The following is a 115,343-nucleotide window of genomic DNA, read 5'->3' as shown; positions in this document are numbered from 1 at the left end:
CTATGCTTCTAGCATTGAAATGCTGGTTGAGCGCTACTTGGATAAAGGCGTGACTAAAATAGTGGGGACAGAAGCCCGCGGTTTTTTGTTCGGCGCACCCGTAGCTTTAGCGTTGGGAGTGGGTTTTGTTCCGGTACGTAAACCGGGTAAATTACCTCGTGAAACCATCAGTGAAAGCTATGAGCTAGAGTACGGCACTGACAAACTCGAGATCCACACAGACAGCATTCAGCCGGGTGACAAGGTTTTGGTCATCGATGATTTGCTGGCGACGGGTGGAACAATCGAAGCGACAGTCAAACTGATTCGTCGGCTGGGTGGTGAAGTCACTGACGCAGCGTTTATCATTGATTTACCTGAATTGGGTGGCGAAGCTCGCCTCACCCCGCAAGGAATTACTTGCTACAGTTTGGTGTCCTTCAGCGGACATTGATTGTATTCAAAATATCGGCCTCGCTGTCAGTGGCGAGGCTGTGTTAGCATGACCCTCTAGATTATCCAACTTCTCCGGTATTAATGAGCTATCAGGCCCTTGCCCGTAAGTGGCGCCCCCAAACGTTTGCAGACGTCGTTGGTCAGGAGCATGTTCTGACGGCGCTAGCCAATAGCCTTTCTTTAGGGCGAATTCATCATGCCTATCTATTTTCCGGCACTCGCGGCGTTGGTAAGACTTCAATCGCTCGATTGTTAGCCAAAGGGCTTAACTGCGAAACGGGTATTACCGCGACGCCGTGCGGTACTTGTGCTAACTGTCTTGAGATCGAACAGGGTCGTTTTGTCGATCTGATCGAGATAGATGCAGCCTCACGTACGAAAGTAGAAGATACCCGAGAGTTACTGGATAATGTGCAATATGCGCCGGCACGTGGCCGCTTCAAGGTCTACTTGATCGATGAAGTACACATGTTGTCGCGCCACAGTTTCAATGCACTGCTAAAAACCCTTGAAGAACCGCCAGCCCATGTGAAGTTCCTGCTGGCGACCACTGATCCGCAAAAGTTGCCAGTGACGATTCTTTCTCGCTGCTTGCAATTCCATCTCAAAGTGATCGACGTCGAAGTTATTCGCACATTGCTAGAGAAAATATTGCAGGTTGAGCAAATCAGTAGTGATGCCCGCGCATTGCAATTACTGGCGCGGGCTGCTGATGGCAGTATGCGTGATGCTCTTAGCTTAACGGATCAAGCGGTCGCAATGGGCGATGGGAGTATTACTACAGCCACGGTCAGCCAGATGTTGGGTACGCTGGATGACGAACAGCCACTGACCATTATCGAAGCATTGGTCAGTGCGGATGGCGCGCGGGTCATGGCGCAGGTAGAACAAGCAGCATCACGCGGCGTCGACTGGGAAAACCTATTGGTCGAAACGTTAAGTCTACTACACCGTATTGCCATGGTGCAGTTGCTACCATCGATGCTGGATAATCACTACGCGACCATTGAGCCACGTTTACGTGAACTGGCTCGGACATTACCGCCTGCTGATATACAACTTTATTATCAAACACTTTTGGTGGGCCGCAAAGAGCTGGCTTACGCGCCGGACCGCCGTATGGGCGTTGAAATGACGTTATTACGCGCATTGGCTTTTCATCCTAAGGCGACAATTGTTGAGCCTCAAGCGATGCCAGCAGTAGCGCCGACGGCGGCCGTGAGTCATCATGCACCCGCAACTCAACATGAGCACCATGCGCAAAGCTCGGCAGTCAATTCACAAACCGCGCCAGTCGATGCGCAGCATGATGTCCCGCCACTCGGCGCCACCGCGCAAGTCAGTACTCAGCTACCCGACTCTACTGCGCAACTTCTTCAAGCGCGCACGCAGCTACTGCGGCAGTCGGGGACGACGACCACAAAAAAGAATGAACCGGCGGCGCTAGGAAAAGCGCGGCCGGCAAACTCAGCACTTGAGCGTTTAGCTTCGGTGACTGAGCGCAGCCAGCAGCGTTTGGCCGCCAAATCAACGGAAGAGAAAAAACCAGTAAAAGAAGAGGCTTATCGCTGGGTTGCGCAAAATCAGCCTGATGCTGTTGCGGAGCCAGTTGCTACGCCAAAAGCGCTGCGCACGGCACTGGAACATGAAAAAACGCCAGAGCTTTCGGCTAAATTAGCTGAAGAAGCCATGATGCGTGACCTATGGACAGCGGAAATCGATAAGCTGCAAATTCCTAAATTGGTGCAACAACTCGCGCTGAATGCATTTAAAGAAGAAATAGAAGCAGGTAATATTTGTCTTCACCTACGCTCAGCTCAGCGCCATTTAAATTCGCCATCGGCACAAAAGGCGCTGGCAGAGGCTTTGAGTGAATTAAGAGGCCTCGCTGTGACACTCAGCGTGGTTGAAGATGATAATCCAGCGGAGCGCACCCCGTTGGAGTGGCGTCAGACGATTTATGAAGAAAAACTGTCGCAAGCGCGTCAGTCAATTATCGGGGATAATAATATTCAGACACTGCGCCGTTTCTTCGACGCAGAACTGGATGAAGAGAGTATCCGGCCGGTTTAACTGCTGCGATAAGTGCATGGTGCACTGACGCGGCCCATTGCTATGAGAGATGACTATGTTTGGTAAAGGCGGTATTGGCAATTTAATGAAACAAGCCCAGCAGATGCAGGAAAAAATGCAGCAGATGCAGGAAGAAGTCGCCAAATTAGAAGTTACCGGTGAATCTGGCGCGGGCTTGGTAAAAGTCACAATTAATGGGGCGCATAATTGCCGCCGGGTTGAAATCGATCCGAGCCTGTTAGTTGAAGATGATAAAGAAATGCTGGAAGACTTGATCGCTGCGGCTTTGAACGATGCTGCCCGCCGTATCGATGAAACGCAAAAAGAGAAAATGGCTTCTGTGTCCAGTGGGATGCAATTGCCACCAGGCTTTAAGATGCCATTCTGATGCAAACCAGCCCACTCCTAGAGTCATTAATGGAGGCGTTGCGCTGTTTACCGGGCGTTGGCCCAAAATCAGCGCAACGTATGGCATTCCAATTGCTACAGCGTGACCGTAGTGGTGGAATGCGCTTGGCGCAGTCTTTGACCCGAGCAATGTCTGAAATCGGCCACTGCGCTGACTGCCGCACATTTACCGAGCAAAAACGCTGTACCATCTGCGCTAATCCACGCCGTCAGCAAAATGGCCAAATTTGTGTGGTCGAAAGCCCTGCAGATATCCATGCTATTGAGCAAACAGGTCAGTTCGGTGGGCGTTATTTTGTGCTAATGGGACACTTATCCCCCATGGATGGTATTGGCCCAGGTGATATTGGTTTGGATTTGCTCGAGACTCGGCTTGAATCTGAAACCATTACTGAAGTTATTTTGGCTACTAACCCAACTGTTGAGGGTGATGCCACGGCCAACTATATTGGCCAGATGTGCGGTCAGTATGGGGTATTAGCGAGCCGTATCGCACATGGCGTCCCAGTCGGAGGCGAGCTAGAAATGGTGGATGGCACAACCTTGTCCCATTCGTTAGCTGGGCGTAATCCGATTAAGTATTAACGCCATATCATGGTGTGGGCGATTGTTTTGTTATTGATTATCAAATAAATAATTTTATTCGTGATCATTAACTTATCGCCCAAAATCCGCTGTTTTTTTCTGTATTGAGACTTGAAACTTCCCCGCATTGGCCCCACTTAATCCTCATTGTGCAATTTTGTACCTATCGGTAATTTGGATTGAGGTAATTAATGAGTATGAAAGGTCAAGAAACCCGTGGATTCCAATCTGAAGTAAAACAACTTCTCCATTTGATGATTCACTCGCTTTATTCCAATAAAGAAATCTTCTTGCGCGAGCTTATCTCAAATGCTTCTGATGCGGCCGATAAATTGCGTTTCCGTGCACTGTCTAATCCTGAGTTATTCGAAGGAGATGGCGAGCTGCGTGTGCGTTTATCTTTTGACAAAGAAAAACGTACTTTAACCCTGAGTGATAACGGCATCGGTATGAGCCGTGAAGAAGTCATTGATAATCTGGGTACTATTGCGAAATCTGGGACTAAGGCATTCCTTGAGTCTATTGGTTCCGATCAGGCTAAAGACAGCCAATTAATTGGTCAGTTTGGTGTCGGTTTCTATTCCGCATTTATCGTGGCCGATAAAGTAACTGTACGTACTCGCGCAGCCGGTGCTCCAGCGGATGCTGGCGTGTTTTGGGAATCGGAAGGTGAGGGTGATTACACCATTGCTGATATCACCAAAGACGATCGCGGTACTGAGATCACTTTGCACTTGCGTGAAGGCGAAGATGAATATCTGGATGATTGGCGTCTGAGATCGGTTATCAGTAAGTACTCAGATCACATTGCGCTGCCGGTTGAAGTGCAGAGTAAGAATGAAGAAGACGGCACTGTTACTTGGGAAAAGATCAACAAAGCTCAGGCATTGTGGACTTGTAATAAAGCCGATATTACTGACGACGAATACAAAGCATTTTACAAACATATCGCCCATGATTTTACCGACCCATTGATCTGGAGTCACAACCGTGTCGAAGGTAAGCAGGAGTACACTAGCTTACTGTATATCCCTGCACAGGCTCCTTGGGATATGTGGAATCGTGACCACAAGCATGGCTTAAAACTGTATGTTCAACGTGTGTTTATTATGGATGATGCAGAGCAGTTTATGCCGAACTATCTGCGTTTTGTCCGCGGCTTAATTGACTCCAATGATCTGCCTTTGAACGTTTCGCGCGAAATCTTGCAAGACAGCCGCGTGACTCAAAATCTTCGCAGTGCGCTTACTAAACGTGTGCTGCAAATGCTAGAAAAATTGGCCAAAGACGATGCTGATAAATATCAGCAGTTCTGGCAGCAGTTCGGTATGGCGCTTAAAGAGGGGCCAGCTGAAGACGGAAGTAATAAAGAAACTATCGCCAAGTTACTCCGCTTTGCCTCAACGCATACTGATAGCTCTGCGCAGACAGTGTCATTGGAAGACTATGTTAGCCGTATGGCCGAAGGGCAGGAGAAGATTTATTACATCACTGCTGATAGCTATGCAGCGGCGAAAAATAGCCCACATCTGGAGTTGTTCCGTAAAAAAGGCATTGAAGTCTTGCTGTTATCCGATCGTATCGATGAGTGGATGATGAGCTACCTGACTGAGTTCGATGGTAAAGTTTTCCAATCAGTCAGTAAAGCAGATGACTCATTAAACAAACTGGCAGATGAAGAACGCCCTGAACAGCAAGAAGCTGATAAGGCGCTGGAGCCATTTGTCGAGCGGGTTAAAACCCTGCTGGGTGAGAGAGTTAAAGATGTACGTTTGACACATCGCTTGACCGATACACCTGCGATCGTGACAACAGATGCCGATGAAATGAGCACGCAAATGGCGAAGTTGTTTGCAGCTGCAGGCCAGCAGGCACCTGAAGTGAAGTATATCTTTGAATTAAACCCTGAACATGGCTTGGTTAAACGCGCAGCAGATGTGGCAGATGATGCCCAATTTGCTGAATGGGTCGAGTTGTTGCTAGACCAAGCTCTATTAGCTGAGCGGGGAACACTTGATGACCCTAACCAATTTATTCGCCGAATGAATCAGTTATTAACGGCATAATTGAGTGACAGAATGCCTCTGGTAGATAACCTGCCAGAGGTTTTTTTATGTTTTTTTATGTTTTTTTATGTTTTTTTAAGGCTATTACCTTTCTATTATTCCATCGTACTCAAGATACAATCCGATTAAGCAACCTCGCACGCCTTGAGCCAACCCCCCTGAAAATGGTATGGTTGTTCGTTTTCCGCATTTTCGACTTATTTAAGTAAAAACACATAGAAAAACTACATAGCAAGGGGATTTACGCAATGCGTATCATTCTGCTGGGCGCTCCGGGCGCTGGTAAGGGGACTCAGGCTCAATTCATCATGGAGAAATACGGTATTCCGCAAATCTCTACTGGTGACATGTTGCGCGCCGCTGTAAAAGCAGGTTCTGAGTTAGGTCTGAAAGCGAAAGAAATTATGGATGCTGGCAAGCTGGTGACAGATGAGCTGGTTATCGCATTAGTTAAAGAGCGTATCACACAGGATGATTGCCGTGACGGTTTCCTGTTAGACGGATTCCCTCGCACCATTCCTCAAGCTGATGCCATGAAAGAAGCTGGCATCAAGGTTGATTACGTACTGGAATTTGACGTTCCGGACGAGCTGATTGTTGAGCGCATTGTTGGCCGTCGGGTACATGCTGCCTCAGGCCGTGTCTACCACGTAAAATTCAACCCACCACAAGTTGAAGATAAAGATGATGTGACCGGTGATGAGCTGACTATTCGTAAAGACGATCAAGAAGCCACTGTTCGCAAACGCCTGATTGAGTACCATCAACAAACTGCGCCATTGGTGTCTTACTATCGTCAAGAAGCTGATGCGGGCAATACGCAATACTTTAAGCTGGACGGAACCCGTAAAGTAGCAGAAGTCAGTGCAGAACTGGCGACTATCCTCGGTTAGTTCTGAATGGTAAGATAGCGGAGGCGGCCTAAGGTCGCCTTTCGTATTTTACGGATATCGTTGAAAGTGACATTCTTAGCTCAAATAAATTAGCTCAAATAATACGCGTGAAAGCCAAACAAGGATTTGTGCATGTTGCAAAGTAAGCTCGGTGTACTGATGGTTAATCTGGGGACACCAGATGCTCCGACGTCGAAAGCGGTCAAACGCTATCTGGCTGAGTTCCTTAGTGACCGCAGGGTTGTTGATACTTCCCCTTTACTGTGGTGGCCTCTTTTACGCGGTGTTATCTTACCGATTCGCTCGCCTCGTGTTGCCAAACTCTACCAGTCTGTTTGGATGGAGGAGGGGTCACCTTTATTGGTCTATAGCCAGCGACAGCAAAAAGCACTATCAGCACGTATGCCAGATATTCCTGTCGAGTTAGGGATGAGTTACGGTTCGCCAAATTTAGCTGATGCTATTGATAAACTACTCGCGCAAGGTGTGACAAAACTTGTGGTATTGCCGCTTTATCCACAATATTCTTGCTCGACAAGTGCGGCTGTATGGGACGCAGTTGCTCGTATTTTAAAAGGGTATCGTCGCTTACCTTCTATTTCGTTTATTCGTGACTACGCAGACCACCCCGCTTATATATCAGCCCTAAAACAAAGCGTCGAACATGCTTTTGAGCAACATGGTACCCCCGACAGACTCATCCTGTCTTTTCATGGTATTCCTAAACGCTACGTGCATTTAGGGGACGACTACTCGCAACGTTGTGAAGACACCAGCAGTGCGTTAAGAGAGGCGTTGGGTTTGTCATTGCCAACAGAGCAAATTATGATGACTTATCAATCCCGATTCGGTCGCGAGCCTTGGCTTACCCCTTATACTGATGAAACATTAAAAAGTCTGCCTGCTCAGGGAGTAGAACATATTCAGATAATTTGCCCCGGTTTTTCTGCTGACTGCTTGGAAACATTAGAAGAGATTAAAGAGCAAAATCGGGAGATCTTTATGCATGCGGGTGGTAAAAAGTTTGAATATATCCCAGCGCTAAATGACGATTCGGTGCACATTGATCTTTTAGAACAGTTAGTTAGGAATTCTTTTTAATATCGCTGCTGCAACAGTTCAATGATATTTCTTATATTGACTTGAATAATCCTATTTATAAAAAATATCTAACAAACTTAAAAAAGTTAATCAAGCTATTTTTAGCTTAAATGCAGAGTATACGAATCGTGTTTATGTTTTGTTATAATAATAATTAGTAACACACCATGAAACATTCAAACATGTTATGCTTCACATTTTCCTTGTAATCATGCGTAGCATGTAAGAAAATTAAGTGAAAAATAGCGATATGCAAATGATCTTACTTAGCTAAGAGTTTATTAGTTCATCTAACCCTATTGGTGTGTTTGTAGCTTGGTAGACTACATTAATATAGAGTACACGCAGTAACATAAGTCAGTATGTTCTATCAGCCCTTTGGTTGCTGCGAGCCAAGGGCGGTAGCGTTGCAATGACATAAAGATTCATTCAACGTATTGATATTTAAGAGTTTGACCTCCTTTTTGGCGACTTTGGCTTTATCCATATTAATCTTCGTCATTCTATGATGATATTTTAATATTATTACCTCTCCATTAAATCTAATTTATCTAGGCTCAATTATGTCTTTTAATATAAATTACAACCATCAGGCGTTGTTTTGATGCGGAAAGGTCTGCAAGTATCTTAGACTCTGTTTTAAGCAAAAGTAGCTATATTGAATATAGCTGAAAAGATGGTCGCTGTTGTTCTTGCAAAGAAAATTTAGTCTCGTGGGGAGTGGAGCAAAGTATTAATACAACACTCACTGATGAGGATATTGCTAAGGGAGTAGTTCTCACTTGTTACTCAAAGCCAAAAAATTGGTGTTAAATATGATCCTGAGTTAAGTGATATAACGAAAAAAACACCCATGTAATCTCGATAATATTGAATTTGATGGCAGTATAATTGCACGCCTAATATTGCACTCACCACCGACATCTAAGATTGAGCACTTGCTGAAAAATTTGTTAATTTAGTCATTAATGGTCAACAACGTAGTTATTCTATTGCGAATGCCCCAGATAATATAATTGGGTTATATAAGGAAAGTGCCAAACGGTCTTTTCAGTAGAATCATTTTCAATAAACTCAAGCCACTACAATTTTTACGTTCGAAAGTCCACAAGCTACATTAACAGTTACTTCTCCTCCTGATCGTTTTGGTGCATTGGACATCAAAGATAAGCAGGTCCGTTGCTTTAGAGAAAAACCAAGAGGTGACGGTGCATTGATTAATGGAGGTTACTTTGTTTTATCTCTTAAAGTTATCGATCTCATTGCCCGTGATAAGTCCACTTGAGAGCAAGAGCCATTAATGACATTAGCTCAAAAGGGCGAATTAATGGCTTTTTGAGCACACTGGCTTTTGGTAGCCTAACCATTAGTCCGTTTGTCTTATTCACACCTATAGAAACATATTCGACAAATGTTATGGATACTGCTTATCTGTTGGAAGCTATCCGGCATGCTGGCAATGTTAAAGTAATTGTGAACAGTACCAGTGATAAGAACTATGGCAATAAAGAATAAGTTTGGGAGTATTGAGAAAACTAAGCAGTGGGGGGATATGGTTAGGACATTCCAAGAAATATTTTTTGATGGCCGTGATGAATCGACATACTGGAATGGTTATAGTCCATCATATTGCGAATATTACAAATATTGCTAAAGATTACAACATAGCAGCATTCTCAGATGCCGAATATTTCAAAATATATAGACGTTCTTATAGTTAATCCAAGACCAATGCTTATCGATTTTTTAATGGACAATGCAAGAGAGTGTTGTCTCATACTTGTATTTGGTAATTCAATTGATAAGCAATTTCCATATAAGTAAGTGCAAATGTATAGGCTATTATGGCCCTTTACACTACTTAATATGACCTATTATTAATTATATGGTATGACTGGTTTTTGTTAAAAAATATGAATAAAAGTCAATTGCTAATAGCGAAACTATCAAAATTAACTTCAATCGATTATCATGTTGGTGTTACCTTATTACTCAGGTTATGGACTATCGCAGCAGGTGGTCTATTAATAATATTAATTCCACTGTTTTTAACAGCATCAGAACAAGGTTATTTCTTTACATTTGCAAGTCTGATTGCAATGCAGGTTTTTTTTGAACTCGGTTTTAATTACGTTATTGTTCAGTTTATTGGCCATGAAATGGCTAATATACATGTTAATAGCGATGGGCATCTTGAAGGGGATCAACGTAGTATCAGCCGAGTATATTCCGTAATAACACTATTGAAAAAGTGGTATACAGTTGTTGCGTTAGTTTTCTTTGTAATTGTTTTTTTTGCTGGATTCTATTTTTTCCAGCACAATGGAGATTTGAACATACACGATTGGTTACCTAGTTGGACTTTATTAGTCCTTTTCTCTTCACTAAATCTTTTTATAAGTCCATTTTTAGCTGTCTTAGAAGGAATGGGATTTGTTGGCCAAGTTGCGAAGATAAGATTGATACAATCAATCGTAGGTTACACAGTTCTTTCTATACTATTTATATGTAAAGCTGGGCTTATTTCTATACCTGTAGTTTCTGGTACAGCTGCGCTATTTTCATTTTTTTGGGTAGTGAGTCGGTATGGAAAAATACTCTTTAAGCCAGAGATTAATAACATCATACTTAATGAAAAAATATCCTGGTATAAAGATATATTCCCATTCCAATGGCGAATTGCTCTGAGTTGGTTAAGTGGATACTTCATCTTTCAATTATTTAATCCAATGCTTTTTGCACATCAAGGCGCAATTGAAGCTGGAAGAATAGGCTTAACGTTGGCAACATTCAGTGCGATGCTATCCTTATCAATGAGTTGGGTTACGGCAAAAAGTCCAACAATGGCTAGGTTAGTTGCTGAGAAAAGAAAAAAAGAACTAAATTCTTTATTTTTATCGTTAATGAAAAATTCAGGAATGCTAAATTTATTAGTTTCTGCATCATTCTTAATTTTCGTATTCATATTGAATTCCTTTCATGTTAACTTAGTTAAAAGAATTGCTAGCTTTGATGTCTTAATTCTACTTTTCGTCATATCTATAGCAAATCATGCAATATTCTCGATGGCAGCTTATATGCGGTGTCACAAGGAAGAGCCAATGATCTGGAATTCATTATTTACAGGTCTTATTGCATTGCCATTTATATATTATTTTTCAAAAATTAGCTCATTTGCAACGATAGTAAGCTATGGTTTTATAATGATCTTCATTTCATTGCCATGGTGCTATATATTATTCCGTAAATATTACTATCGCGGAATGACTGAAAGATAACTTGTCATTTACCATAACAATGGTAATTATATTATTAGTACAGCTAATCGAATGATACCCAATACAACTAAATTATAAGATCTAGATTGAAAATCTCATTACTATATTACTGATGACTTCAAGAGAATAATTGATTGTTATTCAAACTAGGACTTATTCTCAGTAATGATTGTATTGACTTTTATATGTAATTAATTTTTTCTGACTGTCATTGATGGGTAATATAAAATGAGTTCTGAATATGATATTAATTTGACCGTTATTATACCGACCTATAATAGGACGGATAAATTAATGAGACGAGTTAACGAGTTGTTACCGCAAATGAGTAATGCTGATAAAATATTAATATCAGATAATGCGACTGAAAATTTCGATGCCGAACTAATCAATTATTTTAAAAAAGAACCAAGAATATCATTATATCGGAATAAAGTTAATATTGGTGCAAATGCTAATATAGTGAAGTGTTTTGAATTGGTAAATAGTGATTGGGTGTGGTTGTTGAGTGATGATGATTATGTAAAGTCTGACGCAATAAAAATAATTAAAAACAACCTTGTTGAAAAAAAAGTAGACTTTATAAATTTTTCATCTGAGCTGTTAAGGACGAAAAGAGTTGATTCCGTATGTGATTCTTTTGAGTCATATTTGAATGCCATTGGTAATAATTTTAGTAATCACTTACTTATATCTAATAATGTATTTAATATGAGGGTTTTTAGGCCCTTATTAAAATTTGCATATTGGGGATGTTTCGTTAATGCCCCCCATTTGGCACCTGTCTATTGTGCTCTCGAAAATAATGCTAAAATATTATTATCTTCTGAAATTATTGTGGAGTGGCAAAAACCTGTTCGTGAGGATTGTTGGCAACAATCTTCTTCTTTTAATTTACTTTTTTTGCCAGATGTATTATCAAATGCTGATTTAAGAAAAAAAGCAATTCATTCAATTATGTCAAGTCTATCTATTCCCGAATTTTTGATAGCTCAGTTGGCGTTTCATAAAATAAGTGACCCATCATGTTCAGATAAGGTTACATCTTATGCTGGACGGATTATGAATGTTTATATACGGTATGGGAGTATGCAACAAAGGATAAGGGCGGTACTTTTAAAGTTAATGTTGAAGTTTCCCCGTATCTATCTGTTCATGGTCAATATAGCATGTAGTAAACTATATGGAAAACCTATCTCTGATTTTCTTCAAAAAAGAAATTTTGAGTTTTATTTGTAACTATAGTAAACTTTTTATTCTAAGTTGGGATGCTTAATAAAGCTATATCATATTTTTTGGCTGTATATTAATTATATATACTTACATTGAGACTATAATGGCATATAAAAAGGAGTTTGTTTTTATAATTATAGTGAAGGTTTTTTTTTCACTGTTCGCTTTTTTTATATATAATCATTTTTCACATTTAGCTGATTCTGAAAGATACTTAAATGCAACGGTGAACTTAAGTAACTTCTTAGATAGAACTCAATTTGTAGATAATATTTTCTCTATATTAATATTTTTCATTTCAAGCAAATTTCTGACAAATATATTTATTTCTATAGTTTTTGGAATTTCATTTTATTGCGTTTTTAAAGATTTATTAGAATTTATAGATAGAAAACTATTGTACATATGCTTTCTTCTTCCTAGCTTTCAGATTTGGACTAGTGTGGCAGGCAAGGAAATTCTAGCTATAGCCGGTTTACTTTTTCTTATTAAGTGGATTGTTAATATACAATTTGGAAGACGAAATAGTGCGAGCTATTTGCTATTGGGGGTTGTTTTTGGTCTCATACTCAGACCGCACTATGGTATAGCTTATTGTTATCTGGCGATAAGTGTGATTATTTTAAGTAAAGTAAAACTTCCATTCTTTTCAAAATGGGTTTATATATTTTCGTTGCTGATAGCGTCTGTAATTCTTGCACTGATATTATCAGTAACTGTAGATATGTGGAGTGATCAGTTTTTGATAATAATAGATATTATCAAAAATTATTTCCTATCATCTGAAACATCATATGCTAATCGACACTATATACAGTGGGGTACAATTACTGACTACTTTAATAATATAGTGTGGGGATCATGGGTTTCTATTGTCGGACCTACATTGAATGAATCAATGAATAGAATTATTTACATACCATTTTTTATTGAGGGTGTTTTTAGTTTCATTCTAATGCTATTTTTCTTGTTTCGATATTATTCGATAACAGAAAAAGAACGATTCTATCGTAAGTTTTTTTATCTTTCATTCATTCCGGCCTTGATAATTATCTTAATGATTCACTATCCATTTGGGGTTTTCAACCCTGGTGCAGCTATTCGATATAAACAAAACATTACACCTTTGATATATTTTTATCCATTATTGGTGCTTGCATGTATCAATGAATCTATTGCGAAAAAAAAATGATTTAGCAGTAGTATTCATTATCTCTATATCTACAGTCTTCAGATGATGATTATCCATTTTCTTAGTTAAATTAAATAAGATGCGAGTATTTTATGAAAGTAGCAATAGTTGGTGGATCTGGATTTATTGGCACAAATCTAGCTGAATTATTTAAGATCAAAAATATTGACTTTACTATATTAGATAAAGTCAAAAGTGACAAATATCCTGAAAATTGGATGCATTGTGATGTAACAGAATATGAGTCCTTGGTTAATGGCTTAGACCAGCATGATATAATTATAAATCTAGCTGCAGAGCATAAAGACAACGTGCACCCTATTAATCTCTATTATGAGGTAAATGTCGAAGGCGCTAAAAATGTTTGTAAGGCAGCCGATACTCTTAATATTAAGAATATCGTATTCACATCTTCAGTTGCCGTATACGGCTTTGTTGAAAAAGATACTGATGAAAGTGGTGAGTTTGCACCTTTTAATCATTATGGAAAATCAAAGTTAGAAGCAGAAAAGATTTACGATGCTTGGTTTAACTCTTCTGAAGGGAAGAAACTAGTGACTATTCGCCCTACTGTTGTTTTCGGTATCGGTAATAGAGGTAATGTTTTTAATTTATTTAAGCAAATTGCATCAGGTAGATTTTTGATGGTCGGTAGTGGTGATAACGAAAAATCTATGGCTTATGTTGAGAACATAGTCGCTTTTCTGGAGCTTACGCTAACATTTTCAGCTGGATATCACCTAATTAACTATGTAGATAAGCCTGACTTTACTATGAATGAGCTATCTACTGTTATTTATAAGTGCCTTGGGAAAAAAAGTAAAATCATTAGAGTCCCTTATAGTGTTGGAATATGTGCAGGATATGCTTTTGATTTGTTAGCAAAAATTAGCGGTAAAGAATTTCCTGTTAGTAGTATTAGGATTAAGAAATTTTGTGCAAAAACACAATTTAGTTCTAAAAATATTAGCAAATATAATTTCTCTGCACCTTATTCATTAGATGATGCAGTTGTTAAGACTATTTCAAAAGAATTTATGAATGGAGAGTGAATTATATGATTTTTAGCTTGAAGTTATATAAAATCATATCTTATCGTTGAGGAATAAAGATGCAGAATATTGCATTTGTAATAACAAAATCAGAGGTTGGTGGGGCTCAAAGTTGGCTTTTAGAACAGGTGAAATTGTTCCGAGATAGTTACAAAATCACACTAATAACCTCAGAGCCAGGTTGGCTTACAGAGTCTATTTCTTGTGATGAAATTATATTTATTCCCCAGTTAAGGAAAACAATAAGTATTAAAGCGATATATCTTATATATAAGGCTATAAAAGATAATAATATTGATGTCGTAGTCGCAAGTTCTGCTAATGCAGGGTTATATAGTCGTCTTGCTCGTATTTTTACAAAATTCAGGTGTGTTTATGTCTCTCATGGCTGGTCTTGCTTATATAATGGCAGGATATTGAAGCCTGTTTTTTGTGCTATTGAACGCTTATTATCATATCTAACTGATGTCATATGGTGTATCTCTAAAAGTGATGAGACAAAAGCCATCAACGAAATAGGCATAAAACGACATAAAATTATAACGTCGCTTAACTCAATTACACCTTTACCTGCTCGCCCTAGCCAGCCATGTAAAAATAAAATACTATTTTTGGGAAGATTAACACACCCTAAAAGACCTGAATTGATTTGTAATGTAGTTGCAGATAATCATCAGTACTCATTAGACGTGGTGGGGGATGGAGAGTACTTTAGCTCTTTAGTCTCCAAGTATAAAAAGCATAGTAATATAAAATTTTTAGGTGAAATAAAAAATTTCAAACGTTTTCATGATTATGACGTATTTGTTCTAACTTCAGATAGTGAAGGTTTGCCTATGTCGGCATTAGAAGCTGCAACTGCTGGGTTACCTCTCATTCTAAGTGATGTCGGTGGTTGTAAAGAAATCATTGATGGAAATGGTGTTTTAATTACTAATACGGAACAATCTCTGTCCTCTGCATTAAGTTATATTTTCTCTAGTTACGATGATTTTTATCATTTGGCTCATCTAGATAAAAGTAAGTTTGATATTAGTAATAAAAAGGATGAGTACAGTAAAATAATTATTGGTCACTAGCAATTTGTTAAAGCTATTTATCGATTTTATAATAACTGAGATGTGAATATACTATTTGAGGATTAAGAATGACTATTTTAGTTACTGGTGGTGCAGGATATATTGGCTCACATACAGTAATTACATTGTTAGAACAAGACGTAGATGTTATTGTTCTTGATAATTTAGTTAACTCATCAGTTGAGTCATTATCACGCGTGTCTAAAATTTGTGGACGAAAACCTATATTTTATCAAGGTGATGTTCTTGACCGTTCTTGTCTCAAGCATATTTTCTCAAAGCATAATATTGATTCAGTGATCCATTTTGCTGGTTTGAAATCTGTGGGTGAGTCTGTTGAAAAACCGATTGAATATTATCAAAATAATGTGACTGGTTCTCTTGTATTGCTTGAGGAAATGCTTGCCGCAAACGTAAATAAATTGATATTTAGCTCATCTGCAACTGTATATGGAGACCCTGAATTTGTTCCTCTAACAGAAAATGCGCGTATTGGCGGAACTACAAATCCTTATGGTTCATCTAAGGTTATGGTAGAAGAGATATTGAAAGATTTCTCATTAGCTAATCCGGATTTTTCCATAACGGCGTTACGATATTTTAATCCGGTAGGTGCTCATTCATCAGGTTTAATCGGCGAAGATCCTAATGGAAAACCTAGTAATTTATTGCCTATTGTCACGCAAGTTGCCATCGGTATATTATCTAAGCTAGTCATTTATGGTAATGACTATCCTACTATCGATGGCACGGGTGTCCGCGATTATATTCATGTCATGGACCTTGCTGAAGGGCATTTATGTGCACTTAACAAACTCAATGCTGGGTTCAATGCTTATAATCTTGGAACTGGTATTGGTTATTCTGTCCTGCAGGTAATTACAGAGTTTGAGCGCATAACTAGAAAAAAAATTCCTTTTGAAATAGCTGAGCGTCGGCCTGGTGACATTGCTGAATGCTGGGCAAGTTCTGCACTGGCGCATACCGAATTGGGTTGGAAAGCAAAACTGAATTTAACTGACATGCTTCAAGATGCTTGGCGCTGGCAAAGAATGAACCCAAATGGGTATGATTAATATTATTTTTCATAGTTGATATATTATTATTCCAATAGAAATGGATGAAATTAATGACTGGTAGATCTTCAGATAGTAAAGAATCGTCTTCTTTTGAGCATTGTTACTTATCTTCTAATAAAGATGAAATAGATCTTATAGAACTAGTTTCTATCATCTCTAAGTCATATAAGTTAATCTTTTTCATTACTTTTATTTTTGTTTTTATAGGCGCAGGGATTACATTTCTCATCCCTAAAAACTGGGTTAGCTCAGCAATGATTTATCCCTCTTCTGATATCCAATTTAGACAACTTCAAGCTGCAAATAATTCATTATTACAGTTGAATGTGGTTGATAACATTAGCAAAGACGATGTTTTTGACCAGCTAATAAGAAATTTGTCCGATCATGCTTTACTTCGGAGCTATTTGAGCACTAACAATGCTAATGCAGATGGGGATTTATCAATCACAAAAATAGTTACAGACAAAACAGATAAAATAGATAAAAAAATTACGACTCTCAATGGTAAGGGAGATGGTTTTATACTTAGCTATAATTCCACTAATAGTTCAAATGTAAAAAATAGTTTAACTGGCTATATTAATTATATTAATAATCAGGTAAATGAAAATATTAATCGTCATATCAACTTAATCGTAGAAACAGCCAAAAAAACAGCTGCTGAAGAGTATCAATTATCCTTCCAGATGGCACTTAATGAGCAGAAGGTTAGGATTCAGCGGTTAGAGTATGCAGTTTCTATAGCTAAAGCTGCAGGTTTAAAGAAGCCAACGCACGATGTATTTGAGACTTCAAATAATAGTAATGCTTATCCTATCTCATTGGGTTACGATGCGCTGAGTCGTCAATTAGAGATTGAAAAATCTATTACTGATCCTACTGCAGTTAATTTAGAATTGTTAAACCAAAAACTTTATCTTGATAGGATTATGGCACTTAAACCTATCTCTGTTGAAATCCAGAGTTTCAATTATTCACAGTCCCCTTCAGATCCGGTAGTTAAAAATGCCAATAAAAATCTCCTCGTAATAATTCTATTTGGTTTCGTTGGTTTTGTCGGAACCATTGGTTTTGTAATAATTCAACACTACGTACGAGAACGTAGAAATATGCGTTCAAGCATGCCTAAAGATTAACTTTTAAGTTTATGACAGTGGACTATTTAGTCCACTGTGTTGTTATATTGTTTCATTATGTATAACTATTTCCATTGCTCCATGTCACCTCGATTATAATTAATTATAAGTGAGATTATGCCTCTGTTCCTCTTCTTTATATGTGCTAAAATTCCTTATCTTGTCATTTCTACATTCCCATATTCATCATTATGAAATTTCCTGGTAAACGTAAATCCAAGCACTATTTTCCTGTCAACGCACGTGATCCCTTACTGCAACCGGCGCAGACTGAAAATGAAGTGAGCACATCTTACATCGTTGGCATTGACCAAACGTTAGTAGATATTGAAGCGAAGGTCGATGAAGGCTTTATCACCCGTTATGGTCTTAGCCAGGGGCATTCGTTAGTGATTGAGGATGATGTTGCTGAGCGTCTTTATCAAGAACTGATACGTAATGAGCTGATTACGCATGAATTTGCGGGAGGAACGATCGGGAATACGTTGCATAATTACTCTGTGCTTGCTGATGACCGTTCCATTCTATTGGGTACCATGTGCAGTAATATCAAGATTGGTAGCTATGCCTACCGCTATCTGTGTAATACCTCCAGCCGGACGGATTTGAATTATTTACAGGCAGTTGATGGCGCGATTGGCCGATGCTTTACGTTAATTACGGATAATGGTGAACGTACATTTGCTATTAGCCCCGGCCAAATGAATCAACTTCGTCCTGAAAGTATTCCGGAAGAGGTCATCGCGGGAGCATCTGCTTTGGTTTTGACGGCTTATTTAGTGCGTTGTAAGCCCGGTGAGCCGATGCCCGATGCCACTATGCAAGCAATCAGTTACGCGAAGAAATATGATGTTCCTGTCGTGATGACACTTGGTACTAAATATGTCATTGCAGATAATCCGCAGTGGTGGAGAGATTTCTTAAATGAGCATGTTTCCATCCTAGCCATGAATGAAGATGAGGCTTGTGAGCTGACTGGGCTTAATGATCCATTGATGGCTTCCGACATGGCGTTGGACTGGGTAGATTTGGTGCTTTGTACCGCGGGCCCTAATGGTCTTTATATGGCGGGTTATACCGAAGAGGCAAATAAGCGCCAGACTCAACATCCATTACTACCAGGTGAGATTGCAGAATTTAATCTGTACGAATTCAGTCGTGCGATGCGCAAAGCGCATTGCGATAATCCGCTGCGTATTTTCTCTCATATTGCTCCTTATATGGGGGGGCCAGAGAAAATAATGAACACTAATGGCGCGGGTGACGGTGCATTATCTGCGGTATTGCATGATATCGCTGCCAATGGCTATCATCGTAATAACGTGCCTAATTCCAGTAAACATGTCCGTCGCTACCTGAGTTATTCATCTTTGGCTCAAGTGTGTAAGTATGCAAATCGCGTCAGCTATCAGGTACTAAATCAGCATTCACCTCGCTTAACCCGTGGCTTACCTGAACGTGAAGACAGTTTGGAAGAATCGTACTGGGAGCGATAATCTTTAGCGATAAGTATTTAAGTAGAAAGCAGGGCCGGCATAGATTGCTGGCCCTGCTTGCTTATATCACCCGAAATAGTGTCTCTGGATATAAAAGAAATGCGGTTTAGATTGGGCAGACAGGGCGCTTATCTTCTTCCGTGAGTGTCTCTATTTTAAGCAAGTTCAACATACTATTGGCAATTTCACGTTCGCCCATAATGACTTGGTTTGCACCGCGATCTGAGATATAAACCACTTCATCGTCATAATGAGCGCGAGCAATTATCTCCAGATCGGGTCGCTTAATTCTGGCCGATGCAACAATTTCACCTGCTTCATAACCATTTGGGATAGTCAGCAATAACCAGCGTGCACAGTCTAATCGCGCCAACGACATAATATCGCTGCTCGCAGCATTGCCTAAGACGGCATTGATGCCTTGCTCACGCAGCGCTTCCACTCTTGGGCGAGAGTTCTCAATAACGACTAACGGGATGCCTTCAGCATGCAGTTTCGCTCCTAATAAGCTCCCTACGCGACCATAACCCACTAATAACGCGTGGTTGCACAGATCAACAGGGATCTGCTTTTCTTCCTCAACGGCTTCTTCCAGAATAAGATCCTCCATCGTTTCGCTCTTGGCTAAATATCTATCCAATAGTGTGAACAATAGTGGGTTGAGCATAATGGAGAGAATCGCGCCTGCTAGCACAAGATTACGGCCGTGTTCAGACATCAAGCCGAGTGAAATCCCCAGACCTGCCAGAATAAAAGCAAACTCGCCGATTTGTGCCAAGCTAACGGAAATGGTGAGTGCAGTACGTTTAGAGTGCCCAAACATCCGCACTAAGGCGAAAGCTATCGCTGACTTACCGAAGATGATGATAGCCAACGACGCCAATACAGCGAGTGGTTCACGGATCAAAATCATCGGATCGAACAACATACCGACTGACACGAAGAACAAGACGGCAAATGCATCACGTAGCGGTAAGGTGTCTTGTGCTGCGCGGTGGCTAAGCTCTGATTCATTCAGTACCATGCCAGCGAAGAAGGCACCTAGGGCAAAGGAGACATCAAATAGCCCGACGGCGCCGTAGGCGATACCTAGCGCTAAAACTAACACCGCCAGTGTAAACAGTTCCCGTGAGCCGGTACTGGCGGTTTTAGCCAGTATCCATGGTACAAGCCGGCGGCCGACAACAATCATCAACGTAATAAACGCGATGACTTTACCAATGGTGATGGCGAGCTCGGTGAATAAGTTGCCCAAACTAGTGGTTTCATTGCCCATGACACCCGCGAAAGCAGGTAATAGCACGAGTGTCAGTACCATTGCCAAATCTTCAACAATCAACCAGCCAATCGCAATCTGCCCTCGCTGGCTATCAATCAATTGCCGCTCCTCAAGCGCACGCAGCAATACCACGGTACTGGCTGTTGATAGACAAAGACCAAAAACAAATCCTGCCATCAAATCCCAGCCTAATACATGAGATAGTCCCATACCTAACAGGGTCGCAACGGCAATTTGAGCCACAGCGCCGGGGATGGCGATTGATTTTACTGCGAGGAGATCTTTAAGCGAAAAGTGAAGTCCGACACCAAACATCAACAAAATAACACCAATTTCAGCCAGTTCGGGTGCTAATGATGTATCTGCAACAAAACCTGGCGTGAATGGCCCGGCAAGCACCCCTGCGGCAAGGTATCCAACTAAAGGAGAGATACGCAGGCGGTGAGCCAGTGTGCCCAAGAGGAAGGCGAGAACAAGGCCTCCGACGATCGTGGTGATTAAGGGTGTTGAATGGTGCATCCAGACTCCTTCTAGTTATACCCGCCATCTTACTTATTGCAGACGTGTTGGCTGTATTCAATAACTCGAATCACTTTGCAGAGAAAGCGCTTCGGGACTTTTCGCTTGTTGACTTCCTGCATTGGGAAATATCTTGATGTAGACAGAGAAGTACGCATTTCATAGCAATAACATTAGTTTATTGCATTTATGCGATCAATGCGCGATAAAAATTCATTTTTTATCGATAAAAGTCTGCTTTGGCATGGAATTTGTTTGAAGCGGTTGTTTGTGAGGGATTTGCTCTTTTTGTCACGATTACACAGGGAAACCCCCCGACTGAAACACATGTCTCAGTCGGGATTATAAGATTTTTACTATTACTTATCTTCTATATTGGGCAATAAGGCAGTGAATATCCCCAGTAATGGTAAGAATGCACATATTTGATAGACCAGTTCAATACTGGTTAAATCAGCAACATACCCTAGTACAGCCGCACCTAAACCGCCCATACCGAAAGCAAAACCGAAGAATAGGCCGGATACCATGCCGACTTTCCCCGGAATAAGCTCCTGCGCATAGACCAGTATCGCAGAGAAGGCCGATGCGAGGATGACACCGATGATCACGGTTAAAATCCCCATCCAATACAAAGAAGCATGGGGCAAAATGAGGGTAAAGGGTGCAACACCTAAGATAGACCCCAAAATAACGTATTTCCGTCCTATGCGATCCCCTAGAGGGCCGCCAATAATGGTCCCAGCCGCAACTGCAAATAAGAATACAAATAAGTGTATTTGCGCGTTTTGTACCGAAACACCAAACTTATGCATCAAATAAAAGGTGTAATAGCTACTGATGCTAGTCAAATAGAAGTATTTAGAGAATATCAGCACCATCAAGACAATTAACGTCTTAATAACTGTCTTTTTAGGCAGCATTTTTGCCGATGAGACGTTTACGGTCTTCCCATGTGTGATTCGTTGCTGCTGTTGATACCATTTACTGACCTGCAACAATACGACAATCGCGAGCAATGCCGCGAGTGAAAACCAGCCGACATTACCTTTGCCATAAGGTGCAATAAGGATTGCGGCAAGCAAAGGGCCCAGTGCGCTACCGAAGTTGCCCCCGACTTGAAAAACAGATTGAGCCATGCCATGACGGCCACCGGACGCCATGCGAGCGACTCGCGATGATTCTGGGTGGAATACCGATGAACCGGTTCCTACCAACGCAGCAGCCAGTAACACCACGGGGAATGTTGTCGCGACAGCCAATAGCAAAATTCCCGACAGCGTAAACCCCATGCCAATTGGCAGGGAGTAGGGTTGCGGATGTTTGTCGGTATATAAGCCAATCAGCGGTTGGAGCATCGACGCTGTGAGCTGGTAGGTCAGAGTGATCAACCCAATCTGGGCAAAACTCAGTGAAAATTCGGCTTGCAATAGGGGATAAATCGCCAGAATCAACGATTGGATCATATCGTTGAGCAAGTGAGATACGCTGATCGCCCCCAAAATAGAGAAGGAGGTACGTTTTACTGATGTATTCACGAGTGGAGGAGGTGCGGTATCAGAACGATCGGTCATAGTGAGTATTCGCCTAATAATTTTCACTGTTAATAGTATGTTGGTAATGAATACATACTATGCAGATCTAAGGATTTTTACTACATCAGACACAATTTGATATATATTCCAGAGTTCTGAAATGTATCTATGCGCTACGGCACATCAATATGAGACTGATCACGGTATTACCTTGATTTTTCATGCTATTGCTATGCAATACACCAATTTTACTCATTGAGTTGGCACTTATTGAGCAGGTATTAACGACAATCTGGAGAGTTGCGATGCGTTTTTCATTATCTTCCACAGCCGGTGCTTTGGCTGTGTCGCTGGTGTTTGCACCTGGATGGGCTGCAGCCTGGGAAAAAGATAAAACTTACGAGATCACCATACTGCATACCAATGACCATCATGGGCACTTCTGGCAAAACGATCATGGTGAGTATGGTTTGGCGGCACAAAAAACACTGGTCGATAGTGTTCGTCAACAAGTGGCAGCGCAGGGGGGAAGCCTGCTATTACTCTCTGGTGGTGATATTAATACCGGCGTACCAGAATCCGATTTACAAGATGCAGAACCTGATTTCCGCGGTATGAATTTAGTCGGCTATGATGCAATGGCTATCGGCAACCATGAATTTGATAATCCGCTGAGTGTGTTACGTCAGCAAGAAAAGTGGGCCACCTTCCCGTTACTCTCTGCCAATATCTATCAGAAAAGCACTCAACAGCGCTTGTTTAAGCCATATGCTCTGTTCGATAAGCAAGGCGTCAAAATTGCAGTGATTGGCTTGACCACGGATGATACCGCCAAGATCGGTAATCCCGAGTATTTCACTGACATTGAATTTCGTGTCCCCGCAGTTGAAGCAAAGCAAGTTGTTGAGCAACTGAGAAAGGCTGAGAAGCCTGACATTATTATTGCGGCAACTCATATGGGGCATTATGACGATGGAAAGCATGGTTCTAACGCGCCGGGTGATGTCGAGATGGCTCGCAGCTTACCGGCTGGCTATTTGGATATGATTGTGGGTGGTCACTCACAAGACCCTGTGTGCATGGCTAGCGAGAACCACAAGCAGGCTGACTATGTTCCCGGTACGCCTTGTGCACCAGATCGTCAGAATGGGACTTGGATTGTACAGGCCCATGAGTGGGGTAAATATGTCGGTCGCGCTGATTTTACTTTCCGCAATGGCGAATTGAAATTGGTCAGCTATCAGTTAATCCCAATCAACTTAAAGAAGAAAGTTGAAAAGGCTGATGGCACGAGCGAACGTGTTTTGTATACACAAGAGATTGCCCAAGACCCATCAATGCTCAAATTGCTGACCCCATTTGAGGAGCAGGGCAAGGCGCAGTTGGATGTTAAAGTGGGCAGTGTGAAAGGCAAACTTGAAGGTGATCGCAGTAAAGTTCGCTTCGAGCAGACCAATCTGGCGCGAGTACTTTTAGCTGCGCAAATGGAACGAGCAGGCGCTGACTTCGCCGTAATGAGTGGTGGTGGTGTTCGTGACTCTATCGAATCAGGGGACATTACCTATAAAGATGTGCTCAAGGTGCAGCCATTTGGGAACACATTGGTCTATGCCGATATGAAAGGCAGTGAGGTTGAAAAATACTTAGCGGTTGTGGCCAATAAAAAAGTAGATTCAGGGGCTTATGCGCAATTTGCTAATGTGAGTTTGGTTGCTGATGGTCACGGTGTCAGTGGGGTGAAAATACAGGGAAAACCATTAGAGCCGAATAAAACCTATCGTTTGGCAACATTGAATTTCAATGCGTTAGGCGGTGATGGCTATCCGAAAATTGATACGCTACCAGGCTATGTCAACACTGGTTTTATCGATGCTGAAGTGCTCAAGCAATACATTGAAAAGCACTCACCGCTAGATGCCAGCCAATATCAACCGAAAGGCGAGATTGTGTATAAGTAAGTCTCATCTAGAAGCCTCCATCAATGGGTGGGGGCTTCTGACAATGAAGTTCTGCCATGTCGTGTCATCGGTGCAATTTGGCGCGGCGAGGCTATCAATAAATCAATCCCGTTTGGCGATATCAGCAAAAACACCTTGTAATAAGCGACATAAATCCACAGCCGTTAATTCAATGTCTAATCCCCGTTTGCCACCCGAAACAAAAATAGTGTCATATTCTTGAGCTTGAGTATCAATCACCGTAGGTAAGCGTTTTTTCTGCCCTAATGGACTGATACCGCCGACTAAATAACCGGTGGTTCGTTGTGCTAATTGCGGGTCAGCCATATCCGCCTTTTTCGCTCCTAGTGCTCGCGCCACTTTCTTGAGGTCAAGCTGAGTTGCCACTGGGGTAACAGCGACAGCCAAGTTTTTGGCGTCACCATTTAACGCGACCAGCAATGTCTTATAGACCTGCTCCGCATTTAAGCCCAATTTCTTAACGGCTTCATCACCAAAATTGGTTTCAGCTGCGTCGTGATGATAGGGGTGCAGCGTGAAAGGAACTTTTTGTTTTTCCAGCAAAACAACAGCAGGTGTCATAGTAAAGGTCCGATTAAAAATGAAGATTAATTCAGCTAAATTATGCTACACGCAACGATGGGATGCGTATCAAATTAACCGAAGGAAATCAGCGTGATGGTCGTGAGGTCAGCAAGTTATCGCGAATGTCAGTTGCTAATCTAATCATCAGGTTGCTACCCTATACTTGCTGCTCATCATATCCGCAAGGTATGTGAGCGCTTAATAACTAAAATAACGAAAATTCCTCTTTGACTGGCCGATAGCGATATCGGCCATTTTTTTCGGTCACTTTTGATTAGTGATGGTCGGTTTTAATAATTCAGGCAGGTTCCCCTCGCCATATAAATGTAATGCGCCGACGGCAACCACATAGCGCCCAGACGGTAACTGTTCAAGCAGCTGTTGCCAGCGTTTGTTTCGTTGAATCATCAACACATCATAGAGATGCTGGCTAAAAGTCGGGGCCAGCGTGGTTAAGTCTGTAGCCGGATGATGCTCCAACCACCAGCCCATCATGGTTTGTAATAAACGGGCATTAGTGTGCCAATGGGTCAGGGTATCAAGCAGTAAAGACATGCCGTTGTCAGGTAATGCCTCGAGTAAATCGAGTTGCATTTGTGTCCCTTCTAATTCAATGACTTTTTTCTCTTGCGCTGCTGCCGCTTTCAATAATTGATAATCGATACCATATTCTCCCCGCAATCCCAATCGTTGTGCCTGACGAGCTTGAAGCATCAAGGCAACTTGCCATGCGGGCAGAAAGGCCATGGTAAGCGGGTCATTACCCATCTCTTCGCAACGCTGTAATAATTGCAGATAGTGCTCCTCGGGTAATCGGTCAACCAATGGCTCAACAAGAGTATCCTGACCAAAAGAGGGGGCGGCTTCGGTGATATCAGCTTCAACAATGAGTGCATCAGCCTGATTTAATTTATTGAGCAAATCGTGGGGAAGGGGAAACATGCCATCTGTTCCCATATGGATGCTGCCGACCATATGAAAGTGGCGCTCGCCGGGTAACGTGATATCCAGCGCAGGATAGCGGTAAGTTGCCGGTGCAGCCATTCCTAGAAATGCCGCAATACGGCGTAATAACTGGCCCATATCATTCCTTTTTTCGCATTTCCTCCTATGCTATACCCTTCTGACTTGAAATGAATAACGTTAAATGGCGCACAAAACTGTATTGTGCGCCATCAGGTTATCGAAAAAGATTACTGTTTGGGCTTGTAACGTAATAAACGGTTAGCATTGCTGACAACAGTGATAGACGATAATGCCATCGCCGCGCCGGCGACTACAGGGCTGAGTAATGTACCGGTGAACGGGAATAAAATACCCGCAGCAATCGGAATACCCAGTGCGTTGTAGAAAAATGCACCCAGTAGGTTTTGTTTCATATTCCGCAATGTTGCTTTGGAAAGCTCAACGGCATCTGCCACTCCGTGCAGGCTATGACGCATCAGGGTGATAGCCGCAGTTTCAATGGCAATATCACTCCCTCCTCCCATGGCAATCCCAACATCTGCTTGTGCCAGTGCTGGCGCATCATTGATGCCATCGCCAATCATCGCCACTTTATGTCCAGCAGCTTGCAGCTGTTTGATAGCCTCGGCTTTTCCATCGGGTAATACGCCAGCAATGACCTGATCAATACCCGCTTCTTTCGCGATTGCATTGGCCGTTATCGGGTTATCACCGGTTAGCATCACCAGACTGTAACCTAGCGAATGCAGCCTTTGTAGCGCACTGACACTGTCACTGCGCAGTGGATCGCGAATCGACAGCAAAGCCGCTGGCTGACCACTAGCGGTTAGAATCACTGGTGTCGCGCCACTTTCAGCTTGTTGCTGCATCAGCGATTGCAACTCGTGGGTATCAATCTGTTGCTCTTCCAGCAGACGATTATTCCCCAGTAGCAGCGGAATACCATCAACCTCGCCACTGACACCCAAGCCACGCAAAGTGCGGAATTGGCTGATGCTTGGTAGTGTCATCCCATCGGCGCGCTGCAAAATAGCGCGAGCCAATGGGTGATTAGAGCCCGTTTCCAGCGCCGCAGCCCATGTCAGCGCTTGCTGTTCGCTCACGCCATTGAAGGTATGAATAGCGACGACTTGCGGATGCCCTTCGGTCAGGGTGCCCGTTTTGTCGAATACCAAAGTATCAAGGTTGCTTGCTTGCTGCAACGCATCAGCGTCTCGGACCAAAACGCCAAATTCGGCTGCTCGACCCACACCCGAAATAATCGACATCGGTGTTGCGAGACCCAGTGCGCAAGGGCAGGCGATAATCAGCACCGTGGTCGCGACAACCAATGTGTAGACCAGTTGCGGTTGTGGACCAAAGAAATACCAGATCAACCCCGCGAACACGGCAATAGCAACCACGGTGGGAACAAAGACTGCCGAGATCCTATCCGCCAATTTACCGATCTCAGGCTTGCTGCTTTGTGCTTGGCGAACCAGTTTGATAATGCGCGCCAAGGTGGTTTGACTGCCGATGGCATTGGCACGAAATACCACTGATCCGTCTTGTACTTGCGTGCCGGCATGAACCACATCACCGGCTGATTTTTGTTGCGGGATAGGTTCACCGGTCAGCATGGCTTCATCCATCCACACTTCCCCTTGCACAATCTCGCCATCAACCGGCACACGGTCACCCGTGGTCAAACGTAAAGTCATTCCCAATTGGACATCGGCCAGTGGGATCACTTTTTCACCTTCATCCGTTACTAATCTTGCTGTCGGCGGCGCAAGGTCTAACAGCCGCTCGAGTGCATTGGATGAGCGTTGTCTGGCCCGTTGCTCCATCGCATGACCGAGGTTAATCAACCCGATAATCATGGCGCTGGCTTCGTAATAAAGATGACGAGCTTCCATCGGGAAAACATCCGGCCAGATATTCACCGTGATGGAATAAACCCACGCCGCACCAGTCCCTAACGCCACTAAGGTATCCATGGTGGCGCTGCCGTTTTTCAGGCTAACCCAAGCATTCCGATAAAAGTGGCCGCCGGCAAATATCATCACCAGCAGAGTAATGATCCCCACAATCAACCAGGGTGTTTGGGTTTCTGGTGTCAGTGTCATACTGCCACCAAAAAGTCCCCAGCCCATCAATGGGATACCTAATAGCAGACCCAGTGCGGCTTGCCACTGGAAGCGCTTCATGCTGTCGTGCGACATTTGTTGCTGGCGCTCGCGTCGCTCTGTTTCGTCCTCGATGATCTCCGCACCATAACCGGCATTTTTAACCGCGGCGATTAAGGCATCATTGCTGGGATGACCGGTGACTAAAGCACTACGTTCAGCCAGATTGACCCGAGCCACCTCGACACCATCAACGCCTTCTAACGCATGTTGCACTTTGGATACGCAGCTGGCACAGCTCATCCCTGTCAGTAATAATTGGACACTATCGCTATCTGTTGCCGGAATGGTCGAAGAGGCCGCTGCCTGATATTCCGGCTGAGATTGGGCTGAGTGAGTCAGCGGCTCAGTTTTTGGGGATTGTTCCCCTTGCAGGGTTGCGTGGTAACCTGCCTGTTCCACCGCCTCAATGAGCGTTTGTGCGTCAACTTTACCGTATATTTTAGCGCTATCGAGCGTCACGTCAGCGGCAATCACACCGGGAACCGCCTCCAGTGCTTTACGAGTACTCTCGGTACAATGTCCGCAACTCAACCCTGAAAGTTGTAGCTCGACATCCGGAGCCTGAGCTTCTTGCGCTTCATAACCGGCTTGCTGAACAGTTTCGATCAGCGTTTTAGTCTCCGCTTCACCAGTCACTTTAGCGTAGTGAACGTTCACTTCAGCATGATGAACATCTTCACGACTTTCTAATGCCGTTTTGACGCGTTTAGCACAATTCATACAGGAAAGCCCGTTTAAGGCCAGCACTGTGGTTTGCAACATAATCAACTCCTTATCGAGTAGTCACTTATCCGTACATTCGTCGGGATAAGTTTAGTCGGGATTCTCGGTCACATTTCGCTCGGGTCGTCAGTAAGGCGACCGACACGACAGCTCTCGTTGTACAGATTTTATTCCGCTTGACTCATCGTGTTATTTTCACTAATTATGGAGGTTAAACCTTCCAGCAAGGGGAAGGTCAAGGGGGAAATATGAACATTAGCGATGTCGCAAAAAAAACGGGCTTAACCAGCAAAGCCATCCGTTTTTATGAAGAAAAAAAACTGGTGACACCGCCTATTCGCACCGATAACGGTTACCGCAGCTACAGCGCCAAACATATTGAAGAGTTAACGCTATTGCGTCAGGCACGGCAGGTTGGCTTCACTTTGGATGAATGTCGTGAGCTGTTGGCATTATTTCATAATCCGGCCAGACACAGTGCAGATGTTAAAGCCGCGACGTTACTCAAAGTAGCGGAAATCGAGCAGCATATTAATGATCTTAATCAGATGCGATTGCGGTTACTTGCGTTGGCGGAAAGCTGCCCAGGGGATGAAGGGGCCGATTGCCCGATTATCAATAATCTGGCGGGATGTTGTCATACTATCGATCATAACCACACTATCGATCATCGCCACACGACCGATCATTGCGACACTGCCGATCATTGTCACGCGACCGATAAATAGAAAGCAGGGACACCAAAAAGAGTAAAGGCGTATTCAGATAAATACGCCTTTATATTGGCCGGTCTACTCTTGATATGTCTTTATCGCTATCAACGTAATAGCAATAAATCAGTGACGAACTTCGCGGACATGCAAAGTATTGCCTTCCACTAATATCACTTCAACTTCAGTGCCGGCACTTAATTCATTGGCGCAATAAATACGCCAGCTACTGTCACCGACTCTCATTCTGCCATAACCATCAACAGTGGGTTCCGTCAATGTTGCTCGTGTTCCCAATAATTGATGATTACGCTGGTTGAGCATCGCGGGCTGCGGCTTGATACGTTTACTGAGCCAATACCACCACAGGAAGGCAGCGACCACGGTCAGGACGGAAAACAGCACACCTTGCATTTCCCAGCTAAAAGGAAATAGCCAGACCAAGATGCCGACCACCACGGCGGCAACACCGCTCCACAGCATATAGCCACTGGCGCCGAGCATCTCAGCGGCTAGAAGTAGTCCGCCGAGTGATAGCCAGAACCAGTTAGGATTTGCTGCAATTTCCTCCAGCATGGTTATTTACCTCGGCTGTTTTTACTCTCACCAATCAATTCTGCAATACCACCGATAGCGCCCATCAGGTTGCTCGCTTCCAGCGGCATCATAATAACTTTGCTGTTATTGGCAGAGCCAATATGTTGCAATGCATCGGTATATTTCTGTGCCACGAAGTAGTTAATGGCTTGAATATCACCGGCCGCGATGGCTTCAGAAACCATTTTGGTGGCTTGTGCTTCAGCTTCTGCCGCACGCTCACGCGCTTCTGCCTGTAAGAAGGCAGATTGACGCTCACCTTCAGCTTTCAGAATTTGTGACTGCTTTTCACCTTCAGCACGCAAAATAGCGGCCTGACGAACCCCTTCCGCTTCCAGAATATCAGCACGCTTAGTACGTTCAGCTTTCATCTGCGCGTTCATCGCGGAAATCAATTCAGTTGGTGGGCGCACATCGCGGATTTCAATACGGGTGATTTTGATGCCCCACGGGTTAGTGGCTTCATCGACGATATGCAGCAGGCGGCTGTTGATATTGTCACGCTGAGACAACATTTCATCCAACTCCATCGAGCCAAGCACCGTACGGAAGTTGGTCATGGTCAGATTGACGATAGCCAGTTCCAAGTTGCTCACTTCATACGCGGCTTTTACGGGGTCAATGACTTGGATAAAGCAAACCGCATCGATAGCCACATTGGCGTTATCGCGAGAAATGATCTCTTGAGATGGGATGTCCAGCACCTGCTCCATCATATTGATTTTGCGACCAATACGATCCATAAATGGCACAACGATATTCAAGCCTGGCATCAGCGTTTTGGTATAACGGCCAAAACGTTCAACAGTCCACTGAAAACCTTGTGGAACGATTTTGATTGAGGAAAATACCACAATCAGGGCGACGACGATTAGAACAGGGATAACTGTAAACATATTTAACTTCCTGTCAGCAATGATTTTTGTTTCTTAATATTACGTGACGGGTCGCTAAATGCCTACTTAAAGGGAGGTAAAAGCGTGTAAATGAGAGAAAACTCGGCTGAATTAGAATAAAACAGCGCGGGATGGCCCCGCGCAGGAATAAATAAAGAAATGGCCAATCAGAATATGGCGATAAACAGTGGCGTTAATTAACGTTTAGGGATTAACGTCCGCGATCAATACAGCAATGAATAAAGTTGGCGGCGATATTTGGCGGCCAGTGCATCACCGGTGCCTAATGCGGCCAAAATATCCATTAAAGTCTTACGTGCTGTACCATTAGCCGCAGCCAAATCTTTTTTCAGATGGCCGAGTAATAATTCCAGTGCTTCTTCGTTCCGCCCGACCTGATGAAGCTGCAAGGATAACTGGACAGCTAGTTCAACGTTATCTGGCTGCTCTGCTAGCTGTTGCTGTAATTGCTGAATCTCAGGCGTGTCAGCGGCTTGTTTCAGCAACTCAATCTGAGCAACCAACCCTTGATAGCGTGTATCTCGGTCTTGCAAGGGAATAGTGGCTAAAACGGCTTCCGCTTCTTCACTGCGGTTTAATTGAATCTGCGCATCAGCCAATTGCAGGCCAATTTCACTGTTTTGCCCGCTTAACGTCCAGGCCTCTTTTAGCAGTGGCAGCGCATCTTGTACTTTACCTTCGCTCATCAATTGCGCCGCTTCTGCGGCTTTCAACTCTTCAGGTTTTGGTAGCACCTTCTGCAGCAGTTCGCGGATAACCTCTTCCGGTTGCGGCCCTTGGAAACCATCGACCGGCTGGCCATCTTTAAAGAGATAAACTGCTGGAATAGAGCGCAGGCCAAACTGAGAGGCCACCATCTGTTGTGCGTCACAATCGACACGAGCCAGAATAAATTGACCCGCATATTCCGCGGCCAGTTTATCCAGTACTGGGGTTAATTGCAGGCAATGTTGGCTGCGCTCAGACCAAAAGTAGAACAGCACTGGTACAGTCATGGACTGTTCTAAGGTTTGATGTAGGTTCGCTTCAGTAATATCAATCGTAATGGGTGCTAGCATAATTATTTCTCTCATCCGTTTTAGCAATAGATGGGGGCAGATTATCGTGCTTCAACCCCAGCTATTTGAGATAGCGCTTAAGCGTTGCCACGCAAGACTTTATCTAACATTCGTCCCGGTAATAGGCGGCGCAGAATGGTCAATGCATGGGCGACCAAGGTGACTGGATAACGCAGTTGCGGACGCGGGCTTTCCAGCGCATGGCGTAATTTAGGCAGTATGGCTTCCGGTGGTAGCGTAAATCGCTTCGCAATACCCGGATTATTGACGGGCTTATTGGCCTCAGCCTGATTCACATTTTGCGTGAAATGGGTGCTGATAGGGCCAGGTTCGATCAGGCTGACATGAATTCCACTGTCATGTAGTTCCATGCGTAGTGCGTCCGACCATGCTTCGAGTGCATATTTGCTGGCGGCGTATGCGCCGCGACCTGCGGTTGACACTAACCCCATAACGGAGCTGGTTTGAATAATACGCCCTTCTCCGTGGGGCAACATCGCCGGTAACAGTAATTGTGTTAGCTGGTGGGTACCAAACAAATTAGTGGAGAATTGCTGTTCTAACTGCTGGCGAGAAATGGTCTGCAATGGGCCATACAGGCCAAAACCACCATTGTTAAACAGGCCATATAAACGCCCGTTCGTCAGCGTGATAACCTGCGCGGCAGCCCGCTCAACACTGGTACTGTCATCCAAATCTAGCTCAATACCTTCCAGCCCTAACTGTGCCATCTTGGCGACGTCATCGGGTTTACGGCAGGCAGCCAGTACGCGATAACCTCTATTTTTCAAATCTTGCGCTGCGACCAGACCTATGCCACTGGAACAACCGGTAATTAATACAGCTTTTTGCATAACTTTACCTAGTGAGTGAATCTATTTGTTTGAACAAGTGGTATTACTTCTTGTTGCACATTACTGCGTCGCGATTAGCGGCTCGAGTTGTTTAGCTGCCCAATCGGCGATAAACGGCTGAGCTTCTGCGTTAGGATGTAAGCCATCATCCTGCATCCACTCGGGCTTCACGGCAACTTGTTCCATAAAGAAGGGCACAAGTGGGATGCCGAATTGCTGCGCCAATTGTGGATACATTGCAGTAAAAGCATCAGTATAACGGCGGCCATAGTTTGGCGGAATACGGATTTGCATCAATAAAGGCTCGGCTTTTGCCTCCTTGACCAGATGGATTATTTGCGTCAGATCTCGTTGAATATCCTGCGTTGGGAAACCACGCAGTCCGTCATTTGCACCCAGTTCAATCAGCACCCAGCGTGGCTGGTGCTGTTTAAGTAGTGCAGGTAGACGAGCCAGACCTTGCGCGGCGGTATCGCCACTAATACTGGCGTTCACCACTTTGGGTAGTGAAGGGGTAGCCTGCCATGTTTTATCTAGCCGTGAAGGCCATGCTTCGGCAATCGGCAAGCGGTAACCGGCGCTCAAACTGTCGCCTAGAATCAAAAGTGTGTCGGTTGCGGCGGCACGCATACTGAATAATCCCAATAGTAATAGGAAGGGAAGATGCCAGCGGAAAACGTTCTTGAAGTTCATCATCTTAATAAACACGTCGGTCAGGGTGAGCAACAGCTCTCCATCCTTACCGGAGTTGAGCTCGTTGTCAAACCCGCTCAAACAATTGCGTTAATTGGTGAGTCAGGTTCAGGTAAATCCACACTACTGGGGATTTTGGCGGGCTTGGATGATGGTAGTAGCGGTGAAGTGAGCTTACTGGGCCAATCATTGACCGCGATGGACGAAGAAGGGCGCGCTCAGTTACGGGCTAAAAACATTGGTTTTGTCTTTCAGTCCTTCATGCTCGTTCCCACGCTTAATACGTTGGAGAATGTCCAACTACCGGCATTGCTGCGCGGCGAAAGTGAGCGTGAAAGTAAAGCGCATGCCATTGAATTATTGAAATTGGTCGGGCTGGATAAGCGCCTTCATCATCTTCCGGCACAACTTTCGGGTGGCGAGCAGCAGCGAGTGGCCTTGGCACGAGCCTTCAGTGGGCGGCCTAAAGTGCTCTTTGCAGATGAACCTACGGGCAACCTCGATCGTCATACTGGTGATCGCATCGCCGATTTATTATTTTCTCTTAATCGTGATTACGACACCACGCTGATTCTGGTGACTCATGATGTGCAACTGGCGGGCCGTTGCCAGCGCCGGTTGCGCTTGCAGGACGGTAAATTGTGGGAGGAAGCATGATTTGGCGCTGGTTTTGGCGCGAGTGGCGCTCACCCTCACTATTGATTGTCTGGTTGGCATTAACATTGGCGGTCGCCTGTGTGCTGGCGCTAGGTACCATCAGTGACCGAATGGAAAAGGGGCTGAGTCAGCAAAGTCGCGATTTTCTGGCTGGCGACAGAGTGTTGAGTGCCGCGCATCCTGTCCCTGAGAGTTGGCTGCTCGAAGCAAAGCAGCAAGGGTTAACGGTTAGCCGCCAACTTTCGTTTATGACGATGACATTTGCGGGTGATCGTCCGCAATTAGCGGATGTCAAAGCCACCGATCTGGCCTATCCACTGTATGGCAAACTTGAAACATTACCTGCCGGTGCGGTACTGGAGCCGGGCACGGTGCTGGTCGCCCCCAGATTACTGTCATTGCTCGGGGTAAAGGTCGGCGATGTATTAGAGGTAGGGGATACCTCGCTAAAAATTGTGGGTGAAGTGCTTCAAGAGCCAGATTCAGGTTTTAATCCATTCCAAACCTCGCCAAGCATTTTAATTAATCTGGCCGATGTAGAAAAAACGGGTGCTATTCAGCCCGGTAGTCGCCTGACTTACCGTTATATGTTTGCGGGGTCGCCGGAGTCTGTCGCCAAGTTCAGTGATTGGCTTGAACCGCAACTGAAACCAGAACAGCGCTGGTACGGGTTGCAAGAGTCGGGCGGCGCGCTGGGGAAATCGCTACAGCGGGCACAGCAATTCTTGCTGCTATCGGCTCTCTTGACGCTATTGCTCTCGATTGCCGCTGTCGCCGTGGCGATGGGGCATTATTGTCGTAGCCGCTATGATTTGGTGGCCGTACTGAAAACATTGGGGGCTGGTCGCAGCGCATTGCGGCGGCTGATTATTGGGCAGTGGCTCTCGGTGCTGGTGTTGGCCGGTCTATGCGGCAGCGTGATTGGCTTGCTGTTTGAGAAGATACTCGTGCGGTTGCTGTCACCGGTATTACCCGCAGCATTACCTTCTGCCGGTTTATGGCCATGGGTATGGGCAATGGGATCATTAATATTGATTTCGCTGCTGGTGGGGATTCGCCCTTATCGGCAATTGCTGGCGACGCAGCCATTACGGGTTCTGCGCCGTGATGTCTCTGCCAATGTTTGGCCGCTATGCTACTTTATTCCTGCGATGGTGGTGATTGTCGTTGGGCTGCTGGCATTGCTGATGGGCGGCAATTCTCTGCTGTGGGCTATTCTCGGTGGCATGGTGGTATTGGCGCTACTGTTAGGCGTGATTGGTTGGGGCGGTCTGCTACTGTTACGTCGCCTGACGGTGACCCGTTTGTCATTGCGGCTGGCCATCAACCGTTTACTGCGCCAGCCTTGGATGACACTCACTCAACTGGCCGCGTTCTCTTTATCCTTCATGCTATTGGCACTGTTATTGGTCCTGCGTGGTGATCTGCTGGATCGTTGGCAACAACAACTGCCGCCTGATAGCCCGAATTACTTTTTGCTGAATATGACACCGCAGCAAGTGCCGCAAGTCACCGAGTTTCTGGCACAGCATCAGATCACGCCTTCAACGTTTTACCCCATTGTGCGAGTGCGGTTATCTGAAATTAACCAGCAGTTAGCAACGGAGCGGGTGCGCGAAGATGAACCCGGCGGCGAGGCGGTTAATCGTGAACTGAATCTGACTTGGCAGCAGGACTTACCCGCACACAATATTTTAACTGCTGGTCAGTGGCCACCGAAGGCCGACGAAGTGTCGATGGAGAAGGGGATTGCCGATCGGTTGGGCATTAAAATTGGCGATAAGCTGACATTCAGTGGCGATACGCAGTCGTTCGAAGCCACTGTCAGCAGTATTCGTCAGGTGGACTGGGAAAGTTTGCGTCCTAACTTCTACTTTATTTTCCCGCCGGGTGCGCTGGATAAGCAGCCTCAGACTTGGCTGACCAGTTTCCGCTATCAAGGGGATGGTGAAGCCCTCACACAACTGAATCGTCAGTTCCCAACACTGAGCCTGTTGGATATCGGGGCGATGCTGAAACAGGTCGGGCAAGTATTACAACAGGTCAGTCGTGCATTGGAAGTGATGGTAGTGCTGGTCATTATTTGCGGCACATTGCTATTACTGGCTCAGGTGCAAGTCGGTATGCGTCAGCGCCGTCAAGAACTGGTGGTCTATCGCACATTAGGTGCAAGTAAACGCTTACTACGTGGGACACTGTGGTGGGAGTTTGCTTTGTTGGGGCTGGTGGCTGGGTTAGCTGCGGCGATTGGCGCGGAAGCTGCACTCTGGGCATTACAACGGTTAGTCTTTGATTTCCCGTGGCAGCCTAATTGGGTCATGTGGTGGCTATTGCCACTAGCGGGGGCGCTGTTGTTGTCACTTTGTGGCGGTTGGCTAGGCGCACGGTTGTTGCAGGGACGGGCTTTATTCCGTCATTTTGACGGGTAATACCCGACTGACAAAAATGAAAACTGGCTAAGTTGGCGTTGCAGCGTGATTTGGTGTTTAGCTGCAACGCCAATTGTTTTATTGGGTATCGATTTAAACGGATGACAGTTTGACTTGCGCCCAATGCAACGCGTTCTGGTATTCCTCTGGCAGCATCGGTGCTAACTCCGCCAGTGCGGAAATCAATTCTGGGCCATCAGGATCATTTAAATTCAAATGACCGACTTTACGGCCTTCGCGCACTTCTTTTTCGTACCAGTGCAAATGCACCAAGGGCAATGACAGCCACTGGCTATTGACGGCTGTACCAATCAGATTGACCATCGCTGATGGGGTATTGACCACCGGTATTGGCAGTGGCAAATCTAAGATAGCGCGTAGATGCAGCTCGAATTGGCTAATGGAGGCACCATTTTGTGTCCAATGCCCACTGTTATGTACCCGAGGTGCCAGTTCATTGATCAGTAAATTGTCGCCGACGATAAAGCATTCCATCGCCATGACACCGACATAATTTAACTCATCCATAATGGCTGAGAGCATCGCCTCCGCTTGCTCTTGTAAACGGTTATCGGGTTGAGGCAATGCCACGCTCATGCGCAAGATGCCATCTTCATGCAGATTATGAGTGAGTGGATAAAAAACTGACTTGCCTTGATGACTACGAGCGCCGATCAATGAAACTTCACCGGAGAAGTTAATGCCTTGCTCGACAATGCATTCACCGTAGGCATCAGCGGGCAATGTGCTTTGTTCACCTGCGCGTAAACGCCACTGACCCCGACCGTCATAGCCACCGACACGGCGTTTAACAATCGCGAGTTCACCCAGTGTGGCAAAAACCTGTGGCCAATCGCTATCACTGGCCAAGAGTTGCCAAGGGGCGGTGGCGAGATTTAGGCTATCGAGCAGTTGCTTTTGCGTTAGGCGATCAGCCAAACGAGGAAAAATGTCGCGGTTAACAAACGCTGTATGAGTAGCAAGTTCGCGAGTTAAGGCGGTTTCCGGCCAACGCTCAATTTCAGCGGTAATCACGCTATGCTGATAAGGCACGGCTTCTGGCTCTGCATCTAAACCAACGGGATAAACAGCGATACCCAGTGGTTCACCGGCTTGACGCAACATACGCCCCAACTGACCGTTTCCTAATACACAAACTGGTTTCATGCTTCATCCCTCGGATCGGGATTTTCCAGCACTTCATCAGTTTGACTTTGACGCCAGTGAGCCAAACGACCTGCCAACTCAGTATCATGCAGTGCCAATATTTGCGCGGCGAGTAATGCTGCATTCGCCGCACCGGCTTTACCGATAGCTAATGTCCCCACAGGAATACCGCGCGGCATCTGCACGATTGAATAGAGGCTATCGACGCCACTTAGTGCTGCACTTTGCACCGGAACACCTAAAACGGGCACCAGCGTTTTTGCCGCGATCATCCCAGGTAAGTGAGCTGCACCGCCCGCACCGGCAATAATGACATGTAAGCCATTGCTTTGCGCTTGTTCGGCAAAACTGAATAGTTTGTCAGGGGTTCTGTGTGCAGAAACCACTTCGACATGAAATGGCATATTGAGCGTAGTGAGCACGTCGGCGGCGAATTGCATAGTGGCCCAGTCACTTTTGGACCCCATTACGATAGCGATTTTAACCCCGGCTGCATAAGCCGAATCGAGGTTGGCTCCCATGTGGGTAAGGCTCCTGTGATTGTGCAAGCGTCGGCCAGAACGATTTCAGATATCGTGGCTGGCGATGAGGGCGTAGAGCATACCATGAGCTAAAGATGAGGAAAACGGTTGCGTCATGGCTTTTAGTGGGATTTTACGGTTTTTTGGTCGTGGGCCTAGCGTCTCTGGCGTGATTGAAATTTGCCGTGAGTCCGCTAGAACGGGAATTTAATTAACTCAACACTTTCTGCGGTGACTTTGACCATCGAGCCTTCTTCATGCCATGCCCCTAAGACGACGCGCTGCGCTACTGTTGAGGGTAATTCTACGTTATGCACAGCCGGACGATGCGTATGCCCATGAATCATCCAGCTCACATGATGACGCTGAAATGTCTCAATAACCGCTTGTGGATTCACATCCATGATGAGCTGTGATTTCCCGCTATTATTTGCTTGGCTCTGATTGCGCATGTAAGCGGCAATACGTAGACGAAAGCGCAAAGGTAGCCATAGGAAGAGCTTTTGAATTATTGGGTTGTGTACTCGGCGACGAAAATGCTGATAGTCGGCATCGTCGGTACATAAAGTATCACCGTGCAAAATGACTATTTTACGGCCATACAGCTCGATGACTTCTTCTTCCGCGAGTAACGTCATCCCACTTTCCGTGGCAAAATCTTTACCGAGCAGAAAGTCGCGGTTGCCGTGGATAAAGTAGCAGGGGACACCCTGTTGCTGGAGTGATTTTAATGCAGCGGCGATTTGCCGGTACAAAGGTTCGGGGTCATCATCGCCAATCCAAGACTCAAAAAGATCACCCAAGATATATAACGCATCGGCATGAATCGCATCACGCTGTATAAAATGCAGGAAACCGGCAGTAATTGCCGGTTCCTGAACGCTAAGATGCAAATCTGCAATAAAAAGCGTGCTCATTACGTCGCTATTACTCGCTGACAGTCACGCTTTTAATGATGACATCTTCTTTTGGTACATCTTGATGCATACCGCTGCGGCCAGTTGCAACGTTTTTGATTTTATCAACCACGTCCAAACCTTCGGTCACTTCAGCGAATACGCAGTAGCCCCAGCCATCTGGGCGCTCTGAACGGAAGTTCAGGAAGTCGTTATCTGCCACGTTAATAAAGAACTGAGCAGTAGCAGAATGTGGATCGTTGGTACGTGCCATTGCCAGCGTGCCACGGGTGTTTTTCAGACCGTTGTTGGCTTCATTCTTAATCTGTGCATCAGTCTCTTTCTGGTTCATGCCCGGCTCAAAACCCCCGCCTTGGATCATGAAACCATCGATAACACGGTGGAAAATAGTGTTATCGTAGAAACCTTTACGGCAGTAGTTCAGGAAGTTCTCAACGGTGACCGGCGCTTTATCTGCGAAGGTTTTAACGACGATATCGCCGTGATTAGTATGAAACGTGACCATAATAATATTCCTGCTAGTGTAATAAGTGTATTCACAATGAGTCGTAACCCTTAGACCGCACTTATATCATATCTCTAAGATTGAGTCAGCACTCGAAACGCTGCCCTTAGGGGCGAAAAAGAGCTGTATCACAGGCTGATTTACCGCATAATCTGATGATATCCTGTTATACCCTCAATCATTTAAGCAGTAATAGGGTTTCTTGCTGTTAAATTGCAACGTTAATCACGTTGGGTATGAACACTGCATAATGCAAAAAACAAAACCACGGAATGTCCCGATGCTAAAGATTTTTAATACACTGAGTCGCCAAAAAGAGGAATTCAAGCCTATCCATGCCGGTAAAATTGGTATGTATGTATGCGGGATCACCATTTATGACCTGTGTCACATTGGGCATGGGCGTACTTTTGTCGCTTTCGACGTTGTTTCTCGTTATTTACGCTATTTAGGGTACTCGCTGACCTATGTCCGCAATGTGACCGACGTCGATGATAAAATCATCAAACGCGCCATAGAGAATAACGAAACCTGCGAGCAACTAACCACGCGTATGTTGGTTGAAATGCATAAAGATTTCGATGCGTTAAATCTCGAACGCCCCGATTTAGAACCGCGTGCAACACACCATATTCCAGAAATTATTGCGATGGTTGAGCAACTCATTGCACGCGATCATGCCTATGTGGCGTCCAATGGTGATGTGATGTTTGCCGTAGACAGTGACCCAGATTACGGTCTGTTGTCTCGCCAAGATCTGGATCAGCTTCAGGCCGGTGCCCGTGTTGAAGTGGCTGATGTGAAACGTAATCCCATGGATTTCGTGCTATGGAAAATGTCTAAACCCGGCGAACCAAGCTGGGAATCACCTTGGGGGCTGGGCCGCCCAGGTTGGCACATTGAATGTTCAGCCATGAACAGCAAACAACTTGGTACCCATTTCGATATTCACGGTGGTGGCTCAGATTTGATGTTCCCACACCATGAAAATGAGATTGCGCAATCTACCTGTGCTCATGATGGCCCTTATGTTAATTACTGGATGCATTCCGGCATGGTGATGATCGACAAAGAAAAAATGTCGAAATCACTCAATAACTTTTTCACTATCCGTGATGTCTTGGCCTATTACGATGCCGAAACAGTGCGCTATTTCTTGATGTCTGGTCATTACCGCAGCCAACTTAACTATAGCGAAGAGAATCTCAAACAGGCTCGCGCTTCATTAGAGCGCTTATATACTGCGCTTCGTGGTACAGATACAAATGCAGTTCCTGCGGGAGGCGCTGAATTTGAAGCTCGTTTCCGAGCGGCAATGGATGATGATTTTAATACACCAGAGGCATACTCTGTCCTGTTTGATATCGCCCGTGAGGTGAATCGCTTAAAAACGGAAGATATCACTGCTGCAAATAGCATGGCCGCCGAATTGCGCAAACTAGCTCGCGTATTGGGTTTGTTGGAACAAGACCCTGAGGTATTTTTGCAAAGTGGCGCGCAGACTGACGGCGATGAAGTTGCAAAAATTGAAGCGCTGATTAAGCAACGCAATGACGCCCGTAGTAGCAAAGACTGGGCACTGGCCGATTCTGCTCGAGATCAGTTAAACGAATTGGGTATTGTGTTGGAAGATGGCCCACAAGGCACAACGTGGCGTCGTAAATAATACAGCGATTTGCAACTTGGCTAGAACTAGCCTGGTGAGTGAGAGTTGAAAAGTATTGCGGTTCTGGTGTTGCCAGCAACCGCAATTTTTTTGTCGGCCAATTTCTCAGCTAACTATTTTGGATCTGATTATTATTATGTCTCTTTCGGATCGCGCCTTTAAATAAATGATATTGATGTTAGGGGGCATGGGACCTAACGATAATTGATGAGTTAATTTATCTCTCCAATAATAAAACATATCTTGCGATATAAGGTATTTAAGTAAAAAATCCTCTTTTTCTTATCTTATTAAAATAATCTAGTTTTGTCATTCATCAGGGTTTTTACCTATTTTATTGCTTTATCTGAGGTTAAGAAAATAAATGACCAAAATACGATAGGAAAGGATAATTTATACACGTTATTGTGGGCGGGTGAGATGGGTAAGTCTGGCTGCCTTGTAAAACTAATAACATTATTTTGACGATTTTGTGTTGCGATACTCACATGATTGAGCGAAAATCCCGCAAATTTGATGGTAAAGTAATAAAACAGAGTAATATCCGGTTGTTTAGTAAATTATTTTTCATATGTTCTGATTTCGAATTTTTAAACTTTATAATTGAATTTAAATTCACATGTAGTCATGAATCCTTAAGTTTATTAGTGAAGTGGGTGTATAACTTCATGTTATTTATGACTATTAATTGTCAGGTGTATTTTGCTGAGGAATTATTATTCATCTTAAATGATTTTTAGGGTGAAGAAATTTGTTGTGAATGATCTTCGATATAACCATTTTCCGATGGTGATTTTTTTACTTTGATAACAATAACTAATCGATGCATTACTTATATGGTTACATTTATTCTTATTTGGTTACCATGTCATCTTAATTAATTATCAGCCGTTCCTCTTAATTCTAGTGTGTTGATTTATAGTTTATAATCATCTAACATTAATCGCTTCCAAAATTAATCATGTGAGCCCCTCTCAGCACATAGCTTATATCATCCATCATAGAGTATTAATAATGAGTCATAAGATTGTTTTTAATAATAAGGTGGTGTATGACCATACTATGGCAACACTCTATAATATAAGTAATGAAAACGAGAAGGTTTTATTAACGACGCCAGCCAATCACTGCCTGCATATTATTACAAATAACCGACCTGAGATTACCTCACAGCGAGTACTGTTTGCTGATGTATGGGAGAACCATGGTGCCCCCATAAATAGCAATACTTTCTATCAGAACATTTCCATCATTAGACGAGCATTTAAGCAACTGGGCTTGGTTGATGATGTGATAGTGACTGTACCTCGGCGTGGCGTGCGTATCGCCAGCAGTATTGATATCTCAGTCCTTTCTCCAGTAGTCGAAGGATTAACTGATTCAATGGAGGTGATAAATGAAGATGGCACTGAATTAGATGGAAAAAGACATGCAGCTCCAGCGCAAGATATTATCTTAGGAGATTTACAAAGAGAAGTTCCTCTTGCTAGTTCGCTACAAGACAAAGGGCCTATTGGGGTTTTAGGTAGCCAAAATTATCCTGTATCAAGTGTCGCTAAATTCTTCTCCAGCGCAAAAAAAATCAACTTCAATTTCATGATCCTTTTATCTTTCTTTGCAACAGTCGCTTTATCAGCACAAATATTTGATTCTTATTTCTACTCTAAAAGTCGTTTTTATGATTATCAATCTGCATTTTATTTAGATAAATGTGATGTTTTTAGTCAAGTGACTAATGATGCCGAACTTCGGGGGGGAGTTGAAGATATGGTAAAGGTAAATGCTATCTCCTGTCATGAACCCAAAAGAATTTACTATTCGACTTTTCCAGGGTTGCCGAGAGTATCTTTAATCGTGTGTGATGGCGATATTATTAGGCCTGGTACTTATTGTAGTTCTTATTACCAGAGCATATTGAGTTGATCATGAAAAAGTTTATTATTGTTATCTTTGCTATTGTCATCGCTTTAGCCCTATCTTTCAGTTACTCATTTTATAAGAATGCCTCTCCACTTGATGATCGCATTAGCTGCTACGCCCAAATAAGATACAACTATGCTGGGTCTGAGCAGCACAGCCAATTAAGCTCTGGTATTTATATCTACTTATCTCAGGGGAAAGGGGTTGTCGATTTTTCTGGCGAGATAGCGATAGGCGACAAAAAATATAGAATAAAACGTAATGCAGAGGTGAGCTACAATCCTAAGGATGCTTCAGTTTACTTGTTAAAAACAGTGAAGCTAAACATTAATCCAGTCGACAATATACCAATTGAAATTGCTCGCAAACACCTGTACTCCTATCTGACTCGTGAAGATGGATGGATTAATTTTGGTGTTTATCCTAATGCCAACAATGGTTACGTTTTCTCAACGACCGCTATTCCTCAGTTTTTATGCAAAAAGCTCTAGCACAGTAAAGAATCAAGCGAATAAAAGGAAAAATGCAGAGGGCGAAGTGTCCTCTCTTTTTAATATCTAATCCCTCATCATTTCAGTCAACATGTAATAATATTTTCCGACAGTGTTATCACTGTTACCTTTGTAAACACTATTGATTTATAAGGCCAATTGCCATTTAAGAAATAAAATAATTTTATTTAAGAGTAAATGCATATTATTAATAAGTAAAAGTTTGACTTTTTAAAGTTATTTTATTTCATTTTACCATGGTCTTGAAATAGCATTTATGCATCGAGATTGATTGGCTATTTTTTTTGTAAAGCATCTCGTGATTTATTATTAGTGGCAACCGGTGGGACATGGAAATTGATTCTCCACCGGTAATAAATTCAAGCTGATGGAATTTGGTGATTATAATGAAACTAACTAAACTTGCTATAGCATTGGGTATGAGTATTGCCGTAATGGCGACTGCAGCAAACGCTGCACCAAAAGATGAGGGGCAAGGGACCGTGACATTTAACGGTTCTATCATTGATTCACCTTGCTCAATTACACCAGATACGATTGACCAAACCGTTAATTTAGGTCAGATCTCTAATGTCATTTTAAAAGATGGCGGAAAGTCTAAGCCTAAAAATTTCCAAATAAAATTGGAAAATTGCGATACGGCAACATTGAAAACTGTCTCAACAAAATTTACTAGTTCTCATTCAACAGGCAATGGTGACTTATTAGGTATTACAGGAACTGCCCGCGGTGCAAGCATTGCCATTACTGATGGTGCTGGTGATGTTATTAAGTTGGGTGAGTCAGGAAAAGCGCAAACAATCCAAGATGGCAATAACGTGTTGGCATTCTCTGCCTATTTACAGGGTGATGGCGCTTCCTCCACTATTATTCCTGGTGAATTCCAATCGATTGCTAACTTCTCCTTGGCTTATCAGTAATCCAGGTTAATTGCAACGGGGATGCATGCGGATAAGTCCGCATGCATTTAATCGTGCACGGTAATTTATATCGTGCTGAGATTGCAAATAATGGAGATAGCCTGTAATGCTGGCCAATATTTATCATGACTTGCTTTATCGGCCAATAGCACTTCAGGTAATAGTAGCATTGGTATTATTGTGCATTGTCAGATGGGCTATTGCTGCCGATGAAATTCAATTTAATACTGATGTGCTTGATGTGAAAGACCGCTCTAATATTGACTTAAGTCAGTTTTCACAGCGCGATTACATTATGCCTGGCAGCTATCAGATGTCAGTACATGCGAATCAACAGGTTATACCTGAGCAGACGATTGAATTTTTTTCACCTGATAATGACCCAAAGCTCAGTTTGCCTTGTATATCAATAGATTTAGTTGAGTTGTTGGGTTTCAAAGTCGACATGGCGAGCCAATTCCGTTGGCAACATAAACAGCAGTGCTTAGATTTCTCACAATTAAGCGGTATGGAAGCACGTGGTGATCTCAGTTCATCTACTTTATACCTCAGTATTCCGCAAGCATATTTGGAATACCACACAGATAATTGGGATCCACCATCAGCTTGGGATAATGGTGTCTCAGGATTATTATTTGACTACAGTGTGAGCAGTCAGGTCACTCAACAAAATGATAAAACAAAAACTTATACCACTAATGGCAATGGTGTCGCTGGGGCTAATTTAGGGCGTTGGCGGTTACGTGCTGACTGGCAATCTCAGTTGGAACAACCAACGAATTCAACTGCTGGGAATCGGCAGAGATTTGAATGGAGCCGCTATTATCTGTACAGAGCTTTACCTTCATTATCGGCCCAATTAACTATAGGTGAAGATTTTTTAAATTCAGACTTATTCGACAGTTTTCGTTTTAGCGGTGCCAGTTTGCATTCAGATGACAACATGCTGCCACCCAATTTACGTGGTTATGCGCCGGAAGTGAGTGGAGTAGCCAGAACCAATGCCAGAGTGGTAATTAGCCAACAAGACAGAGTTCTTTATGACACTCAGGTAGCGGCAGGGCCATTTCATATTAGGGATATTAGTGACTCAGTTTCCGGCAAATTAGATGTTCGGGTTGAAGAACGGGATGGGAGTGTACAAACTTTTCAAATCAATACGGCCACTATCCCCTATTTGTCCCGCCCAGGTGCAGTACGTTATAAAATGGCGCTGGGGAGGCCATCGGACTGGCATCACCATACTAATGGTCCAACATTCGCGACTTCTGAGTTTTCTTGGGGCGTGAGCAATGGTTGGTCTTTGTACGGTGGTGGGATTATGGGAGGAGAGTATGGAGCACTGTCATTGGGTATCGGGCGTGACCTAATGCTTTTCGGTGCACTCTCGTTCGATATGACGGAATCGAGGGCAAAAATACAAAAGGAAGAAACACTAACGGGTTCTTCATACCGATTAAGTTATTCCAAAAATTTCGAGGAATATGATAGCCAAGTGACATTTGCCGGTTATCGATTTTCTGAGCGCGACTTTATGACGATGGGTGAGTTTCTTTCGCTTCGAGAGAAAAATAATAATACTCACTTCGGAAATAATAAAGAAATGTATACCATTAGAATCAATAAGCAATTTCGTCTATTAGCCATAAGTACTTATCTTGACTATAGCCACCAGACTTATTGGGATCAGCCGACCAATGATCGCTACAGCTTATCTGTATCGCGATATTTTAACTGGGGCTCAATTAGTAATTTGAATGTTTCGTTATCGGCGTATCAGAACAAGATCAATAACATTAATGAAAATGGTATGTATTTATCTTTGTCTATGCCATTTGGCGAAAATGGAACCATCAGTGTTAATAATAACACTAGCAAAGGTACGGACTCCCAAGCGATAAATTATTACCACCAAGCAAATGAGCATAATAATTACCAAATAAGTGCGGGTCATACACGAAAGGGGAGCTTGGTGAGTGGCTATTTCAGTCACTTAGGTAACAGCGCTGAAGTGAATACGAATGCCAGCTATCAGGAAAACCAATTCTCATCCGTTGGTATATCTATGCAAGGCGGAGTGACCTTCACAGCTAAAGGGGCTGCAGTGCATCGGGTGAGTACGCTTGGTGGAACACGATTGATGACGGATACCAATGGTGTTTCTGGGGTGCCAATACGCGGCTATGGCACAACGATGAACAGTAATCTATTTGGTAAGGCGGTAATAATGGACATTAACAACTATTACCGTAATAGCGTCAGCATAGACTTAGATAATTTAGCCGACAATATTGAGGCGACTCAATCTGTGGCACAGGCAACATTAACTGAGGGGGCTATTGGTTATCGGCGTTTTAAGGTTATTGCGGGTGAAAAAACGATGGCAGTTATCCGCTTAGTTGACGGGTCATCACCGCCTTTTGGCTCGACAGTCATGAATGAGAATCAGCAAGAAACAGGCATTATTAGTGATGATGGCAGTGTGTATTTATCCGGCGTTATTGCGGGCGAAAAGATGGCAGTAACATGGGGAGGTAAAATGCAATGTACGATTACATTGCCAAAATCATTGCCTGGAATTGCTCAATCTAGCCTGCTACTGCCCTGTATTTCAGTCGTTGTAGCCAATATTGAGTCATAAGTTCATTGAGAAAATTAATTCAGACAACACAGGCAAGAGATAATGAAATTACGTAACACCCCTATTTTTATACTATTATTGGCTAGTATTATTAGCCAACAGGCTGTGGCTGCGATCGCATTGGATCGCACCCGAGTCATTGTTAATGGAAATGAAAAGTCAGTTAGTTTGAGTATTAGTAATCATAATAAGCAATTACCTTATCTCGCCCAAGGTTGGATTGAGGATGAATTAGGGAATAAAATCACTACGCCATTAACCATATTGCCTCCTATTCAGCGCGTTGAACCTGGTGCTGAAAGTCAGATAAAAGTTGTCGCCATGCCAGGCGTTGAGCAGTTATCGCAAGAGGTAGAGACGCTTTTTTATTTCAACATACGGGAAATACCACCACGCAGTGACAAACCTAATACGTTACAAATTGCCCTGCAAACCAGAGTGAAGTTGTTTTATCGCCCCAAAAATATTATGCCAACGAAAGCAGATATGGCTACACCGTGGCAAGAAAAGATCACACTTACTCGTCAAGGTGATAGTTATTTAGTGGCTAACCCCACTCCTTATTTTATTACTTTGGTGGATGCGGCTAGTCACGTAAAGGGAAAAGGCGCGAATGATTTTACGCCAATAATGATTGCACCGAAATCAACTACTTCACTGGGAATCTCTGCGGCAGCTTTGGGTAAATCTCCAGTACTGACGTATATAAACGATTACGGTGGACGACCAAAGTTGATATTTAATTGTAACAGTGAAAATTGTGAAGGTAGCCCAGTTAAATCGTGATTATCTCGATAAAAAAACATCAGTTTAGATACTATTTCATTCTTTTTTTAGGATTACTATTTTTTTGTTGCGATGAAGTCAATGCAGAAATTATTCAGGTGAATATCAGTGGTGTTATTACAGAACCACCATCTTGCGTAATCAATGGTGGCAACACTATCGACGTAGATTTTGGTAGTAAAGTCATGACTAATTTGGTTAATGGGAGTAATTATCTGCAAAAAGTAACCTACTCTGTTACGTGTAAAAACTCGACCTCTAACAGTATGAGAATGAAAATTAGTGGCGACACTGCGGGTTTTTCCAATACTGCGCTTAAAACGAGTAATGATAATTTGGGTATTGAGTTCCTGCTCAATGGGAAAGTTCATAGTGGTTGGTTTGATTATACATATCCCTCTATTCCTAAACTTGAGGCTGTACCGATTAAGCGTGGCGGCTCAGTTTTGGAAACGGGTTTTTTTGACGGCACTGCGACGTTAATTGTTGAATTTAGATAAATAGGAATCATGCTATGTACCGTATTTTTACCTATTGCTTATTATTTGGATTAGTATCTACTACAGAAACTTACGCCTATAATATGTATTTTCACGGTACATTAATTAACCCACCGCCCTGTGTTATTAGTGGCGCTAAACAAATTGATGTGGATTTCAGTAACTCAGTAGAAACGACGAAAGTTGATGGCATTAATTATAAGAAACCCATTGATTATACTCTCGCCTGTGATGTGAATCCTGAGTTTGCATTAAAAATGCAATTGAAAGGGGATGTCAGCAGTTTTGATCAAACATTATTATTGACTTCAGTTGAAGATCTGGGGATTCAAATAATAAGGAATGGGCAGAAAATAGATGTTAATGAATGGATGTATTTTCAATATAAAAACATTCCGCTACTCGAAGCCGTTCCAGTCAAAAATAAAGATGCCATATTAACTGGTGGGAAATTTGACGCAACAGCCACTTTATTGGTCGAGTATATTTAGGATGAGATGGAGTATGCATTGTTTTTTACATAATTTCTGGCTGATTTTCGCTGCTTTATTTTCAATTAATGATGCTATTGCGACTGATGTTAATTTGCATGGTACATTAATTGAGTCACTTCCTTGTACCATAAAGCCCGGAAGTGAGAATCGTGAGGTGAGCTTAGGGCCAATATCAGATAAGTATCTTTATAAAAATCAGCGCACAATTGGGCGTTCATTTAAGCTTTTTTTAGAGGGCTGTGATACTAAAAAAACACAAAGTATGACGATGGTATTCAGTGGTCAAGAGAATCCAAATTTACCAGGACTATTGGCATTAGCACCAAATAGCCAAGCTAAGGGAATTGGGATTGGTCTCGAAACCATGCTCGGTAAAAAGCTACCCCTAGATATTCGAAGTGATGATATAGCTTTAAATGATGGCGAAAATATTATTCCCTTACGCGCATATGTTGCTGCTGAAGAAGAGGCAATTAGCCAAAGAACGATTACTCTAGGTTATTTTAGCGCCATTGCCACTTTCAAGTTTACTTACAATTAATGGGCCGAGAGTGTGGCGAATTTATTTACCTCAAATTTAGCTATTGATTAATGGAATACTCTATGATGAAAAATATGACTCATCTTGTTATTACTTTATATCTGTTGCTGGCCACCACTGCCGATGGAGCAATTACGGTTGATGCAAATACAAGGCGTGTTAGTGGTTCATTCAGTGCATATGATAGCCCCTACGAACTAACGCGTACCGGAGTAAGAATAGGGGCGAATAACTTTGCATTCGATATTGTTGCGGGCTATCAAGGTTCGAGCCGGTGTATCCCACCCACTAACGCAACGGCACTTCCGGCAGGTTGTATTGCGGTGCGTAATGGCAACCAAACTCAGAATACGGTGACCTATGCTCAGGTAGCGAATTTTGCCAACCAGTATATCAATGCTGGCTTAGTCATCCCCGCCGGAATCAACTTGAATGCAGTCAACACGCTGATTGTCTGTCATGGTGCTGTACCGAGAGCATCGACCGTAGTAAGAAAATGCTTGTCTGCGACGTTGCCCGCTGCGGTTGTTGAACCCCCATGCACCATCAGTACTGCTCCGATTACAATTAACCATGGTACGATTAATACTAATGTCGTCAGTGGACATGTTGCCTCGAACTACTTATCTATTCAATGTAAAACGGGTCAATACATTCAATTAACGCCAGCGGCGACAAATGGTGTGACTTTACGTTCAGATGGTAGTTTGAAGACCAAAATAACGGTTAATGATTCAACCCAAGCCAATGGTGGAGCATTAATTTATATCTACGGTGGCGGGTATGAGTTAGTGAAGATTTCATCAACACTTAGTACGCCTTATGGTTACGTCACTGCCGGCGCTTTTAGCGGAAGCACGGTATTAACCGTTAATGTTATCTAGCGCTTAGTTTTAGAATTTAACGTTAGAGATAAAAGTTAAAACTTATCCCACCATAATCATTTGGCAAAAAAAATGGAGCAAGCTAATGCTATCTTGAGTAATTGATACATGATTATTCGAGATGGATATATTTTGTACAGATATGATAAAAGTAAAAATCATAACAATCAGTGTTATTACGATTTATATGCTAGTTGCAATGCATATCTATATTTCTAATATGGGCGGCTCAGGGTTACGTCTTCCCAGTAACATTATCGGTTGGATCACGGTTTTTATTGTGATTTTTGGTTCATGGTGTTTTTTGGATCGCAATAGTCAGCTACGATTTAATCATGCATGCTTGTTTTTTTTAGCAGGATTATTATTGTTATTTATACCTGTTTTTTTTCCGCAAAACGTGCCCAGTAAAAGTGGTGTTATTAGGGTGTTAGCCTTACTGGGTAGTATCATTTTTTATTTTACTTTGCTGCAATGCCATTTTAAAACTAAAGAGAAATTATTTTTACTATGGGTGTTGCTTGGCGCAGTTCTGATTGAAACGATAATAACACTCGCACAGATTTTTTTGTTTGAAGATAATAACTGGATGGAATTCAACGTTAATTTTAGTCGCCCTTATGGTATTTTTCAGCAAGTTAACGTTATGGCAAGTTTTGCGGCAACGGGTTTAGTAGTAAGTCTTTATTTATTTTTAACTAAGGGGGGCGAGCGAGTAAAATCTCAAACAGCATATCGTTCGTTCAATATCAGTGATGTTATTTTACTATTATCATTTCTATTACTCCCAATGACAATTGTTCTACTGCAATCTAGAATCGGTTATCTAGGGGCGTCATTGAGTTGCGCTGCAATGTTATTTATTCACTATCGACGACAACGACTTTGGTGCTGGCTGTCATTGATATTTATTTGTGTGGGAGTACTGAATGGTATTATCTTGTTATTGGAAAGCCACATTACGACAATCTCTCATTCAGGTTCTAATACTGAGCGATGGCTAATACTGACCAATACGTGGGAAATGATTCAAGATAAGCTCTGGCTAGGGTGGGGCTATGGTTCTTTTGAATATAGTTTTCACCACTTTCTGGCAGATCAGACACCCTCCATTTCAATGCCTCGGATCACTCATCCTCATAATGAGTTCTTATTTTGGTGGGTTGAAGGCGGTTTTATTGCGCTGCTAGGAATGTTGGCTTTATTCGCTGGTTATCTACAATTACTATTCTTTGCCTGGCGTAGGAAGTGTTTATCCTTATTCATATTAAGCTTACCAATTGTACTGCATACGATGACGGAGTATCCATTATATCAATCAGTTGCACATATTATTACGCTGCTTTTACTCTTATCTTTTATTGATAGCGGAACAGAAGCTAACTCCACCAGAACTTCAGTCATTGCTAATGGCTTTAGTTGTGTAGTGAGATTTTCATCTTTATGTGCACTCTACTTTCTGATCACTGGGTTTAAGGCCACGCTGGTATTGACCGATCTAGAACGTGGCGGATTTATTTCTTTTTCATCGGCCAGAGAACTGTATAACCCATATATCAATTTTTCGCGCTACCAGTTCGATGAACAAGTTCACAATTTGATGATTTTTAATACAGAAAAAGATATCAGTTTACTGACTGGATATTTGATATGGGCTGAGAATTACTCAAAATTTCACGTTGACGAAAATGTTTATCTCAACATGATAAAAATCACACAATTTTTAAATATGCATGAAAAAACCAGTAACCTAATTCACGAAGCGAGTGTGTTATTCAACCACAGCATTGAGTTTACGCAGCGTTTAAACCAATTAAAAACATCATAGTATGATTTATTTTTCGTATGGCAATATTCACCTGTGTAAAACATAGCCAAAATGCTTTCGTTGCATTCCCTGCTATTTTGTCACTCACATTTTACTTAAAGAATATTGCGGCTCTGGCTTCAACCAGCAACCGCAATTTTATCAGTACCCTTTGCATTAGCGCGTTGAATTTCGCGACTGACGAGCAGGTTAGGCTTTAACCTGCACTTTCATGCCTTGGTACTCAACAATTTGATCAGCAATGATTTTACAACGTTTGCGCGTTTCGACATTACCGTTAACTTTTACATGACCCTCTGCAATGACGGCTTTTGCTGAAGCACCGCTATCACTCCAGCCTTGCAACTTTAATAAGTCGCATAGCTCAACATGCGGGTGTTTTTCTAAATGAAAAATTTCCATTACTGTCCTTTCAATCAATTTTCAGTGATGTCGTGATATTCCTCGCAGGCTTGCAAGGTATTTTGTATCAGTGTTGCAACGGTCATTGGCCCAACGCCACCCGGAACGGGTGTAATCCAACCGGCACGTTCAACAGCAACATCAAATTCTACATCGCCGACTACTTTACCACTTTCCAAACGGTTAATACCGACATCAATCACGATAGCACCGGGTTTAATCCACTCACCGGGGATGAAACCGGGTTTACCTACGGCAACCACCAATAAGTCAGCGTTTTCGATATGTTGACGCAGATTTTTGGTAAAACGATGAGTAACTGTCGTGGTGCAGCCTGCCAACAGCAGCTCAAGGCTCATCGGCCGACCGACGATATTGGAGGCACCCACGACAACAGCGTTCAGGCCGTAGGTTGGGATATCATATCGCTCTAGCAGAGTAACGATGCCGCGTGGGGTACAAGGGCGTAGTTTCGGCGCGCGTTGGCACAAACGGCCAACGTTATACGGATGGAAGCCATCGACGTCTTTATCTGGATGGATACGCTCCAGTACTTTGACATTATCAATGCCAGCAGGCAGCGGCAGTTGCACCAATATTCCATCGATATCATTATCGTCATTCAATGAATCAATCAGTGCCAATAATTCAGCTTCAGTGGTGGACATCGGGAGGTCATAAGAGCGGGAGATAAAGCCTACCTCTTCGCATGCCTTACGTTTACTGGCTACATAAATTTGTGACGCAGGGTTTTCACCCACTAACACAACGGCAAGGCCCGGTGCACGCTTACCCGCAGCCAGGCGTTTTTGTACTAACGCAGCAACTTCGTTTCTTACCTGCTGCGCAATCGTTTTACCATCAATAATTTTTGCTGACATCAGTGGAAGGGTCCATCAATTAAAAAAGCGGGAATCTGCCTATTTTGTCAGAAGCGAGCCGCGCTGTCAGGCGTATAATAACGATTAATTAACGATTAAATAGACAGTTGTTAAACCTCAAGGTGAAAACCCATTGACTCGAAAGCGACTGCCCGTATAATCCACCCCGCAACTGACTACCAAGCAGCGTCTAGCCTGCGGTAATTATCAAATGCGCCCTTAGCTCAGTTGGATAGAGCAACGGCCTTCTAAGCCGTAGGTCACAGGTTCGAGCCCTGTAGGGCGTACCATTAATAATCAACGACTTACACAACTTTAAGCAATTCCAAATTGTCTGCGTGGGACGAATTTGGGACATGCCCATCAAAAATACTATCAATTTGCTTGGCGTGAGCGCTTAAATGGCGTGGTGCGAGATGTGCATATCTCTGAACCATTTCAATAGATTCCCAACCCCCCATTTCTTGTAAAACTGTCAGCGGAACACCTGCCTGAACTAACCAGCTAGCCCATGTGTGCCGAAGGTCATGAAAGCGAAAGTTTTCAATGCCCGATCTCTTTAATGCAAGCCTCCCATCGCCGTAGGATTTTCAGGTCTAATCCCATCAAAAGTAAAGAGCCGAGTTTAACGCTGTGATGAGGACGGGTTAACTATTTCAGGTGTTATGGCTGGATTAAATAGTAAACACCCAGTGGTCCATAACTTGTTGTTTGATTATTACGTATTTGGGAAAACTTTCATGCCGTTATCGAAAGAACATCACTGCTCAGATGGGCATATTGGCAAAAAGCTACAGAACGCAGAGGGGGTTATTGACGACCATCTGATGATGCTAGAAGTAAAGCTCGAAATGGATAAACAAGTCAGACTCGTTGCTTGACGATAACCCACTTGGCGCAAGGATGTGTTAGATATGAAAAATAATCTTTACGTGCGTAAAAAGCTGAATATCATGATAAGAGTAGTCAGTTCGTCACATAGCTTACACAATCAAGAAGGCTCAGTTAATCGCTGGGTCTTTTTGCTTTTCTGCATTCGCATGGGCACATGTATACTGCAAAATTACAATTTCAAATTCGGTCGAGCTTAGGGAATGAGAAGATCTAAACCTTTCTTTGTATTTAGCGTATCTCCGCTAATATTGAGCATGTGTCTATTATTTATCACTGGGTGTGTGGACAAACGGCAGGTGAATCTTAAGACTCCCCAGCCTATTAGTGAATTAAGCACCCCTTCAGAGGTGGGTAGCTATTACAAGCAAATTACAGAGGCTATTAGCCGAGAGCTTCATGATGCCGATTTGTACAAAGGCCGAACTTGCTCTCTACGGATCCGTATCTTGCGGGATGGTACTTTAGCCGATGTAAGGGCGTCCGATGGAGATCCTGAGCTATGTCAGGCCGCTATCATTGCGATTAAAAAAGCTAAAATCCCGAAACCGCCAAGTGAAGAAATCTATCAAGTATTCAAGGATGCACCTGTCTTATTCATTATCTAGCATTCCTAGGCAGGGTTTGTATCAATTTTAAGTCTCACTTTGGTGGGGTATATCTTTACAAGGATGTAACAAGAAAGTATGCATTCATTATTCTCTTTCGACCCGAAAGACCCTTTTTCATGGCTAATTTATTTCATTTTTGGAGCGTCGGTCTATTGGCCTATAACCATCGCGGTTGTGCTGGGGTTTATCGCAGGGGCAATACTTCAGAAAAAATGGGTAATATGGTTATTCGGCATTCCATCTTTTGCGCTGGTTATCGCAATTTTTAGCCTCCCTTTGGTTGGATTCATAAAATCTCTGGTTTGATTCTGGTTTTTTTATTTCTACGTTCGCCAGAGCACCACTGAAAGGTATGCGGTCAACACATTGGCAGGTGTTGATGCCGGAACCATAACCGGCTTCAAATTATAGTTAACCACATGAAATCGTTAACGTACGTGTTCAGGCTCGCTTCGGTGGGCTTTTTTGTCTTGAGATAAAAAGCACCCTTTGAACTGAGTTGAGAAAATTCCTACGCAAGTCAACCCCTGATCCGATGGTCAATAATCCCCCAAAGAATGACAATGATTTATGAAGGTAAAATAAAAAAACATTGACCTTGGTCATTTTTTTGTGTGTTTTACCAAAAAAACCACAATTACTTAATGTAAGTGGTTGAAACTCGCTTGGAATATAAAATGAAAAAGCAATTGACTGTGTTGGCCTTTCTGATTTTATGCGCAACAGCTGCGCACGCAGCACCCCCAACAGCTGAATTAAAAGTTAAAGGGAAAATAGGTGTTCCGACATGTAATATTAATGCACCAGACAGCGGTGTTTATAATTTTGGTAATATAAGTTCAACTCAGATTAAATCAGGCACAACAACGACTGAATTACCTAAAATGAGTAAAAGTTGGACAATAATCTGTGATGCCCCGACTTACCTGAACGTAACCCCTGTTGATAATCGGGCAGCTACAGCGAGTTCGACTGAAACTAAGGCAAGATTTGGTCTGGGTTCTATCAACGGCAACGGAAAAATTGGATTCTACTGGGTGGTGCTGTCTAATGCCAAGGTTGATAATCAGCCATCCAATCTGTACTACACGAGTACCAATGCTTTTACTTCTGTTGCCACCTCAGCAAATCTTTGGTCTGGTTCTGTTACAGGCTGGGCATCTGCTGCAAACACCCAAACGGCAGGTAAAGTATTTAGTGCTGATTTTGAGGTCCAACCGGTATTGGCTGGTGTAACTGATATGAAAGGCACTATCACTGAAGATACTAAAATTGACGGCTCTTTGACGATGAATTTTGCCTTTGGTATCTAGCAGCGCAATCTGGCTGCGTAATAATCGACAAGCGGTGTCGTTGAGAGCGACGCCAGCCGGGGCTATGGGGTTGACTGTTCAATTAACACCGAATGTTCTACCTGCGGGCGCTACCGATAAAACTGGCGTATGGACAACCTCTGACGCAACCAAGGCAACGGTTAGCTCAACTGGTTTGGTCACACGCATTGCAGTCGGCACGGCGACAATCACATTCACCACGAATGATGGCGCTAAAACCGGAACGAGTAATATCACTATCACGGCGTAATTATCACAAAGAGCATTTTATTGGTGCTCTTGATGATTTTGCTTTCAGTAGATTCCTGGCACTTTATTTACATTGTTATATTTGCATTGAATATTCTTGAGATTAGTTTGGCTAAGGAGGAGCTAGCCTTGTATTTCACATTCTTGAAACAAGGTATCAACATGAAATTATTTCTAAGCATCCTACTTATATCAAGTCCGGCGTTTTCTGTATCTTCTTCGACAAATGAAAATATACCAGTGCCAGCGATAGCTCTAGTATCAGAAGCAGCGTGTATTCGCAGCTATTCGGTGAAAGAGCATACTGCATGTATAAAACTAGTGGAATCATCAATAGTTAAAGCTTACTGGGCTGGGAAAATGCGTCAATTTTGCAGGTCGCCATTCAATAAAAGTGCTGGGAAAGACAGGCAATGCAGGGAGGTTAAGATGCTTTCCCGCGCATTAGATGAGATGAGTAGTAGGTATCTTGAAGAGTAAATAATAGTACCGACACAAGCAAAGCCCTACATGGGTTTTGCTTTCGGACGCATCCGTGCACTGATGATGTTTATTTTGAAAGTTGATCGTTTTAAACGATCAATATCGCGTTATTGATCTGTACAAACAATTATAACCTTATTGTCAATATTGTTATCGTTAATTATTCAGAAAGAATGAGCGATATAATTATGAAAAATAAAATGAAGATTGGACTTCTGGTGTTGTGCTTTTCATCTCCTTATCAGGTCACAGCTAATGCGAATGATTCAATTTCAAGTAATGATGTGCCGCAGTTAATTGAGCGAAATATTGAAATATATCCTTCTCGTGCCTGGGCGCACGATAAAGAAGGGTATGTGAAGATTACTTATGATATTAACGCTGCCGGAAAGGTTGAGAACGCAAAGGTTGTTGAGGCCGAACCTAAGAATCTCTTTGAGAAATCAGCCTTAGACTCTATCTATAAATGGAAGTATGAGTCTAATAAGCCAACCCGTGGCATGGAAGTCACCATAAACTACAAGAAGCCGAAATAAGGTAGCAGATGCAAATTAGACCCGCTGAGTGCGGGTTTTAGCATTCAACCTGAAACCAATCATCAGCCCTATATTAACCAACCAAGTCATCTGTTTTTCCCCCAGAAAATACTCTTTCGAGTTCTGTTGGCGTTAATAATGTTTGCCATGCGCTATTAATCCATCAATCACAATATCTGTAGGTATAACTCGGGTGTGAAACCAACGATTGCAAATCGCGAGTCTTAGTTGGTGAGATAGCTTTAGGCTAGTAGTCAGGGTAAATATGAATCCCATCAACACAAAGTCCACCGATGTTTATAACCCCATGGCCGAGCAGTTCGAAAAGGTATGCTGCGACAAAAGAAAGGCTCATTATGCTTACCGCGACTAAAATTGTGGGAATGACATACTCTTTCATTACTCCTCCTTGAGTGAAATTAATAACGGGCAGTCTCACAAACGAAATGATGTCATTGCACTATTGCATGAATCACCTTGACGTATAGTAAGCATATATAGGGCATAAAATTGGCTAAATCATTAGGCTCATAGGCTCCATCGCGGCTTTAATTATCACGTCTCCTCGAACTTATCTACCTATAAACGGAATTTTTCACTCTGTTTCTAATGTTAATTTCTTTTAAGCGTCGTAGATCGAATATTGTGCAACACAAACACTGGGGATATACCAAGGAGAGGCTGATGAGTCACAGGCCTGATGAAATACTCAGCCTGAAACTCATCACCTAATTTGCCTTTGGTAAGATATTCTTTCTTATGTCGCTAATGATCAGGGAAGAATACGTTTTCCATTTTCATCTAGCAGATAAGTCAGTAGCGCAGTGCCGTCATTATCGACGCGGAACTCACCGTAACGCGCACCAGCGAAGCGTTCGGCATTCCCTTCCTGAAAGAAATAGCTCGGCGTACCAATATTTATTGAACCGGATGAGAGATGATATTTCATCACTATTTCCTGCGGCTGAAGAGGTTGCCCTTGATCAAATACTGCATTCGTCACATGCCGTTGCTCATCTAAATTCAAGACCAATCTTCCGCTAGGCTGTATACAGGCATTTGTATCCTCGAGGCAAGCCTCGCGCTGCTGATACATTGTCTGCTGTAATGGTTGAGTCAGCGCATAATTCAGCACCATATAATCCCCTTGCATCAGGGAGCGTGGGTCTACCGGAGCCAGTTCTAGGATCACTATCGCGCCGTGCTTTAATAGCTGCTCTTTCATGTAAATAGAAGCATTGGTCACGATGAGTGCCAACACCACCACACCACCAGCCAACCATTTTAGAATAGGCTTAGTTTGCATAATGGGCTCCAGAGTTCGCGGGTAGTAACTTTTTCGCCGCCAGCGCGAGTCCCAAAAGAACCACTCCAGTTACGACCAGTAACAGCGATTTGTGTAAGAGCGTGATGCTCAGGAAGTAATACCAATAGATCAGGTACAGCATTAAGAAGACCGCTGAAATGACTAACTCTTCTTTGCTGCCTTGATACCGTGCTGCCAGCAGTAGCACCAAGCCGAAGCCGATACCCGGTGCGAATAAAGCAATAACACCACAAAGTATCGCAGCAGGAAGGTAAACCACCGTATTAGGCGTTCGGAAGGCAAAAGCCTGCACTGCCGCGCACAGTAGCAGACCGGCGGCGATGCCACGCCCCAAAATGAGCGGGAGGTAAGCGGTTGCCGAGAAATCCCAAAACAGTTCATCAAAGCTATTGGAATGAATACTGGCGAGACACAACAGTGCCAACCCCGCCGGGATCCCATGTCGCAGACTGGCTATCACTTCACGTCGAATTGCATTATGCGGTGCATCCTGCTGGGTAATCACCCCGATCCAACTTGCCAGAATAGCCGCGACCAGCAGCGGTATGGCAATCGTCGTAATCGATGATGTGAAATGAGCACTAACAAGATAGCCCGAGGACAGCACCAGAATGAACACGAAAGCAGTTACTGCCATAAAACGATAAGGCCGGCTCGGCATAACCATCGCCATTACCGCTAGCACTGGCAAGCACCACAGCGAATCAATAAAGATATTGCTGTCCCAGTTAGGGTTAGTCAGCAGATAAACGCTAAAACACAAACCGCAGGTGGCAGCAATCGCCCACGCCAAGCCAATGTGTTGCTTACCAATCCCCCGTGCCCGCAGCAATCTGGCGGCCAGTGCCGCAATGATAAGTGAAGGAACCAATAACGTGACACCCGAGAGAGAATCTAGCAACCCCATGATATATAGCAGTAAAACCAATAACATGAGGATGATAAAGGCGGCCACCCAGCCGCCCAATGCCAGAACTGCCCGCAAGTACCAAGGCAAATGGAGAGAGTGATCTATCTGAGTGATTTCAGTCACTTGTTCATCATTCAATAATTGTTGCTGACGAAGTTCTTGTAACAACGCAGCCATTGCATCTGGTGCAATATCCTTAGTGTGTCGCTGATATAACTGCCGCCGCCAATGCAGCAAAATAGCCCCGCCGCCCGTCAGCCACAATGCGATCACGCATCCCGTCAAAAATAAGGTGTCAACATCCCATGAATGGTCAAATATCCGTATGATGAAGGCACTTCCCACGAACATTGCGCTTATGACACCCAACGTCAGCATGCATAAATCTGGGCGGCGATAGCGGTAATAGCCATATCCAACGAGAAGTGTTATCACCCAGAAAATCAGCGCAATTTTCCCAGCATAAAATCCGCCCCAAGCGAAGAAAGAAGCCGCCGCGGGTGGTGTGATCGTTGCTAATAAATACGCGGCTATGACGCGGGGTAGCCAACGACTGACTAGCCAACTCTGAGGGTCACGCTTCTGGGCATATTCAGCCAGTGCTTCGCGGAAAATCAGGCAACATGCCTGCACTGCAAAATAAAGGTAGAGCGTGATATCACTAAGCCAATAGAAAGATCCCGACGAGAAATTATCCAAAAAGAAGGGGATACGACTGGCGTAATAAAGCTGGAATGCCAGATTGGCAATGACCCACGTACAGAACCACAAACCATTGCGACGACCAATGATCGCCAGAGGCAGCAGTACTAACGTCCATGCGCGGAAAAGCTCCCAGCTATCGGCACCGGTTTGATATATCTGGCCGTATAGCGCAAATAACCCACCAAAGCTCAACCCTAATGCCAGTAGTGCTGATTGAGAGACGGTGTCATACCATCGCCACCAGACCACCACGGTTAAAGCAATAATCAGCAATTCAACCAGACCAAACTTCGCCATTTTTGGCATGGCTGCCCAATTCCATGCAATGAAAAACACCATTCCAGCGACGAGTGCTAAAAATCCCAATGAAGTCAAAAACAGAGTCAGGAATCTGCGCCACCCTGATAATTCGGGCCGGACACCGCAATAGTAGAGTATTTTCTGGTAAACCGTGGGGGTTAACCGGCTGCTTTCCGTTGATGGGGAATTGAGTAACACGGGGAGGGAACGACATAGGCTTTCTGCCGCCTCCGATGGCATGACGCAATTCTTATGCGACGACAGGTCCATACTGATTTCCTTTCAGAGGGGTATTGTCTATGGCTTACACGCCATATTATTTGCTGATATTTGCATATCACGGCCAGCTAGTCGGACATTTCTTTATTTTCCGAATAAGCGACCAGTTCTTTCAGAATAGTAATTGAGATCCTCTGACAATGATAGTTGGCTTTAGGCTTCGCTGAATAAATCGGGTTTAGGTATAACGTCCACTTGTTACTCACTTTTATCGGTTGTGCAATCTAAGAAGCCAATCCAGCTCATGAGGACTAACTGTTCGGCTAACCATGCCCAAACACCAGATAAAACGTCGGTGCTGAGTGCAAGGCAAATCAGCAACCGACGTTCACTTTTCGTCACGACACTATCGCCAGTGCCCCAAGCCCGATGAACAGACCGGCAATCGTTGCACTCATCAGATTGGAGAGCGTCGCTGCAAGCAAAGCGCGTAATCCTAAACGTGCAATATCCGATGCGCGTTCTGGTGCCACGGCGCTAAAGGCACCCACTACGACCGCGATTGAGCCAAAGTTAGCAAAACCACAGAGCGCAAAAGAGATAACGGCGATTGTTTTTGGATCCAAGGCACCCGAAGCATCCTTGAGATAAGGCGAGAAATTCACATAAGCCACAAACTCGTTGATCGCGAGTTTTTGTCCAATCAACCCACCGGCCAGTGCGGAGTTATCCCAGCTAACGCCCATGATGTATGCCAAAGGTGAGAAAATATAACCCAGTAAACTTTCAAGGCTGACGTTTGGCCAACCAAACAATCCGCCGAGGCCACCAATGATGCCATTGATCAACGCGATTAAGGCAACAAACGCCATGACCACCGTTGCCACGCCCACGGCAATTTTCAGCCCTAACATTGCACCGTTGGCCGCGGCTTCAATGATGCTAGCCGGACGTTTATCGCTAAATGACATTTGGCTAAACTCAACTTGCGACTCCTGTGTGGCAGGGCTTAGCATACGTGCAAATAATATCCCACCGGGGATCGCCATCAACGAGGCGGCCAGTAAGTATTCAATGGGGACGCCTAAACCCGCATAGCCAACCAGCATTGAACCTGCGATTGATGCCATTCCGCTGCAAATGACCGTGAACAGCTCATTCTGGTTCATTTTATTAATAAAGGGTTTGAGTACGGCTGGAAGCTCATTTTGTCCGAGAAATATCGTGGTGACGGCGGCAAAAGCTTCCACTTTGCTCACGCGCATCATTTTTTGGAAGACATAACCGAGAATATCGATGAGCCAGCCCATGACGCCAATGTAATAAAGAATGGATATCAGCGAGGTAATAAAAATAATCGCGGGTAATACGTGAAAGGCAAAAACAAATCCAGCGCCGTCAAATAACAGATCCATTTTGGGGCCAACCAAACCACCAAAAATAAATGAGCTACCCGCATCGCTGTACGAAATAACTTTGTTAACGCCACCGGCAATAGAATTAATCAGCCATTTGCCTGCAGGGACATACAGCATGATGGCACCCAGAATAATCTGCAAAAGAAGCGCCGCACCCACTGTTCTTATACTTATTTTTTTTCGGTTGTTAGAAAATACAAAGGCAATTAAAAGAAGGATACCAATACCGAGTAAGCTGCGTAATAAGTCCATAAATCCGTTCCTTCAATAAATACGTCCATACCTGAAAGGCGATGAGAGCATACAGATGCCCGCCCACCTTTCAGGTAGTCGCTATTATTTAATGTTTAATATCAGGATAAAACTTAAGGAATAACGCTGTTTTTAGGCTGCTGTTTCTTGATAACAACATGCAATTTGAGCTGCCAGTTTTGCATTATTGAATACCAATTGAATATTTGAGTGCAGACTATCGCCACCGGTCAGTTCAGCCACTCTCGCCAGCAGGAACGGCGTGCTATCTTTTCCATGAACGCCTTGTTCTATCGATTCTTGCACCGCCTGCTCAATAGCGTCATTGATTTTGGCTTCAGGCATCGCGAACTGCTCAGGGATAGGGTTGGCAATCACCATGCCACCCGCCAAACCTGACTGCCACTTGGTCGCCATCGCTTTGGCAATTTGCTCTGGCTCATCGAGTTGGATGCTGACGGAGAACGGGCTAGTCCGGCAGAAAAAGGCGGGTAAAACCTGAGTCTGATAACCAATCAAGGGTACACCATGCGTTTCAAGATATTCTGTGGTTAATCCTAAATCCAGAATCGATTTGGCTCCCGCGCAAACCACCGCCACGTTGGTTTTAGCCAACTCTTGCAGATCGGCTGAAATATCAAACGTCAGTTCTGCACCGCGGTGAACGCCACCAATACCGCCAGTGGCAAAGACATGAATGCCCGCCATTTCGGCGATAATCATCGTTGAAGCGACGGTCGTCGCGCCGTTTTTCCCAGCAGCGACGATAAAGGGCAGATCGCGGCGGCTCACTTTCGCCACGTTGTGGCCCTCCTTGCCGAGCAATTCAATCTCCTCACGGGATAAGCCTGCTTTCATTCGGCCGTTAATAATCGCAATCGTGGCAGGTACTGCACCGTTTTCACGAATTTGCTGCTCAACGGCCAACGCTGTTTCTGCGTTTTGTGGATAAGGCATGCCATGAGAGATAATGGTCGATTCTAAAGCCACAACGGGACGATTATTCGCTAATGCTTCGGCCACTTCCGGTGAAATATCCAGAAATTCATTGGTCATAACGTTATTTTTCATGATTGTAATTCCAACAGTTTTTGAACACTGCCATTCGACAGATTAGGGTTATTAGTGAATTCGGAAGAAAGGGTTAATGCAGAGCATCCTTGGGCAAAACGAATGCTATCGGCAAGTGTCATATCTTCCAGCCAACAACTGGCAAGTCCTGCCATCATGGCGTCGCCAGCGCCAGTGACATTCACGACATTGACCGGCGGAGGGCTGGACCAACCGTTTTGCCCATCAATTTCACTGTAATAGACACCGACTGACCCCATACTCAGTGCAATTCGCTGTACACCTTGCTCATGAAACCATTGAGCGACTCTAGGCGCATCTTGCGGGGTATTAATGGTCATTCCGCTAAGGGTCTCGGCCTCTAGACGATTCGGTTTTAGCGTGTGTATATGTGAAAGCCAATTACGGATTTTGGGTGCTTTAAAGGCCGATACCGTATCAACAAAAATTGGAATACTGCCTGCGTGGCTAAATAGCCATGCCAAAGCATCATCCGTGAGATTACAGTCAACGACTAATACGCCTGCATGATGAATGAGATCTTTTGATGTTGCTAATAATGCCGGTGTCAGTTTTTCTAATATTCGCATGTCATTAATTGCCACCAGCATTTCGCCATTATGATCTAATAAAGAGACATAGGTTGATGTGCTTTCGCCATGCAGTTTATGGAAACTATCAATATGAACACCGGCTAACTTTGCCTGCTCTAATAAGGTATTACCGTAAAAGTCATCGCCTACGACAGAAATTAAATGGCACTCACGCCCTAATAAGGCAATGTTCTGCGCTATATTTCGGCCGACTCCGCCGGGAGTGCACTTTATTTTACCTGGGTTGGAATCTTCATAAACCAATTTAGATGCAGAGTATCCGCAAACATCCATATTAGTTGAGCCGACGATAACAACATAGCTATGCTCAGATAAAATATATCCTTTACCTTTTATATATCCCTTCTTCATTAAATTCATAATATGTCCTGCTACACCGGAGCGGCTAATACCCAAAATATCGGCAATATCCTGCTGGGGGATCAAAGGATCACGTCTCAGAAGCTGCAGTATCTGCTTTTCTCGATTAGTCATATTGGACACTTGTTTGTTTTTAAACATACGTTTGTTTTAAGCCGCTACTGAAAAACAGTAAAGCGAGATTTAGACTTTTAATAAGGAATTGGGAAGGCGATCGTAATTAGTATGAATGTGTTTTCATTCGTTTTTATGTGAGCCACATCAAGAGATTAATTTGGCTATTTACCCCTAAATCCCGCTAAAACAAATGATTAAATATCATGCAGCATTTTATTCTTTAAATATCACTTTAAAAACATAGTGATAGGTAATTTATTGAAATGTTCTAACTTTTGTTTGTTCAGTCAGTAATTATCGATTTTGAGTGATTCATCCGCTTACACCTTACCTGTTATAACGCGATCTGCCTCGCGTTTGGCCTAGTCGATTTTATCCATAAATCAGTCATGATGGGGCGAGTAAGCCATTCAGACCAGCGTGTTTGCCCTGGTACTATCCAGTCGTAGTCAGTCATTCCTTGCATTTAATATTATTTTCATTGTGCTTATAATGAATTTATCTTGGGCACTGAACGGAATTCATATATTTACTAGCATGGGCTAAATAATTCATGCTATTAGCTATCATATGTAACTTAAGCAGGTAATCAATGATTTAAAGAAATGCGTAGAGGTTTTTTAGACGTATAGATGGGATTAAGCGTGATTTATACTAATCCGAAATTTATAAGGTAGTCTAGACTGATTCATTCAGTCACTGTAAAGAGTTCGTTCTTAACATGATTTCACCTAAAAAAAGCCCTTACCACTGTCAATGTTGGTAAGGGATGCCAATTTGGCCAACACCAGGGAAATCATAATAGGCCTATTTTACTTAAGGGAACGTTCCCGTCAATGTATATATTAATTCAATTAATTGAATTATAGAGGTTCTGAACTAATTATAAACCTAGCGTTTATCGAGGTATGAAAACCTATCATGAGGAGGTTAGAGTGAAAAGTGCATTAATTAAAATACTGTTGTTTAGCGCTTTGTCAGTATCGACGGTAGCAACAGCGGAAAACTGTAACCCTTTCACTCAATGGTGGCCATATTGTATTGACCCAGCAACGGGGCCAGATATTAGTAGCGATGAATATATAAACTGTATCGCTAACGGCGGGTGCATGGATTAATCAACAAGGATGACGATTAGGCAGCAATCTGGTCATTGCTCATTTTGTTAAGGCCTGTTTCAAGGCGTTTTCAGCTCGCATCGCAGCCTCGGTCTCTCCGTGTTCACGTAATAATTGTACAAGCTGATGCAATTGCCCCGCAGTTAGCCCAACGCGTAGGCTGGCTCGCATATGTGATAGCAATTGTGCTTCTACGCCGGGTGTGGCCGCTAGCGCGCCTACTGTGGCCAACTCGCGGCTTTGCCAATCCAGATTGTCACGGGCAAAAATATCCCCGAACAAATGTGTTTGTAGAAACTGGTTAATGACTGGCGCAAATTCGAAGACGGGGCCTTGTACCGGAGCGCCCGATATTTTGGTCTGGTTGGCTGTTCCTACGCGACGAAGCTCTTCTCCGACGGGAATAGGGCTAACAGGCTCTTTGCCTATGGGGTCATTGATACCACGTTGCTTGCGTGCCTCAACAACCTTCATCAGTTCATTTAATGCATTAAGGCTGCGAGGGAAGCCGGTATAGGCATAAAGTTGAACAAGAATTTCTTTGGTTTCATTTATGGTCAATCCAGCATCCAACCCTTGATTAAGCGCCACATTGAGTTTTCCCATGTTACTGCTTGCCATAAATGATGCAATGAGAGGAATGGCTTGCTGACATGCAGATAACGTCTCGGATAACACTTGTTGTGGGTTCATTTCTAACGCTCCTTGTGTCGTGGGTGTGGCATTTGACGCTAGGCTACAACTGAAGATCAGTAAAGCCGCCGTCAGTGATTTGATATACGTTGCGTTATTCATTTGTCTATTTCTCCGTCCATTTAACGTTTCTAATATCAAGGTTCTCACTCTCCACGAACCCAATCACGACCCAATCTAATATGGATAGAGAAGGGGGTTGCGCCATGAGAATATTTGTTTCCTTGATGGCGTGAAATGCTATCTCTGAGCTGTGTGGCCCAGAGATGTTGCGTCGTCATGATTCTAACGGTTGTGGCATGTCATCAGCCTGACGGTTTCCTGACAATGCTGTCAGCTACGCTTAATGAGAAATAGCATTCACAGGGTATAGGAGAAAAGTGTTGTTAAGGATAGCTGTGGGGGAAAGGTTTTCGGACCGCTGCTGTACATGTTTAGGTGCGGTTCATTTTCTAGGTACGGTTCTTGGGGAAGGGCGCACCTAGAGTGATTGCCGAGGCAAATAGGGGCTGGCGACGCGAATAGTGTCATGATGGCTATCACCATGAATAATATGCAGCGCACTTAGACGCCCTATTTCATAGTGCGGCAACTGCACTGTCGAAAGTGGTGGCAGAAACAATTCCCCTGTACCGACCATATTATCGTAACCCAACACGCCAACATCATCGGGAATATGCAGTCCACGAGACAATAAAACCTGATAAACGACAAAGGCGACACGATCATTGCCGCAGACGACAGCGTCAAATTGCGGTTGCGCGCCGTTGAAATGGTGCAATACGATTTCTGCTGCATCGATATGATGGCTTTCACCGGCGGGTAGATAATGGTGTAGCAACCTGTCTGGATCGATCCCCATTTCTCGACAGGCACGTTCGAGGCCTGCCCGACGACGTGCAGTCGCGACAATACCTTCAGGCAGATGAATACACAGCAGTTTTCTATAACCGGCCAGCAGCAAGGCTTTGACGCCCTGATATTGCCCTTCCTCATCATCGGGGATATAGGAGGGGAGAGCATCAGATAGGCTCTCACAGTTCGCGAGTACGCAAGGTACGCTGAGTAGCTTCTTCGGGACTGGAACCTGTCGTAGCCCCATTGTTGTATAGATGATGCCATCTGGGCGATGGGCCAATAGCAGGTCTACCATTTTATCCGGCTCGTCGTTAGTAAACATATTGACGACAAAGCTGTTCCAGCCGTGTGCTCGCGCGGTTTCTTCAATCGAGAGGGTAATATCGACCGAAAAAGGTGTGGTCATCGTATCTAACGCCAGTACGCCAATGGTACTGATCGTTGATTTCGCGCCTCTGATTTTTTTCGCCGACATGTCAGAGACATAACCCAGTTTTTCCACGGCGGACATCACGGTTGCGTATGTTTCTGGCTTAAGCTGCTGAGGGTAATTCAGCGCCCTTGATACCGTCATCAAGGAGACATTTGCCAGTTTTGCGACATCTTTTAGCGACGCCATCTATCCTTCCTCTCGTCATTTCGGGCAACTTGCTGCCACGAAGATACCAGTAAAATCACTCCATCGCCGTCACTCAATTGCCGTTTATCAAAACATATCAATGAAAATGAGAGCTTCTTAACACTCTCTCAATGTTAACGTTAACTTTTGTGATTAACATCGAAAGATATCGCTTTTTTTGAGGCTAACGACAAATGTTAACGTTATCTTTTGCGCATTAGGACGCTAACGACCGAATTAGGAAGACGATGATGACGTTACGAATTCAGGCAAATAATGCCGTTAAAACATTGAAAGAATCGATAAACCCACGCTGGTATCCCCGTTTTCACCTCGCCCCGCAGGCGGGCTGGATGAATGATCCCAATGGCTTAATTTGGTTTGATGGGTATTATCACGCTTTTTACCAACATCATCCCTATGCACCAGTCTGGGGGCCAATGCATTGGGGACATGCGCGAAGCCGTGACATGGTGCACTGGGAGCATCTCCCTATCGCTCTTGCCCCAGAAGGCCCAGAAGATAAGGATGGGTGTTTTTCAGGTTCGGCGGTATCCGATGGCGACAAGTTAGCGCTTATCTATACCGGGCATAAATTCCATGGCACGCCCTGCGATGAAAATCTCTATCAGGTGCAATGTCTGGCAACCAGCCATGATGGAGTAAATTTCGAACGCAAGGGAATTGTCATCGATACACCTGAAGGCGTGCACCATTTCCGCGATCCGAAAGTTTGGCAAGAAAAAGAGGGCTGGTACATGGTCGTTGGCGCACGTGTCGCCGATATTGGCGAAGTGCAGCTCTATCAGTCTGACGATCTTCACCACTGGCACTATGTCAACACGCTGGGCCAGTCCGATGAAAAGATGGGGTACATGTGGGAATGTCCGGATTTCTTCCCGCTTGCCGATAAGCATATTTTGATGTTCTCACCTCAGGGAATGGCCGCTGAGGGATATAACTACAGAAATCTATTCCAGAGTGGGTATTTGGTCGGTAAATGGCAAGAGGATGATGCTTACCAGATTGAGCAAAGGTTCCGTGAAATGGATCATGGCCACGATTTTTACGCCCCGCAATCTTTTGTTGCGCCTGACGGCCGTCGAATCGTGATGGGCTGGCTGGCTATGTGGGAATCTCCGATGCCAGAAAAAGCGGACGGTTGGGCTGGCATGCTCTCTTTGCCACGAGAACTTACGCTGGATAAAAAAGGCCAGTTGCGCATGAATCCGGTAAAGGAACTGGAATTATTGCGCGGTGATTGCCGACGGTGGCAGGTGAGTGAATTAACCCATCAGACCATTGTGGTTGAGCAGGGTGGGCAGCCGATTGAAATTCAGTTGGATCTGAATATTCCCCTCAGCACGGCTGAGCAGTTTGGCCTCAATATTGGTCAGGGGGCTCGAATCTATGTTGATAGTCAGTCGCGGCGTTTAGTCGTAGAGCGTCATTATCCTCAACATGAATTAAGTGGCTATCGCAGCGTACCGCTTCCTGATGAAGAGCGACTGACTCTGCGTATTTACATCGATAGTTCCTCCATCGAAGTATTCGTCAATCACGGGGAATACACCCTCAGTAGCCGGATATATCCAGAAAAAGACGATCGTGACCTCTCGTTATTTAGTCATAACGGTCGGGCCGTTGTACATGAAGCCCACGCCTGGTATCTCAACGCTTAATAATGAGAAAAAGAAAATGACTATCTGGACACTTGGTGATGCTGTGGTGGATTTATTGCCGCTAGAAAATATGCAATTCGAAGCTTGCGCAGGTGGCGCGCCTGTCAATGTCGCGGTGGGTGCTGCCATTCTTGGTCAGCAAAGTGGATTTATTGGCAGAGTGGGAAATGATCCCTTCGGCCATTTTTTACACCAAACCATGACACTTGCTGGGGTCAATACTCAGCATGTTGAGTTCGATGAAATTTATCATACCAGCACGGTGCTGGTATCGCTGGACCAGAATGGAGAGCGTCAGTTTGACTTTCTGGTTAACCCTTCGGCAGATCAGTATTTAAGCCTTAAGGCGCTGGCTGATTTTCAGGCGGATATACTCCATTTTTGCTCTTTAGCCTTAGTCTCCCCCACTTGCCGCGAAACGCTCAACTGCGCCTTGGAACGGATCCACATCGCCGGTGGTTTGGTGAGTTTTGACCTCAACGTGCGTGAGCAGATGTGGAGCAATCGCGATGAAATGCGATCAGAAATAGAGAGGGCGGCGTGGAAAGCCGACATCTTGAAAATGTCTGATGATGAGTGGTACTGGTTGACGGAAACGACGGATTTTAACCTCGCCAGACAACGGCTTGAAGCCTATCCCGCAAGATTAAAAGTGATCACCCGTGCAGAGCACGGTGCCATGGTTTTCTGGCAAAACCAGATATTTTGCTTCGGCGGTTACCCCGTCAACAGCCTTGATACCACTGGCGCTGGTGATGCGTTTATGGCCGGATTACTCGCAGGTCTTGCCGAGCATGGCTGGCCTCGCGTCTTATCGGCACTGACTGCGTTGGTTGAACAAGCAAGTGGCTGTGGTGCATTGGCCACTACGCAAAAAGGCGCACTCAAGGCGCTGCCAGAGAAAGATCGCTTGATAGCATTTATCGCCAATCAAAAGCCTTTGAGCTTGGAAATAAAACTGTAACTTTCAGAATGTCTGGATTGGGAAATATAAATGAAAATTAATATGCCGTTCAGTAACGATAAGTACCGCTATTCCTCTGGTTATTTGCTCTTTTTCTTTGCTGCTTGGTCGTTGTGGTGGTCATTTTATGCCATGTGGTTAAAAAATAAATTAGGTCTGTCTGGGGCTGAGCTTGGCATGCTCTATTCAGTTAACCAGATATTCAGCATGTTATTTATGATTATCTATGGTTTCTTACAAGACAAACTTGGCACACGTAAGCCGTTAATATGGCTGGTGGGTATCGTGATAACGCTGAGTGGGCCATTCTTAATCTATGTTTATGAACCTCTGCTGGTATCAAACTTTACGCAGGGGATGATATTCGGCGCGATATTTTTTGGCCTTGGTTATCTTGCTGGCTGTGGACTTGTTGATAGCTTTGTTGAAAAGATCAGTCGTCGTTTCAATTTTGAATTTGGTGTGGCGCGTTTTTGGGGATGCTTGGGTTATGCTGCGGGAACCTTTGTCGGCGGTATTTTCTTTAGTATTAACCCCCATATTAACTTCTGGTGCGTGTCTGTTATGGGCATCCTATTCTTGATCGTTAATCTATTTTTCGATACGGAATCTGGTCCCGAGCAAGTGATTGAGAAGAATCATGAAGTAACACTGACTCGACAGGATTTTCTCACCATTTTTAAAGATAGTCAGTTCTGGTTCTTTGTAGTATTTGTGGTGGGGACATGGTCATTTTACAGTATTTATGATCAGCAAATGTTCCCGGTGTTTTATACCGGACTATTTGAAAACCCTGAAATAGCGCCGCGCGTATACGGTTATTTGAACTCAGCACAGGTCTTTCTCGAAGCCGTCGGAATGGCAGCCATTCCTTTCCTGATTAATCGTATCGGGCCGAAGTCAGCGTTATTGCTCGGTGGCTTGATTATGACTTGTCGGATCCTAGGTTCTGCGGTGTTCAATGATATTTATATTATTTCCGTCATTAAGATGCTGCATGCACTGGAAGTACCGCTGTTCGTTATTTCGGTATTTAAATTTAGTGTTGCAAACTTTGACAAGCGGCTGTCATCAACGATGTACTTAATCGGTTTCAATATTGCCAGCTCTATTGGAATTATCGTGTTGTCGTTCCCTATTGGTCGTCTGTTTGACAGAGTAGGGTATAACAATACTTTCTTTATTATGGCCGGCGTCGTCGTGCTGACGATTCTCTTCGGGTATTGCACATTAAGTAAAAAGAAACACGAAGTGAATACGCTGGCCTACGAAAATTAATTAATTGATCGAGATAAGGTAAACTTCATCCTCATGCTTATCGCACAAGGATGAAGTTTAAGAGAAGGGCTAGAGTATCAATATCGAATCCATGCCCTTGCGGCTTTATTGGGTTTTAGATAACGCTTATTGAATACCGTCAACGAAAGGAGATACCGCTATTTTTGCGGCTTCAGCTAATATTTCTCTTCTGTTTTGGGCATCTTTTACTGGCTGAGTAAAGTAGGTCACCAAAATTAATGGCGCATGATTATCAGGCCAGATCACCGCGATATCATTGGTTGTACCATATTCCCCTGCGCCTGTTTTATCGCCAACCTGCCAAGTTGCGGGTAAACCCGCTCTGATGCTAGCCGCGCCGGTCGTATTGCCTTTTAGCCATCCGACCAACTGCGCCCGCTGAGATTTAGCCAAAGCATCACCTAGCGTCAGGTTTTGCAGGCTTTCTGCCATTGCTTGTGGCGTCGAGGTGTCACGTTCATCCCCAGGAATCGCTGTATTCAGTTCAGGTTCTGGACGGTCTAGACGAAAAGATTTGTCCCCAATTGAACGAGCAAACTCGGTTAATTTAGCCGGACCGCCGAGCTGGGTTAAAATGAGATTCATTGCTGCATTATCACTGTATTGCAATGTTGCGGCACTTAACTCTGCCCATGTCATACCTTCCTGCAACTTTTTCTCAGTGATCGGGCTCCAAGTCACCAGATCAGATTTTTTGAAGTGAATCCGCTCGTCCATGAGTCCTTTCTGCGTTTCACTTTTTTTGAGCAACGCGGAAGCGGCCATGACTTTACTGGTGCTACACATCGGGAAACGCTCATCTGCGCGATAGTGGATTTGTGAGTTATCTGCCGTATTTATCAATGTGACACCTAAACGCCCACCTGATTCTTTTTCGAGTGCCATCAGCTTTTGCTGAATTTTTGCATGTTCAACTGGGGTGTTCGCTTGGGCTATTGATGTGGCGAGAAAAAGTGGCAACGCAGCGACAGACATGAAGAGAGTACGCTTCAATCCTGATTTCATTATTAACATTCCTTATGGGATGGACATGCACTAAAAGTAACGCAACGGATAGCATTATTACACAGACATCCTAAATTGATTCTTTACGTCAATTGATTATTTACGCTGGATTATTCAGCCACCCTATTATTTACTTCGCTTATACACATCTTGACATTTTTTACTCTATTCTCAGGAAGTTTACTCCACTCACTGGGCGAAGCTTATGAATAACTTAATGCAACAATTACAATCAATGCTTGGGCAGGGAACCAAAAAGAACGGTGAAGGTAACTCTAGCTTGAGTAATATGTTAGTACCCGGTGCTCTAGGGGGGCTGGCGGGTTTACTGGTTGGCAGCAAATCATCCCGTAAGTTGCTGAGTAAATATGGTAGCAGTGCATTACTGGCTGGCGGCGGCGCAGTATTAGGTACTGTGTTATGGAATAAATATAAAGATAAGATCCGTCAGAATCATCAAGATGAACCACAATATGGCCAACAAACTGCACCGGTCGACCAGCGTGTACAACGATTGGTGATGGCATTAGTCTTTGCGGCAAAAAGCGATGGTCATATTGATGCGAAAGAGCGTGCTGTTATTGAGCAGAATATGCGAGAAGCTGGGATCGATGAACAGGGGGCGCAGCTCGTGCAGCAAGCTATTGATCAACCTCTGGACCCACAATTACTGGCTCGTGATATCAAAAATGAAGAAGAGGCGCTGGAACTCTACTTTCTCAGCTGTGCCGTGATTGATATAGACCATTTTATGGAGCGCAGCTATCTTTCCGCGTTGGGGGATGCACTGAAGATCCCACAAGATGTGCGCGATGGAATAGAACAAGATATTCAACTGCAAAAACAGAATGTGGCTGATTGATATATCAGTCGGCAACCTTCGATTTTAAACAAAAGCGGTTGAGTTAATTTTCAGGTATCACAGCATCAATCCATCACAGCATCGAACAATAAAGCCCACTCGTCACACTGACGGTTGGGCTTTTTTAATATTATTGCTGATTGGATACACATTGCCATCAAAGCTCGTTAAGCAGTGCCTTTTTGGCCGCATCAAGAAATTCATCTGATATTTTATCGCCAGCGGTTGCGCGTGCTAGAGCCAGCGCGCCGGACAACATTGCAAACTGCGCCAAAGCGTGTTGCCTGCGTTGCTCATCGTTTTCGATATTGGATAAAGACGCTAATCTGTCTAGCATGGTTTTTACGCCACCGAGATACACTTCGCAGACAGGATTTTCATTATTTTCACGTGCCACATCTGCCGCTAGTGCTGTAATGGCGCAGCCATTCTCCATATTGTCACGGTGCTCAGGAGAGAGATATGACTCCACAAAAGCACGTAATTGAGATTGTTCAGGCAAATGACTGATTTCCTGCCAACGAGCGCGGGAATCATCAAGCGCTTTACGGCTGGCAGCCGCGGCCAATTCATCTTTGGAGGCAAAGTGCCCGTAGAATCCGCCGTGTGTTAAACCGACTGCTGCCATTAAGTCGTTCACGCTAACGCCATTTAAGCCCCGAGCTCGGAACAATTTTGAAGATGTCTGCACTATCGCTTCGTGATTGAGCGCCATCTGTTGCTTTGATACTCGAGCCATCATTTTCTCCTTTATTGAGCAGGCAACATCAAAGTATAGAATGTTAACATTTAAATAGATGTTGCCTATCATCAATAGAGAAATCAAGCCAAGTAATGGCAATTTTATGTGTCAGGTCAATCTGGTGGCATCAGTACAGACCGAGCAAACGCCACCACATCAGCCCGACGACCAAGGTAATGATCACGTTTACGGTGACGACACAAAAATTGATTTTGTAAAAGCGAGGGCGCTCGAAATATCCCTGCGCAAAATAGATAGGGCCTGGGCCACCACCATATTCAGTATTGCCCCACATCAGGTTACTGAAAATCCCAAAGCAGATGGCCACCATCATTGGGGGAGCTCCGGCAGCAATAGCCGTGGCGGCAAAGGGGGCATACAGTGCAGCGACATGTCCCGAGGCGGTAGCAAATAAATAGTGAACGTAAATATAGAGCAGGGCGAGGATAACGAAAGTCTGCATGGCACCAAATCCATGAACAGAGCTTCCCAGTTTGACAGTCATCCAAGGAATGAAACCAAGGCCTGACAGGCCGGTCGCCAAGCTGATAATGACGCTGAACCAAATGACGGTGTCCCATGCCGCGTAGTCTTGCAGCAGTGCTTTCCAGTCTACCGCGCGTGAGGCAAATAAGTAGGCGGCTAATCCCAATCCAACGCTGGTGGCAGACAAACCGGTGAGCAAGCTGGTTCCCCAGCCGATGAGCGCGAGCAGAAAGCCCACGGCGACTTTTTTCTCCGTGAGTGTCATGGGGCCAAGTTCTTCGAGCGCATGGCGGCCCATCTCTTTGGCTTCAGGCGTCTTTTTTAGCTCTGGATTGATGATTCGATAGACCAACAGCGGCATCAAACAAAAACAGACCATTGCCGGTACGACGGCGGCAACAAACCAGCCGCCCCAAGTGATCTCTACACCCAATGAGGTTTTCGCCAAGCTACCGACGAGCGGGTTGGCGGCCATCCCAGTGAGGAAGATTGCACCGGTAATCGGGGTAAATTGGAAGCAGACCATGGTGAGGAAATCACCGATTTTTTTCCCTGATTTTCCCGGTTCTGATCCAAGCACGGCATTTATTGAGCGGGCAATGGGGAAGATAATGCCACCCGATCGCGCCGTCACTGATGGCATGGCGGGCGCCATAATCAAGTCAGACACGCCGAGTGAATAGGCAATCCCTAAACTGCTGCCACCAAAAAGAGAGAGCATTTTATAGGCGATACGTTTGCCTAACCCTGACGTGACAAACCCCAGAGAAAGAATGTAAGCACAGAAGATTAACCATACTGTTCCGCTGGCGAAGCCAGATAACGCCTTGGCTTCAGTGAGTGTGCCAGTAAAAATGGCAACACAAAGTGCAATCAACATGACTGCACCTGACGGCAGCGGTTGGGTGAGTATGGCTGCGATGGTTGCCGCAAAAATGGCGAACATGTGCCATGCCTGCGGTGTCAGTCCTTCCGGTACAGGAGAAAACCAGATAATGGCACCCAGCAAGAGTGGGATCACTGTCGCCATTATCTTTTTCCCCTTGAATGAATCTGATGACATGGTCATCTCCTCAATCGAGTGGGTCTTTGGATTCAGACCGTTAGTTTTTAGCCGCAGAACTCTTTAACACCTGATCCACCATCTCTGGTGCCATACCCAGGTAGTTAACGGGGTCGGTCAACTGGTCGATTAGTGCGGGCTCAAGACGTGTTGCGACGGCGGGCATGGCGTTTAATACGTCGGCAAGTCTGCCACCTTCTTCATTTACGATACGGCAGGCGTCGTAGACAATATCGTGAGCATCCTGTCGGCCAATGTAAGGTGCGAGCCCCATCATGACCGCTTCGGCGACAATCAACCCTTTGGTCATATCGAGGTTTTTGGCCATGGCTTGCTCATCCACAATCAAACCTTTGAGCATAAATTTGGCCTGATATAACGCACCGCCAGTAAGAATGAAGCTTTCCGGAATGGCTATCCATTCGGCGTGCCATGGTCCTGTGGCCCTTTCCAAATCTTGCACCATCGCATCCAGCATTAGCCCCGCTTGTTGGCGCACACCCTTAGCGCAAGCCAGCATCAATTCACTGGAAATCGGGTTGCGTTTCTGCGGCATGGTACTGCTGGCACCACGTCCTTTGACAAACGGCTCGTACAGTTCACCAAATTCATTGGCGGCCAGTAACATAACGTCGTAAGCGATTTTACCCAGCGAACCGGTGATCAACCCCAGCAGGTTAACGGCTTCAGCAAAACCATCCCGTGCGACGTGCCATGTCGATACCGGCACGCCAAGCGATAACTCTTCCATCATCGCTTGCTGTACAGCCAATCCTTTATCGCCCAGTGACGCCAAAGTACCTGCCGCACCCGCAAATTGGCCCACCAGAATACGTGGACGTGCCTGCGCTAAGCGCTCAGCATGGCGGTCGAACATGTCCAGCCAGATAGCCGCTTTATAACCAAAAGTGATCGGTAGAGCTTGTTGTAGATGAGTTCTACCCGCCATGGGGGTATTGCGATAACGCCGAGCGAGATCGGCCAGAATTTGGCGCAATGTCGTGATATCTTGGTCAATCACGTCGAAAGCATCACGAATTTGCATAACAACCGCAGTATCCATAATGTCCTGTGTGGTGGCTCCCCAATGAACGTAACCACCTGATTCACCTGCTTGTTTCGATATTTGATGAACTAGCGGTAATATCGGATAGCCTACAATCTCGGTTTCATGGCGAAGCAAATCGAAATCCAGTGCATCTGCGTTACATTTTTCGGCGATTTCTTGCGCCGCTTGTACGGGGATAACGCCACAGCGGGCTTGGGCTTTTGCCAGTGCAATTTCGACGGTGACATAGTTGCGGATCAACTGATGATCGTCAAAAATGGCACGCATTTCGGGTGTCCCGAACGAATCTCTAAATAGAATAGAATCAAGAACATTGGAAGCCATAAAAACCTCTTTAGCCGTGAAAATGGTGGTAGACTGCGCCATGGAGAAGCCCCGAGATCATTCACGATTATCGTTCTGAGGCTGCCATGTCACTTAAATCAACATGTACAGACATGTTATAAATGTCCGTACATTTAATCCTGTCCGGACAATCTATAATGTACGGACATTTAAAATAAAGTTTTTTACGATGATTTTGTGATGTGGTTCATCATTATTTTTTGAAGATTGCTGCCTATGAAAGAATCTTTGTATCAACGAATTGCACGTGAACTGGTGCAGAGCATTGCTTCAGGTAAGTATCCCGCAGGGTCTTTGTTGCCTTCGGAAATGGAGCTGTGTGAGCATTATCAGGTCAGCCGTCATACGGTTCGCGAAGCCTTGCGCGATATGACAGAAAGGGGATTAATCTCCCGACATAAAGGGATCGGCACGCTGGTGTCGGAACAGGCGAAGGGCAGCATGAATCACCCATTAGCCTATCTGGAAGATTTGCTGGTACTGGCCAAAAATAATGTGCGGGTAGTGAAGAAGGTTGATGAGATTGTCGCTGACCATGAGTTGTCATTGGTTATCGGCTGCGAACCGGGTTCTCGCTGGTTACACATCGCCAGTATTCGCGAAGACAGCCAGAAAAAAGATGCGCCTATTTGTTGGACTGATAGCTATGCCAGTATTGATTTTGCCAAAGTGAAACAGTTAGTGCGTAGTGACCCCCATGCACTCATCAGCGATTTGATTGAAGAGCACTATGGTATTCACAGCGATGAAGTTAGGCAGACCATATCCGCAGTTGGCGTGCCGGCAAAAGTCGCCAAAGCATTGTGCGTTGAGGCGGGCTCACCGGCATTGAGAATTGTCCGTCGCTACCTCGATCATCACGGTGAAACCTTCGAAACCACGGTCTCCATCCATCCAGCGGATCGTTACACGTGTTCTATCGTACTCAAACGTCAACCGCTGCATAAATAGCCCGTTTGCTTATTGGCGGCCAAGGTAATATCGGTTGGATAGGGTCTGCTAAGTGTGTGGTACGGAAACCGCACACGGTTCCCTCTTCATGATACGTTGCTATCCGCGTTATTTTTTCTACCGTGCGCACTGTCTTGACCCATGACAAGGCGGCCAAGGTGTCAGCCACTTTATAATCAGGCCCGTTTTTTCTCACTGGTATAAAGCATGGCTTATCAACTGAATCTTAACTGGCCCGAATTTTTAGAAAAATACTGGCAAAAACAACCTGTTGTAATAAAAAATGCCTTTCCGAACTTTGTCGATCCTATCACGCCGGACGAATTGGCGGGTTTGGCAATGGAGCCGGAGGTCGACAGCCGCCTAGTCAGCCATACCGACGGTCAATGGCAAGCGAGTAACGGGCCGTTTGAGCATTTTGATAATCTTGGTGAGACAGGTTGGTCGCTGTTAGCCCAAGCCGTTAACCATTGGCATGCCCCTTCAGCTGAACTTGTACGACCCTTTCGAGTATTGCCGGACTGGCGCTTAGATGACTTGATGATCTCTTTTTCCGTTCCAGGCGGCGGGGTTGGGCCACATATTGATCAGTATGATGTGTTTATCATTCAGGGGATGGGCAGCCGCCGTTGGCGTGTTGGCGATAAACTGCCATTGAGACAGTTTTGCCCACACCCGGCACTGCTACACGTTGAACCTTTCACGCCTATCATTGATGAAGATCTTGCACCGGGTGATATTTTATACATTCCGCCGGGCTTCCCCCACGACGGTTTCACCCATGAAACGGCATTCAACTACTCAGTGGGTTTCCGTGGACCAAATGGCCGAGATCTCATCAGTAGTTTTGCGGACTATGCGCTGGAAAATGATCTTGGCGGCGAACATTACAGCGATCCAGACCTTACTTGTCGGGAACATCCAGGAAAAGTCGAAGATTATGAACTTGATCGTCTGCGCAGGATGATGAACGACATGATCAATCAGCCAGAGGATTTCAAACAGTGGTTTGGTCGTTTCGCCACAACACCGCGTCACGAATTAGATATCGCACCCGCACAACCTCCTTTTGAGCCAAGTGAAGTTGTTGGGGCTTTGATGGATGGAGAGGTCTTAACCCGATTGAGTGGATTGCGCGTTTTGCAAGTCGGGGACAATTTCTTCATTAACAGTGAACAACTGGAAACGGTCGATTTTAATGGCGCAGATGCGTTATGCCGATTCACCTGTATCAGTAAAAATGAGTTAGGCGAGGCACTACAGAATCCTGCTTTCGTCGCTGAGTTAACCGAGCTGGTTAATCAAGGGTATTGGTTCTTCGACGAATAATTTGCTCAACTTAATAGACATGAAACTCAGTCGATAAGACGTAAATAAAATTTAGCTGGATATAAAAAAGCCCGCCAATTATTAGGCGGGCTTAAGCATTTAAAGCGAATAATAAAAGTCCCATTAATTTACCTTGAGACTTTCTGCTATTCATTTTTAGCAACTGATATACCGAGAAAGTTGCTTAATAGAAATCAGTTTTTAGCAGTTTGATCAGCAGTGTTCGTTGTTTGGCCTTGGCTGATAGAGTATGTACCTTGGTAACTTTCACTGTCACCAATGTTTGCCATTGATACAGTTGGAGCCAAGATTGCTGCGATCAGAGTCAGTGCTGCGATAGTTGTTTTCATAATATTTTCTCTTCTGTTTGTTTAGATGAAAGCGGGTTGCTTTCGATAAAGTGAATGTTACGCCGATCACATTTTTTAGATATCAAAGAGAATTGTTCATCTTGGTCAAAAAAACTGTACATCCTGATTAGGCCATTACATTGATACGTGGCAGAATATCAAAAAGATAATGACAGCAATTTCACCTGAGATGACTAAAACATAAATATGGATCGTTCCCGCTTACTCAAATTCTTATTGCCTTATCTGTGGCCCAAAAATAACCCCAGACTCCGTTATTACCTGATTGCTGCCGTTATATTTATGGTGGTATCTAAGGTCAGTACAACACTGGTGCCACTTGCTTATAAGGCAATGATTGACACATTAAGCGCTGAAAGCGCCAAAATGCTGGCTATCCCGATTGGTCTTATCATTGCCTATGGGGTGGCGAGAATTAGCGCTTCATTATTTGAAGAGCTGCGCAACGTCATGTTTATCCATATCAGCCAAAATGCGACTCGGTTGCTTGGATTGCGTGTGTTTAAGCAATTACATGAGCTCAGTTTGCGCTTTCATCTTGATCGGCAAACCGGCGGGTTATCTTTGTCAATCGAGCGCGGAACACAAGCCGTTGCGACGGTACTTTCCCGTTTGCTGTTTTCAATCTTCCCCATTTTATTTGAGATAACGCTGGTTTCGCTGATCATGTGGCACTTGCTTGATGGTTGGTTTGCGCTCGCCATTCTTGTCACTGTCGTATGCTATATCCTCTTTACGGTCATGGCGGTGAGCTGGCGAACGCGTTTTCGGCGTGAACTCAATCAGGCCAACGCAGACGCTAATACGAAATCCATCGACAGTTTGCTTAATTATGAAACCGTAAAATATTTTGGTAATGAAGAGTTCGAAGCTCAACGGTTCAACACATCACGGCAACTGTATGAGCAAGCTGCGATAAAAAATCAATTCAGTTTTACTGCATTGAGCCTAGGGCAGACGGCCATTATCTCAATAGGATTAGTGGTGATGATGGCGATGGCGGCGAAAGGTATCACGCAAGGGAAAATGACCATCGGTGATTTTGTCTTGGTCAATGCCTATCTCTTACAGCTATATCAGCCACTTAACTTCTTTGGTTTTATCTATTCTGAAATCAGGCAGGCACTGATTGATATGGAGAATATGCTTAATCTACTGATGGTTGAGCAAGAAATTACGGATAAGCCCGATGCGTCGACGCTACAGCTTACCAAGGGTGAAGTCCGCTTTGAGTCAGTCAGTTTTGGTTATGATCCACGTAGACCGATATTGAATCAGGTGAGTTTTACCATTCCCTCCGGCAAAACGGTGGCCGTTGTCGGTGCTTCAGGCGCGGGTAAATCAACGCTCTCCCGTTTGCTGTTTCGTTTCTACGATGTCACCGAGGGGGCTGTCTATATTGACGATCAAGATATCCGTAATCTGACTCAAGACAGCTTGCGTCAGGCGATTGGCATCGTGCCACAAGATACCGTGCTCTTTAACGATACGCTGCGCTATAACATTGCTTATGGTCGAACCTCGGCGAGTTTTGAAGAGATAGAGCGGGCAGCAAAACTTGCGCATATTCACAATTTTATCATCAGCTTACCAGACGGCTATGATACAAAAGTGGGCGAGCGTGGACTTAAGTTATCAGGTGGCGAGAAACAGCGAGTGGCCATTGCCCGTACTATTCTCAAAAATCCGGCTATCTTAGTGTTCGATGAAGCAACCAGTGCTTTGGATACGCATACTGAACGTGAAATTCAGGCGCATTTGCGCGAAGTTAGCCGCGATCACACAACATTGGTGATTGCACATCGCTTATCAACCATCATTGATGCAGATGAAATTATCGTGCTGGAAGCGGGGTCGATCGTCGAGAGAGGGCGGCATGATGAGCTATTGCTTAAAAACGGCCGATACGCCGCCATGTGGCAAAACCAATATCATGAAGAGGAACAACTCATGGTGTGATGAGCTGTTCTACGCGCTAATCGAAAGAGTGCATAAGGGTGACAGTGCACTCTTTTCTTTGATATTGATTGATTTGTGGTACTAAACGTCTGAAATGTTCTGTCGCGCAATGCGCATCTAACGCTGCTTGGTCTGGCCATTCTTCAATGAAAACAAAATGGCCAGGATCTTTATGATCAATATACAAATCATAGGAAATACAAAGCGGTTCAAGTTTTGTCGCGTCAACTAGCGCTTTATAAAGCGGCATGACCACATCGATGTATTCGGTTTTGATAAAATCCTGAGCAATAACTTTTAGCATGAGTGGGGTCGCTTTAAGCTCCAGTAAAATAGGTGTAGGCGAATACAGCCAGTGCAATCGCTATCATAATCAATGTTGTCTTTCTTAGTTTCATGCTGTTCTCGTCATCATCTGTTCGCATTAGTTGCAGCCAAGAAGATAGCGGAAAATGATTGGGAAATCATCGACTCGCTAAGAATAGTGCGGATCAATCGATAAAGTTAATCGGCGGGATAGATGTCTCAAAGGCGGCTATGAGTTGAGATAGTGCCTAGTGTTGATCTCTATCACGGTTTTAATATAATTATTTGTGTTAATTTTAATACTGTGCTGTGTAACGTGGAGGTGTAAAATGTCAGCACTTGAGAAGATTGTTGCAACCTACTGCAATACCAGTCTGGACTTTGTGGCATCCACGATTGCTTTTATGGAAAATCAAAAAAAGAAGATCAGGATTGATCAAGTTGAAGCGAAACTTTCGTCAGATGAACTCAAGTTCTTCCGAGAAAGGTTGGCTTACTACCGAGACATATATCGGCCCTCGTAGTACATCAACAACCGTTGTACTTCAACGAAAGATAAGCCGCCTGTGTGCGGCTTATCTTATAGTAAAGATAGATTTCCTTTCTTAGCTTGCTTATTTTTTGCCCAATCAACATTTAAGTCAACTAAAGTTAATACAGGCAATGTACTGACTTTGGAGGCTGCTATGTACCACAAAATAAGTGGCAGCGAATACCGACGTATCTTTGTTGTGGGCGATATCCATGGTTGCTACAAAAAACTGATGTCTACCTTAGACAGTGTTCAGTTTGAACGTGATGTTGATTTACTCGTCTCTGTTGGTGACCTAGCGGATCGTGGCCCCCAGAATATCGAATGCTATGAGCTTCTTAATGCCGATTGGTTTCGTGCTGTGCGGGGCAATCATGAGCAAATGGCGATTGATGTGTTGGCTGGAGGAGCGATAGATACTTGGCTCGCAAATGGTGGTAGATGGTTCTTCTTATTGGATAACACGAAGAGGTTACTGGTTGAACCACTGATTAAGCGGGCGGAACGATTACCGTTGGTGATTGAGATTACAACAGAACAAGGGAAGTATATTATCGCCCATGCTGATTATCCTTCAGATGAGTACCAGTATGATAAACCCATTAGTGAGCAGATGGCTTTATGGAATCGTAAGCGCCTTAATGCTGCCATGAAGGGAGAAAGTGAAGTGATTTTAGGAGCAGATAAATTTATTTTTGGTCATACCCCTTTGGTAAAACCGTTGCTGTTTAAAAATCAACTCTATATCGATACCGGTGCGGTATTCGGTAATAAGCTGACCATTATTCAGATTCAATAGCTCAGATTTTTTCCATACGCGATATATTCAACTATTTGCAGATGATTCTTAGCTTCCACTGAGTGTGGAAGCTATTGGGATATCTCAATCAAAATGAGATAAAGCGCGAGGTGAACTTATTGAGTAATAGTATCCGTGATAGCAGTACTGAGGCGGCGAATACGGATAACAGTAACGTAAACCTGAGCGTGACATCTGATAAGTTATATGCGCTAGATATAAAATAGAAAATCCCATCATGTAATATGTAGACCCCAATCATCGAAGGACTGATATAAGCTAAGGTTTTTCTTATCCATTCGTTTTTAGTGTCAAAATTATCAAATATAACAAATAAGCATAAACTTAGGATTAAAACGTGAAAGTTATCGAGGAAGTATCCCGCATTAACTGTTTTATACACATAAATCGACATAAAGCTTTCATAGTAATACATTGAAACAGCAGTCGGGATAAGTAACACTTTGGCGATCAGTCGTATTCTCGGAAGTTTTGTAATTTTCTGGCATATCCGCGAGCAAAGGAATCTTCCGGTCATGTAATAGAAAATCCAAGTCCATAGCCTAAAGTATTGTGGAAAATCAATAAAATAAGGCCTTTCTGAGAAAGCACTGATCAAATCGATAGAGACAGAAAAGACGACTAAGCACGACAGTGTAATAATTGTTGTCCTGTTACTTTTCAATACCTTAGATATTATCGGATTAATGAGATAAATGATGGCAATGCTGAATAAAAGCCAACTTTGCAGGAAATAGCCGCGTTTGAAGCCATCCTCATTAATAAAGTAGAAAAGAACGTTCCAGAAGATAATGATGCTTATAATGGACTTTAACTTTCTGAGGATATCTTGTTGATCTATTTCATCATTAGAATCGATATAACCAATGATCATGAAGAACAGTGGGGTGGCAATGATCGACAGGAAGTATAAAACACTCATCACTTCACCACCTAAGAAGCATTGCTCAGTACAGGTTTTACTGGCGGAATAGAAAGTGACGGCAGAAAAGCAACTTAACGTTTTTAGGGCATGTAAACCGACGTTTCTCATAGAGTAGTTTGACTTACAGTAAATTGAAATGAGAAGTACAGCTTCATAGGACACTTCACTTTCATTAGATACATCCTATTTAGGCTACTACAGGCTACTAATTTAACTGTATTTTTGCATAGAATCTTATAGCTGTCACGTGTGGTGATCTTCTTAGAAAGTAAGGCATTAAGAAATATTTACTTAAGAAAAAGACATTTCCTACAACTTCCGGTACCCACATCCTATATATCTTGAAATCACCCTATGGTCTACTAATTCGACCGAGATATTTTCTAGATTATCTTTATAATTTGTAATGAGATTTTCCTCATTACAGACAGGCTTAAGTTAATGATTTTGGAGTGCTTAGGCACTAATGGACGTGACCAATATGATAAGCTGTATGATAGTTGATAATGATAAATATCAAACTCTGGGTATGATAGCGTTAGTAAAAAAAACACTCGCATCATTAGGATTTAAGAAGGAAATTAAATTCTACCGGAAACCATTCTATTCTGCAGATATAATTTTTATCGGCGTTGATGAATTCAGTTTTTTCGATGCCTTAAAAAGTTTGGATAGATCCCCGTCTGAAGCTGATGTTTTTTTGATTTGCGATGCTAGATTAAATAGTTTCCTGCAAGGAATCCCTAGATTTAATAATGTGACGATGATCTTCAGGGAAGACTCGCTTGAGTCCGTCACTAATAAAGTGACAAATGTCTTTAAGCGTAAATTTCGTGGGCTGAAAGAGAATCTAATCGAACGCAAAAGCGCTCATGTTTTGAGTTTGGCTTCAGCAGAGCGTCAGTATCTGACACCAAATGAAAATATTGTATTGAAGTTGTTTAATGAAGGTTTTTCTGGTGGTGATATCGCTCGAATTCTGAAAAAAAGTGAAAAAACGGTGAGTGGACAAAAACGCTCAGCGATGAAGAAATTAGGCGCACGTACAGACGTCGAGTTAATTAAAATGTTTATGTTCAAATAATTAAAATAAAAAAATGAACCGATTCTTTTGTTTTTTTCATCGTCAGCACCAGTGATTATTGAGGGATGTTCCTACAATCGCGGGCAGGGATGCCAGCATCAAACCACTAGATAGCCCCAATCTAAAGTGGGGCTGTCTATTATTGTCAATCCCGTGAAGCTTGATGACAAAATCCTGTCTTAAATACTCTTCAATTTAGCAATAGTGCTATCAATATCGACTTCATGCTCAGAAAATGTATAAGTCACATTTTGGAATGTGGTTATCGACAACATTTTCAATGGCACCGTTTTTTCTGAAATATCATCTTCCTGCGGACGAATTTTATTCATCAGTAAATTGACTGAGAGGATAGTATTAGCTTTATCGACTTCAGCCTGTGCGGGCACTTCTTTTGTAAAGGTATTGAATGACTTAATGCTTGTAAGTTTGATTCTCTCATTGGCGATGAATATGTATTTGCTCTCTATTGCCACTTTCACCGCAAACGCTGACAACCCTTTAGTGTTGGTTGTCGGTTCAAAGGTGACTTCAGCCCCCTTTTTTATCATCTCGGGATTAGCAACTTTAATAACGTGAAAATAACGGTTATCTCCATTTTCATCGGTGATAAAACCAAAACCTTTATCTTCAAAAAAAGTTGTTATTCTGCCGTTCATCATGCATCTCATATTAGCGAACCCAATGGCTAAGTATAATACAAGGGAATCACTTTCAGATACAGTCTGGTGGTTTTGGTCTCGGATTTTAGGGCTAGTGAAGGTTAGCGTGAAAAAGAAAAAATGCGGTTTTCTGTGCTAAAAATGAGGCAGATAGGAGGGCCTTTTCTCTTTTTATCTCTTTTTTGTGATCTCTGCTGTGGACAAAAAACGGTTCTATTGCTGTACTGTATCTGACACACATTTTGTGTCCAACATTCACGTAAAGGTAAGTTTGATGTCTAAGATTAAAGGTAGCGTTAAGTGGTTCAATGAATCTAAAGGTTTTGGCTTCATTACCCCAGAAGATGGCAGCAAGGACGTTTTCGTTCATTTCTCAGCCATCGCTAGCAACGGTTTCAAAACTCTTGCTGAAGGCCAGCGTGTAGAATTTGAAATCACGAACGGTGCCAAAGGGCCATCTGCTGCTAATGTTATCGCTATCTAAGTAGCCCATATTTATTAAAACCCGCCTCAATAGGCGGGTTTTTTATTGGTTCGATAGATAGAATGAAAGTGATGATTTACGTTAAAAGAGATAACTTTTTAAAAAAAACAGGGTGACAGATAGGCAAAAAATCACTGTCAGCCACTCAATCAGCGTCTTAGGTATTCCAAACATAGCGATATCCGTTACCTCAGCCACCACCATTGGTTCACTGTTCTCTGGCAAAAGATTATCCTGTTTGTAGATTAAGAAAACATTAAGACGGCCTATTACGTGGTATTACTGTCCCGCAAAGTGATTGACCAGCAGAAAAGCCAGCAGCGTCATGGCCAGCGAACCGGCGAGGTTAAGCAAAATAGTGCCCGCTGCCCAACCTAATTTACCGTCTTGTATTAAGTAAACGACTTCAACAGAAAAGGTTGAAAACGTCGTCAAACCACCACAAAACCCCGTGGTAATGAGTAATTTCCAAACGGGATCAATGTGTGCAAGGCGGGTGAACAGCGCTAATGTCAGGCCAATAATAAAGGCACCAACCAAGTTTACGATGAGAGTCCCTACGGGGATATTAGGCGAAAAGCTGTTGAGCTTCATACTGACTAACCAGCGAACCACGCTGCCAGCACCACCACCAATAAATACTGCAAGTAATGTATTAAACATAAATACCTTTCTTTATGAATACCTGCTGTGCGGGCATCTTTAACTATAGGAGGCTTATCAGAAAGGCTCGGGCGATACGCTACGGCCTTAATGAAAAGGTTACGTAGACATCATCAGCCTTGAAGGCAGTTATGGAGGAATGTCATCTCCTGCAATTGGCAATCGGACACGACTTAGAAGCCAATGCTTGAAAGCAAATCATACACCGAGTAAATCTTAATTTGTAGTTGCTCGTCAGCTCGCCAATTCAATCCGGTTACGTCCATTATCTTTAGCGAGATAGAGTGCGGAGTCAGCTGCTTTTAACCATTGTTGATAATTAATCATGTCCTGCTTATATTCGGCGATACCAGCACTGACTCTAAGTTGTAGTGGCGGGGCTTGTTCAAATACTAAGTCAGCCAGCCTTTCCTGTATTCGCGTTAACACCTCTCGGGTCTGTTCAGCTGTCGTATTCGGCAAAATAGCGCCAAACTCATCACCGCCATAGCGGCCAACGATATCAATGGCCCGCAGTCCCAGCAGTAATTCTTCGGCGAGAACGGTTATTGCATCATCACCAACGGCATGGCCAAAAGTATCATTGATGGATTTGAAGTTATCGATATCTAGCAAAATCAGTGTGGCACCATGCTGATAGCGTCGACAGCTATCAAATTGATTATGTAACTGATGTTCCCAATGCCGCCGGTTATAAAGGCCAGTCAGCCCATCCCTGACACTAATTCGCAATAGCTCTTCTTTATTTTCGGCCAGGCGTTTTGCCGTATGGTAAGTGACTAATCCGAGCAGAGAAGGGTAGATGATTATCATCGGCAGACAGGCATACACTTGCAGTGGCGAGGTTTCAGGACTAAAAGGTAAATTAAATATCCATGCGGTCAGTAAACTACAGGCAATTTGTAATGCCAGACCTTTGCAAAAGACATTTTTGCCACCTGAAGCAATATTATTCATGCTCATCATGGATAGAATAACGACAGAGGGCAGTGCATTGAATGACATTATCGCCACCCAGACACCGCCTAAAGCTGAATCTATCTTCATGTTGAGAATTTCTTGCTCAAAAGGTTCTTCAGAACGCGAAGCCAGCAGAAATGCGATATGTGGCCAACCCAATCCGTTGAGCGCGAGCATTATCCATAGCCACAATGGTGAATTTTGGGTGTAGAGCACAGCACTGACACAAAGCATGCCAATACCCAAGCCAAATACTCGAGGTAAATATGTCCTTTTAGCAAAACTTAGCCCCGAACGGCGGGTATTAATTCTACTTGAATAAGGCAATTGGCGGTTCCCTCGTTTTTTTTGCTTTGGGGGGATGTTAACGGCAATGTCTCATCCGGAATAAGTCAAAAAATAATGAAAGCGACTCTTGAGTAAATCATAGTTCACTAACGAAATCTGTTACATATTACTGTTGTCTTAATCGGAAATTTATTCGTAAATAGTTCATGATTTAATGAACAGAACTCACCAAGAAGGTCAGTATGGAAGGTATCAGTATTACCAAATTGTTGGTCGTTGGCGTATTGATTGTGTTGCTGTTTGGCACGAGCAAATTACGCACGTTAGGTGCAGATTTGGGTGCTGCATTAAAAGGCTTCAAAAAAGCCATGGCGAATGATGATGCGCCAGCAGCAAATACCACTGCTGAGTCCAAAGCTGCGACTGAAACGAAAACGACACCGCCTATCGAGCATAAAGACTGATCATTGCAGTTGTATTTGAGGGGATACCCAATTATACGGCAGCATTATCTGGCACTCGTTAAGACTATTATCAGCAACGATATTGTCGCTGATAACAAAAAACGGATCTCCATTGGAAATCCGTTTTTTTGCTGTCTGCTGCATAAGATGTAATAAGTTATTTCAGCTAATTTAGATCTGAATGGATAAGCTGGGTCTAAATGAACAGTTAGACCCGCTTAGCTTATTTTACTTCTAATCCTTTCGCTTGCAGATCGGCATGGTAAGAAGAGCGAACAAACGGGCCACAGGCCGCATGGGTAAAGCCCATTGCCATGGCTTCTGCTTTCATTTCGTCAAATTCTTCGGGGCTGACATAGCGCTGTACCGGTAAATGGTGGCGGCTAGGCTGTAAGTATTGACCGAGCGTTAGCATGGTGACGCCATGACGGCGTAAATCTCGCATCACATCAACGATTTCAGCATTGGTTTCGCCCAAACCGACCATCAAGCCTGACTTGGTCGGGATTTCAGGGTGAGCTTCTTTAAAGCGTTCCAGTAATTTAAGCGACCATTCGTAGTTAGCGCCGGGGCGAACTTGGCGATAGACCCGTGGAACGTTTTCTAGATTGTGGTTAAACACATCGGGTGGTGTGGCAGTCAAAATATCTAATGCGCGATCCATACGACCACGGAAATCAGGCACCAGCGTTTCAATTTTAATGGTTGGATTTTTAGCACGTATGGCAGAAATACAATCGGCAAAATGCTGGGCACCACCATCACGCAGGTCATCACGGTCAACTGAGGTGATAACAACATAGCGTAGACCCATATCTTGGATGGTCTGCGCCAGTTTTTCTGGCTCGTTGGCATCCGGTGTGACTGGGCGGCCATGTGCCACGTCGCAGAATGGGCAACGACGAGTACAAATTGCCCCGAGGATCATAAACGTCGCTGTACCGTGGTTGAAACACTCAGACAAGTTAGGGCAGGAAGCTTCTTCGCAAACCGAATGCAGACCGTTTTTACGCATTGCGGCTTTGATGCCTTGAATGCGGCTGGAATCGGCAGGGAGCTTGATTTTCATCCATGCGGGTTTACGCAGTAGCTCCTCACGTTCGGTAACCACGGTTTTAATCGGGATTAACGCCATTTTATCTGCGTCACGGTATTTTACGCCGCGTTCCATCTGAATCGGTTTACTCATAATCGTGCAGGTTCCAGTTCTGAATCTCTCAATTTGAGATTTTTTCATTAAGTTCAACGTGATGCGGCGTACGTTAAAAAATATTTGAAAATTGTTTAAAAATTATATCATCTTTGCCCTATCACAATCAGCCCCAATCTTTCCTTCTTTCTCGGCACTATCGTGGCGTTGAGTTCTATTCTGTGCTGGAGGGTAAATAATCGGTTAATAGCCAAGGTTGCAATTCGGCTTCTGGGTAACCGAGCTGCTGGATGAACTCACGTACTAATATTGGTTGGATATCTGTCACGGATGTGCCAGTTTTCAATGCACTGACTTGAGTCATTTGCATGCCAGCATAGCCACACGGATTAATGCGCTGGAAAGGTTCCAGATCCATGGCGATGTTTAGCGCCAAGCCATGAAACGAACATCCTCGACGGATACGTAGCCCCAATGAGCATATTTTTTGCTGGCCGACATAGACCCCAGGTGCATCTGGGCGTGCTTGTGATTCAATGCCAACTTTTGCCAGCGTCTGGATCACCGTATTCTCAATGGCAGTCACTAATTGCCGCACGCCCATTTTGGCGCGTTTAAGGTCAATCATGATATACATGACTTGTTGACCGGGGCCATGGTAGGTGACTTGGCCGCCTCTATCGCTTTGGATAACTGGAATATCTCCAGGCATCAGAACATGTTCAGCTTTTCCAGCTTGGCCTTGAGTAAAGACACGTTGATGCTCAACCAGCCAAATTTCATCTGCGGTTGCATCGGTACGATACTCAGTAAAATTATGCATAGCTTGAGATACGGGGTCGTAAGGTTGTAACCCTAGCTGGCGTAAAATGATCTTGTGTTGTTGCAAGCGAGGCATCATCTGGTTACAGAAATGGTGGCGCAAGTATACCAGCCCAATAGCGTGGGGCTACTAATTTGACATTTAAAACGCTAATTTGGCCTTGAAAAAAACGGACTTGAGATGGATGAAAAGAGATTCAATGACTAATTATCAGATTTAATGACGTCATTACCATGACTTACGCGTAAAAAAAGACCCGAAATGTTAATTACCAGTTCGGGCCATTATGGGAGTCAATTAGCAATATTGCTTAGCGTTAAAAGGGCCAATTACAAGACCATTCGGACTAGTTCAAGATTGCCTAACTCTTCATATAGTGTTTCTACCTGATCAATGTGTGTGGCATTGATGGTAATGGAAACGGAGTGATAGTTGCCTTTGCTGCTCGGTTTTACCTGTGGAGAATAATCACCCGGCGCATGGCGCTGTACCACTTCAACCACTTGGCTAACCAGTTGAGGTTCAGCAATGCCCATTACCTTGTAGGTAAAAGAACATGGGAACTCAAGCAGTTCGTTCAGTTTAGTCTTCATGTGCGCTCCTGGGTTGTGTTGTCGAATGATAAAATATCTCCGACTACAAAATTATAACTCCCGCCGGAGCGGGAGTTTTACATTATTTATAATGTGGGGATAATTTTCTGGTTTTCAAGTCACAGGTACTTTTCAGTACGGGCGATTAACCAAACCAGCGATGGAACATCAGTTTGATGTAATCCACCATGCGGCTGAAGATACCGCCTTCTTTAACTTCGTTCATCACCACTAGAGGGCGTTGGTCGATAGTTTTGCCATCTAACTGGAAGTTAATCATCCCAACAACCTGATTTTTCGCTAACGGTGCGTGAATCTCTGGTGTATTCAACACATAGCTAGCTTTCAGATCTTTCATGCGGCCACGTGGAATGGTTAGGAAAACGTCTTTATCAACACCTAACTGCACGCGATCGCTGTCACCGAACCACACTGGCTCAGAGGCAAACTCTTTACCGACTTTCAATGGCGCGACAGTTTCAAAGAAACGGAAGCCCCAAGTCAGCAGTTTTTTACTTTCGGTTTCACGGCCTTTATAGGTGCGACCACCTAATACCGCTGAAATCAAACGCATTTGACCATCAGTAGCCGAAGCTACCAGATTATAGCCAGCAGAAGAGGTATGACCGGTCTTAATACCATCAACGTTTAAACTGGTATCCCACAGCAAGCCGTTACGGTTCATCTGGCGGATATTGTTGAAAGTGAATTCTTTCTCTTTGTAGATGGCATACTCATCAGGCACATCACGAATCAGCGCTTGACCAATAAGCGCCATATCTCGAGCAGAACTGAATTGTCCCTCTGCATCTAAGCCATGAACGGTTTTGAAATGTGTGTTTTGCAAACCCAATGCGTTCACGTAGTTATTCATCAGGTTAACGAATGAGTCTTGGCTACCCGCCACGTAATCAGCCATTGCAACACAAGCATCATTACCTGATTGCAGATTGATACCTCGGGTCAGTTTAGAGACTGGAACACGATCACCGGGCTTCAAGAACATCAACGAGGAGCCTTGGAATTCAGGATTACCGGTCGCCCAAGCGTCTTTACCCACGGTCACCATATCTTCCGGCCCGATCTTACCCGCTTTAATTGCCTGACCGATAACATAGCTGGTCATCATTTTGGTCAAGCTAGCAGGATTGCGGCGTGCATCAGCATTCATTTCTGCCAATACTTTGCCGGAGTTGTAATCGATCAGAATATAAGCTTCTGCATCGATCTGTGGCACGCCAGGGATCATGGTTTTCAGATTGACGTCATCAGCGTTTGCAGCTGAAGCTGCACTCATAACGATGATACTGCCGAGCGCCAGGCTCTTGATAGAACGAGAATTAGTTACATATTTCATGATCAGGACAACAACATCCGTGAGTGAGTTAAGAACATGCCACACTATTTAGGTATATGCCTGTGTGGCGTTTATATATTTACCGGTGAAATTATTCACTCGGTTACCATCATGTGCTCACCGTAACATCCTGCTTACGCAGCGAGTTACGGTTTTCTGAATTGGAGTGACCTTAAATTGCTACAAGGTATGTACCGTTTAAGGTGCAGCGACGACAAATGACTGCTGCTGCGCTTCATTCGACAAGCGCTGTTGTAACTCTGTGGCCTGTTGACGGCTACTAAATGGCCCAAGTTGAACACGGTGAACGCTACCATTGGTGGTGACTTTGCCCGGTACACCGAAGCGTTGGCTTAGGCTTTGTTGCCAAGTTTGTGCCCGCTGAGCATCGCTCAACGCACCAACCTGAACGACATAGCTGCCCGACGCTGCTGCACTCGTTGATGGTACAGAAGATGTCACGGGGCCAGGATTAGTAACCACTGGCGGGCTGACTGCTGCGGGCTCTGAACCTTCCAGCACACCAGCGGGGACTGGAGTAGATGCGCGCAAGAAGCCGCTGCTTTGCGGCGCGACAGGTTGCGTGGCGTCAGCACCTGACAAATGGCTGTTATCGATCGGGCGTACAGGGGCGCTCACTGCCGGTGCATCCTGCTGTATTGGTGTCCCCATCCCGCTGGAACCTAAATCCGGCCGGCTGGGTAATGCATAGCTTTGCTTCGCGATAGTGGTGCCGACCATACCGGGGCCAGACAGCGAGCCATCAGGTGCCACATTGATAAAATCAATCTTCACCTTGGTGTTATTCGAGATATTCAGGCGGTCAGCAGCGGCTTTAGACAGATCAATGACACGGCCTGGCGTATAGGGGCCGCGGTCATTCACTCTCACGACTATTTGGCGACCATTACTAATGTTAGTCACCCGAACATAGCTGGGAATGGGTAGCGTTGGGTGCGCGGCAGTTAAGGCATTAGGATCGAAAATCTCACCGGTCGCCGTTGTGTTGCCATTCGCTTCTTCGCCATACCATGCCGCCAGACCAGTTTGGGTAAAATTCTGCGGGTCCTTAACGATGCTGTAGGATTGGCCATTCACTTTATAATCCTGATTAAAATTAGGATTAAAAGGTTCGTAGCGCGGTTCAGCCCCGCCTATCTCTTCAACCGGACCATTGTATGTCTGCTGAACTTGTTGCTGGGGTGCCGGAGGCTGACTGGTACATGCCGATAACAGCACACCTGCGATGCCAATCCAAAGCCATTCCTTACGCATTGCTCACCTCTATAAATTCTTGGATAACATTTTTCGATGAGTATGTATCGACATCACGATACCAAACCCGGCCATCAGAACTATCAGCGCCGAGCCTCCGTAGCTGACCAAAGGCAAAGGTACGCCAACCACAGGTAAAATGCCACTGACCATACCTATGTTAACAAACACATAGACAAAGAGGATCAACATCAGGGCCCCAACCATGACTCGACCAAAAGTGGTTTGTGCATGAGCGGCAATCACCAACCCGCGCATAATCAAGCACAGATAGAGGGCTAAAAGTATCAAAACGCCAATTAAGCCCAATTCTTCTGCCAGTACAGCAAAGATGAAGTCAGTATGGCGTTCCGGTAAGAATTCGAGCTGCGATTGTGTGCCATGTAGCCAGCCTTTGCCCGATAACCCACCTGAACCAATCGCAATTTTAGACTGAATAATATGATAACCCGCACCAAGTGGATCGCTTTCTGGGTCTAGCAACATCATTACGCGATCACGCTGGTAACCGTGCATCAGGAAGAACCACAAAATAGGAATAAACGCCGCGAGCAAGACAGCCGCAATAGCGATTAAGCGCCAACTCATCCCCGACAGGAACAGGACAAACAGCCCAGACGCAGCGACTAGAATGGATGTGCCAAGATCCGGCTGAGCAGCCACCAGTAACGTCGGCAGAAAGATTAAAATTAGCGCGATACCGGTATTTTTCAATGAGGGGGGGCAGACGTCGCGGTTCATAAACCGCGCTACCATCAATGGCACTGCAATTTTAGCAATTTCAGATGGTTGGAAACGGATAAAGCCCAAATCTAACCAGCGTTGTGCGCCTTTACTGATTTGACCAAAAGCGTCAACTAAGATCAGTAAGATGACGCAAACAAAATAGAGGTAAGGTGCCCAGCTTTCATAGACGCGTGGTGGTATCTGTGCCATCACCAACATGACTACCAGACCCATGGCAATTTGGCCGACTTTGCGTTCCATCATGCCCATATCTTGCCCGCTTGCGCTCCACATCACGAAAGCGCTGTAAGATAGCAGCGCCAGTACGATGATCAGAAACGGCAGATCAATGTGCATTTTGTACCACAAAGAGCCTTTTTGTTGATTATCAGTCATGAGTTACCTTAATCCACTTCAGCTAATCTGCTTCAACACCCGGAGGAAGCGGGGCTGCATCCGGTAATTCAGTATTGTTATCCCCTAGCAAGATGTGGTCGAGGATTTGGCGAGTAATGGTCCCTACTGCTGGCCCTGCACCGCCATTTTCCAAGATCATCGCAACAGATACTGTCGGGTTTTCGTAAGGGGCGAAGGCCACCATTAATTTATGGTCACGTAAGTGCTCTGCGACTTTGTGCGCATTGTAGGTTTCATAACTGTAAACCTGTGCCGTGCCTGATTTTGCTGCCGCTTTGTAAGGCGTGCCTTCAAAATACTTACGGCCAGTACCATTTGCGCGGTTGGCAACACCAAACATACCGTCTTTGGCGATCTCCCAATAGCCGGAATGGATATCACCAATCTGCGTGGTGTCCTCTTGTGTATAAGGGACCAATTGGCCGTCAATACGGGTACTTTGCAGCAAATGAGGTGTTTTCACGGCCCCATCATTAATGAGCGTCATTAAGGCTTTTGCCATCTGGATTGGGGTCGCTGTCCAATATCCTTGACCGATTCCCACTGGAATGGTATCCCCTTGATACCAAGGCTTTTTATGACGTTTTTGTTTCCATTCACGTGTCGGCATCAAACCGGCACGCTCTTCGGATAAATCAATGCCAGTGTATTCGCCGTAACCGAACTTGGTCATCCACGCAGATAAACGGTCAATCCCCATATCATAAGCGACTTGATAGAAGAAGGTATCCGCTGATTCCTCTAATGCTTTCGTGACATTCAACCGACCATGACCCCACTTTTTCCAGTCACGGAAACGTTTTTCCGAACCCGGTAGCTGCCACCAACCAGGGTCAAACAGACTTGTGTTTTTATTGATAACCCCTGCACTTAGCGCAGAAACAGCAATATAAGGTTTTACCGTTGAAGCCGGAGGATAAACACCTTGAGTCGCACGGTTAATCAGTGGGCGGTTAGGGTCGTTCAGCAACCCTTGGTAATCTTTGTTGCTAATACCATCGACGAATAGATTCGGGTCATAGCTGGGATTGGAGACTAAGGCCAAAATGCCGCCAGTACGCGGATCAGTCACCACAACAGCAGCGCGGCTTCCGGTAAGTAATTTTTCAATGTAGGTTTGCAGATGCAAGTCGAGCGTCAGATAGATGTCTTTACCCGCTTGTGGCGGTTGCTCATGCAACTGACGAATCACCCGACCACGGTTATTAACTTCAACTTCTTCATAACCCGTCTTCCCGTGCAATACGGATTCATAGTAACGCTCAATGCCAAGCTTACCGATATCGTGGGTGGCGGCATAGTTAGCAAGAATGCCTTCTTTATCCAACCGTTCGACATCCTTATCGTTAATTTTGGAAACATAGCCAATAACGTGGGTGAGGGCAGAGCCATACGGGTAGTAGCGGCGCTGATAGCCTTTGACTTCAATGCCGGGGAAACGGAATTGGTTAACAGCAAAGCGAGCGACTTGAACTTCAGTCAGCGGGGTTTTCACTGCAATCGAGGTAAAACGACGTGAGCGCTTACGCTCTTTTTCAAAATTGGCGATATCCTCATCCGTCAGATCCACTATTGGGCGTAGTGCATTGAGCGTGGCGGGGAGGTCTTCGATTTTTTCCGGCATCAGTTCTAACTGATAAATGGTCCGGTTCATTGCCAATGGAGTGCCATTACGGTCAAAAATCATGCCACGGCTCGGGGCAATAGGGACCAGCTTGATGCGGTTTTCATTGGAACGGGTGCGATAGTCTTCGAAGCGCACTATCTGCAAATTGTACATGTTGGCGACCAATATCCCGCTTAGCAGCAAGATACCGAGAAAAGCCACCAAGGCGCGGCGGACAAACAAGGCCGACTCAGCCGAATAGTCGCGAAAAGAGTTAGGTTCTTTTTTCATTCCGCTGCTACTTCATTTTGCCCAAAACCAGCATTTTATCTAACACCGGCATGTCACATAACGTCATCACTATACTCAGGTTCATCGCCCGCTTATTCCCGGTGATAAGGGTGATTGGTCGTAATACTCCAGGCGCGATAGAGGCTCTCAGCCACTAAGACACGCACTAAAGGGTGAGGCAGCGTCAGCGGAGAGAGCGACCAGCTCTGCTCTGCCGCAGCTTTACAGGCCGGAGCTAACCCTTCCGGCCCGCCAATCAGCAAACTGACATCACGGCCATCCTGCTTCCAGCGCTCTAATTGCTGGGCTAATTGTGGTGTCTCCCAGGTTGTACCTGGGATATCCAGTGTGACAATGCGATTATTCTTGCCCACTGCAGCCAACATTAGCTCGCCTTCTTTTTCCAAAATGCGTTTGATATCCGCATTCTTGCCCCGTTTACCTGCTGGGATTTCTACCAGCTCGAAAGGCATGTCTTTGGGAAAGCGGCGCAGGTAATCGATAAAACCTGTCTGCACCCAGTCTGGCATTTTAGTGCCGACGGCTACCAGTTGCAGTTTCACCGTTTAGCTCCAGAGTTTTTCCAGTTCATATAAACGGCGGCTCTCTTCTTGCATTACATGGACAATGACTTCGCCCAAATCGACCACAACCCAGTCAGAGACACCTTGACCTTCGACCCCTAACGGGATCATGCCAGCCATGCGTGATTCTTGAACTAGATTGTCTGCCAGCGCCATCACATGGCGAGTCGAAGTACCCGTACAAATGATCATGCAATCAGTGATGCTGGACTTGCCTTGAACATCCAGAGCGATAATATCTTGGCCTTTCAAATCATCGAGCTTGTCGATAACAAATGCTTGGAGCGCTTTACCTTGCAAAGGTTCCCCTTAATTTTTTCTAATTTAATCAGTTGGTTACACTGTGCAGGTCGAAATTATTCGAAATTCGTTCACTACACTTCTATCTCGATCCATTCACTCCCACGAACATCACGATATTTATCGGTTGTTTGTGCGGATTTATGTCCGAGGATTTTTTGAGAGAAAGCCTCTCCCTTTTCCTTTTCGTAGAGTCTAGAAGCTAGGCTCCTTATCTCATGAAACGGAGGTGGATTGACGCCTTCCCAAGTAATGTTTGCTAAATCTCTAGCTCTGGCAAATCGCTTAGTTAGCGTTTTATCTGCAAATGCCTCGCCCTTTTCAGATGAAATTATCGTCTCACCTTTGATCGGCCGATTTTCGCAGCGCGAGATAATATCACGCAAAGACAGCGAAAGGGTATCTAGCTTAACATCAAATGGAATGACGATCCTCATCCCCGTCTTTTCTTGCTCAATAAACAATTTATCATCCTTGATATCAGTCCACTTCATTTGGCGCACATCGCCGACCCGCTGTCCTGTTACTATTGCTAGGTCCATGCTATCGACAACCCAACTTGGCATGTCTCTCGCCGCCGCTCTGATGGCTAGGAAATTATCTAGTGATAACCGCGCTCGTCTCACTTCTATTTTTGGGTTTTTGGTTGCGTCGACGGGGTTGGTATCAATAACTCCCTCCGATATTGCTTCCCTGAAAAAATCAGTAAGAAATGACCGCATCAATTTAGCAGAAGCGGCCTTTCCATTATTCGTGTAATCGTTAAGAAGTGTTGCAACATCTTTGGTGCTAATGCTATCGATCGGCCTTGTGGAGAATAAATCGTCGATAACATTCAATCTGCTGTGATATCCAAGGAGTGTTTTGCTTTTTAATCCCCTCTTGCTTAGCGTGGTTGTGTACGTTTTGACCCAATCTGATACGGTGACAACAGCAATGTTATTGATGCGATCAACAAGCCTTGCCGATGTCCCTGTATCCATGAGTTGCATGTTAGCCTCTACGGCCTGATTTATTGCTGAGCGCTTATCGCGACCAAGGCCGAATTCTTTACCCGTCCTTGGGTCTTTATAGCTGTAATAACCACCGTTGCGAACGTATAAGTTCGGTGGCAAATCACGCAGTGCGGCGGATCGCCTTCTTGCTGCCATTTCTAATCCTTGATATTAAGTTGTTTGCTGGTATTGGATTTGTTCTGTCTGCGGGGTTTCTATATATTGCGGTTGATTCAACTTCGTACTCTTTCCCTACTCGTTCTGGCGGTGGGTATATCTTTCCAGCTTCCACCCATCTATATATCTGCTTCATTGATCGCGGCCTGTCTCGCCGCTCGTTCCACTCTTTAAGGCTGATTTTCATAGTCGCCTCTTATCTCATTAATTGGCACAAGCCTCCGCTCTGCCAGAATATCGACACACTCATTAAAGTCAGATGTGTAAGCATCGAGCAATTGCTCTTTGTCTTGATATTTCTGCATACCATCCCACCAGAGTTTTTGTCCGGTCCCGCGCTGAACGCATAGTCGTTTGGCCCAGTGAGGCGCACCGATGAAATCACTAACGGAGCCAGATAAAATCGTCCAATGCATCATCTCGCTACAGAATCCCATTTCTGTAATCCTTCTCTATCAGGGTTTCTTTGCTGCACACTTCAATTGGCCCTTTCAATATTTCTCGATTAGCGCGGCCAATTACCGAATTAGTGCTTATATCCAAGCCTTGTAGTGGCTTTGATTTGGCATCGAAGTCGTCAATTATTCGCTGACGCTTACCGTTAACTCTTTCTTGAAGCTCATCAAAGTGCTCATCGCAGCTATAAAACCCTCGATATTCATATGTGTCATTGCTATCAAATTCAGCTTTGCACACAGCGCACGTGTATTTATCGCTCATCCGAACATCCCCCTAACAACTTCATTCTCAATCGTGTAGATAGTTGCTAGTACCGCCCACGCGATGATGACGACAAAGAACCAAACGGCATCTGATATTTTTGGTAGTTTCATGCTGCCTCCGAACTGCCTGGAATTAATTTGATTGACTGACCACACTCATTCCCCCAAGTATCCCACCCCTCTAAATCCTTCCTTGAAAACAACTCGATACGCTTTACGTCCCCATACAGCAACTCCAGTCGGTGACGTACTTCCCATGGCTTTTCGCTATGCTCACCGAGCGGTGAGTAAACAACTTGCTTGATGCTGGCGTTGAGTCGCTCTAGACCATTGCCGCGCACTGCGATCAATACATCTTCCGTGTTGGCGCGCGTATAGTTGCCGCCATTCATCCGTGATTGGGTATTGAGTAGGGTGAGAAAGTCGTAAAAGTCGTTAACCTCACCGGCTGCCAGCGATTTGTTGATATGATCCTCTGCCAGTTGATTCAGCTTTACCCAAGTGAAACCCTTCATCGTGCGCACCTGGAAACCCCACGCTTCAGCGAGTTGTTTTGCTTCGTCGTTGAAATTTCCGGTGTACCACATTGCGATAACTGCATCGGGTGCTGCGAGAGACCAAACTGGAAGGCGTTTTAAATCGGTGAGTGACATCGTGCGGTAGTGATTAACTGCTGCGCCGTTGCTGGCCTTGTTTCCGTATTGCCAGGGTGGGTCACAATAGATGAGTTGGTATCCACTCATGCTGCCTCTCTTAACGCTTTCAGGTGCGGCGCATTAGCCCGGAAAACTGCCTCAGCGAAACCGCGAGGTGTGGCGCTGCGAATGTTCTTCACTCGCTCTGACTTTCCACCTAGTTTTAGATGCTGAGTTGAATAACCTTCAGGAACAGGAACTGGCAATTTATCCGGCATCACAAAGCCGCCGCCAGTCCATAAACAAGTTTTCTTCGGGTATGCATCACGTGGAGCAATGTAATCGGGGTAGGTTGGATGAACGTCATCAACTGGCAGATAACCACCGTAGTCGCTAGGATTAAAGATGAAATCTGGCTTTCCGAATATGCCACTGAAAACGCTAATAGGGTTTTCAAAGAACCAAGGAGCTCCGGTTATTTCGCCAATTATCCGGCATTGTTCAGCCACCAGTGCCGCCTTTGCTTGAAAGTGGATATCAGCTTTGCGTTTCTTTTCAAAGTGGGCTGCACCGCTTACTGCCACATCAGTACATGGCGGGAACCCTGCAACAAAAACGATTTCCTCTTTCCGGATAACATCACCCAACGCGCCGGCCGCCGTGAGAACTGTCTCTGGCCACTTTCGTATTCTTTCTTGGTTACTTTTATCGATATGCTGAGGGTCAATCAAAATTGCATCATACCCAGCCGTAACCCACGGTCCCGCCATAATTCCAGTCAGGTCGCACAGGCAAATAATCGTTCCTCTACTCATGCTTCTCTCCCTTTCCTTCGCTCATCAATCTCATAGTCATCCCGACACCCAGCATCACAGAACAATCCGCGAGCAATCGGCTGTCGACACTCTGAGAAATGGCACAGGCCGGTGAACGTCATTGTCGGCTTGCGATTAGCGATGCCGATTTCTATATTCAGAGATTCAAGCTCTTGGTCCTTGTCAATTTCATCGCACATTAAGCCACCTCATTTGTTTGTTGGTTCAGCAATCCAAACTTGACGATTTCCAACACGCCAAGCACTTCACTAACGCCAATTTCACCGGCATATTCTTGAATAAGGTCATTAATACGGCCCGTTAATTCAGCAGGCAGCGGGAATTTACGCTCGACTGGGAGCATTGAAATAGCCATAGGGATACTCCAGATAGTGAAATCCGTTTCTGTCGTTCCGTGGTGGGGTTAAAACGAGTTAGCGATACACTTCGCCGCACATGAGCACAGCGTTTGGCTTGCGCTCTTTAATCAGCATTGATACGGCTTGGCATTCGGATTGAGTAGGGTAGATATCTTCGGTAACGGGTAGGGCGTTGCAACTATCGTTAAAGCATGAAGTAATGAGAAGAACAAAGCCGATTAGCATTAGTCCTCCGCTGGTTTTGCTGCTGTGAATAACTCGCGAAATTCGTAATCGGCATCACCAGCATGCTTAGATTTCAGCTTTTCATAAGTTCGCTGGTCGTTCAGTTTCACCCATGGTCCTGATTTACCGATACTGGAATAATGTTGACGCCACTCGAAAGTAACCGGCTGTTGCTCACGCAGTGATAGCAGTTCAATAGCCATTTCAGTAACTATTGTGCTTTGAGTACCACCAACATCAACCGGCCCCGGATTCGCAATTTTCTCCAACTGCTCTTTACTCAGCATCTGCATTCCCCTCTACCAGCCCTCTATTGAAACCGGCTTTAAGCGCTGTCGGCCAACCGTGGTAATGCATAAATGCACAATAGTTCGCCACATCTAGCGGGTCGCCCTTTCTGATGTGCAGATTGAAATCTTCAAGGCACTTATCCCGCCAATCGTTTTTCATCCACGTATTTGAATGTCCATATTTCTGTTCTGCTTTATGCAGCTTTACAGCCATTGCAGATGCGAATACCAACAGAAGTGCTTTCGTGTCACGGTGAAGCCCGTCAGGCATCACTAACACATCGTTTTTCAGCTTCTCGTTTGCCGCTGATAACTCGGCTTCTAATGTGCTAGCCCTAAGATCAGACTGCTCAACTCGCTGTTTCCACTCAACGAGCAAACAACCAGCATCGGAGAGTTTCATTTTTAAGCCGTGAATTTCTTTCTGTGCCGCTTCCAGTTGGGCTATCAGTGCGTTTATCTTTGCTTGCTGAATATTCCACACGAGACCCGCGTTGTAGCACTCATCTGGGTCAACTGCATTACAGTGTGGGCAATAAGCATCGTCATAATCACCAGTGTCGGCGATGGCACCACCACCACCTAGTTTTTGACTTGGGAAAACCTCACCGCAATTTTCACATTCAACAACGAAATAACCGCCGGTATTGTCATCTGTCACATAATCAGCCAAAACAGATGAGCGAGACTTTAAATTTTCTGGTTTTTTTGATTTCAACTCTTCGATGTTATTCATCAGTTGTTACCCCTCAGGCTGGCGGCGAACCTTTCAGCGGTTACCGCCTGAGCATTAAGTCGGTCAAATACATAGTGATCACCACGACTCAATGACTCTTTAGCTTGTACCTTTAAGAACTCAGCAAATTCGATTGCACCCTGCGCCTTTATCTCGTTAAGCGCCTGAGTGGTGGCGGGCATGTCTCGGAGTAAATCCTCTACAAGTTCGCCAACAACATCATCGTGATATGTAGTGATGTCGCTGCGGTGAATGTCGGTATAGTTACCTTCCACCGTGTCGTGATGCCCAGAACCATATCCGTGATTAAATAGCGAAACATAGAGTGAGCTTTTCTCAGCAACAAGCTCTCGAACCTTGGCAATAGTGTCACCCGCAACAGCACCGGTAATACCCAAAGCCTCGGCAATTAGCGAACATGCATTGAGCGCCGCATCACGCTCAGCTTTTAACGTTTCATAATCAGTATTTTCAGACATAACTATTCCTCAGCAGATTGACTGCCGGTAATGGGGTGGGGGATTAGGCTGCCAGTCCGTTGGCAGCGAGTGACAATTTCAGGTTGTTATTCATCCGCTCTGCAATTAATTGAGCAACGATTTGGTTTTTAACAACTTGGTTATAGGGGGTAATCCATCCGTGGTGTACTTCTGAATAAACCAGAGTTATGCAGCCAACAGTGATATTGTCGTGAGAGTGGGTCATAGATACCTCACATTGGGACTTCTTCCATTTCGGCCTTGCGGATGCCGTAAATGTCGGTGGCCTTTTCGAGTTGGTCATGGTGAGCTGCAAGAACGTGCTGGGCGTACTTGAAGATTTTATCAAGCTCCACCACTGTTTTTGCACTACTTGCCGCCTTGGTGAACTCAGCAAGCAATCCATCTGGCGTGCGCTCTTCCACTTTTACCGGTTTAACTTCCAGCTTTTTAACTCGATGTTCTGACCGCTTTCCGCGCGAGGTAGTTAGCATTAGTGAGAAATCAGAATTAATATCACTCATGGCTGAAACCTTGATCCCGCCGACAGCAACACCGCCAAATTTGACTGTAGAGTCACCAATAAGCGTTAGAGTTTTGCCAACCCATGAATGACCATCATTTCCCCAGCCGCCAATGAGAACGCGGCGCATTGATTTTGATGGCTTATATGGGCGGCCGTCATATCCATCAAGGTCAATAAACACTGGCTGTTCACTGTTTCCAGCTCTAACAGATTTGATAGCTGCGGTAATGCTGGAAGATTGGACATCCTCGAAGTTGAGTTGGTCTGATTTCGGGATTATTGTTCGCGATAAGTCCATTAGATATATACCTCGTCGTCGAATTCTTCATCGAATAGATACGATGGGACGTTGATTTCACTGGATGGAAGAACCAATCCCTCGGTTCGTAATGAATCATCAGCCAAGCACTCAACTAGCTTATTCATTGCCTCAAACATTATTTTCCTGCCAAGCTCTAACGAATCTTCGCCGATGTAATACATGCAGTTTTTATAGGGCGGGGTATTTTCAAGAGCAAAAAAGCAGAACTGATTTAGCTCCCGGCCCGTAACAAGTTTCAAAACGTAGAGATAAAACGCAGCCTGAACATGATAGTGATATTGCCCAAATGCCTGACTAAATCCGCGCTGACTTGCATCCCTGCAACTCTTCACATCCAGTGGATAAGAGTGGCTATCTGATAGCCGGTCAAATCGACATTTAAGCTTCAGTCCAGTGATTGGGCACGTGGCGAACATGGAAACCTCAGACCGTCCACTTGTGCTCATATAGTCCATGAAATCTTCATTTAACTGGGCAGACTCAATCATTTTTTCCAGCGTGCCGACTTCGCTACCAATCAGGATTTTTTCAGCATCAGCCGGTAAAAGTGCCTTATATTCTTTCGATGCTCTGGAGCTGATATCCGGCTTTAAAATGAAATCCTTTTCAAATACTTCAGGCTCAAGCAATGCCGCATGTATTGCCGTTCCAATCTGTGCCGATTTACTTCCTTTAAATGGGTTAAAATACAGATTGGCCGGGCTAACACTGATTGCTTTAATCGTCGTAGAACCTATCGCCTCATCCTTGTGATAGTCCTCGTTCGAAATGTTGTAATAAATCCCTGCTTCCATCACGCCACCCTGTCATAAAAGTTAGTTAAGGCCATGTAGGTCTGATGTTCCACACCTGATTCAACTTCCTGTTTGCGCCGATGCAGAGCTTGCCAATAGGCACTGTCTCGTTGATAGTCATGCAGGCAATCTGTGAACTCGTCGCTTTCCATGAACTGCCGGTGTTTATCATCATCAGTCAGGCGTAAACCCATCCACGCCTTTCGAAATGCCGAGTCTTTAATTCCTTCCATGAACTCACTGGCGTACCGGTCAATAACGTCGCGTTCTTCATCGCTCAGTGCGTTGAGTGCTTTATCTAGGTTATTCATAGTGGATTCCCCTTTGAGCGTAGAAACTCAACTATCTTGTCTAGCAAGCTCTTGCGTGGTGGGGGAGTGAAACTTGCTGATGTGAGGCGGTAGGCTGGTGAATGCTGAATTTTTGTCAAATAGTTAGTAGAGCATCCCGATGCGGGATACCCTGCAATGGCGTATTGCATAGGGATACCTTTTAATTAGTTGTGTTTAGCCCACAGCAAAACACCGACAGTGGTCAGTTATTTACTATGGGGATTGGTGGGGGTGGGGAGTTACTCGGTTTCTTCGTCTTCAGTTGGCTCTACTACTTGGCAATTTATAGCGCCGCATTCTTGGCATTCAGTGTGAGTTAGTGCTGAGAATGGGCCTTTCCAGATAACAGGGCCGCCACAATATTGACATTGCATATCTCACCCTCTCGCCTTAATCATTGCGTCTGCCATATTGCTTGCTCGGATTGCGATTTCTTCCAATACTTTAAGGTCATCAATATTCACATCTGCGTATCTGTGAATTAATGCCGCCATTGCTTTGGCTGAAAAATAATCGTGCACTGTAAGTCCTGAGCCGCCTAACTCTGACGACACCCATACATCACCAGCACCGTTAATTGCACCTGACTGCGGAAACGCTGGGCCGCCTGTTTTAATTTCATCTGTCATACATCACCTCATCTAGTGGTCTTGCCAAAGCTCACTAATAAGTAAGCAGTGGTAAGGTCACTCATTAGCGGTCACATAAGTACTCCCAAATCAATCAGCATGTTCATGTGGCAGCCATGCTCTGCGCTATAAGTTTTCTTCGTGTGGTTTTATTGGTATTAAATGGCTTTGATGTCTCTAATCACAGAATCTAGAATTCTGCGCCTCCTGCACATTTAAGTGCTTAGGCTGGATAGCTTTGCAGGACAAAAAATGTATTGCCCTACGCGGTTCCGCTTCGCGCCAAAGCCTTAACGCTAGCAGTAGAGACAGGAGTAGAAGTTGCTGCATGAAACCTCCTCTCAGGAATTTAAATATTTACTTAATACATAGTGGTCTTATTGCTGCCACCGGTTAAGTGGCAGGGGTAAGGTCACTGGGGGTTAGCGAGTTGTTAATGCAGCAATTTCATCTGACGAAAATCCCTTTTCGCGCATCTTTTCGATAATCTGGTCTAGTGCCTCATTCTTTTTTCTAATCACTTTATCTGCATCGCTTTCTGGTACGATTTCCCAAGGAACTAGCCAGCGAGTGCCAATCTTTACCGCTGTTGCTTTGATGGTGTCGGCGTCGCTTCCCTGAACTGACTTTTTTCTACCAAGTCGAGCGGCTGTGATTTGGCTGTCACATACATACAAAATCACCGGTCGCCCGCGCCCCTCTGTTAAGTCGCTATTAGTAACCGTTAGCCAAACATCCTTTGTTTCTTTGATTTCCATTCTCTTACCCCTTAACTATGTGGTGGGCTTCTTTGCAGACTTCCACGCCATCAGGAAGCTGGAGCAAGTACCACTTCATTTCGTACTTGTACCCGTTATCGTAATCACCACTAACCACTTCCATCTGACCTTCAAACACTTCGCCAGCATCTGTCAGAAGCGTGGTGAGCATCTTCATTTCTGAGTTGACGTTATCGCCCGTCGCGGTTCTCAAAACCTGTATAACTTTACTCATTCTCTTACCCCTTAACTATGTGGTGGGCTTCTTTGCGAACGTTAATCTGCGAGTCCAGAAATATCGATTCCCATCATTTTCAAAGCAGTGGCTGGGTCTAGCTGGAGAATATCCCACCCCAACTTTGAACGAATCTCACCTGATTCAACACGGTCAATGTTCACCATAAAATCAGCAAACTTCTCGCGGTACACTTCTTCTGTTTCGTTTTCTAACGGCTGGCGGAAATTTCGCATTTTCGCGCGACGCTTCAGACTTTCTAAATCAGGGAATGACATTGGCATGGTATTTATCTCGCTGTTAATGATTCTGACTTACGGAAACCTGCTGCAAACTTAGCTACTTCAGGCAAACATATGTTGTCCGCGCTTGGCTTCTCTGCGCTGCGAATCGGAATAGGCATCGTTGCTTTGCATACCCGAGCTGTGCAGCCCTCAGAGAGCTTTGTGAACGCTGCTTCAATACGGCTTGCCATTGCACGACTTTCATCGCATTCGGCCTTGTATGCTGCGTAGTGCTCACCACGTTGGCGGCAACGACGAGACTTGGCGTTATCTTTCTTACGCTTGGTGATTATCTGAATCATGGTTACCTCCGGTGATTGGCTTTGGTGATGTGGTGGCCGGAATCGAACCGGCATACCCGCTTCACTATTCGCGATTGCTTGCTCTACCTGTTGAGCTACACCACATCACCAAAGCCAATTTCTCTTTGATCTACACTCTCGCAGTAGCCGCGCTCATGCCATTGAGTTCACGTCGCTCAATCGCCGCTAATAACCGGTGCGCATCTGGCGTGTGCGCTTCTTTACCGGAGCTTGTTTTGATATAAGAACCTTGACCCGTCACTACACAGGCTCGCGCAAATTTGCGACTCAGGGCAGCATCATTACTGCTGCATTGTCTGACTTGGTGTAAACATATCCGGTCTATTTGCACTGGGGCATACGAGAGAAGCACCTGCCTGTTTCCTGCCTTCTCTGGTACATGCGTTACTCTGCATGCGGTTCGTGTTCATTTGCCAACTCACCCGGCCTAACTCGCCCTCCAGGGCTACTATGTTGCTAAGTCAATGACTGCGGTCTAACCGCTTTAGTGCACCATTTCGGTACCTCCTTTAATTTTGCCTACCGCAAGCGGCGGTAGAAGTCCGTCACGAGGATTGATTAGCATCTCTGCTGTCGTCCCTCGCTTTGTTAATGAGCAGCCTGTCATCCTGACTGGCGCGGCGAGCAGTTCCTGTCTGCCGCATCGATGTTTCGTTTCGATGGAATGACTATAGCAATGCGTATTATTAATAGCAATACGTATTAAGAATAATTCAATAGCATTAGCTATAAGTTAATGTTTTGAAATAGTATTTATTTAGAAAAAATCTATAGCTAAGCGGAATATCGGTGGTTTCTCAGAATGGAATTTAACAATGCGGATATTGTTGATTTTTTTTGTAGCTGGGCTAAAGTATAAAAGCACTGGATGAATAAACAGTAATTAGGGGCGTAACAAATGGTTGCCTCCTCGATTTATACGATGGAGGGCATAATGATTCACATATTACGAAGGGTTAATACAGGAAAATATGAGGGTTACACCCTGAGTGATCAGGGTGTCGATGATTATCTTCTGAGGTCACGAAGTATGAAAATTGCCACGCCTACCAGCTCTGCGGACAGAGATAGATCAACTAGTGGGATACGTGAGTCATCTACAGATAAATATCCATTAGCGCCACCATCAAGGAACCGGTAAACAGATGCTGACCCGCCATTTATGGCTACAACTAGATCATTGGTTCCAGGCTTTAATGATGTATCTACAATAACGATAGAGCCAGAAGGGGCCTCGCTGCACCCGCTATTTCTATCGAGGATGTAAGCCCTCCAAGACGGAGTTACCTTTCCATCAGGGGCTACTACTGAGTCATTCGTTTGACCCGAGACAGTCCAAACTGGGACGTAGCTATTGTTATCAATCCTATCAACTCTTGGCGTTGGATTATTGCCTTCCATATCACCAACACCATTAGCCAACCATTCTGCGTTTACGTTTAAAGCATTCGCGATATCTACTAATTTCTTAGTTCCTTTGGCCTCACCTTTAATTAGCCTCCAGATCGTTGGCTGAGAGATCCCCGATGCCTTAGCTAAGGCACCTTGAGTCATATTTCCGCGCAACTGCATCGCGATATTTAGGCGTTCTGCAAGAGTATTTTTCATACTCGTGAATCTATAGCCGAGCGTATTGCTCGTCAAATCCGTTTCGCTATTGCATAAGCTTATACGCATTGCTATTATCACCATGAACACAATACTAAAAGGAATAATTATGACCAATAAGGCTATTGAGCGAGCGGTCAAAATCGCAGGGAGCCAGCAAAAACTCGCAGATCTTTGCGGAGTTAAACAGCCAACGGTCTGGCGCTGGCTCCACGGCGGTGGCATCGACTTTCGTTATGTAAAAGCAATCGTCAAAGCGACTGGCGGGAAAGTTAAGCCGCACGAGTTGGGTCAAGACCTGACTGACCTAGCTGAGTTTCTGAAAGCAAGTTAAGCACTACCGCTCTTTAAACAATCAGGCCAGCTCTGCCGCTTGCGGAGCACACCAAAGTGACAAGCTCACAGCTTTGTCACGTAACAACATCTAACAAGGGAAGTATTACGCATGGAACGTGCAAGTAACAGCAAGAGAATTATGGAAGTTGAATCTGAGCTACGAAGCCGAATGGCTATCAAGGGCCAGAGTAAGTTTGCGCGGGAGGCTGGCTGGGCCGAATCAAAGGTCAGCCGGTTAAACGTACATGACATGGCAGTGACGTTTGTTCTTCTGGAGAAGATATGGGAGACGAGCGTGATAAGGGAAATCGCAAGGCAGGCTGTGATTGCGGTGACCGGAAAGCAAAAAGCCCCGATGGCAGTCGAGGCTTCAGAACAACAGATAACTATGTCTTTCTAGAGGTAATTATACATGCGAAAGAAAACTAACGCAAAGCAGCGAGAGGTTACTCAGCAGCGATCCGCCAAGCCTGACGAGTTAGTCATGGTCTGCAACGACAATCCACTATTTGATCACAAGTTCGCTGAGATTTTCCGTGGACTTAAGGCTGATCGGGAGAAAGCCAATGAGTAACGTCTTAGCGTTTCGTCAACCAGACACAGCAAGGCCGGAGGCAACCGGTAAGGGGTTTGCCTTGATGCATAGAAAAATAATGGATCTGCCTTTCTACAGGACGGATTCTGAAGCTGTTCACCTGTGGTTCCATTTCATCCTTACCGCCAATCACGCACCGGCAATAGTTAGTACTGAGCTAGGTGATGTCATGGTTCGTCGCGGTGAATTTATGACCGGTCGTAATAAGCTGGAATTGGCAACCGGTATCACAGGAAACCGCATCAAATATCTCATCGGTAAATTTGAAAAACTTGGGATGATCACTAAGTCAACCACCAAGAAATTCTCACTAATTTACGTCACAAAATACGACGAATATCAGCCAAATTTAGTGCCAACAGATTACCAACAAAGTGCCATCGCAAACCCGCTGATACCAAGCGCTGGCGGCGAGGTTGTGCCAACAGATTACCAACAAAGTGCCACAAACAATGAAGTAACTAATAACTCTATTACTAACGTAATAGAGAGTACCTCTTCAGCCGATAAAGCTGGAAAGAAAAAACCGTCATTCAGTTGTGAAGATGTGGTCAATGTTTATCACGACATCCTACCAGAAGCTAAAGGCATCAGAGCACTCAGCGACAAACGCCGTAACCTGATCAAAACTTTCTGGGTGAAAGCCAGCAAGATAACTAGGCAACTGGACAGCCAGCCATTCACGCTGGAAAGCTGGAAAGCCTACCTGACTTACATTTCCACCAATTGCCGCTGGATGCTGGAAAACAGACCTGATGCTCGTTCTGGCAAGACGTGGCAGAAAAAGGGGTTGGAATATTTTCTGAACGACGAAACTTACCTGCTAGTCCGCGAGGGGGCCAAGGATGACCATTGATTATAAATTACCTCCGCACAGCCTTGAAGCTGAGCAGAGTGTCCTTGGTGGGCTGATGATTGACGGCGGTGACACTGATCGGTGCCGAGCTGTGTTTTCAATCCTCAAGTCTGAATCATTTTTCAGTCGCCCACACCGCGTTATTTACGAAGGTTTGCGTCGTCTGGACAGTCAGCAGCAACCGTTAGACTTGATCACGTTATCGGAATCTCTCGGTGATAGCGGTGAGCTGGATACGGTCGGCGGGTTCGGTTATCTGGCTGAGCTATCCAAGTACACACCCAGTGCCGCGAACATTGTCGCTTATGCGAACGTGATCCGCGATCGAGCTATGAAGCGTTACGGAATTGAGAAAGCCAATAAAATCACTGAGCTGTTCTATGCAAATGACGGCATGACGGCAGAGGAGAAATTCGAGGCGGCTCAATCGCTGTTTTCGCAGATAGCAGATCACGCCAAAACAGGTAATCAGCGAGGCTTACGCCGGTTCGAAGATGTATTTACGGATTGGGTTGATGTCGTGGAGAAGCGATTTGCTGGCGACCAAAGTGCTATCGGACTAACCAGCGGGATCGCGTCACTGGATGCCATGCTGGAACCTAAGCGCATTGTGAAGGGGTCGCTATTCGTCGTTGGTGCGCGTCCGAAGATGGGTAAAACCACGTTCTACCTCAACATGGCTATCAACTGCGCGATGAATGAGAAGTTACCAGCGCTGGCGTTCAGTCTTGAAATGCCTGATTTGCAACTGGCCGAACGGATGATCACCCAGATATCCGGCGTATCAAGCAAGAATTTCTATCTTGATGGGTACGACGATAACCGGTTTGCTCTGGCTTCTGCCAAGGGCGTAGAGCTGGCTACTAACGGCAATCTCTACATCGACGACACACCGGGCCTTTCACTGGCGCACATTGTTTCAGAATGTCGTCGTATTAAGCGAGAGCGTGGCGTTGTCGGCATGGTGTTAGTTGACTACCTGACGCTGATGAAAGCCGAGAAAGCTGATCGAAACGACTTGGCCTACGGGATGATCACCAAAGGACTTAAGAACCTCGCTAAAGAACTGGATTGCGTAGTTGTGCTGCTGACCCAGCTTAACCGTGATTTGGAAAAGCGTACCAACAAACGCCCACTCCCCAGCGACTCCCGCGATACCGGACAAATCGAACAGGACTGTGACTACTGGCTCGGCATATACCGCGCTGGTGCTTACGACGATAACGCCAATCAGCATGATACAGAGCTGCTGATGAAGCTTAATCGCCACGGTGAAAACGGCGTCGTGTATGTGGAGCAAAGATTCGGGGCAATTTATGACTGTGACCAGGCTCAAGCTAGAGCAAAGGCTGATGAATCAGATCGCCGGACAACCAAAAAACAAGGTGGTTTCTGATGGAACTCACACACGAAGATGAATTAACTATTGAGCAATATATTCGACTTGCTCACAACGGCTATACCGGACCAGTAGTTATCTGGCTTGAACGGCTAAAAGAACTTCACATGAAACGCGCGGAGTTGATTGCTTGGACTGCTATCACCTGCGCCAGATACGAATCGAAGAGAGAGGCGTGATGGACATAACTAAATCGCGTGAAGCGTTTGAGACTTGGTTAGAAAGTCGGGATTGCAATCCAGTGGCATGGCTAAAAGATGCGTACTTGGAAGTTTGGAAAGCGTCGCGAGAGAGTCTTGTGGTGGAGTTGCCGGAAATTTACGGCAATGGAGTACCAAAGTGTGATGAATATGACCGTGCCATTAACGAGTGCGCCGACGCCCTCCGCACTGCTGGCATTCGAATCAAGGGAGAGAGTGAATGATATTCGGAAAAAATGAAAAAATTGGTTGTGGTGTTCATCTCAACCCAAACGGCAGTGATTTACGTTGCGGGCAGGAATTAAATAATCGCAACTGGAATGAGGGGGAGGGAGTTATTCAACTCTGCATTATTTGCGAACTAAAACAGCGAAATAATTCGTTGATGGATGCATTGCAATCTAAGCAAAAGGTAAAGCCATGAAAGAATTAGACAGTTTTACTGTAGAGAGACTGGAAGAAATCAGAAATTCATTTCTGGACAGAATCCAAGAAACAGCGCCAAGCATTGAAGAGGTTTTCGCTCTAATTGATATCGCGTTAGCTGCAAAGAGGGCTGAGCCCGTGACGTGGTGGACTGGTCCAGAGCCGACCTTAACTGGCGAGATTGAAAGCTTCCATGATCACGAAACAGGTAGTCATTACTTGCCGTTGATTTCATTATCTACCACATCATACGCAGCACTGAGCCGAGAAAAATTCATTTTCAAAGTGACTAACTTCTTATGCACCCGCAGGCAGAGTATTGCGCGTGAAGGTGAAACCGCAGCATTGATTTATGACATGCTCACCACCCCACAGTTGAACTCTCCGGAGGTACCGGAAGGTTGGATTAAGTGCAGTGACCAGATGCCGGAAAACGACGAACGTAAGCCAATAGCAATCTATACCGGCAATTGCTTAGGTCAGGGGATGTTCGTGGCGAGTTATGACGATGATGAATTCTTCGATTATTGGGAAGGAACTGAAATTAAAGGTGTAACTCACTGGATGCCACTACCCGCCGCACCGGAGAAAGAAAATGGATAAAAAGGTCTTCGTATTATGCGGTGATCAATACAAACGAAATGCCCTCCAGTTTATAAATCAACTCCCTGTTAATCCTGATAAACCACTCCTGATCACAATCCAAGAGCGAACCCGCACGTTAGATCAGAACGCGCGTCTATGGGCCACGCTTGGCGATATCGCTAAACAGGTTGTATGGCACGGTCAGAAGCTCAGCAGTGAGGACTGGAAGCACATATTCACCGCATCACTGAAAGGGCAGAGGTCAGCACCGGGAATTGAAGGTGGTTTTGTGGTGCTAGGGCAATCAACCAGCCGCATGACCGTTGGAGAACTGCGCGACCTGATCGAGCTGATTAATGCTTTCGGCGCTACGCATGGCGTTAAGTTCAGCGATGAATCACGACTTGCAATTGAGTGGGCTAACCGGTTCGGTGACAAGGGGAAGGTGGCAGCATGATTAACGGAATTATCTTCGGCGTTGCGATGTGTGCACTAGTCTGGGCCTCTTATCGCCTTGGTTGGGAATCAGCGCATCAGACTGTAGCAACAGAGTGTCAACGGCTGGGCAAGTTCTACGTTGGCAAGAAAACCTATCACTGCATAGTGATTGAGGATAAAGCCGATGAGGCAGATAAGCCCGACCCAAATCGCACTAGATAATCTCAAATTCAAAGTATCCCACCGAACCAAGCCAGCCAAACAAATCCCCGCCAG

At 44.7% G+C, this 115,343-nt stretch carries 123 protein-coding genes, 2 tRNA genes, 3 pseudogenes, 1 riboswitch and 1 other annotated feature (1 of these 130 only partly in view); of the genes and pseudogenes, 61 read left to right on the top strand and 67 right to left on the bottom strand.

The annotated features are described in order from the left end of the window. The 16 genes and pseudogenes from apt to DA391_RS16640 form a co-directional block, all read left to right on the top strand. Positions 1-433 carry the 3' portion of an adenine phosphoribosyltransferase gene (apt, locus tag DA391_RS16720; RefSeq protein WP_019212861.1) on the top strand. Its footprint begins 131 nt before the window's first position, so the window shows 433 of its 564 coding nt (coding positions 132-564); its start codon lies off the left edge, out of view; it ends in the stop codon at positions 431-433. Between the two features lie 83 nt (positions 434-516). Next, positions 517-2,508, top strand: a complete 1,992-nt coding sequence (gene dnaX / locus DA391_RS16715; RefSeq protein ID WP_108088007.1) for a DNA polymerase III subunit gamma/tau — start codon at positions 517-519, stop codon at positions 2,506-2,508. Then, positions 1,838-1,902, top strand: a sequence feature (DnaX frameshifting element). (Overlaps the previous gene by 65 nt.) Before the next feature lie 55 nt (positions 2,509-2,563). Further along, entirely contained in the window at positions 2,564-2,896 is a 333-nt protein-coding gene (locus DA391_RS16710) for a YbaB/EbfC family nucleoid-associated protein (RefSeq protein WP_004718772.1), read from the top strand. Next, entirely contained in the window at positions 2,896-3,501 is a 606-nt protein-coding gene (gene recR / locus DA391_RS16705; protein WP_108088006.1) for a recombination mediator RecR, read from the top strand. Before DA391_RS16710 ends, recR begins: the two co-directional genes overlap by 1 nt. Positions 3,502-3,698: 197 nt before the next feature. After that, on the top strand, positions 3,699-5,567 hold the full coding sequence (htpG, locus tag DA391_RS16700; protein WP_050873650.1) for a molecular chaperone HtpG: 1,869 nt from the start codon (positions 3,699-3,701) through the stop codon (positions 5,565-5,567). A gap of 248 nt (positions 5,568-5,815) precedes the next feature. Further along, a complete protein-coding gene (gene adk / locus DA391_RS16695) occupies positions 5,816-6,460 on the top strand; it encodes an adenylate kinase (protein WP_050082644.1) in 645 nt (214 codons plus the stop codon). Between the two features lie 132 nt (positions 6,461-6,592). Then, the gene (gene hemH / locus DA391_RS16690; protein WP_050286519.1) at positions 6,593-7,561 is read left to right on the top strand and encodes a ferrochelatase; all 969 of its coding nucleotides are present in this window, start codon (positions 6,593-6,595) and stop codon (positions 7,559-7,561) included. 1,108 nt (positions 7,562-8,669) lie between these two features. Then, positions 8,670-8,916 (top strand): annotated as a pseudogene (locus tag DA391_RS16685) (glucose-1-phosphate cytidylyltransferase); the annotation flags it as partial. Between the two features lie 558 nt (positions 8,917-9,474). After that, on the top strand, positions 9,475-10,839 hold the full coding sequence (locus DA391_RS16675; protein ID WP_050082647.1) for a hypothetical protein: 1,365 nt from the start codon (positions 9,475-9,477) through the stop codon (positions 10,837-10,839). A gap of 228 nt (positions 10,840-11,067) precedes the next feature. Then, on the top strand, positions 11,068-12,078 hold the full coding sequence (locus tag DA391_RS16670) for a glycosyltransferase family 2 protein (RefSeq protein ID WP_108088005.1): 1,011 nt from the start codon (positions 11,068-11,070) through the stop codon (positions 12,076-12,078). Between the two features lie 97 nt (positions 12,079-12,175). Beyond that, on the top strand, positions 12,176-13,264 hold the full coding sequence (locus DA391_RS16665; protein ID WP_050082651.1) for a hypothetical protein: 1,089 nt from the start codon (positions 12,176-12,178) through the stop codon (positions 13,262-13,264). Between the two features lie 92 nt (positions 13,265-13,356). Further along, positions 13,357-14,316, top strand: a complete 960-nt coding sequence (locus DA391_RS16660) for an NAD-dependent epimerase/dehydratase family protein (RefSeq protein WP_050082653.1) — start codon at positions 13,357-13,359, stop codon at positions 14,314-14,316. A gap of 59 nt (positions 14,317-14,375) precedes the next feature. After that, a complete protein-coding gene (locus DA391_RS16655; protein ID WP_050286516.1) occupies positions 14,376-15,395 on the top strand; it encodes a glycosyltransferase in 1,020 nt (339 codons plus the stop codon). Positions 15,396-15,463: 68 nt separating this feature from the next. Further along, positions 15,464-16,471 carry a UDP-glucose 4-epimerase GalE gene (gene galE / locus DA391_RS16650; RefSeq protein WP_050082655.1) on the top strand — a complete coding sequence of 336 codons (1,008 nt, stop codon included), beginning with the start codon at positions 15,464-15,466 and terminating at the stop codon, positions 16,469-16,471. 44 nt (positions 16,472-16,515) lie between these two features. Then, complete coding sequence (locus DA391_RS16645; RefSeq protein ID WP_159074576.1) at positions 16,516-17,613, top strand: Wzz/FepE/Etk N-terminal domain-containing protein; 1,098 nt, start codon at positions 16,516-16,518, stop codon at positions 17,611-17,613. A 191-nt stretch (positions 17,614-17,804) separates the two neighbouring features. Further along, entirely contained in the window at positions 17,805-19,109 is a 1,305-nt protein-coding gene (locus DA391_RS16640) for an inosine/guanosine kinase (RefSeq protein WP_050082656.1), read from the top strand. 106 nt (positions 19,110-19,215) lie between these two features. Here DA391_RS16640 and ybaL read toward each other — a convergent pair whose 3' ends face one another. Then, positions 19,216-20,907 carry a YbaL family putative K(+) efflux transporter gene (gene ybaL / locus DA391_RS16635; RefSeq protein WP_050873590.1) on the bottom strand — a complete coding sequence of 564 codons (1,692 nt, stop codon included), beginning with the start codon at positions 20,905-20,907 and terminating at the stop codon, positions 19,216-19,218. 359 nt (positions 20,908-21,266) lie between these two features. Continuing rightward, positions 21,267-22,481: an MFS transporter gene (locus tag DA391_RS16630; protein WP_108088003.1), complete on the bottom strand. Its 1,215-nt coding sequence runs from the start codon at positions 22,479-22,481 to the stop codon at positions 21,267-21,269. A gap of 266 nt (positions 22,482-22,747) precedes the next feature. On the opposite strand from DA391_RS16630, the gene ushA reads away from it, so the two are divergent. Continuing rightward, positions 22,748-24,400, top strand: coding sequence for a bifunctional UDP-sugar hydrolase/5'-nucleotidase UshA (gene ushA / locus DA391_RS16625; protein ID WP_050082660.1), 1,653 nt, complete (start codon positions 22,748-22,750; stop codon positions 24,398-24,400). Between the two features lie 102 nt (positions 24,401-24,502). On the opposite strand, the gene ybaK is transcribed toward ushA, so the two are convergent. The 3 genes from ybaK to copA all read right to left on the bottom strand — a co-directional run bounded on the left by ybaK (position 24,503) and on the right by copA (position 28,884). Beyond that, positions 24,503-24,982, bottom strand: a complete 480-nt coding sequence (ybaK, locus tag DA391_RS16620; RefSeq protein WP_050873586.1) for a Cys-tRNA(Pro)/Cys-tRNA(Cys) deacylase YbaK — start codon at positions 24,980-24,982, stop codon at positions 24,503-24,505. Between the two features lie 267 nt (positions 24,983-25,249). After that, positions 25,250-26,068 (bottom strand): TraB/GumN family protein, encoded by an 819-nt coding sequence (locus DA391_RS16615; RefSeq protein ID WP_050082662.1) that lies wholly within the window; start codon positions 26,066-26,068, stop codon positions 25,250-25,252. A 110-nt stretch (positions 26,069-26,178) separates the two neighbouring features. Further along, the gene (copA, locus tag DA391_RS16610) at positions 26,179-28,884 is read right to left on the bottom strand and encodes a copper-exporting P-type ATPase CopA (protein ID WP_050873585.1); all 2,706 of its coding nucleotides are present in this window, start codon (positions 28,882-28,884) and stop codon (positions 26,179-26,181) included. Positions 28,885-29,093: 209 nt separating this feature from the next. On the opposite strand from copA, the gene cueR reads away from it, so the two are divergent. Beyond that, the gene (gene cueR / locus DA391_RS16605) at positions 29,094-29,573 is read left to right on the top strand and encodes a Cu(I)-responsive transcriptional regulator (protein WP_050082666.1); all 480 of its coding nucleotides are present in this window, start codon (positions 29,094-29,096) and stop codon (positions 29,571-29,573) included. 108 nt (positions 29,574-29,681) lie between these two features. Here the strand turns inward: cueR and DA391_RS16600 are convergent, their stop codons facing one another. From DA391_RS16600 to tesA, 5 genes are all read right to left on the bottom strand, one after another. Further along, positions 29,682-30,131, bottom strand: a complete 450-nt coding sequence (locus tag DA391_RS16600; RefSeq protein WP_049605767.1) for an NfeD family protein — start codon at positions 30,129-30,131, stop codon at positions 29,682-29,684. Between the two features lie 2 nt (positions 30,132-30,133). Then, entirely contained in the window at positions 30,134-31,048 is a 915-nt protein-coding gene (locus DA391_RS16595; protein WP_005158246.1) for an SPFH domain-containing protein, read from the bottom strand. Positions 31,049-31,272: 224 nt separating this feature from the next. Beyond that, positions 31,273-32,127: a co-chaperone YbbN gene (locus DA391_RS16590; RefSeq protein WP_050082668.1), complete on the bottom strand. Its 855-nt coding sequence runs from the start codon at positions 32,125-32,127 to the stop codon at positions 31,273-31,275. A 77-nt stretch (positions 32,128-32,204) separates the two neighbouring features. Next, positions 32,205-32,981 carry an SDR family oxidoreductase gene (locus DA391_RS16585; protein ID WP_050286513.1) on the bottom strand — a complete coding sequence of 259 codons (777 nt, stop codon included), beginning with the start codon at positions 32,979-32,981 and terminating at the stop codon, positions 32,205-32,207. A 60-nt stretch (positions 32,982-33,041) separates the two neighbouring features. Further along, entirely contained in the window at positions 33,042-33,674 is a 633-nt protein-coding gene (tesA, locus tag DA391_RS16580) for a multifunctional acyl-CoA thioesterase I/protease I/lysophospholipase L1 (protein WP_050082670.1), read from the bottom strand. Between tesA and ybbA the strand changes: the two genes are divergently transcribed. Both ybbA and ybbP read left to right on the top strand, forming a co-directional pair. Beyond that, positions 33,645-34,331: a putative ABC transporter ATP-binding protein YbbA gene (gene ybbA, locus DA391_RS16575; RefSeq protein ID WP_049605762.1), complete on the top strand. Its 687-nt coding sequence runs from the start codon at positions 33,645-33,647 to the stop codon at positions 34,329-34,331. The two genes, tesA and ybbA, sit on opposite strands and share 30 nt — an antisense overlap. Beyond that, positions 34,328-36,760 (top strand): putative ABC transporter permease subunit YbbP, encoded by a 2,433-nt coding sequence (gene ybbP, locus DA391_RS16570; protein WP_108088002.1) that lies wholly within the window; start codon positions 34,328-34,330, stop codon positions 36,758-36,760. Before ybbA ends, ybbP begins: the two co-directional genes overlap by 4 nt. 93 nt (positions 36,761-36,853) lie before the next feature. On the opposite strand, the gene purK is transcribed toward ybbP, so the two are convergent. From purK to ppiB, 4 genes are all read right to left on the bottom strand, one after another. Then, positions 36,854-37,927, bottom strand: coding sequence for a 5-(carboxyamino)imidazole ribonucleotide synthase (purK, locus tag DA391_RS16565; protein WP_108088001.1), 1,074 nt, complete (start codon positions 37,925-37,927; stop codon positions 36,854-36,856). Next, positions 37,924-38,448 (bottom strand): 5-(carboxyamino)imidazole ribonucleotide mutase, encoded by a 525-nt coding sequence (gene purE, locus DA391_RS16560; RefSeq protein ID WP_050873579.1) that lies wholly within the window; start codon positions 38,446-38,448, stop codon positions 37,924-37,926. Before purE ends, purK begins: the two co-directional genes overlap by 4 nt. A gap of 194 nt (positions 38,449-38,642) precedes the next feature. Further along, the gene (locus DA391_RS16555; protein ID WP_050286509.1) at positions 38,643-39,365 is read right to left on the bottom strand and encodes a UDP-2,3-diacylglucosamine diphosphatase; all 723 of its coding nucleotides are present in this window, start codon (positions 39,363-39,365) and stop codon (positions 38,643-38,645) included. 10 nt (positions 39,366-39,375) lie between these two features. After that, positions 39,376-39,870, bottom strand: a complete 495-nt coding sequence (gene ppiB / locus DA391_RS16550) for a peptidylprolyl isomerase B (RefSeq protein WP_019212822.1) — start codon at positions 39,868-39,870, stop codon at positions 39,376-39,378. Positions 39,871-40,150: 280 nt separating this feature from the next. Between ppiB and cysS the strand changes: the two genes are divergently transcribed. From cysS to DA391_RS16490, 11 genes are all read left to right on the top strand, one after another. Further along, positions 40,151-41,536 carry a cysteine--tRNA ligase gene (gene cysS / locus DA391_RS16545; RefSeq protein WP_050082678.1) on the top strand — a complete coding sequence of 462 codons (1,386 nt, stop codon included), beginning with the start codon at positions 40,151-40,153 and terminating at the stop codon, positions 41,534-41,536. Between the two features lie 1,014 nt (positions 41,537-42,550). After that, positions 42,551-43,459: a winged helix-turn-helix domain-containing protein gene (locus DA391_RS16535; protein ID WP_050082681.1), complete on the top strand. Its 909-nt coding sequence runs from the start codon at positions 42,551-42,553 to the stop codon at positions 43,457-43,459. A 2-nt stretch (positions 43,460-43,461) separates the two neighbouring features. Then, positions 43,462-43,947 (top strand): hypothetical protein, encoded by a 486-nt coding sequence (locus tag DA391_RS16530; RefSeq protein ID WP_050082684.1) that lies wholly within the window; start codon positions 43,462-43,464, stop codon positions 43,945-43,947. 407 nt (positions 43,948-44,354) lie between these two features. Then, positions 44,355-44,888: a fimbrial protein gene (locus DA391_RS16525; protein WP_050082688.1), complete on the top strand. Its 534-nt coding sequence runs from the start codon at positions 44,355-44,357 to the stop codon at positions 44,886-44,888. 106 nt (positions 44,889-44,994) lie between these two features. After that, a complete protein-coding gene (locus tag DA391_RS16520; RefSeq protein WP_108088000.1) occupies positions 44,995-47,529 on the top strand; it encodes an outer membrane usher protein in 2,535 nt (844 codons plus the stop codon). Between the two features lie 42 nt (positions 47,530-47,571). Beyond that, a complete protein-coding gene (locus tag DA391_RS16515; RefSeq protein ID WP_098904288.1) occupies positions 47,572-48,315 on the top strand; it encodes a fimbria/pilus periplasmic chaperone in 744 nt (247 codons plus the stop codon). 98 nt (positions 48,316-48,413) lie between these two features. Next, a complete protein-coding gene (locus DA391_RS16510; protein WP_226723079.1) occupies positions 48,414-48,815 on the top strand; it encodes a fimbrial protein in 402 nt (133 codons plus the stop codon). A gap of 14 nt (positions 48,816-48,829) precedes the next feature. Beyond that, positions 48,830-49,306: a fimbrial protein gene (locus DA391_RS16505; protein WP_050082691.1), complete on the top strand. Its 477-nt coding sequence runs from the start codon at positions 48,830-48,832 to the stop codon at positions 49,304-49,306. Positions 49,307-49,319: 13 nt separating this feature from the next. After that, positions 49,320-49,850, top strand: coding sequence for a fimbrial protein (locus DA391_RS16500; RefSeq protein ID WP_050082692.1), 531 nt, complete (start codon positions 49,320-49,322; stop codon positions 49,848-49,850). 62 nt (positions 49,851-49,912) lie between these two features. After that, positions 49,913-50,734 (top strand): hypothetical protein, encoded by an 822-nt coding sequence (locus tag DA391_RS16495; RefSeq protein ID WP_050082693.1) that lies wholly within the window; start codon positions 49,913-49,915, stop codon positions 50,732-50,734. A gap of 121 nt (positions 50,735-50,855) precedes the next feature. Next, positions 50,856-52,562 carry a PglL family O-oligosaccharyltransferase gene (locus tag DA391_RS16490; RefSeq protein ID WP_108087999.1) on the top strand — a complete coding sequence of 569 codons (1,707 nt, stop codon included), beginning with the start codon at positions 50,856-50,858 and terminating at the stop codon, positions 52,560-52,562. A 189-nt stretch (positions 52,563-52,751) separates the two neighbouring features. On the opposite strand, the gene ybcJ is transcribed toward DA391_RS16490, so the two are convergent. After that, a complete protein-coding gene (gene ybcJ / locus DA391_RS16485; protein ID WP_050082695.1) occupies positions 52,752-52,964 on the bottom strand; it encodes a ribosome-associated protein YbcJ in 213 nt (70 codons plus the stop codon). Between the two features lie 14 nt (positions 52,965-52,978). Further along, positions 52,979-53,845 (bottom strand): bifunctional methylenetetrahydrofolate dehydrogenase/methenyltetrahydrofolate cyclohydrolase FolD, encoded by an 867-nt coding sequence (folD, locus tag DA391_RS16480; protein ID WP_019212809.1) that lies wholly within the window; start codon positions 53,843-53,845, stop codon positions 52,979-52,981. Positions 53,846-54,058: 213 nt separating this feature from the next. Between folD and DA391_RS16475 the strand changes: the two genes are divergently transcribed. After that, a tRNA-Arg gene (locus tag DA391_RS16475) sits at positions 54,059-54,135 on the top strand. A gap of 15 nt (positions 54,136-54,150) precedes the next feature. Here DA391_RS16475 and DA391_RS16470 read toward each other — a convergent pair. Beyond that, a pseudogene (locus DA391_RS16470) lies at positions 54,151-54,417 on the bottom strand (tyrosine-type recombinase/integrase); the annotation flags it as partial. On the opposite strand from DA391_RS16470, the pseudogene DA391_RS16465 reads away from it, so the two are divergent. The 6 genes and pseudogenes from DA391_RS16465 to DA391_RS16435 form a co-directional block, all read left to right on the top strand. Then, positions 54,415-54,726, top strand: a pseudogene (locus tag DA391_RS16465) (antiterminator Q family protein); the annotation flags it as partial. The pseudogenes DA391_RS16470 and DA391_RS16465 sit on opposite strands and share 3 nt — an antisense overlap. Positions 54,727-55,035: 309 nt before the next feature. Further along, the gene (gene tolA, locus DA391_RS16460) at positions 55,036-55,344 is read left to right on the top strand and encodes a cell envelope integrity protein TolA (RefSeq protein WP_226722944.1); all 309 of its coding nucleotides are present in this window, start codon (positions 55,036-55,038) and stop codon (positions 55,342-55,344) included. 680 nt (positions 55,345-56,024) lie between these two features. Then, complete coding sequence (locus DA391_RS16450; protein WP_050082374.1) at positions 56,025-56,660, top strand: DUF1120 domain-containing protein; 636 nt, start codon at positions 56,025-56,027, stop codon at positions 56,658-56,660. Positions 56,661-56,724: 64 nt separating this feature from the next. Beyond that, positions 56,725-56,931, top strand: a complete 207-nt coding sequence (locus DA391_RS16445) for an Ig-like domain-containing protein (protein ID WP_050082540.1) — start codon at positions 56,725-56,727, stop codon at positions 56,929-56,931. Between the two features lie 32 nt (positions 56,932-56,963). Continuing rightward, positions 56,964-57,410, top strand: coding sequence for a hypothetical protein (locus DA391_RS16440; protein WP_226722942.1), 447 nt, complete (start codon positions 56,964-56,966; stop codon positions 57,408-57,410). A gap of 191 nt (positions 57,411-57,601) precedes the next feature. Next, a complete protein-coding gene (locus tag DA391_RS16435; RefSeq protein ID WP_050873567.1) occupies positions 57,602-57,949 on the top strand; it encodes a TonB family protein in 348 nt (115 codons plus the stop codon). Between the two features lie 247 nt (positions 57,950-58,196). On the opposite strand, the gene DA391_RS24355 is transcribed toward DA391_RS16435, so the two are convergent. The 7 genes from DA391_RS24355 to DA391_RS16405 form a co-directional block, all read right to left on the bottom strand. Continuing rightward, positions 58,197-58,349, bottom strand: a complete 153-nt coding sequence (locus DA391_RS24355; protein ID WP_167311196.1) for a hypothetical protein — start codon at positions 58,347-58,349, stop codon at positions 58,197-58,199. Between the two features lie 372 nt (positions 58,350-58,721). Then, the gene (locus DA391_RS16430; RefSeq protein ID WP_108087998.1) at positions 58,722-59,255 is read right to left on the bottom strand and encodes a GDYXXLXY domain-containing protein; all 534 of its coding nucleotides are present in this window, start codon (positions 59,253-59,255) and stop codon (positions 58,722-58,724) included. Beyond that, the gene (locus DA391_RS16425; RefSeq protein ID WP_108087997.1) at positions 59,245-61,461 is read right to left on the bottom strand and encodes a DUF4401 domain-containing protein; all 2,217 of its coding nucleotides are present in this window, start codon (positions 61,459-61,461) and stop codon (positions 59,245-59,247) included. The genes DA391_RS16430 and DA391_RS16425 overlap by 11 nt, the downstream gene beginning before the upstream one ends. A 207-nt stretch (positions 61,462-61,668) precedes the next feature. Next, positions 61,669-61,812 carry a hypothetical protein gene (locus DA391_RS16420; protein ID WP_230820122.1) on the bottom strand — a complete coding sequence of 48 codons (144 nt, stop codon included), beginning with the start codon at positions 61,810-61,812 and terminating at the stop codon, positions 61,669-61,671. Next, positions 61,809-63,080, bottom strand: a complete 1,272-nt coding sequence (locus DA391_RS16415; protein ID WP_050082381.1) for a NupC/NupG family nucleoside CNT transporter — start codon at positions 63,078-63,080, stop codon at positions 61,809-61,811. Before DA391_RS16415 ends, DA391_RS16420 begins: the two co-directional genes overlap by 4 nt. A 132-nt stretch (positions 63,081-63,212) precedes the next feature. Beyond that, entirely contained in the window at positions 63,213-64,151 is a 939-nt protein-coding gene (locus DA391_RS16410) for a pseudouridine-5'-phosphate glycosidase (RefSeq protein WP_050082383.1), read from the bottom strand. Then, complete coding sequence (locus DA391_RS16405) at positions 64,148-65,239, bottom strand: PfkB family carbohydrate kinase (RefSeq protein ID WP_230820121.1); 1,092 nt, start codon at positions 65,237-65,239, stop codon at positions 64,148-64,150. The genes DA391_RS16410 and DA391_RS16405 overlap by 4 nt, the downstream gene beginning before the upstream one ends. Before the next feature lie 938 nt (positions 65,240-66,177). On the opposite strand from DA391_RS16405, the gene DA391_RS24245 reads away from it, so the two are divergent. Beyond that, positions 66,178-66,360, top strand: a complete 183-nt coding sequence (locus DA391_RS24245) for a hypothetical protein (protein WP_138070047.1) — start codon at positions 66,178-66,180, stop codon at positions 66,358-66,360. A 39-nt stretch (positions 66,361-66,399) separates the two neighbouring features. Here DA391_RS24245 and DA391_RS16400 read toward each other — a convergent pair whose 3' ends face one another. Further along, the gene (locus DA391_RS16400) at positions 66,400-67,155 is read right to left on the bottom strand and encodes a carboxymuconolactone decarboxylase family protein (RefSeq protein WP_050873562.1); all 756 of its coding nucleotides are present in this window, start codon (positions 67,153-67,155) and stop codon (positions 66,400-66,402) included. 379 nt (positions 67,156-67,534) lie between these two features. Further along, positions 67,535-68,530, bottom strand: coding sequence for a LacI family DNA-binding transcriptional regulator (locus DA391_RS16395; RefSeq protein ID WP_050082387.1), 996 nt, complete (start codon positions 68,528-68,530; stop codon positions 67,535-67,537). A gap of 251 nt (positions 68,531-68,781) precedes the next feature. Between DA391_RS16395 and DA391_RS16390 the strand changes: the two genes are divergently transcribed. From DA391_RS16390 to DA391_RS16380, 3 genes are read left to right on the top strand one after another with little or no spacing between them, the layout of a single operon-like run. Then, a complete protein-coding gene (locus DA391_RS16390) occupies positions 68,782-70,212 on the top strand; it encodes a glycoside hydrolase family 32 protein (RefSeq protein WP_409994414.1) in 1,431 nt (476 codons plus the stop codon). A 16-nt stretch (positions 70,213-70,228) separates the two neighbouring features. Beyond that, positions 70,229-71,176, top strand: coding sequence for an aminoimidazole riboside kinase (locus DA391_RS16385; protein WP_050873558.1), 948 nt, complete (start codon positions 70,229-70,231; stop codon positions 71,174-71,176). Between the two features lie 30 nt (positions 71,177-71,206). Continuing rightward, positions 71,207-72,454 carry an oligosaccharide MFS transporter gene (locus tag DA391_RS16380; protein ID WP_050082392.1) on the top strand — a complete coding sequence of 416 codons (1,248 nt, stop codon included), beginning with the start codon at positions 71,207-71,209 and terminating at the stop codon, positions 72,452-72,454. 126 nt (positions 72,455-72,580) lie between these two features. Here DA391_RS16380 and bla read toward each other — a convergent pair whose 3' ends face one another. Beyond that, the gene (bla, locus tag DA391_RS16375; RefSeq protein WP_409994413.1) at positions 72,581-73,480 is read right to left on the bottom strand and encodes a class A beta-lactamase; all 900 of its coding nucleotides are present in this window, start codon (positions 73,478-73,480) and stop codon (positions 72,581-72,583) included. A 205-nt stretch (positions 73,481-73,685) separates the two neighbouring features. Here bla and DA391_RS16370 point away from each other — a divergent pair, with 205 nt between their 5' ends. Further along, entirely contained in the window at positions 73,686-74,342 is a 657-nt protein-coding gene (locus DA391_RS16370; RefSeq protein ID WP_050873556.1) for a tellurite resistance TerB family protein, read from the top strand. Positions 74,343-74,499: 157 nt separating this feature from the next. Here the strand turns inward: DA391_RS16370 and DA391_RS16365 are convergent, their stop codons facing one another. From DA391_RS16365 to DA391_RS16355, 3 genes are all read right to left on the bottom strand, one after another. Next, entirely contained in the window at positions 74,500-75,081 is a 582-nt protein-coding gene (locus DA391_RS16365) for a TetR/AcrR family transcriptional regulator (protein ID WP_050082395.1), read from the bottom strand. 130 nt (positions 75,082-75,211) lie between these two features. After that, entirely contained in the window at positions 75,212-76,633 is a 1,422-nt protein-coding gene (locus DA391_RS16360; RefSeq protein WP_108087995.1) for a DASS family sodium-coupled anion symporter, read from the bottom strand. A 40-nt stretch (positions 76,634-76,673) separates the two neighbouring features. Then, complete coding sequence (locus DA391_RS16355) at positions 76,674-78,026, bottom strand: class-II fumarase/aspartase family protein (protein WP_108088294.1); 1,353 nt, start codon at positions 78,024-78,026, stop codon at positions 76,674-76,676. 237 nt (positions 78,027-78,263) lie between these two features. Between DA391_RS16355 and DA391_RS16350 the strand changes: the two genes are divergently transcribed. After that, complete coding sequence (locus DA391_RS16350; protein WP_050082396.1) at positions 78,264-78,998, top strand: GntR family transcriptional regulator; 735 nt, start codon at positions 78,264-78,266, stop codon at positions 78,996-78,998. A gap of 207 nt (positions 78,999-79,205) precedes the next feature. Next, positions 79,206-80,327, top strand: a complete 1,122-nt coding sequence (locus DA391_RS16345; protein WP_050082398.1) for a cupin domain-containing protein — start codon at positions 79,206-79,208, stop codon at positions 80,325-80,327. A 194-nt stretch (positions 80,328-80,521) separates the two neighbouring features. On the opposite strand, the gene DA391_RS24350 is transcribed toward DA391_RS16345, so the two are convergent. Then, a complete protein-coding gene (locus DA391_RS24350; RefSeq protein WP_167311195.1) occupies positions 80,522-80,677 on the bottom strand; it encodes a hypothetical protein in 156 nt (51 codons plus the stop codon). 207 nt (positions 80,678-80,884) lie between these two features. Here DA391_RS24350 and DA391_RS16340 point away from each other — a divergent pair, with 207 nt between their 5' ends. Next, complete coding sequence (locus DA391_RS16340; RefSeq protein WP_050082400.1) at positions 80,885-82,657, top strand: ABCB family ABC transporter ATP-binding protein/permease; 1,773 nt, start codon at positions 80,885-80,887, stop codon at positions 82,655-82,657. 16 nt (positions 82,658-82,673) lie between these two features. On the opposite strand, the gene DA391_RS16335 is transcribed toward DA391_RS16340, so the two are convergent. After that, the gene (locus tag DA391_RS16335) at positions 82,674-82,961 is read right to left on the bottom strand and encodes a putative quinol monooxygenase (RefSeq protein WP_050082402.1); all 288 of its coding nucleotides are present in this window, start codon (positions 82,959-82,961) and stop codon (positions 82,674-82,676) included. A gap of 331 nt (positions 82,962-83,292) precedes the next feature. Here DA391_RS16335 and DA391_RS16330 point away from each other — a divergent pair, with 331 nt between their 5' ends. Further along, positions 83,293-83,487, top strand: coding sequence for a glycogen synthase (locus DA391_RS16330; protein ID WP_049610671.1), 195 nt, complete (start codon positions 83,293-83,295; stop codon positions 83,485-83,487). A gap of 162 nt (positions 83,488-83,649) precedes the next feature. Next, on the top strand, positions 83,650-84,294 hold the full coding sequence (locus tag DA391_RS16325) for a metallophosphoesterase (protein ID WP_050082404.1): 645 nt from the start codon (positions 83,650-83,652) through the stop codon (positions 84,292-84,294). Positions 84,295-84,382: 88 nt separating this feature from the next. On the opposite strand, the gene DA391_RS16320 is transcribed toward DA391_RS16325, so the two are convergent. Beyond that, positions 84,383-85,348: an acyltransferase family protein gene (locus tag DA391_RS16320; RefSeq protein ID WP_050082546.1), complete on the bottom strand. Its 966-nt coding sequence runs from the start codon at positions 85,346-85,348 to the stop codon at positions 84,383-84,385. A gap of 385 nt (positions 85,349-85,733) precedes the next feature. Here DA391_RS16320 and DA391_RS16315 point away from each other — a divergent pair, with 385 nt between their 5' ends. After that, on the top strand, positions 85,734-86,324 hold the full coding sequence (locus DA391_RS16315) for a helix-turn-helix transcriptional regulator (protein ID WP_050082548.1): 591 nt from the start codon (positions 85,734-85,736) through the stop codon (positions 86,322-86,324). Positions 86,325-86,503: 179 nt separating this feature from the next. Here the strand turns inward: DA391_RS16315 and DA391_RS16310 are convergent, their stop codons facing one another. Continuing rightward, positions 86,504-86,983, bottom strand: coding sequence for a cold-shock protein (locus DA391_RS16310; RefSeq protein WP_050082406.1), 480 nt, complete (start codon positions 86,981-86,983; stop codon positions 86,504-86,506). 277 nt (positions 86,984-87,260) lie between these two features. Here DA391_RS16310 and cspE point away from each other — a divergent pair, with 277 nt between their 5' ends. Beyond that, positions 87,261-87,470, top strand: coding sequence for a transcription antiterminator/RNA stability regulator CspE (gene cspE, locus DA391_RS16305; RefSeq protein ID WP_002210315.1), 210 nt, complete (start codon positions 87,261-87,263; stop codon positions 87,468-87,470). 279 nt (positions 87,471-87,749) lie between these two features. Here cspE and crcB read toward each other — a convergent pair whose 3' ends face one another. After that, a complete protein-coding gene (gene crcB / locus DA391_RS16300; RefSeq protein WP_050082407.1) occupies positions 87,750-88,133 on the bottom strand; it encodes a fluoride efflux transporter CrcB in 384 nt (127 codons plus the stop codon). 97 nt (positions 88,134-88,230) lie between these two features. After that, a riboswitch (Fluoride riboswitch) is annotated at positions 88,231-88,292 on the bottom strand. 75 nt (positions 88,293-88,367) lie between these two features. Beyond that, a complete protein-coding gene (locus tag DA391_RS16295) occupies positions 88,368-89,420 on the bottom strand; it encodes a diguanylate cyclase (protein WP_072084777.1) in 1,053 nt (350 codons plus the stop codon). Between the two features lie 203 nt (positions 89,421-89,623). On the opposite strand from DA391_RS16295, the gene tatA reads away from it, so the two are divergent. Next, a complete protein-coding gene (gene tatA, locus DA391_RS16290; protein WP_050082408.1) occupies positions 89,624-89,845 on the top strand; it encodes a Sec-independent protein translocase subunit TatA in 222 nt (73 codons plus the stop codon). A 223-nt stretch (positions 89,846-90,068) separates the two neighbouring features. Here tatA and lipA read toward each other — a convergent pair whose 3' ends face one another. The 31 genes from lipA to DA391_RS16140 all read right to left on the bottom strand — a co-directional run bounded on the left by lipA (position 90,069) and on the right by DA391_RS16140 (position 110,232). Then, positions 90,069-91,034: a lipoyl synthase gene (gene lipA / locus DA391_RS16285; RefSeq protein ID WP_019209215.1), complete on the bottom strand. Its 966-nt coding sequence runs from the start codon at positions 91,032-91,034 to the stop codon at positions 90,069-90,071. Between the two features lie 175 nt (positions 91,035-91,209). Next, entirely contained in the window at positions 91,210-91,896 is a 687-nt protein-coding gene (gene lipB / locus DA391_RS16280; protein WP_050082409.1) for a lipoyl(octanoyl) transferase LipB, read from the bottom strand. 251 nt (positions 91,897-92,147) lie between these two features. After that, positions 92,148-92,411: a DUF493 family protein YbeD gene (gene ybeD / locus DA391_RS16275; protein WP_019209217.1), complete on the bottom strand. Its 264-nt coding sequence runs from the start codon at positions 92,409-92,411 to the stop codon at positions 92,148-92,150. 145 nt (positions 92,412-92,556) lie between these two features. After that, positions 92,557-93,768, bottom strand: a complete 1,212-nt coding sequence (dacA, locus tag DA391_RS16270; RefSeq protein ID WP_050082411.1) for a D-alanyl-D-alanine carboxypeptidase DacA — start codon at positions 93,766-93,768, stop codon at positions 92,557-92,559. A gap of 198 nt (positions 93,769-93,966) precedes the next feature. Continuing rightward, complete coding sequence (gene rlpA / locus DA391_RS16265; RefSeq protein ID WP_050286585.1) at positions 93,967-95,043, bottom strand: endolytic peptidoglycan transglycosylase RlpA; 1,077 nt, start codon at positions 95,041-95,043, stop codon at positions 93,967-93,969. 9 nt (positions 95,044-95,052) lie between these two features. Further along, the gene (gene mrdB, locus DA391_RS16260) at positions 95,053-96,165 is read right to left on the bottom strand and encodes a peptidoglycan glycosyltransferase MrdB (RefSeq protein ID WP_050082415.1); all 1,113 of its coding nucleotides are present in this window, start codon (positions 96,163-96,165) and stop codon (positions 95,053-95,055) included. A 22-nt stretch (positions 96,166-96,187) separates the two neighbouring features. Continuing rightward, positions 96,188-98,083, bottom strand: a complete 1,896-nt coding sequence (gene mrdA, locus DA391_RS16255; RefSeq protein WP_050082417.1) for a peptidoglycan DD-transpeptidase MrdA — start codon at positions 98,081-98,083, stop codon at positions 96,188-96,190. A 92-nt stretch (positions 98,084-98,175) separates the two neighbouring features. Further along, positions 98,176-98,646, bottom strand: a complete 471-nt coding sequence (gene rlmH, locus DA391_RS16250) for a 23S rRNA (pseudouridine(1915)-N(3))-methyltransferase RlmH (protein ID WP_057643570.1) — start codon at positions 98,644-98,646, stop codon at positions 98,176-98,178. Between the two features lie 3 nt (positions 98,647-98,649). Further along, positions 98,650-98,967, bottom strand: a complete 318-nt coding sequence (gene rsfS, locus DA391_RS16245) for a ribosome silencing factor (protein WP_019209222.1) — start codon at positions 98,965-98,967, stop codon at positions 98,650-98,652. A 74-nt stretch (positions 98,968-99,041) separates the two neighbouring features. After that, positions 99,042-100,118, bottom strand: coding sequence for a tyrosine-type recombinase/integrase (locus tag DA391_RS16240; RefSeq protein WP_108087994.1), 1,077 nt, complete (start codon positions 100,116-100,118; stop codon positions 99,042-99,044). Beyond that, on the bottom strand, positions 100,084-100,275 hold the full coding sequence (locus tag DA391_RS24740; protein WP_430980870.1) for an excisionase: 192 nt from the start codon (positions 100,273-100,275) through the stop codon (positions 100,084-100,086). The genes DA391_RS16240 and DA391_RS24740 overlap by 35 nt, the downstream gene beginning before the upstream one ends. Positions 100,276-100,309: 34 nt before the next feature. After that, complete coding sequence (locus tag DA391_RS16230; RefSeq protein ID WP_108087992.1) at positions 100,310-100,576, bottom strand: hypothetical protein; 267 nt, start codon at positions 100,574-100,576, stop codon at positions 100,310-100,312. Next, complete coding sequence (locus tag DA391_RS16225) at positions 100,563-100,859, bottom strand: hypothetical protein (RefSeq protein ID WP_108087991.1); 297 nt, start codon at positions 100,857-100,859, stop codon at positions 100,563-100,565. Before DA391_RS16225 ends, DA391_RS16230 begins: the two co-directional genes overlap by 14 nt. Positions 100,860-100,968: 109 nt before the next feature. Further along, positions 100,969-101,604 (bottom strand): MT-A70 family methyltransferase, encoded by a 636-nt coding sequence (locus DA391_RS16220; protein ID WP_108087990.1) that lies wholly within the window; start codon positions 101,602-101,604, stop codon positions 100,969-100,971. Beyond that, complete coding sequence (locus DA391_RS16215) at positions 101,601-102,311, bottom strand: Dcm methylase (protein ID WP_108087989.1); 711 nt, start codon at positions 102,309-102,311, stop codon at positions 101,601-101,603. The genes DA391_RS16220 and DA391_RS16215 overlap by 4 nt, the downstream gene beginning before the upstream one ends. A gap of 199 nt (positions 102,312-102,510) precedes the next feature. Beyond that, positions 102,511-102,687, bottom strand: coding sequence for a hypothetical protein (locus DA391_RS24240; RefSeq protein ID WP_159074574.1), 177 nt, complete (start codon positions 102,685-102,687; stop codon positions 102,511-102,513). A gap of 228 nt (positions 102,688-102,915) precedes the next feature. After that, on the bottom strand, positions 102,916-103,203 hold the full coding sequence (locus DA391_RS16205; RefSeq protein ID WP_108087987.1) for a hypothetical protein: 288 nt from the start codon (positions 103,201-103,203) through the stop codon (positions 102,916-102,918). After that, the gene (locus DA391_RS24380; protein WP_206186968.1) at positions 103,193-103,942 is read right to left on the bottom strand and encodes a hypothetical protein; all 750 of its coding nucleotides are present in this window, start codon (positions 103,940-103,942) and stop codon (positions 103,193-103,195) included. The genes DA391_RS16205 and DA391_RS24380 overlap by 11 nt, the downstream gene beginning before the upstream one ends. Then, a complete protein-coding gene (locus DA391_RS16195; protein WP_108087986.1) occupies positions 103,942-104,421 on the bottom strand; it encodes a hypothetical protein in 480 nt (159 codons plus the stop codon). Before DA391_RS16195 ends, DA391_RS24380 begins: the two co-directional genes overlap by 1 nt. Positions 104,422-104,464: 43 nt before the next feature. Next, positions 104,465-104,647 (bottom strand): DUF1317 family protein, encoded by a 183-nt coding sequence (locus DA391_RS16190; protein ID WP_108087985.1) that lies wholly within the window; start codon positions 104,645-104,647, stop codon positions 104,465-104,467. 7 nt (positions 104,648-104,654) lie between these two features. After that, on the bottom strand, positions 104,655-105,245 hold the full coding sequence (locus DA391_RS16185; protein ID WP_108087984.1) for a hypothetical protein: 591 nt from the start codon (positions 105,243-105,245) through the stop codon (positions 104,655-104,657). Continuing rightward, a complete protein-coding gene (locus DA391_RS16180; protein ID WP_108087983.1) occupies positions 105,245-106,063 on the bottom strand; it encodes a PD-(D/E)XK nuclease-like domain-containing protein in 819 nt (272 codons plus the stop codon). The genes DA391_RS16185 and DA391_RS16180 overlap by 1 nt, the downstream gene beginning before the upstream one ends. Next, positions 106,063-106,374 carry a hypothetical protein gene (locus DA391_RS16175; RefSeq protein ID WP_108087982.1) on the bottom strand — a complete coding sequence of 104 codons (312 nt, stop codon included), beginning with the start codon at positions 106,372-106,374 and terminating at the stop codon, positions 106,063-106,065. The genes DA391_RS16180 and DA391_RS16175 overlap by 1 nt, the downstream gene beginning before the upstream one ends. Positions 106,375-106,772: 398 nt before the next feature. Then, complete coding sequence (locus DA391_RS16170; protein ID WP_108087981.1) at positions 106,773-107,024, bottom strand: hypothetical protein; 252 nt, start codon at positions 107,022-107,024, stop codon at positions 106,773-106,775. 422 nt (positions 107,025-107,446) lie between these two features. Next, a complete protein-coding gene (locus DA391_RS16165) occupies positions 107,447-107,782 on the bottom strand; it encodes a hypothetical protein (RefSeq protein WP_108087980.1) in 336 nt (111 codons plus the stop codon). Between the two features lie 4 nt (positions 107,783-107,786). Then, entirely contained in the window at positions 107,787-108,017 is a 231-nt protein-coding gene (locus DA391_RS16160; protein WP_108087979.1) for a hypothetical protein, read from the bottom strand. Positions 108,018-108,058: 41 nt separating this feature from the next. Then, complete coding sequence (locus DA391_RS16155) at positions 108,059-108,301, bottom strand: hypothetical protein (protein WP_050148772.1); 243 nt, start codon at positions 108,299-108,301, stop codon at positions 108,059-108,061. A 5-nt stretch (positions 108,302-108,306) separates the two neighbouring features. After that, positions 108,307-108,603, bottom strand: coding sequence for a hypothetical protein (locus DA391_RS16150; RefSeq protein ID WP_108087978.1), 297 nt, complete (start codon positions 108,601-108,603; stop codon positions 108,307-108,309). A gap of 27 nt (positions 108,604-108,630) precedes the next feature. Next, positions 108,631-108,708 (bottom strand) — tRNA-OTHER (locus DA391_RS16145). Between the two features lie 25 nt (positions 108,709-108,733). Then, positions 108,734-108,976 carry a hypothetical protein gene (locus tag DA391_RS24235; RefSeq protein WP_159074573.1) on the bottom strand — a complete coding sequence of 81 codons (243 nt, stop codon included), beginning with the start codon at positions 108,974-108,976 and terminating at the stop codon, positions 108,734-108,736. Between the two features lie 656 nt (positions 108,977-109,632). Then, positions 109,633-110,232 (bottom strand): XRE family transcriptional regulator, encoded by a 600-nt coding sequence (locus tag DA391_RS16140; RefSeq protein ID WP_108088293.1) that lies wholly within the window; start codon positions 110,230-110,232, stop codon positions 109,633-109,635. Between the two features lie 109 nt (positions 110,233-110,341). Here DA391_RS16140 and DA391_RS16135 point away from each other — a divergent pair, with 109 nt between their 5' ends. From DA391_RS16135 to DA391_RS16090, 10 genes are all read left to right on the top strand, one after another. After that, positions 110,342-110,566, top strand: coding sequence for a helix-turn-helix domain-containing protein (locus tag DA391_RS16135; protein ID WP_011816499.1), 225 nt, complete (start codon positions 110,342-110,344; stop codon positions 110,564-110,566). Between the two features lie 111 nt (positions 110,567-110,677). Next, complete coding sequence (locus tag DA391_RS16130) at positions 110,678-110,968, top strand: CII family transcriptional regulator (protein ID WP_048619603.1); 291 nt, start codon at positions 110,678-110,680, stop codon at positions 110,966-110,968. Between the two features lie 12 nt (positions 110,969-110,980). Further along, positions 110,981-111,142, top strand: coding sequence for a hypothetical protein (locus DA391_RS24230; protein ID WP_159074564.1), 162 nt, complete (start codon positions 110,981-110,983; stop codon positions 111,140-111,142). Then, complete coding sequence (locus DA391_RS16125) at positions 111,135-112,019, top strand: DNA replication protein (RefSeq protein ID WP_108087574.1); 885 nt, start codon at positions 111,135-111,137, stop codon at positions 112,017-112,019. Before DA391_RS24230 ends, DA391_RS16125 begins: the two co-directional genes overlap by 8 nt. Further along, on the top strand, positions 112,009-113,415 hold the full coding sequence (locus DA391_RS16120; RefSeq protein WP_108087977.1) for a DnaB-like helicase C-terminal domain-containing protein: 1,407 nt from the start codon (positions 112,009-112,011) through the stop codon (positions 113,413-113,415). Before DA391_RS16125 ends, DA391_RS16120 begins: the two co-directional genes overlap by 11 nt. Continuing rightward, complete coding sequence (locus DA391_RS16115; RefSeq protein WP_098904795.1) at positions 113,415-113,597, top strand: hypothetical protein; 183 nt, start codon at positions 113,415-113,417, stop codon at positions 113,595-113,597. Before DA391_RS16120 ends, DA391_RS16115 begins: the two co-directional genes overlap by 1 nt. 241 nt (positions 113,598-113,838) lie before the next feature. Further along, positions 113,839-114,042: a hypothetical protein gene (locus DA391_RS16105; protein WP_108087976.1), complete on the top strand. Its 204-nt coding sequence runs from the start codon at positions 113,839-113,841 to the stop codon at positions 114,040-114,042. Further along, on the top strand, positions 114,039-114,647 hold the full coding sequence (locus DA391_RS16100; protein ID WP_108087975.1) for a DUF551 domain-containing protein: 609 nt from the start codon (positions 114,039-114,041) through the stop codon (positions 114,645-114,647). The genes DA391_RS16105 and DA391_RS16100 overlap by 4 nt, the downstream gene beginning before the upstream one ends. After that, the gene (locus tag DA391_RS16095) at positions 114,640-115,086 is read left to right on the top strand and encodes a recombination protein NinB (RefSeq protein ID WP_108087974.1); all 447 of its coding nucleotides are present in this window, start codon (positions 114,640-114,642) and stop codon (positions 115,084-115,086) included. Before DA391_RS16100 ends, DA391_RS16095 begins: the two co-directional genes overlap by 8 nt. Next, positions 115,083-115,289 (top strand): hypothetical protein, encoded by a 207-nt coding sequence (locus tag DA391_RS16090; protein ID WP_108087973.1) that lies wholly within the window; start codon positions 115,083-115,085, stop codon positions 115,287-115,289. The genes DA391_RS16095 and DA391_RS16090 overlap by 4 nt, the downstream gene beginning before the upstream one ends. Positions 115,290-115,343: the final 54 nt, after the last annotated feature.

The sequence above is a fragment of the Yersinia massiliensis genome, from assembly GCF_003048255.1.
Taxonomy (GTDB): domain Bacteria; phylum Pseudomonadota; class Gammaproteobacteria; order Enterobacterales; family Enterobacteriaceae; genus Yersinia; species Yersinia massiliensis_A.
This window is presented reverse-complemented; position numbering and strand designations above follow the sequence as displayed.

Bases quoted from the DNA above. Each gene is read 5' to 3' on its own strand.
- dnaX (WP_108088007.1), top strand. From the start codon at position 517: ATGAGCTATCAGGCCCTTGCCCGTAAGTGGCGCCCCCAAACGTTTGCA.
- DA391_RS16710 (WP_004718772.1), top strand. From the start codon at position 2,564: ATGTTTGGTAAAGGCGGTATTGGCAATTTAATGAAACAAGCCCAGCAG.
- recR (WP_108088006.1), top strand. From the start codon at position 2,896: ATGCAAACCAGCCCACTCCTAGAGTCATTAATGGAGGCGTTGCGCTGT.
- htpG (WP_050873650.1), top strand. From the start codon at position 3,699: ATGAAAGGTCAAGAAACCCGTGGATTCCAATCTGAAGTAAAACAACTT.
- adk (WP_050082644.1), top strand. From the start codon at position 5,816: ATGCGTATCATTCTGCTGGGCGCTCCGGGCGCTGGTAAGGGGACTCAG.
- hemH (WP_050286519.1), top strand. From the start codon at position 6,593: ATGTTGCAAAGTAAGCTCGGTGTACTGATGGTTAATCTGGGGACACCA.
- DA391_RS16675 (WP_050082647.1), top strand. From the start codon at position 9,475: ATGAATAAAAGTCAATTGCTAATAGCGAAACTATCAAAATTAACTTCA.
- DA391_RS16670 (WP_108088005.1), top strand. From the start codon at position 11,068: ATGAGTTCTGAATATGATATTAATTTGACCGTTATTATACCGACCTAT.
- DA391_RS16665 (WP_050082651.1), top strand. From the start codon at position 12,176: ATGGCATATAAAAAGGAGTTTGTTTTTATAATTATAGTGAAGGTTTTT.
- DA391_RS16660 (WP_050082653.1), top strand. From the start codon at position 13,357: ATGAAAGTAGCAATAGTTGGTGGATCTGGATTTATTGGCACAAATCTA.
- DA391_RS16655 (WP_050286516.1), top strand. From the start codon at position 14,376: ATGCAGAATATTGCATTTGTAATAACAAAATCAGAGGTTGGTGGGGCT.
- galE (WP_050082655.1), top strand. From the start codon at position 15,464: ATGACTATTTTAGTTACTGGTGGTGCAGGATATATTGGCTCACATACA.
- DA391_RS16645 (WP_159074576.1), top strand. From the start codon at position 16,516: ATGAAATTAATGACTGGTAGATCTTCAGATAGTAAAGAATCGTCTTCT.
- DA391_RS16640 (WP_050082656.1), top strand. From the start codon at position 17,805: ATGAAATTTCCTGGTAAACGTAAATCCAAGCACTATTTTCCTGTCAAC.
- ybaL (WP_050873590.1), bottom strand. From the start codon at position 20,907: ATGCACCATTCAACACCCTTAATCACCACGATCGTCGGAGGCCTTGTT.
- DA391_RS16630 (WP_108088003.1), bottom strand. From the start codon at position 22,481: ATGACCGATCGTTCTGATACCGCACCTCCTCCACTCGTGAATACATCA.
- ushA (WP_050082660.1), top strand. From the start codon at position 22,748: ATGCGTTTTTCATTATCTTCCACAGCCGGTGCTTTGGCTGTGTCGCTG.
- ybaK (WP_050873586.1), bottom strand. From the start codon at position 24,982: ATGACACCTGCTGTTGTTTTGCTGGAAAAACAAAAAGTTCCTTTCACG.
- DA391_RS16615 (WP_050082662.1), bottom strand. From the start codon at position 26,068: ATGGGCCAGTTATTACGCCGTATTGCGGCATTTCTAGGAATGGCTGCA.
- copA (WP_050873585.1), bottom strand. From the start codon at position 28,884: ATGTTGCAAACCACAGTGCTGGCCTTAAACGGGCTTTCCTGTATGAAT.
- cueR (WP_050082666.1), top strand. From the start codon at position 29,094: ATGAACATTAGCGATGTCGCAAAAAAAACGGGCTTAACCAGCAAAGCC.
- DA391_RS16600 (WP_049605767.1), bottom strand. From the start codon at position 30,131: ATGCTGGAGGAAATTGCAGCAAATCCTAACTGGTTCTGGCTATCACTC.
- DA391_RS16595 (WP_005158246.1), bottom strand. From the start codon at position 31,048: ATGTTTACAGTTATCCCTGTTCTAATCGTCGTCGCCCTGATTGTGGTA.
- DA391_RS16590 (WP_050082668.1), bottom strand. From the start codon at position 32,127: ATGCTAGCACCCATTACGATTGATATTACTGAAGCGAACCTACATCAA.
- DA391_RS16585 (WP_050286513.1), bottom strand. From the start codon at position 32,981: ATGCAAAAAGCTGTATTAATTACCGGTTGTTCCAGTGGCATAGGTCTG.
- ybbA (WP_049605762.1), top strand. From the start codon at position 33,645: ATGCCAGCGGAAAACGTTCTTGAAGTTCATCATCTTAATAAACACGTC.
- tesA (WP_050082670.1), bottom strand. From the start codon at position 33,674: ATGAACTTCAAGAACGTTTTCCGCTGGCATCTTCCCTTCCTATTACTA.
- ybbP (WP_108088002.1), top strand. From the start codon at position 34,328: ATGATTTGGCGCTGGTTTTGGCGCGAGTGGCGCTCACCCTCACTATTG.
- purK (WP_108088001.1), bottom strand. From the start codon at position 37,927: ATGAAACCAGTTTGTGTATTAGGAAACGGTCAGTTGGGGCGTATGTTG.
- purE (WP_050873579.1), bottom strand. From the start codon at position 38,448: ATGGGAGCCAACCTCGATTCGGCTTATGCAGCCGGGGTTAAAATCGCT.
- DA391_RS16555 (WP_050286509.1), bottom strand. From the start codon at position 39,365: ATGAGCACGCTTTTTATTGCAGATTTGCATCTTAGCGTTCAGGAACCG.
- ppiB (WP_019212822.1), bottom strand. From the start codon at position 39,870: ATGGTCACGTTTCATACTAATCACGGCGATATCGTCGTTAAAACCTTC.
- cysS (WP_050082678.1), top strand. From the start codon at position 40,151: ATGCTAAAGATTTTTAATACACTGAGTCGCCAAAAAGAGGAATTCAAG.
- DA391_RS16535 (WP_050082681.1), top strand. From the start codon at position 42,551: ATGAGTCATAAGATTGTTTTTAATAATAAGGTGGTGTATGACCATACT.
- DA391_RS16530 (WP_050082684.1), top strand. From the start codon at position 43,462: ATGAAAAAGTTTATTATTGTTATCTTTGCTATTGTCATCGCTTTAGCC.
- DA391_RS16525 (WP_050082688.1), top strand. From the start codon at position 44,355: ATGAAACTAACTAAACTTGCTATAGCATTGGGTATGAGTATTGCCGTA.
- DA391_RS16520 (WP_108088000.1), top strand. From the start codon at position 44,995: ATGCTGGCCAATATTTATCATGACTTGCTTTATCGGCCAATAGCACTT.
- DA391_RS16515 (WP_098904288.1), top strand. From the start codon at position 47,572: ATGAAATTACGTAACACCCCTATTTTTATACTATTATTGGCTAGTATT.
- DA391_RS16505 (WP_050082691.1), top strand. From the start codon at position 48,830: ATGTACCGTATTTTTACCTATTGCTTATTATTTGGATTAGTATCTACT.
- DA391_RS16500 (WP_050082692.1), top strand. From the start codon at position 49,320: ATGCATTGTTTTTTACATAATTTCTGGCTGATTTTCGCTGCTTTATTT.
- DA391_RS16495 (WP_050082693.1), top strand. From the start codon at position 49,913: ATGATGAAAAATATGACTCATCTTGTTATTACTTTATATCTGTTGCTG.
- DA391_RS16490 (WP_108087999.1), top strand. From the start codon at position 50,856: ATGGATATATTTTGTACAGATATGATAAAAGTAAAAATCATAACAATC.
- ybcJ (WP_050082695.1), bottom strand. From the start codon at position 52,964: ATGGAAATTTTTCATTTAGAAAAACACCCGCATGTTGAGCTATGCGAC.
- folD (WP_019212809.1), bottom strand. From the start codon at position 53,845: ATGTCAGCAAAAATTATTGATGGTAAAACGATTGCGCAGCAGGTAAGA.
- DA391_RS16450 (WP_050082374.1), top strand. From the start codon at position 56,025: ATGAAAAAGCAATTGACTGTGTTGGCCTTTCTGATTTTATGCGCAACA.
- DA391_RS16445 (WP_050082540.1), top strand. From the start codon at position 56,725: ATGGGGTTGACTGTTCAATTAACACCGAATGTTCTACCTGCGGGCGCT.
- DA391_RS16440 (WP_226722942.1), top strand. From the start codon at position 56,964: ATGATTTTGCTTTCAGTAGATTCCTGGCACTTTATTTACATTGTTATA.
- DA391_RS16435 (WP_050873567.1), top strand. From the start codon at position 57,602: ATGAAAAATAAAATGAAGATTGGACTTCTGGTGTTGTGCTTTTCATCT.
- DA391_RS24355 (WP_167311196.1), bottom strand. From the start codon at position 58,349: ATGAAAGAGTATGTCATTCCCACAATTTTAGTCGCGGTAAGCATAATG.
- DA391_RS16430 (WP_108087998.1), bottom strand. From the start codon at position 59,255: ATGCAAACTAAGCCTATTCTAAAATGGTTGGCTGGTGGTGTGGTGGTG.
- DA391_RS16425 (WP_108087997.1), bottom strand. From the start codon at position 61,461: ATGGACCTGTCGTCGCATAAGAATTGCGTCATGCCATCGGAGGCGGCA.
- DA391_RS16415 (WP_050082381.1), bottom strand. From the start codon at position 63,080: ATGGACTTATTACGCAGCTTACTCGGTATTGGTATCCTTCTTTTAATT.
- DA391_RS16410 (WP_050082383.1), bottom strand. From the start codon at position 64,151: ATGAAAAATAACGTTATGACCAATGAATTTCTGGATATTTCACCGGAA.
- DA391_RS16405 (WP_230820121.1), bottom strand. From the start codon at position 65,239: ATGACTAATCGAGAAAAGCAGATACTGCAGCTTCTGAGACGTGATCCT.
- DA391_RS16400 (WP_050873562.1), bottom strand. From the start codon at position 67,155: ATGAATAACGCAACGTATATCAAATCACTGACGGCGGCTTTACTGATC.
- DA391_RS16395 (WP_050082387.1), bottom strand. From the start codon at position 68,530: ATGGCGTCGCTAAAAGATGTCGCAAAACTGGCAAATGTCTCCTTGATG.
- DA391_RS16390 (WP_409994414.1), top strand. From the start codon at position 68,782: ATGACGTTACGAATTCAGGCAAATAATGCCGTTAAAACATTGAAAGAA.
- DA391_RS16385 (WP_050873558.1), top strand. From the start codon at position 70,229: ATGACTATCTGGACACTTGGTGATGCTGTGGTGGATTTATTGCCGCTA.
- DA391_RS16380 (WP_050082392.1), top strand. From the start codon at position 71,207: ATGAAAATTAATATGCCGTTCAGTAACGATAAGTACCGCTATTCCTCT.
- bla (WP_409994413.1), bottom strand. From the start codon at position 73,480: ATGAAATCAGGATTGAAGCGTACTCTCTTCATGTCTGTCGCTGCGTTG.
- DA391_RS16370 (WP_050873556.1), top strand. From the start codon at position 73,686: ATGAATAACTTAATGCAACAATTACAATCAATGCTTGGGCAGGGAACC.
- DA391_RS16365 (WP_050082395.1), bottom strand. From the start codon at position 75,081: ATGGCTCGAGTATCAAAGCAACAGATGGCGCTCAATCACGAAGCGATA.
- DA391_RS16360 (WP_108087995.1), bottom strand. From the start codon at position 76,633: ATGTCATCAGATTCATTCAAGGGGAAAAAGATAATGGCGACAGTGATC.
- DA391_RS16355 (WP_108088294.1), bottom strand. From the start codon at position 78,026: ATGGCTTCCAATGTTCTTGATTCTATTCTATTTAGAGATTCGTTCGGG.
- DA391_RS16350 (WP_050082396.1), top strand. From the start codon at position 78,264: ATGAAAGAATCTTTGTATCAACGAATTGCACGTGAACTGGTGCAGAGC.
- DA391_RS16345 (WP_050082398.1), top strand. From the start codon at position 79,206: ATGGCTTATCAACTGAATCTTAACTGGCCCGAATTTTTAGAAAAATAC.
- DA391_RS24350 (WP_167311195.1), bottom strand. From the start codon at position 80,677: ATGAAAACAACTATCGCAGCACTGACTCTGATCGCAGCAATCTTGGCT.
- DA391_RS16340 (WP_050082400.1), top strand. From the start codon at position 80,885: ATGGATCGTTCCCGCTTACTCAAATTCTTATTGCCTTATCTGTGGCCC.
- DA391_RS16335 (WP_050082402.1), bottom strand. From the start codon at position 82,961: ATGCTAAAAGTTATTGCTCAGGATTTTATCAAAACCGAATACATCGAT.
- DA391_RS16330 (WP_049610671.1), top strand. From the start codon at position 83,293: ATGTCAGCACTTGAGAAGATTGTTGCAACCTACTGCAATACCAGTCTG.
- DA391_RS16325 (WP_050082404.1), top strand. From the start codon at position 83,650: ATGTACCACAAAATAAGTGGCAGCGAATACCGACGTATCTTTGTTGTG.
- DA391_RS16320 (WP_050082546.1), bottom strand. From the start codon at position 85,348: ATGAGAAACGTCGGTTTACATGCCCTAAAAACGTTAAGTTGCTTTTCT.
- DA391_RS16315 (WP_050082548.1), top strand. From the start codon at position 85,734: ATGATAGTTGATAATGATAAATATCAAACTCTGGGTATGATAGCGTTA.
- DA391_RS16310 (WP_050082406.1), bottom strand. From the start codon at position 86,983: ATGAACGGCAGAATAACAACTTTTTTTGAAGATAAAGGTTTTGGTTTT.
- cspE (WP_002210315.1), top strand. From the start codon at position 87,261: ATGTCTAAGATTAAAGGTAGCGTTAAGTGGTTCAATGAATCTAAAGGT.
- crcB (WP_050082407.1), bottom strand. From the start codon at position 88,133: ATGTTTAATACATTACTTGCAGTATTTATTGGTGGTGGTGCTGGCAGC.
- tatA (WP_050082408.1), top strand. From the start codon at position 89,624: ATGGAAGGTATCAGTATTACCAAATTGTTGGTCGTTGGCGTATTGATT.
- lipA (WP_019209215.1), bottom strand. From the start codon at position 91,034: ATGAGTAAACCGATTCAGATGGAACGCGGCGTAAAATACCGTGACGCA.
- lipB (WP_050082409.1), bottom strand. From the start codon at position 91,896: ATGATGCCTCGCTTGCAACAACACAAGATCATTTTACGCCAGCTAGGG.
- ybeD (WP_019209217.1), bottom strand. From the start codon at position 92,411: ATGAAGACTAAACTGAACGAACTGCTTGAGTTCCCATGTTCTTTTACC.
- dacA (WP_050082411.1), bottom strand. From the start codon at position 93,768: ATGAAATATGTAACTAATTCTCGTTCTATCAAGAGCCTGGCGCTCGGC.
- rlpA (WP_050286585.1), bottom strand. From the start codon at position 95,043: ATGCGTAAGGAATGGCTTTGGATTGGCATCGCAGGTGTGCTGTTATCG.
- mrdB (WP_050082415.1), bottom strand. From the start codon at position 96,165: ATGACTGATAATCAACAAAAAGGCTCTTTGTGGTACAAAATGCACATT.
- mrdA (WP_050082417.1), bottom strand. From the start codon at position 98,083: ATGAAAAAAGAACCTAACTCTTTTCGCGACTATTCGGCTGAGTCGGCC.
- DA391_RS16240 (WP_108087994.1), bottom strand. From the start codon at position 100,118: ATGGCAGCAAGAAGGCGATCCGCCGCACTGCGTGATTTGCCACCGAAC.
- DA391_RS24740 (WP_430980870.1), bottom strand. From the start codon at position 100,275: ATGAAGCAGATATATAGATGGGTGGAAGCTGGAAAGATATACCCACCG.
- DA391_RS16230 (WP_108087992.1), bottom strand. From the start codon at position 100,576: ATGGGATTCTGTAGCGAGATGATGCATTGGACGATTTTATCTGGCTCC.
- DA391_RS16225 (WP_108087991.1), bottom strand. From the start codon at position 100,859: ATGAGCGATAAATACACGTGCGCTGTGTGCAAAGCTGAATTTGATAGC.
- DA391_RS16220 (WP_108087990.1), bottom strand. From the start codon at position 101,604: ATGAGTGGATACCAACTCATCTATTGTGACCCACCCTGGCAATACGGA.
- DA391_RS16215 (WP_108087989.1), bottom strand. From the start codon at position 102,311: ATGAGTAGAGGAACGATTATTTGCCTGTGCGACCTGACTGGAATTATG.
- DA391_RS24240 (WP_159074574.1), bottom strand. From the start codon at position 102,687: ATGGCTATTTCAATGCTCCCAGTCGAGCGTAAATTCCCGCTGCCTGCT.
- DA391_RS16205 (WP_108087987.1), bottom strand. From the start codon at position 103,203: ATGCTGAGTAAAGAGCAGTTGGAGAAAATTGCGAATCCGGGGCCGGTT.
- DA391_RS24380 (WP_206186968.1), bottom strand. From the start codon at position 103,942: ATGAATAACATCGAAGAGTTGAAATCAAAAAAACCAGAAAATTTAAAG.
- DA391_RS16195 (WP_108087986.1), bottom strand. From the start codon at position 104,421: ATGTCTGAAAATACTGATTATGAAACGTTAAAAGCTGAGCGTGATGCG.
- DA391_RS16190 (WP_108087985.1), bottom strand. From the start codon at position 104,647: ATGACCCACTCTCACGACAATATCACTGTTGGCTGCATAACTCTGGTT.
- DA391_RS16185 (WP_108087984.1), bottom strand. From the start codon at position 105,245: ATGGACTTATCGCGAACAATAATCCCGAAATCAGACCAACTCAACTTC.
- DA391_RS16180 (WP_108087983.1), bottom strand. From the start codon at position 106,063: ATGGAAGCAGGGATTTATTACAACATTTCGAACGAGGACTATCACAAG.
- DA391_RS16175 (WP_108087982.1), bottom strand. From the start codon at position 106,374: ATGAATAACCTAGATAAAGCACTCAACGCACTGAGCGATGAAGAACGC.
- DA391_RS16170 (WP_108087981.1), bottom strand. From the start codon at position 107,024: ATGACAGATGAAATTAAAACAGGCGGCCCAGCGTTTCCGCAGTCAGGT.
- DA391_RS16165 (WP_108087980.1), bottom strand. From the start codon at position 107,782: ATGGAAATCAAAGAAACAAAGGATGTTTGGCTAACGGTTACTAATAGC.
- DA391_RS16160 (WP_108087979.1), bottom strand. From the start codon at position 108,017: ATGAGTAAAGTTATACAGGTTTTGAGAACCGCGACGGGCGATAACGTC.
- DA391_RS16155 (WP_050148772.1), bottom strand. From the start codon at position 108,301: ATGCCAATGTCATTCCCTGATTTAGAAAGTCTGAAGCGTCGCGCGAAA.
- DA391_RS16150 (WP_108087978.1), bottom strand. From the start codon at position 108,603: ATGATTCAGATAATCACCAAGCGTAAGAAAGATAACGCCAAGTCTCGT.
- DA391_RS16140 (WP_108088293.1), bottom strand. From the start codon at position 110,232: ATGAAAAATACTCTTGCAGAACGCCTAAATATCGCGATGCAGTTGCGC.
- DA391_RS16135 (WP_011816499.1), top strand. From the start codon at position 110,342: ATGACCAATAAGGCTATTGAGCGAGCGGTCAAAATCGCAGGGAGCCAG.
- DA391_RS16130 (WP_048619603.1), top strand. From the start codon at position 110,678: ATGGAACGTGCAAGTAACAGCAAGAGAATTATGGAAGTTGAATCTGAG.
- DA391_RS24230 (WP_159074564.1), top strand. From the start codon at position 110,981: ATGCGAAAGAAAACTAACGCAAAGCAGCGAGAGGTTACTCAGCAGCGA.
- DA391_RS16125 (WP_108087574.1), top strand. From the start codon at position 111,135: ATGAGTAACGTCTTAGCGTTTCGTCAACCAGACACAGCAAGGCCGGAG.
- DA391_RS16120 (WP_108087977.1), top strand. From the start codon at position 112,009: ATGACCATTGATTATAAATTACCTCCGCACAGCCTTGAAGCTGAGCAG.
- DA391_RS16115 (WP_098904795.1), top strand. From the start codon at position 113,415: ATGGAACTCACACACGAAGATGAATTAACTATTGAGCAATATATTCGA.
- DA391_RS16105 (WP_108087976.1), top strand. From the start codon at position 113,839: ATGATATTCGGAAAAAATGAAAAAATTGGTTGTGGTGTTCATCTCAAC.
- DA391_RS16100 (WP_108087975.1), top strand. From the start codon at position 114,039: ATGAAAGAATTAGACAGTTTTACTGTAGAGAGACTGGAAGAAATCAGA.
- DA391_RS16095 (WP_108087974.1), top strand. From the start codon at position 114,640: ATGGATAAAAAGGTCTTCGTATTATGCGGTGATCAATACAAACGAAAT.
- DA391_RS16090 (WP_108087973.1), top strand. From the start codon at position 115,083: ATGATTAACGGAATTATCTTCGGCGTTGCGATGTGTGCACTAGTCTGG.